This window comes from Pediococcus cellicola (assembly GCF_001438655.1).
Classification (GTDB): Bacteria; Bacillota; Bacilli; order Lactobacillales; family Lactobacillaceae; genus Pediococcus; species Pediococcus cellicola.
On the sequence record NZ_JQBR01000001.1, the window covers coordinates 173,015 to 288,357 of the forward strand.

The following is a 115,343-nucleotide window of genomic DNA, read 5'->3' on the forward strand; positions in this document are numbered from 1 at the left end:
TTCCGAAGTAGGATTAATCACACAAAGAGGAGCGTTTAAACGGATGGCAGTTGCAGACATTCCTGTGACAAGCCGAGCTCGACGCGGTATTTTGGTCCTTAGAGAACTTAAAAACAATCCGCATAGAGTCGTTGATTTTACTGAATTAGTTCCAAACGCCGTTTTAGAAATTCGTACAAGTCGAGAATTATTACACGACATTGTCGCTGATGAGCATCCATTAAGTGGTCGTTACTCAAACGGTTCGTTTGTTATTGATGTGGATAGTGAAGGCCAACCAGAGTCGATGGTTGTAAAGCCAGCTCCTGTTGTAGCTACTTCACCTGAACATTAAAAATTAATTTAAGTTTAACTTACGTCTTTTAGAATAAAGATTCTTGCATTGCATGACGTTAACCATTAGAATAGTTATAGTTATTATTGAAATTGAATTATAATGATTAAAACTAAAAGGAGATACGGTATGAAATCAAAACAAGAAGCAATCTTTTCATCTAAAACGTTAACTTACTTCCTCCAGCTTGCTGATACTATGAACTACACACAAGCCGCTCAGATTCTCGGGATTACCCAGCCGGCGTTAACGCAACAAATTAAGAAACTTGAACATACGGTCGGTGCACCATTATTTTACTCAGTAGGTAAAAAGCTTCGACTATCGGATGCGGGCTATACTATGCTGAAAGCTACACACAATATTAATGAAGTTTTAAACCAAGCAACCGATGAGATTCAGCAATCAACCTCGGCAACTCAGGGCGAAATTAATATTGGCATGTTAGCTTCAATTGAATCACGTGTATTTGAAGACTTTATTACTAAGTACTATAAACAACAACCCGAAATCAAAATCACGTTGCACACCTTAACTCGTAAAGAAATCTGGGAACGTCTTGAGAACAATCGTATTGATTTAGCGATTATGTATTTACCTGATGATAGTATCAAAAATTGGAAACCCTACGAATCACGTAAGATTTTAAACGAAGATCTATTGTTCATTCACCATGATCAAAAACTATCTAAGCAAAGAAAGATTAAACTAAAGGATACCTTAAACGCTAATTGGGTCACATATCCTGAAGGTTATTATTTAGATGGTGTTTTACGTGAAGCATACAAAAATCAATTAGTCGATGTGCCTAGAAGTGTTGCACGCTTCACAACCCCTGATCAGATTCGCCGTTTTGCAGAAACAGCTATGGTCAATACTGCTTTACCAGCTTCCTATGTGATTTCACATCCAGGATCTGATCAAACTTGGATGGCACGTTTTGATCCAGCCATCAATTTTGATTTAAGTTTCGTCTTCCGTAAAGACAAAGATGAAATTCCACGAATTAACACGTTCTTAAGTGCTTTTGATGACTATTTAAATGAAGAAAGCTATACAGAGCGACTACGAAAAGTAATTGGTAACCAAAATTAAACGATAATTTTTAAATAAGGAGTTCTTGTAAACATGAGTAAAGAATTAGTTTTTGGCCACAAAAATCCAGATACAGACGCCATCAGTTGTGCCATTGAATATGCGTATTTAGCAAATAAATTGGGTGACGAAGTTGAAGCAGTTGCGTTAGGAAAAACGAACAATGAAACAAATTTCGTTTTAGACCGCTTTACTGTCAAAGCACCACGTGTCATTACTAAGGCAAAACCAGAAGTAGACTCGGTTGTCTTGGTTGACCATAATGAGGCCATTCAAAGTGTCGATGACATTGCTGATGTGACGGTTACCAGTGTTATTGATCACCATAAAATTAATTTTACTTCTGCACAACCACTTTTCTACCGCGCAGAACCAATCGGCTGCTGCAGTACTATTATCTACAAAATGTATTTGGAAAATAAAGTTGAAATCCCAAGCAATATTGCCGGGTTGATGTTGTCATCTATTATTTCTGATACCTTGCTTCTGAAGTCACCAACAACTACTGACGATGAACGTAAGGCAGTTCCTGAACTTGCAAAACTTGCTGGAATTGATGATTACGAAGCTTACGGGATTGAAATGCTCAAGGCTGGTAGTGACGTTAATGAGCGCAGTGCGACTGATATTCTGGAGGGTGATGCTAAATCATTCGAAATGGGCGGTAAAACCGTTCGAATTGGTCAAGTCAACGCAGTAGATCTAAACGATGTTTTCAAGCGTCAGGACGAACTTGAACAAACAATGAAAGATCTTATGAAAACAAAATCGTATGATCTGTTTCTATTACTTGCAACTAATGTCTTAACCAGTGATTCTGAGTTATTAGCACTGGGTGAGGGGACACAGACTGTTGAAAAAGCCTTTAACGGTAAGCTTAATGATAACCGCATGGCTTTGCCTGGTGTTGTTTCACGTAAAAAACAAGTTGTCCCACCATTAACTAAAATGTTCGATTAAAATCGTTTTAAATTAAAAACCAATCGTTATGGCTTACAGCAAGCGATTGGTTTTTGATTTACCTTTAAAATATATAACCCCGTTAAATATAAATGCTGACTTTTATAAAGCAAATTAATTGTTAAAATGGACTAACTATTATATAGTACTTATTGCGTCAAAATAAATCTACGGAGGTTTCGACAATGAGTGAAAAAGACCTAAAGCACCGTTTATCTAAGGAAGCTTACGAAGTGACGCAACACGCCGCCACAGAAGCACCATTTAGTGGTCAATACGACGATTTTTATGAAGATGGCATCTACGTTGATATTGTGAGCGGCGAACCCTTATTTAGTTCACGTGATAAATATGACGCAGGTTGTGGTTGGCCATCATTTACCAAGCCAATTGACAAAGAGGTCATTAAATCAGAGACCGACACCTCATTTGGTATGGTACGTGACGAAGTTCGTAGTAAAAACGCCAATTCTCACTTAGGTCATGTTTTTGATGATGGACCAACCGAAGCCGGTGGTAAACGATTTTGCATCAATTCAGCCGCACTTCGCTTCGTTCCCGTTAGTGACCTAGCAGACGAAGGCTACAAAGCTTATCAAAAATTGTTTGAATAAGGAGTTGTGCAAAATATGGAAGAAAAAGCAGTATTTGCTGGTGGTTGTTTCTGGTGCATGGTTCAACCATTCGAAGAACAACCAGGTATTAAAAAGGTTTTGTCCGGATATACCGGCGGTCACGTAGCTAACCCAACTTACGAACAAGTTAGCTCATATACAACAGGACACACTGAAGCCGTTGAAATTACGTATGATCCAGAAATTATTTCGTACGATAAATTAGTTGATATATACTGGCAACAAACGGACCCAACTGATGCTATGGGCCAGTTTCAAGACCGTGGTGATAATTACCGTCCAGTTATTTTTGTAAAGAATGATGAACAACGAAAAATTGCTGAAGCCTCAAAAGAAAAACTTCAGCAAAGTGAGCTATTTGACGATCCAATTGTAACCACCATTGAAGATGCCAAGCCGTTTTATGTTGCTGAGGAGGAACACCAACAGTTTTACAAGAAAAATCCCGCTCGTTACGCGCTTGAAGAACAAGGTGGCCGCGAACAGTTCAAAAAGCAGCACTGGAATTAAGAAATAAGGCCTAAGATCGCAATTAAGCGATCTTTTTTTATTGGTTTCATTAAGATCAAGATCATTAAACCCGAACATCAAAAATAAATAAAATAAAGCTAGCATTCGTGTGTCATATTTGTGAAAAATCAAATTAACTGACAAAGATTAAATAATGTTTGAACCACCGACACTACATAATTTTTTAAAGGATACTAGAACGCAAATTTATATGATGCCACAAATAAAAACGAGCATAACCAGAACCTAAAAAATGGAAAGATTTGTAAATTTGTTGAAACACCATTAATTCCACTTATTTAAACTACTTTGAATAATATATATTATGTAAACTAGAGTTAAATTTATCTTTAGACCTGCTAACATGCTAAAACCCACTCCTCGTTTCTGTCCTCACGAATTTCTTTAAAATAAAAAACCTTTCAGTTTAAGTCTATGAACTGAAAAGCTTTCTTATTTTGACTAGCGCTGACTAGAACTTGTTGCTTTACTACTTGCTGATGAAGAAGTTGTGCTACTACTTGAATTTGTATTTGTTTGTGCCCGTGATGCTGAACTAGACGAACTACTTTGGGTCTGCGCAGCATTGGAACGAGCGCTCGAACTATAGCTAGATGAAGAATATGTGTTCCCGCCGTTAGATGTATCATAATATTGATTATTATTACTACTGTCATAGCCATAGGACTCGGTTGAACTCATCTCTGAAGAAGAGCTTGTCTGAGATTGCCCGTAAGTCTTAACTGCTTTTTCTACTCGAGCCAAGTCTTTCTTTGCTAAATCAAAATTAGAATATTTATTTAAACTATCTAGTAATGTATTCAAGTTCGAAGTGGTTACAGAAGCCTTTAAAGTACCATGTTTGCCATTTACAAACAAATCATTAGTCTGTTTATGAAGTTTCGATACTGCTTTGGCCCTAGTTTCTAATCCACTTAATTTTTTATTATATTCATTGTAGAAACCTGAAAAATCAGATTCAAATGACGATGATTTTAGTTCTTGCAATAATGCACTTACTTTTGAACCGGTCGTACTTTCTCGATAATTACTGCCGTTTTTTAGATTAGCAACATCCTGTTCAAAATTAATAGCACTTTTACCTAAACTTGCTAATTGACTATATTGATTGGCTTCGGTATTATTTTTGACCTTTTTAGCATCTGCAGCTAAAGCACTCATTTGAGTCTGAGTAGCGTCATCTGTAATGTTGTCTCGATCGGAATTAAAGGCTTTTTGCACAATCTTTTCAGCATTGGCTTGTGCTTGATTATTGTTTGAACGCCGCACAAAGAAAACCACAGCTAGAATAATAATGACCAGTAAACCAAGCACCCATAACCAATTTTTGGAATGCTTTTTATTGGCATTACTCTTTTTTGGCTGCTTAGGTCTAGGTACCTTTGAATTTTTTGGTGATTCTTTTTTCTTTTTTTTGCCAGCCACTTTTTGTTGCTCTCGTTCTTTTAAACGGCCCATCCGGGTTCCCGGAACCGACCAATCGTTATTATTATTAATTGTCATCATCTTCCCATCTCTTTTGATCTCTCATGCTGAAATCATGCAGTACTTTGTTCGCTACTCTTAATTTACCATTTTTTTGAACCAACAACTAGTATGTAAAAACAAAATCCCCAAATTTGAGTAAATGACTGCTCATGTTTGAGGATTCACTATTGCTATCAAAATAGGAGCGCTTAAACTCACTCAAAAATCAACATTGGCACGATCATTGGACTTCGCTCAGTTTTTTGATATAGAAATTCTTGAAGGTCATCGATAATATTGGTATTAAAATCTTTTTCTGTAGGATGTGCTTTTTCTTTCATCGTATTCAATAAAGAATGAAACGCTGCCTTGTTTGTATCATGAATCAATTCATTTGATTCACGCATATAGATGAACCCACGTGAAATTGTGTCTGGGCCGGCAGTAATCCGATGTTTCTTAATATTAATCGTTGCCACAGCAGTGACAACACCCTCACTTGCCAAAATTGTGCGATCACTTAAAATTTGTGAACTCACGTTGTCATTGATGTCTGCATCATTGAGATACACATCGCCAGCACTAAAATGATCGGCAATTCTTGCGCTATCTCTCGTTAATGCCAACACATCACCATTTTTCATAATAAAACAGTTTTCTTCTGGCACGCCGGTTTGCTGAGCCAACTTTTTATGAATCATCTGCATCCTGTATTCACCATGACACGGCATAAAGAACTTGGGCTTAATTAAACGTAACATTAGTTTTTGGTCTTCCTGACCACCATGTCCAGAAGTATGAATATTATTAACCTTACCATGGATAACCGTCACGCCAGCTTCATCCAATTTGTTGATCAAATGGTTTACGCTGACGGTATTGCCAGGAATTGGGTTACTTGAAAACACAACCGTATCATCAGGTTGTAAACTAATTTGTCGATGCGTTCCATTCGCAATACGACTCAAGGCTGCCATTGGCTCACCCTGAGAACCCGTACAAAGAATCATGAGCTTATTCGCTGGTAAGTTTTTTAATTCTTGAGCATCAACTAAAGACTCTTCTGGTATATTAAGGTAACCCAACTTTTGTCCAGCTTCAATTGCATTTTCCATGCTACGACCAAAAATAGCAATTTTTCGTCCTTGCGCCAGCGCAGCTTCACAAGCTTCACGCACACGATAAACATTGGAAGCAAAAGTAGCAAAAATAATTCGGCCCTGAATTTCTGTAAAAATTCGTTTAATACTTTGTTCAACAAAGCGTTCAGATTTAGTAAAAGTTGGGCGTTCCGCATTGGTACTATCAGACATCAAAAGTAAGGAATCTTTGCCACCAATTGCTGCCATTTTCTGGAAGTCTGGTGAAGGAAGTCCCCCCACTGGCGTTAGATCAAACTTGAAATCACCTGTTTGCACAACAGTCCCTTGTGGCGTATGGACTGCAATACCAAGCGTGTCTGGAATTGAATGGGTTGTTCTGAAGAAAGATACCGAAAGCTTTCGGAACTTAAGGACCGTATCTTCCTGCAATTCATGCAATTCGGTTGTTCTTAATAAATTATGTTCTTTTAGCTTTCCCTTGATTAATTCTGAAGCAAATGGTCCTGCCCAAATTGGAACATTAAGCTTTTGAAGGAAAAACGGAATTCCCCCAATATGATCTTCATGTCCATGAGTAATGACTAGTGCTTTAATTTTTTTCTGATTTTCAATCAGGAATTGGTAATCCGGAATAATGTAATCCACACCTAATAGTTCATCTTCAGGAAATTTAATCCCACAATCGATAATGACAATCTCATCTTGATATTGCACACAATACATATTCTTACCAATCTCACCAAGGCCACCAACTGCATAAACAGCCACCTCGTTGTTCTTAACTTTTAATTTACGCATAAAAAACTCCTTCTTTTAATAAACCCTAATGTGCACATACCCCACTAGCGTTATAGTAATCTTCTTATTTTTTCATGGTGATCGCATTTCACCATTCCGATTGTATTAAATTAACCTTATCACATTCGCTTACAGTTCACAACAAAAGACTAATCCTTTTTAACAAACTAACAAAAAAAGACTCAAGGTAACCCTCAAGTCTTCTGAAATAAATTTCAAATTTTTGTATAGTCTTCTAGCCAGGCTAATGCCAATGCTTTTTCTCCCAGATGTGTGCCAATAACTGGTCCAAAATAACTGATATCAATTGGTAATTCAGGATATTTCGTTTGTAGTCTTTCTTGCCACTTCAAAGCTGCTGGCTCATCATTAGCATGAATGATGATGGCTCGTAAAGGATAGTTAACCTTTTCTTTACTTTGCTCAAAAAGTGCTTCTACCCTTGCCAACGCTTTCTTTGTTGAGCGAACTTTTTCAAATGCCACAATTTCATGAGCATCATTAAACGTTAAAATGGGTTTTATTTTTAATAATCCACCAATAAACGCTGAAGCATTTGATAGTCGACCGCCACGAACAAGATTTTGTAAATCATCAACAATGAAATACTCTCCAAAAGTAGCACGCAACTGATCTAGGCGCTTCAAAATATCCTGTGGCGCTTGCCCTTCACGAGCCATTCGTGCGGCTTCCAAAGCTAGTACGCCCATTAAACGGACTGTAATTTCAGAATCATAAACATAGATGTTTAAGCCTTCAATTTCGTCCTTAATGGAATTTAGACTGCTGACAAATCCAGAAATGGTACTTGCTAAATGGATACTAATGACATTTTCATAGCCTTGATCACGCAGATTTTTATATAATTCGATCATTTTGCCTAAAGGCGGCTGTGTTGTACTTGGAAAAGATCCTGAAGTACGCAATTTTTGATAGAACTCTTCACTAGTAATATCAATGCCTTCATCATAACTTTTTCCATCAATCACAACTGGAATTGGAACAACTGTTAAGTTATTATCAGTGATTTCTCTTGTTGTTAAGTAACAGGTACTGTCCGTTACGATGGCCGTTTTCATGTATACACCAACTTTTTAAAATTAATATTTCAATAATAGCACAAAATATGCCATTTTCAAAAATCATTTCCAAGTACTTAGTTTAGCACATTTTCCTTTGACACTGGTATACTAGATATTAACAGTTTATTCAAGAAAGAAAGCAGGTTTCCTATCTATGTCCTTTGATGGCTCCTTTACCCATGCAATGGTTAATGAATTAAACACCTTATTACAAAGTGGCCGAATTACAAAAATTCATCAACCCTATGAAAACGAAGTAATCATTACTTTTCGTGCCAACCGAAAAAATTATCCCGTGTTGCTCTCAGCACACCCTAACTATGCACGTGTCCAGATTACAAAAATTCCATATGCCAATCCAGCAACTCCCACTAACTTTGCCATGATGCTCAGGAAGTATCTAGACGGTGCAATTCTAAATGGCATCCAGCAAGTTGAAAATGATCGTATTATCAACTTTTCGTTTTCTAAACGAAATGAATTAGGTGACGTGGAAGAGCTCCTACTAGCAGTTGAAATTATGGGCCGCAGAAGCAACATTGTTTTATTAAATAATTCTACTAAAGTAATCCTTGATACAATTAAGCATATTAATGCGGACCAAAACCGTTATCGCCTACTTTTACCAGGAGCGACTTATATTACGCCGCCTAGCCAAGATAAACGTAATCCATTTACAGATACTAGCGAGGCTTATGTGACGGCCCAAAACAATTACCCTAATCAAGAAGTATTGGCCAATGAATTGCGTAAAATTTACCAAGGTTTGAATAAAGATACCAGTTTGGAGTTGGCCCATTATTTGCACCAACATAACAAGCCAGATGCATTTAAATCTTTTTTCGCGCAATTCAACCAAGCTCAACCAACCATCACGACGCAAAAACGCAAAAGTAATTTTACAGCTTTCCCTTATGCTACGATTGAAGGCACACAGCAACACTTTGAAACCTTAAGTGAGCTTCTTGATGCTTTTTATGTGGCCAAAGCCCAGCGTGACCGCGTGATTCAAAAGGCAGGTAATCTGGTTCATGTTGTTAAAAATGATTTAAAGAAGAACCGCATCAAAGTAAAAAAACTCAATCAGACCTTGGTTAACTCTGAAAAAGCAGATGATTATAAAATTAAAGGTGAGATTTTGACCACCTACCTTAACCAGGTGAAACGAGGAATGACCGAAATTACGCTACCGAATTACTACGATGAAAATCGCGATATTAAAATTTTACTTTCAAACCAAATTTCACCTTCACAGAATGCACAAAAATATTTTAAGAAATATCAAAAGGCCAAAAATGCAGTTCATTACGTTTCTGAACAACTGGCTAAAACAAATCAAGAAATTCAATATCTAGATAACATTATGACTCAAATTGAGTTAGCCAACCCGCAAGACCTCGACGAGATTCGTGAAGAATTAGAAAAAGAAGGTTATTTGAAAGCCAAACAAACTAAGCGTAAACAAAAGCGCGTACAACCAAGTAAACCGGAAACCTTTTACTCAACCGATGGTACAAAGATCTCAGTTGGTAAAAATGATACTCAAAACGACCGATTAACTTTAAAAACTGCGAAAAAGACTGACATCTGGATGCATACGCAAAAGATTCCTGGATCACACGTTATTATTCACGCTTCTGAGCCATCCGAACAAACGCTGATCCAAGCCGCTACACTGGCAGCTTATTTTTCGAAAGCTCAAGACTCAGCTCACGTTCCCGTCGATTACGTCCCAGTTAAACGAGTGCACAAACCAAATGGAGCCAAACCTGGCTTTGTCATTTACGAAGGACAAACGACATTAATTGTGGATCCGGATGAAAAAATGGTCCAAGAATTACGTGAACAAAATTAAATAAACACAAAATAAGTCGCCAAGTTAAGTATCAAACTTGGCGACTTATTTTGTGAATTCATAAATATTATTTTTCTGAAATCTTAGCTCCAATTGCCAACGAGAAGGGTGGATTCTGTGGAGATTCAATCTCTAACTGCTCATAAGGAAAAACATGCTCAAGCGTTAATTGTCTATCTTGCACAGGATTAATGGTCTTAACCGCTGCGTCATCTAGACGGTTAAATACCAATCTAATTAAATCAGCTGTTAAATCATGGTTTAACGCATATGTCATAAACGGAATATCTTGAATAGCAAGGGGCGTAATGCCCGTCACAACCAGGTGTGAACCCTCTTGTTTAAACATAACTTGATAAATGCCATCCTGTTGTTTTTGAATTTCACTTTGTGTGATGTGCTGAATTTTTTGTGTAATTTGGCCCCCAACGGATGATGGGAAATGCAGGCTGGCGTCCTCCGCCGTATAAAAACAACCCAAATTAAAAACCTGCGTGTTTACCTTCTCTGCCACAACTAAGTACTGAGATTCCACATTTTCAGCCCGCGAAGTTCGTGATAACGGTAACTGCGTAATTTCAATTCCTGCCTCAATTAAGTCAGTCACAATTTGCCATTTTCCTTGTGCGATCACATAATCGGGTTGTTCACTGTTGATAATGTTTAAACAGTTTTCAACAGTCAATGGCTCCAAATAAAGCTTATCTGCCATCCGCGGTAAGATAGAAACCGCACTCGGATTATTATTAATCAAAATCGTTTCAAATCCTAGTTCTTGACAAGTTTTAATTGCACGAATGGTCACGTATTCAGCCGCCGAATTGGTTCCAACCTGGTTATTCGCTGTGCCTAAAATGAAGGCTTTCGGTCGTTCACTGATCTGAGATTCGTTCTCGGTCTCAAACGTTGTGTAGTAACTTCTATTATTATACGGAAATTCCCCTGCAGTCGGTTCAATACCTTTAAATGTGGGTTGAATATGATTTTTCTCTCGAAATTCACGTACCTTTTTATCAGAACATTTCCACAGACGCGCAATCTGTGAGTCTCCATACCCATAGTATTTTGCATTTTTCAAAACGTTGATATCAAAAAAGTTTTTTCGCAAATTCTTTTCAATTTGCACAATATGAATTAGTTTATAAAAATAAAACGCATCAATTTTCGTCAACTCTGACAGCTCTTCAACTTGATAACCACGGCGAATTGCTTCAAGCAAATAAAAAATCTCTCCTGCTGTAGGGTGCACTAAAACGTTTATCAATTGACCTTCATTCAAACGCGACTCATCTAAAGCTGCCTGTTCAGAAGTGGTTGCGGAGTCAACTGACCGAACAGCTTTTAAAAGAGCTTCCTCTGTACTGCGGCCAAACGCAATAACTGCCCCTGTTGATTTCATCTGTGTATCTAGCTCTTGACTTGCATTGGCAAAACTTGCAAATGAAAATGTTGGAAAACGGACCGCAATATGATCCAGTGTGGGTTCAATGAGCGCTAAAGAATCATGCTGCCTAAGCCCCGGAATCTTAATATTTCTGAGATTGTGTCCTAGATTAATCTGAGTACTTACCAGTGCTAACGGATAGCCAGTTGCCCGTGCAGCAAAAGCTGTTGTTCGATCAAAATAAGGATTCACACGAATAACAAAGTAGTTTCCCGTTGCTTGATTTAATGCAAACTGAACATGGCAAACGCCACGAACTTTAAATTCCTGTGCAATTCTAAGTGCCGAGGAACGAATAGCCTGAAATTCCTGGTCTGTCAACGTTTGAGTTGGTGTGAAAACAATGGAATCTCCAGCATGTACGCCAACCGGGTTAAAGTCTTCCGCAGCGCAGATGAGCATTCTAGTATTTTCATTGTCCCGCACCACCGTGGCTTCAATTTCTTTAAAACCCACAATGCTTTTTTCAACTGCCACTTGATGTGTTGTCGAAATTCGAAATGCTGATGCCAAAAGTTGTTTTAACTGATGCTCATTTTCACAACGTAACCGATTTGAATTGCTGATTGCCGCAACAGGTTTGATAATTACTGGATATCCAATTTTGTGAACAAACTTTAAAACTTCTTTTGTATCTCCCAAAATACTGGTAGGGATATATGGCTCATGAATGTTTTGTAAAATTCGATTTAAGTTCTCTGGGTTTTGGGTATTTGCAATGGTACGTAAACTAATTCCCAAAAGTCGAATGTTCAGTTCCTCAAAAATGCCGGCTTCATCTAATTGATGTAAAACCTGAAGCACCGGCGCGCCACCAAGTGTGGGTACAATACCGTCAAATTCATGCGTTCGCAAAACTTTGATTAGTGCGTTTGCGTTCAACTGACTGATAATAAAATGCTGCTCATCAAGGTAACTCCCCGCTACTGAATTTGCATTGTTACTTACAAGTGAAACTTCTTTACCATTTGCTTGTAATTCTTGGATCGTTTGCAATGTTGCGGTTTCCAGTTCCGTATCAACGCCGATTTCGTTGGGTCCCGAACCAATAATTAATATTTTTTGTAACTTTGTGCGTGCCATGTTTTACCGCTCCATTCGAGTAGTCATAATTTCAACGAATTCATCAAATAGTTCTGAACTTTCTAAGGGACCAGGAGCGCCATCCGGAAAGAATTGAACACTAAAAGCTGGATAATCTCGATGCCGTAATCCCTGAACGGATTGATCAACCAAATCAATGTGTGTCGTCAGCATTTTATTACGGTCAATCGACGCACGGTCAACCGTATATCCTTGCCCTTGTGAAGCATAAAAGATTTCATCCGTAATAATAGAAAGAATGGGATGATTATCACCATGATGCTCAAACTGAAGGGGCTTTACCTTTGCCCCGTTGGCCATTGCAAATAGCTCATGTCCAAGACCGATCGCAAACATCGGAATTCGTTGCTCCACTTCTGCAATCATGGTAGTTAAAGATTGCGGCAAATCCTCCGGGCTTCCGGGTCCAGTAGATAAAATTACCCCATCTGGATCCAGATCGAAAATTTGGTCAGCCGTACATGAATATGGTAACACCGTTACATTACAGTTTCGCTGACTTAATTGCCGTAAAATACCGTGTTTTAGTCCTAAATCAACTACAACTACGTTTAACCCCGTTCCTGGATTCGGATAAGCTTTCGGCGTTGAAACTTGATTGACTTGCTGATTCGTTAACACAATTGCATTGAGTTGATCAAAAGCATGTGCTAAGTCCTTCACTGGATCTACAATACTTCCCTTGACAGTTCCTTTTGCTCGTAGTTTGTGAATGAGTGCTCGCGTGTCAATGCCACTAATTCCGGGGATGTTTTGAATCTTTAAGAACTCGTCTAATGAAAGGCGTCGCTGTCGATTAGTAGAAACATCAGCTACATCGCGAACAATAACCCCTTTGCAAGTGGGCTCGATTGATTCATAACTAGCACGATCAATACCGTAGCCACCAATTGAAGGCTGTGAGAAAACAATAATTTGGTTATGATAAATTTGATTTGTAATAATCTGTTGATACCCAGTCGCACTCGTGTTAAAGACGACTTCACCAAATGTTGTTGCCGGAGATCCAAAGGCTTGGCCACGATAGACTGTCCCATCATCTAAAATTAAATATCGTTCACTCATGGTCCTCACCTCATTTGATTACTTACGATTGACAATTTTCACAGAATCTTCTTCATCAATTTCGGAAACCGAAACTTCAATTTTCTCATTTTGAGCCGTTGGGATGTTTTTACCCACAAAATCCGCTCGAATTGGCAGTTCACGATGTCCACGATCAACTAATATAGCTAAGTTTATTCGTTTTGGTCGACCTATATCCATAATGGCATCCATGGCTGCTCGAATTGTCCTTCCAGTATATAAGACGTCATCGACCAAAATAACTTTTTTCCCTTCTAGGCTAAATGCAAAATTAGGCTTTCCAGGTAATTTTGGATCTGTATCAAGTTGATGCACATCGTCGCGATAAGCTGTCACATTTAATTCACCAACAGGGACCTCAACGTTTTCTAACTGCTTCAATCGTTCTGCAATTCGTTGTGCAAGAAAGACGCCACGTGTTTTGATTCCAATAATTACCAGGTCATCAACGCCCCGATTACGTTCAATAATTTCATATGTAATACGGGTTAATGCCCGTTTCATTGCCATAGTATCCATAATTTCTTTTCCCAATCCAACTAACTTCCTTTCTAAATTAAAGGCGAACCAAATTTTCATTTGCTTCGCCAAAACTATGCGGTCAAAGTGTTTTATAACGGCAATTGTAACTTAATATGCCCTAACTTTAACCATGTTCAGATTGCGTGTCAAGCCATTTTAAAATCTTTGTAAAGACTTCAGGGAGTGGCGCTTTAAACTCAAGATATTCACCAGTTCTAGGTTGTTTAAATCCTAAAACACTGGCGTGAAGGAATTGACCATTTCCTTTTAAGGTCTTCTTAGGACCATATAAAGGATCACCCGCTACGGGATGACCGATATATTTTAAATGCACACGAATTTGATGCGTTCTGCCAGTTTCAAGTTGGCATTGAATTAAGGTGTACGTGCCGTACCGCTTCAACACTTTAAAATGAGTCACAGCTGGTCGGCCTTCTGAAATAACAGCTTGTTTTTTTCGATCTTTAGGCGAGCGACCAATCGGCGCATCAATTGTGCCTTCATTTTCTTTAATATTTCCATGGACCAACGCAATATACAGCCTCGTATTTGTTTTAGCTTTCAACTGAGCCGATAAACTTTGCTGTGCTTGGTCATTTTTTGCCACCATTAAAAGCCCAGAAGTATCTTTATCAATTCGATGGACAATTCCAGGACGGATACTTCCATTGATAGTCGAAAGGGGACTATGATACAGCAGCGCATTAACTAAAGTATGATTGGGATGCCCTGGGGCGGGATGTACTACCATGCCTTGTGGTTTATTGACAACAATCACATCTTCATCCTCGTAGACAATATCTAATGGTATATCCTCTGCTTCCAAGGCAATAGGTTGTTTTTCTTCATCCTGTACTTCTACTTTATCTCCAGGCTTCACACGGTATTTAGTTTTAACTGCCTGAGAATTCACTAAAATATGCTCATTTTTGATCAGCCCTTGAATATGAGAACGCGTTAGATCTGGAAATGCGGTTGCCAAAACTTTATCGATGCGTCCCTGCTCATTTTGAATCACAAGTTCATGTGTTAACATATCAATCCTCCAGTTAATCCTCTTTAAGGATAGCAATAAAAAGTATAATGACACCAATTGTTAAACTCAGATCTGCTACATTAAAAATTGGAAAATTTATAAAATCTAGCTGAAACATATCCACTACATATTTTAGCCGAAGACGATCAATAAAGTTACCAAATGCGCCAGCAATGATTAGACTTAGACTAATCTGATACAGAAAATGGCCACGTGTTCGATATAAAAAATAGCCTAAAGCCGCAAGTGCCGCGATTGTAATCAAATAGAAGAAACCCGTTTTGCCCTCTAAAATACTCCATGCTGCCCCATCGTTTTGAATATTGGTCAAAGATAAGATTCCTGGAATTGCGCCGTGTACGGCTCCTAATTCAATATTAGCGACCGTCCAAACTTTCACAAGCTGGTCCATGAGTATCACCAGCACGATAAGGAAAAAATCAATTATAAATAACATCGTCAATCCTCAATTTCTACTAAAATAATCCACTTATTTTGCCATCATCATTGATATCAATATCCATGGCTGCGGGATGTTTTGGCAATCCTGGCATTGTTAAAACATTACCAGTCATCGCTACGATGAACCCAGCTCCCAGTTTGGGTACAAATGATTTTACATGAATTGTAAAATCGTGTGGAGCTCCCAATAATTTAGCATCATCTGAAAGCGAGTATTGTGTCTTAGCCATACAAACGGGTAATTTATCCCAACCTAATTTTTTGAATCGTTTAAGTTGATTACTAGCTTTTTTAGAATATGATACGTGTGCACCACCATAGATTTTGGTGACAATTGTTTTAATTTTATCTGTCAAATCGCTGTCCTGGTCATACAGTATCTTAAATTGACTTGGTTGTTCCACTGTTTTAAGAACTACTTTAGCCAAATCAAGAGCGCCATTTCCGCCTTTAGCCCAGACATCCGTATCAATTGCCTGCACACCGAGTTTGGCACAAGTCTCTTTAATGTAATTAATTTCTTGTTCGGTGTCTTGTGTAAAACGATTAATTGCCACAACAACTGGCACGCCATACTGTTGCATGCTCTTAATATGATGTAACAAGTTGCTTATTCCCTTTTCCAGGGCAGATAAATCTTCCTCGGCCAAGTCGGCTAAGTTCTGCCCCCCATTGAGCTTCAACGCCTTCACCGTGGCCACAATCACAATCGTGTCAGGACGTTTTTTTAACACTGGGACCTTAATATCAAGAAACTTCTCTGCTCCCAAGTCAGCGCCAAACCCAGCTTCTGTAATGGTATAATCCGCTAAGTTAAGTGCCGTTTGAGTGGCCAAGACACTGTTACAGCCATGTGCAATGTTTGCAAAGGGTCCTCCATGGATAATAGCTGGTGTGTGGCCTAACGTTTGTACAAGGTTGGGTTTGATGGCATCTTTTAGCAGCGCTGCAATTGCTCCCCCAACCTTTAAGTCGGCAACTGTCACCGGCTGTCGATCACGCGTGTACCCAATTACAATTCGATTAATACGTGCTTTTAAGTCGTGAAGATTTTTAGCTAAACAAAGAATTGCCATAAGTTCACTGGCAACCGTGATATCGAATCCATCTTCGCGAGGCACTCCCTGAGTCGGACCACCCAGTCCAATAACCACGTTGCGCAAAGCACGGTCATTAATATCCAACGTACGTTTCCACACAATTCGCCGTTCATCAATCCCTAACGCATTGCCCTGTTGCATGTGGTTATCAATTAAGGCAGCAAGCGTGTTATTTGCAGCTGTCAGGGCATGCATATCACCAGTAAAGTGTAGATTAATGTCTTCCATTGGCACAACTTGTGCATAGCCGCCACCCGTTGCCCCACCTTTCATACCCATTACAGGTCCTAAAGATGGTTCACGTAAGGCTACAATTGCTCTTTTTTTAAGCAAAGAAAGCGCATCACCTAATCCAATCGTCACAGTTGATTTTCCTTCACCTGCAGGTGTTGGATTAATTGAAGTGACTAAAATTAATTTACGCTTTGTTTCCTTGTTTACACGCAACGGCAATTTAATTTTGGCTTTATATGATCCATATTGTTCAATATCATCTTCACTGAGTCCTAATTGATCAGCAATTTGCGTAATTTTATTCATTTTTACATTTTGTGCGATTTCAATATCCGTCATTTTAATCCCCCACAATCTCAGCGTGATTGGTCTTTAAAAGTTGCAAAACAAGTTGCCGATCTTTTTTTGCTAGATAAAAAAAATGTAACGTTCCGTTATAAATAAACTTGATTCCCATTTTTGTGGTCTGTACTTCTTTGATGTCCGAAATGGGTATCAATAACCAATTTTTTTGTAGTGCTCGATTAACAACCAATTCGCCATCCTGAATCTCTAGAGTGCGCGTTAAAAACTGAACGAGTACAACCATGATAAAGATCACAAAAAACGCCGCTGCAATCCAGTTAAAATGAGTTACCTCTAACCAAAAGATGACTCCCATAACTAGCAGTAAAGTCGTCCAAGTCCATGAAGAAATGCTAGCCATTAAAGCTGGCTGATAATAAAAATTTGTCTTAAAGGGTTGCATAGGCGTCACTATCCTTTTTTACTAATATAAGTTGTAATTGGTTTTTGATAATTCGAAAACCCGTCGTCGTGCTCCAACAGTGAGGTGACTAATTTGGCCACGATGGGTCCCGTTGTGAGTCCAGACGATCCCAGTCCAGAAGCAACCAAAATATGCTTACTTCCAGGTAAACGTCCAAAGAAAGGAGAAAAATCGTCTGAAAAAGAACGCGTACCAACTCTATTGGCAACGAGATCGTTCTCCGACAAGTGGTTATCAATGCGTTGTGCACTTGCTAAGAGCTCCTGAAAAGCTTCTTGTGTGAATGTTAAGTCTGTACCAGGACCATTTTCATGAGTAGCACCAATGATTAATTGTCCGTTACCAACGGGCATAAAATCTTTTTCACTCTCTGGCATAAGAACTGGTGACACACGATCGTCAGGATACGCTGGTACACGTAGTTCAATCAACTGACCCTTTTGAGGATAAACTTTCACTTCATAGTTTAAAGGTGCCAATAGGTCATTAATTCCATGACCTGCACAAAGAAAAATATCGTCAAAATGAACCAAATGACCATTAAACTGAATAGTTTGATCATCGACCAAAGCCACTTTCTCATGTTTAACTTGAACGCCATTCTGTTCACTTAAACGCAACAAGTGAGTCACAAATTTTTGACCATCTATGCGCGCCCCACCACTAACATAAATGCCTTGTAGATTTGCAGTTACTAAGGGGATTTTCTGTTTGATTTCATCACTCGTAACCCGCTTAATTTTCCCCATCAGCGGGGCTTCTTTTTTTCTATCTTGAGCTAAACTTTCTAGCTCATCTAGGCTCTCTTTACTTTTACGTGTGATAATTGTGCCGGATTGAATATACGTATCACTCTGCATATGCGTTTCTTTAGCTAATTGTGAAATAAATACAGCGCCATCCTTAGCTAACGTATACCAACGCTGATTTCGTCGTTTAGATAACCATGGCGAAATAATACCAGCTGCTGCCTTTGTTGCCTGCCCTTGCTCATCGTCAAATAAACAAACCGAATAATCCGCTTGTTTACTCAATAAATAAGCTGCAGTAGCGCCAACAATGCCACCACCAATAATTGCAATTTTTTTCATTTATGCCTTTTCACGCTTTCCTTCATGATGCCAGATGGGCTTACCCCAATATTGGAAGTAGTCTGTCCGTAAAGCACCATTATACAGTTTTCGTTTTTTTGTAGCTTGATTCCCATAAAATCGCTCAAACTCTAGATCACTGGTCAAAATGTACTTGCTCCACGTCTTCAGAGGTCGATAAACAGTTCCCATTTCGTGGTAAAGTTTACGCACGCTTTCTTGATCACTTAGACGTTGCCCATAAGGTGGATTGGCCACCAATATGCCATTAATTTTATCGGTTTTAAAATCTTTTACTGCCATTTGTTTAAATGAGATGACATCCGCTAGCCCGGCTTCCAACGCATTTCTCTTCGAGATTTCAATCATATTTTGATCAATATCATAACCGGCAATGTCCAATTTAACGTCATAATTTGCTTTAGAATCGGCCTCATCACGTAGCTTTTCACTCAATTCAGCAGGTACCCAGTCCCATTTTTCACAAATGAAACTCCGATTAAAACCTGGCGCAATGTTTTGCCCAATTAAAGCGGCTTCAATAGGAATGGTCCCTGAACCACATACAGGATCCACAAAGGGCATGTCCGGTTTCCAACTAGTTAGTAAAACCAAAGCAGCCGCCATATTTTCTTTCAGTGGTGCACCACCCTTGTCCACACGGTAACCACGCTTAAATAAACTTTCTCCAGTAGTATCTAGAGTCAGTTGAACTCGATCTTTATTAATGGCCACTTCAATGGGATATAATGCCCCAGTTTCTGGCAATCTTGTCCGCCGATGATACGTCTCTGAAAGTTGATTAACAATTGCTTTTTTAACGATAGCCTGTGCATCTGGTACGCTATGAAGCTGTGAATTACGTGAACGTCCCTCAACTGGAAAGGCTGCGTCAATTGGTAATAATGTGTCCCAAGCCAACTGCTTTGTTTGCTCAAATAAGGAATCAAACGTTTTTGCGTCAAACTCCCCCACAATAATTTTAATTCTGTCTGCCGTTCTTAGCCAAAGATTCGTCCGCAAAATATCTTCGACCGTTCCTTCAAAACGTACGCGGCCATTCTCGACCTGGACGTGATATCCTAGGTCACGAAGCTCTCTTCCGACTAATGCTTCAATACCGCTTGCACAAGTTGCTATTAAATCAAATTTTTGCATGTTTTCACCTTTATTTTTTAATCTAAAAAAAACTAGGATAAAAGCGAACTTCTACCCTAGTCTCCTGAAATGTAAATCTCTATAAGCCATGTTTTGTCCAAAATGAATTCTCAGGTTCAATTCAAATTTGGGTAATCATCTATCTCCAGGTGTAAACACCTGCCCCCACATTTAGTTCAATTCCAGATGTGAAGCGCCCCTACCAATGTTTGGGTTGCCCGCTCGTGGGGTTTACCGCGTTCCATCAACACGATTTCTCGTCTTGCTGCGTTTCTGTGGCACCTTAGGGAACATAAGAACATAGCCGAAGCCTTAGTTCCGTATTCCGCCGTTATCTCAAATGAGACACCTCAGCTTATTTTTTCACCGAGCACGAACACTACAAGCATCTCAGCTTGTGCGGGCATGGACTTTCCTCAGCCTACATAAGTAGACCGCAATTACCCGAGATTTACAAAGTATAATTAAATTCGATGTGATTCATTTTCGCCATTATCAAGTTGCGAACCAAACACGCGACGTTCCAAATTCGATAATCGTTTGAGAATATCCATGTTAGTTGCGTTATTGACAGGCTGTGTACTAGAAGTAGTCTTACCTACAGAAACTTGTTTTGTTAACTCATCAATCTTATCAAGTAATCTTTCATTCTCATCTTTTAACTGCTGGATGTTTTTCTGAAAAGTCTCGTAATCTTTGATAATTGTATCCAAATAGGTATCAACATCTGCCGGATCGTAGCCACGCATCTTAGGTTTAAATTCTTTTTGCAAAATATCTTTTGGAGTAAGATTTATGTTATCCATATTTAGCACCTCATAATTATTGTAATATCTGCGTAACACGTATTCCATTGTATCAGACTTTAATCCAAATGAAAACTATTGTTCTGATTTTCTGCATATTCTTGTGCAGCATCTTGTAAATCATCCATGTCGATTAGTTCTAAAGGATAAGGATGACTGTCTCGCCATTTTTGAATCACGTCGTAGTCATACTTAGTTTTCCCGGGATGTTCCGGATCGTAAACTAAGATAGCCTCATCCGTATGTGTTAACATAAAATGCTGATAAGTTTTTAATTGTTGTGGCGATTGATAAGGATGATGACTGATACTTTCATTGAAATCAGCTTTAGCTAAAGTTTCGCTCAGCTTGGCCTGGTTGGCCTCATTCCATTGCTGACCAAATTCTGTAAATGGCAGCATAATGGCGATTTGAAATTCAGGATACTCGTGCTTTAATTCGTAGCCGGCCTCTGTAGCCCACTGCTCAATGCCCATCTGTGCACCCGTAATTAACCAGTCCGCTCCTGATTCAATTCGATTTTTCAGGGCCTGTTTTAGCACATACTGGATCACCAAACGTTTAGGATCCTTATCGTCAAAAACGGTTAACTCATAACTACGGTATCCAGTAATCCATATTCGGCTCATGATGTTGCCTCCAAATTTTAAGAATATATTTCAAAAAGGTATTACCTTTACATCTATAGTATAATATAGAAAATAGGAAGTGATAGACAAGTGAACTTTCATTATCCATCAGGAAAAAAGTATGCAGTGGCCAAATCGACTTCATCTAAAAAACAAACTCCCAAAGCACCAACCCAATTTGGTAAGCGAGGAATGTCTTTAGAAGATGAATTAAATGAAAGCAATCAATTTTATCTTGCTCATGGTATTGCGGTTATTCATAAAAAACCAACGCCCATTCAAATTGTCAAAGTTGATTACCCTAAACGAAGCGCAGCAGTTATTCGCGAAGCTTACTTTCGTCAAGCCTCAACCACAGATTACAACGGTGTTTATAAGGGTTATTATTTAGATTTTGACGCCAAAGAGACAAAAAGAAAAACCGCCTTCCCACTTGATAATTTTCATGCGCATCAAATTCGCCATATGAAAGCTTGCCTTGCAGCAGACGGAATTTGTTTTACAATTATTAAATTCGTAGAACTAGATCAAATCTTTTTATTACCGGCAACAAATCTTTTTTTCTATTGGGATCGTCAACAAACGGGTGGCAGAAAGTCCATTCCACTCAGTTATATTAAAGAAAATGGCTACTTGATTAAGTATCGTCTAAACCCACTTATCCCGTATTTAAAAGCAGTGGATCAATTATTAATCGAGCAATACGAAGGAGAACACAATGCAAAGGAATAACCATAATTCTGACAATAACCAAGTGCATCGTACACAGCACTCACAATTAACCTCACCGCCACATCGCAAACGCTCAATTTTTATTAGAGTTCTATTATGGCTTGTGGGAATTTTTCTAGTTGCTTTCTTGGCTGGTGCCGGCTTGTTTATGTATTATGCGAAAGATGCCCCTAACATCACTGAAAAACAGCTTTCTAGTGATGAGGCCACTATCGTCTATGATAAAAACGGGAAAGTCATTAGCCGACTGGGAGCTCAAAATCGTGATTACGTTAAAGCTGATGAAATTCCTAAAGCACTTAAAAGTGCGGTTGTTTCAATTGAAGACAAGCGATTCTACAAAAATAATGGTGTCGACCCTGTTCGAATAATTGGCGCAACGTTTGCCAACATCAGTGGGTCTTCTCTTGGCCTGCAAGGGGCTAGTACCCTTACGCAGCAATTAGTCAAACTTTCCGTTTTTTCAACAGATGCTAAGGACCGAACATTACGGGTCAAAGCCCAAGAAGCCTGGCTAGCACTGCAAGTTGACAGAAAATATTCCAAGGATAAGATTCTTGAATTCTATATCAACAAAGTTTACATGGGTAACGGTGTTTACGGGATGGGAACGGCTGCCCAATATTATTATGGAAAGTCGCTTTCCAAATTGAATATATCTCAAATTGCGTTGTTGGCCGGCATGCCACAAGCACCTAGTTCCTATGATCCGACCAAGTATCCACAGTATGCCCTGTCTCGACGAAATACGGTTCTGCAGGCAATGGCAGACAACAACGTCATTACCGAGTCACAGCAAAAACAAGCTCAACAGGTAAGTATTAAAGACGGTTTAGTCAAGAAACACCATACTACGGGACTTTCAACGGCTAATAGTAAAGTTGTGGATGCCTATTTAAAACAAGTCATTAGTGATGTGGAAGCCAAGGGATTTAGCCCTTATACTTCCGGAATCAAAATTCACACCAATCTAGATTTGACAGCTCAAAAGCATCTCTATGAAATTGCAAACTCTAGTACCTATGTTCAATTTCCTGATTCCAAATTTCAATTAGGTGTTTCCATAACCGATCCTAATAACGGTAAAGTTGTCGCAATGCTTGGCGGACGACAAACTGGAAATGTCACATTCGGATTGAACCGAGCAGTTCAAACTGATCGCAGCAGTGGTTCTACGGCCAAACCTCTTATGGATTATGGGCCTGCTGTTCAGTACTTGAACTGGCCAACAAGTCGAACAGTTAAAGATGAGCCATTTACCTATCCGGGAACAAACACAAAGCTTTATGATTTTGATAGAAAATACGAAGGTAAGATGACTATGCGCCAAGCTTTGGTGCAGTCACGAAACATTCCCGCCATCCGAACTTTACAAGATGTCGGCATTAGCAAAGCCACCTCGTTCCTAAATAATCTTGGAATCTCGCAGAAGAAAACTTATGACCTTCAAAACGGAATTGGTTTATACATCTCCCCACTTCAAGAAGCAGCCGCTTATGCAGCCTTTGCAAACGGTGGGACCTATTATAAGCCTTACTATGTGAATAAAATTGTTACTCAAAGCGGCAAGACCTATCATTACAGAAGCCATGGAAAACGAGCCATGAGTAAAGCCACAGCCTATATGATTACAGATATGTTAAAGGGTGTCTTAACTGATTCAAATGGTTCTGGAACTTCCGCGAATATTACTGGTCTTTATCAAGCAGGTAAAACTGGTACAACTGCTTACCCTTCTGACATTGCTGATAACTATCCAAGTACGGCTTCAATGGATTCTTGGTTTACTGGTTATACACGCCACTATAGCATGTCAGTTTGGACAGGATATGATCAGCAAAATACGGCTTCTGGATTTCTTAGCCAGCAAGAAACGACAATTGCTCAACTAGTTTATCGCAGTATGATGAGCTACTTATCAACTTCTGTCACAAATGAAAATTGGGAACGCCCGTCTAGTGTTACTGAAAAAACTGTCAACGGTGTTAAGGAGCTTTTTAAAGCCAACAGTAGCTATAGCAGCACTGGCAATAGTGACCAATATTCAACAAACAATTCTTCAAGTTACAATCGTTCAGCAAGTTCTTCTAGCTCTCCTGCCACAACAAGCAGTGATACTTCTTCTAGAAGCAGTGACAATAGTAATAGTAGCAACAGCAGTTCAAATAGTAGCTCATCAAGTTCTAGTTCTTCTAGTTCAAGTAGTTCTTCCAGCTCGAGTTCTTCAAGTAGCAAAAGCTCATCTAGCAGCAAGGAATAAAGTTATATAAAAAAGCTTCATCACAAATGTGATGAAGCTTTTTCTATTGATCAGAAATTTTATAAATTGGAATTTTAGGCCCGGTCAGATCCGCTTTTTCGCCATTTTGATTACGCCGATCGTGACGCGACGGATCTAAACCATTATTTCTTTGCCTCTCCTCTTCTTTTTGAACCTGGCTTACAGACGTCAAGTGCTTTTTCTCCCAGTTAAGTAAAATACGATCCATGTATCGCAAACTGTACGCCTGACTCAAAACAGCTTCTTTTAGAGCCAATGAAATCATCTCAGGCGCATAATGATCGTCATTCAGCCACTGGTTAATCGTTTCGTATTCAATTGGGGACAGTGGTCTCCCAAATTCAGATTCAATTTGTGCAAAAATTGTTTCTCGATCCATTTTTTCGTTCGTTTGTTGTTGTTTAACGACCTCATGATTAGCTGATTGCAACAATTTCTCAAACAAACGTTCAAAGCTGTACTGATCATAACTTTTACCATCTGCATGTTTGACCGTTTTAATTTCCATCAAATTATTTTGAATCATTTCATGCAATAATTCATAAACTTTACTCTCACTCAATCCCGTCTCTTCCGCAATCAACTTTGAACTGGGAAAACGGTCACCTTGCTCGCGTTGTTTTTCGATGATCAGATAAATGATCAACTCATCATTAGTTAAACCAACCCGGTGAAAATTACTTAACAGGTAGTTAGATACAACCGTATTTCCTGCCTTTAAATAGGATCGCATGAATTCGTCCAAGGTGATCACCTCTCTTTTCTTGTCAACGTGAAATTAAGGATTTAAACGGTGGAGCATTCTTGGAAACGGAATCGTTTCGCGAACATGGTCTTCGCCCGTAATCCAAGTTAAAGCGCGCTCTAAACCAAGTCCAAATCCAGAATGAGGAACAGACCCAAATTTCCGTAAGTCTAGATACCATTCGTAATTCTTAATATCTTGACCAGTCTTCTCTAACTGTGAAACTAAATAGTCGTAATCGGTGGAACGTTCAGAACCACCAATAATTTCACCATAGCCTTCAGGAGCTAGTAAATCAGCACAAACAACTAAATCATCGCGTGTTGGATGTGGCTTCATGTAGAATGGCTTAACTGACTTAGGATAGTTCATAACAAAGACAGGTTGTTCGAATTGATCAGCTAAGAAAGTTTCCTCAGGCGAGCCAAAATCAACGCCCCACTTCAAATCAGGGAATTTGCCAGAAGCTTGTAGCATTTCGATCGCCTTATCATACGTAATTCTTGCAAAAGGTAATTTTGTGTATTTTTTCAAAGTCCCAACATCGCGGCCTAAAATTTTTAGTTCGTAGGCACAATGGTCAATAACATTTTGAACTAAAAAGGCCACATAGCGTTCCTGAACCTGCAAGCTCTCTTCTTGATGCATAAAAGCCATTTCAGGTTCGATTTGCCAAAATTCAGTTAAATGACGACGTGTTTTGGATTTTTCTGCACGGAAAGTTGGACCAAACGAAAATACCTTTCCAAAAGCCATCGCACCGGCTTCTTCGTAAAGCTGGCCGCTCTGTGATAAGTACGCTTCACGATCGAAATATTTGGTTTTAAATAATTCAGTTGTGCCTTCTGGCGCACTATCCGTCAAAATTGGCGCATCAATCTTGATAAACCCTTCCTGATTAAAGAATTCATAAGTGGCACGAATAACCTCATTACGGATTTCCATAATGGCATGCGGTCGTGACGAGCGCAACCAAAGATGACGGTGGTCCAAAAGAAAATCAATTCCGTGCTCTTTAGGCGTAATGGGATAATCGCCACTTTCGCCAATAACTTCAATGCCATCAATTTCAATTTCATAACCAAAATGTGAACGATCATCTTGATGTATCGTTCCGGTTACCCACATGCTTGTTTCCTGTTTCAGTTTCTTGGCAAGGTCAAAAATTTCCTCACCAACCGTATTTTTAACAACAACCCCTTGAAAAAAGGCAGTGCCATCACGTAATTGTAAAAAACTGATTTTTCCACTTGACCGTTTATCTGTTAACCACACGCCAATTTTGACACGTTCATCAACATGATCTTTGGAATCGATTATACTAATTTGTTCCAAAATAGAAATCCTCCTTGAGTTTACTTAAATGTTATTCACTGAACGAACAACAGCTCCATTTTTAAAGTTTAAAGTTTTCAAGCACAATTGTCCAGAGTTAGTCATATATCCGACTTCCCAAACAGGTTTCTGCTTATAAATCCCCATTGAAATCGTGGTAACTTTTTTGGGATTATAGGAATTCCAAATCTTTTTAAGCGCATCATTTCGGTCAATGCCCGCAGATTGTTTAAAAATCCGAACTTTCTTCCCATTATTCGAAATGATGACATACACTGGTACATTTTGTTTATTAATTCCAGTTACCACGTATGACGTTTGCTTATCATTTGCCCAAGAAAAATCGGTCGTCGTTTTCAGATGTGCATATTTTTTAGCAATTCGCAAAGATTGACTTCGTGCAGAATCCACCGGTTTCCGGATCTCGTGATAGATAATTGAACTACCACCAACCAGAATTATAACCGCAGCAACAAAAATCAAAAACCAGTGACTGTTATGTTTTCTTGACCTTTTCAAATTCCTGGCTCACTTTCTATAAATTCTTGAACTTTCTCATTATAACAAACATATTGACACACGTTAGGAATGATTCTTAAAGAATTCTTTTAATTCATCATCTGCTTGATTTAGCGGAATTTTTTGAACTGGCATATCTTTTGGTAAACTGTGCAACATGACTTTCCCATAGCTTTTGTCAAGAATTCGCCGGTCCAAAATAACAGCTACGCCATAATCGCTTTCCGAGCGAATCAAACGACCAATCCCCTGTTTTAACCGTAAAATACTTCGCGGTAAAAGGGCTGACATAAACGGATTGTGGTGTGCTTGTCTTTGCAGCTTGGCTTCCGCTTTAGTGAAAATCTCATCTGGTGAATCAAACGGTAATCTTGTAATAATTAAAAGATCCAAGTTGCCGTTTGCTAAGTCCATCCCCTCCCAAAAGCTAGATGCTCCTAATAGAACACCATTTGAACTAGATAAAAATTCGCGTGTCAATTTAGATTTAGTGCCGTTAACTCCTTGGGCCAAAATTCGTCTTGTTCGACCCAAATCCGTCTTTTGGATATGGTTAAACACATCCTTAATTGTCGTTAAAGAATTGAATAATACTAAAACCTTTCCAGGTGTCACCTGAGTAAGGCGATAAATGGCTTTTGTTAAGTATTGGGCATAGTCCTCAGACCCGATTTCATTGATAACTGGCCCATCATTAACAATCTGTAGACGGGTATTATCCGCAAAATTATAAGGACTACTATATTTTTTCACAGTTGTGACATCGGTAGTTAAACCAACTTGATTTAAAAAATACTTGGAACGACTATTTGAGAATAACGTAGCTCCAATCAAACTTGGTTTTTGAAACCACGGATAAACCTTGTTTTTAATATAATTAGCACTTTCAACGATTCCCTGAGAAAAGCTGACACTACCCGCATCGTGTTTTGGACCTACCTGAATCCAATAAAAATCTGCCTCATCCACTTTTTGTGATTTATTTTCTAAAAACGCGCGGAAGATTCTCAAAAAAATTTGTGCCTGTTGTTCAATTTCCAATTGACAAGTATTCAACTTTACCCAAGTACGAACTTCAGCTTCTACTAAATTATTTTGTTGCTTTTCAATAATTTTACTAAGTGACTCAAACTCTAAAACTTCAGCTGTGAAGCTATCGCGTAAATTCTGTAAAGTAGCAAGATTATGATCACTAAATTTTTTTAACTCCGAAGCCATAACGACATGTTGATATGGCAAATTCGCGGCATTACTTGGAATTTGCCGTAAAAAATATTTGAACAACTGAACTTGAATAACCGAAATCAACTGATTTATGTTTTCAAGTTTTGCTGACATTTGATAGACATGAAAACTTCCCATCGAATCACTTTGAATAATTGGTGAGTGATTAATCCCGGTATTCATCTTTAAATGACTCACAGCACTGTGAGCCATGCTCATTAGGTGATTGATATCAAAGGTGAGTCGGTTTTCCTGCAAAATAGTGTTCACAAACCGCTGTGCTTCATCAATAACTAAGTAAGGTGCGTGTTTTTTATCACCCAGTAATTCCGCATGACGCGCTAAAAAAGCATGATTAGTGACAACTAACTGAGAAAAATGTGCCTTTCGAATCACACGTTGATAAAAATCTAAATCATAAAATGAACTTTCAGGATCCAAGCTTGCAATGCCCTGATGACGAATCTCGTTTAACACCGTGATTTTATGATTATTGATGTGCAACTCATCTAAATCTCCAGTTTTTGTATAGGTCAACCAAACTAACAATTTCATTTTAATTAACCGACTTTGATTGGCCGGATCTCGTTCAGCTAACAAGTGTGAAAATTTAGCAAGATCAAGATAGTGATTACTCCCCTTTACCAAAGTGGCATCAATCGGCACAGAAAGGATCTTACTTAAGATCGGAACGGCCTTTTCCATTAATTGTGACTGTAATAGCGTCGTGGTTGAACTTACAATTACGGGCAATTGATTTTGAATAGCCAAGAAAGTAAATGGCAACAAATAGGCAATCGTTTTGCCAATACCAGTAGGAGCTTCAATGACCATTGCTTTTGAATCTTTCCGTTGATAATTTGCATAAATAGCATTCATGATTCGAGCTTGGGCACTTCGCCATCCCAGATCATCTTTAAAAAGTTTCAACTTGGCTTTTTTAGATTGTGGATAGCGACCTAATTCGTCACTCGTAACATTATTAAAGGTCGTTCGTTGCACACGGAGGACCAAATTTTCTCTAATCATGAGATACATCGGCAAATGACCCGGATTTTTTCTTTTTTTGATCAAAGCCAGTTGAATTAAGTTCGCCGTTTGTCTCGGTAAACTTCCAGATAAGTCTGCCAATTGTGACAAAGTCTGCAATGGCAAACTCGACAAGCGCTTCATTAGAATAAGAAATAATTTTGCTGTTGCTAATGCATCACTATCCGCTGAGTGCGGATGTTTATGCTGAATCCCAAAATATCGGGATAAATCACGTAAACGATAGCCATTGACAGTTGGCAACAATATTTGACTCATAGTAACCGTATCGACGGCTTCAATTGTGAGTGGTGGATAACCCACTCGCTCAAATTCATAATTTAAAAATGGAAAATCAAAATTAACATTATGCGCAACAAAAACAGTATCTGCTAAAAGTCCATATAAAGTGGGCGCAATATCATCAAACAAAGGTGCTTTTCTGACACGCTGATTTGTGATTCCTGTTAACTGTTGAATCGCATTTGGAATACCCATTTCTGGATTGATATCCGTAGCAAACGTATTCACAATTTTATGATGTTTAATAAATACACAGCCGATTTGAATTACGCGTTCACCCGCATTTAAATTTGTGCCGGTTGTTTCAATATCGACAACTGCATAGGTTGTATTAGAGTCCATATTTTCACCAGTTACCTCATAAATTGTTGGTTCATACCATTATATGATACTACATTCCAAGCAACTCATAAACGGCTGAGAATTTTTGATGTTAGAATTTAAAACTTTCGAGTTGTTTTATCACCCTTATCTTACTTGTGAGTTAAGCACTAATACTAATTATGTTATCATTTCTAAAAATATGTTAAGATATAAATTTGTGTATAGACTACAAAGTCTAAAGCGCTAGACTTAAGTCGAGATTAATCGAACATCCAAAATTAGCTTCTAAAATATTTTTTTGAATTTGAAAGTGAGCGATTGATGTGCTAAAAACGGCAATGGGCCAAAGTCACGCAAAAATTATTTTTTTTGGAGAACATAGTGTGGTATACGGGCAACCAGCAATTTGTTTACCTGTATCAAAAATCAAAACGAGTGTTACCATCACGGCCGTAAACACGGGACAAACCATTCAAAGTCGCTATTTCACAGGTAAATTGTCTGCTATGCCAGACAGCCAAACTGGCATTCAGCTACTAATCAGAACCATTCTTACGGAACTGAAACAAGAAGCGACCCCGTTTGCGATGCAAATTGAGAGTGCCATTCCGGCTGAACGTGGAATGGGTTCTTCAGCGGCAACGGCAATTGCCATTATTCGTGCTTTTTTTCATTTTTTTGAAGAACCATTATCACACAGTGAGTTACTCCGATTGGCAGACGTTTCGGAACAATACATTCATGGAAATCCTAGTGGGCTAGATGCTGCTACCACCAGTTCACGGTTTCCAATCTGGTTTGTTCGTGGACGGCGGCCACAAACCATCCCTATTAAACAAAATGCTTTTTTAGTCATTGCTGATACTGGTATCTTGGGGCAAACCGGTCTTGCCGTTCAATATGTCAAAAATAGATTAGCTCAAGATCCACAAGCAGAATTGGCCATTGAACATCTGGGCCAAAATGCGAAACAAGCCCGTATCTGTTTAGCCAATGGGGATGCCAATACTCTAGGACACTTAATGAACGATACTCAAAAAAATTTGGCAATGCTTGGCGTGAGTCACCCATTAATTGATCAATATATCAAACTAGCCTTAGACTCAGGCGCGTTAGGCGCGAAACTCACTGGTGGCGGAATGGGCGGATGCTTAATTGTACTAGTCAACAATCAAACTCATGCACAGAAAATCGCCACCGTTCTACAACAAAACGGAGCTGTCCAAACTTGGACTGAACCATTACGTAGCTTAAAGCATAAAGGAGATCAAAGATGATTACAGCCCGTGCACATACCAATATTGCGCTTCTAAAGTATTGGGGTAAAAAAGACGAAAACTTAATCTTGCCTTTTAACGACAGTATCTCTCTAACTTTAGATCGTTTCTACACAGACACAAGTGTGGAATTCGATGCCAATTTGGTTGAAGATACCATCACCGTCGATCACCAGCCTTTAATTGGTCCTGGATTAAAACGAGTCACACGTGTTTTAGATCTCATACGGGCCAAAAGTGGTCACAATTTGCCGGCCAAAGTTTTTTCCTCTAACCATGTTCCGATGGCGGCTGGTCTTGCTTCTTCTTCTTCAGCTTTTGCCGCACTGGCTGCCGCTGCTGCAAAAGCAAGTGGCTTAATACTTTCCAATCGTGAACTCTCCATTTTGGCACGCCACGGCTCCGGATCTGCATCCCGTTCAATTTTTGGCGGCTTCGTTCAATGGCATGCCGGTTTTGATAATCAAAGCTCATATGCTGAAAGCATTCAATGTCCTGTTGATTGGGATGTGAACTTGATCACTGTTCTAATCGATACAAAGCAAAAGAAGGTCAGCAGTACCATTGGCATGCAATCGGTTGCTAAGACTTCCCCTTTCTTTCCAGCGTGGGTAAAGAGTGCCCAGGCAGATGTTAAGCCCATTAAAAATGCGATTCTTAATAAAAATTTAGCATCCCTAGGTGAATTAGCCGAACAAAACGCAATGCGTATGCACGCGACAACGTTTGGTGCAATTCCTAGTTTTACTTATTTTCAGCCTGAAACGCTTGCAATTCTTAACACTGTTCGCAACTTAAGAAAACAAGGTGTAGAATGTTATAGTACTGTGGATGCAGGCCCAAATGTCAAAATTATTTGTGCATCAACTGATAACGAAAAAGTTATAACCAGACTGGCTGCTATTGTTGGTCAGGATCGTTTAGTAGTGTGCAAACCTGGACCAGGTGTTACGTACCTATAAACATTAAATTCAAATTTTGAAGGGACATGATCCATTGATTACGGTGAAAGCACCTGGAAAACTTTATATCGCGGGAGAATACGCGGTTGTTGAATCCGGATATCCGGCCATCATTGTGGCCTTAAATCAATTCGTAACAGCTTCAATTGAAAAAACAGAAAACATTGGTCAAATTGTTTCTGAACAATACCATGAAAACTCAATTTATTGGCGTCGTCAGGGATCTAAAATGGTTTTTGATAACCGTGATAATCCTTTCCACTATATTCTTTCCGCAATCAATCTTACGGAAGAATATGCAAGCAATCTAAACAAGGAACTTGGTCTATACAATCTATATATCAATAGCGACTTGGATAGTTCGGATGGTAAGAAATATGGCCTTGGTAGTTCTGCAGCAGTAACGGTAGCTACCATCAAGGCGTTAGCTAAATTTTATCATCTGCCCTTAACCAAAGACAGCTTATTTAAATTAGCAGCTATTGCTCATTTTGACGTTCAAGGGAATGGTTCGCTTGGTGACATTGCTGCCAGTGTTTATGGCGGGTGGATTGCCTATCATTCTTTTAATCGTGAGTGGTTATCTGCTCAAAGACGTCAAACAAGTTTAATGGACCTCTTAAACAAACCGTGGCCAGGGCTAGATATTGAACTCTTAGACCCACCAGCAGAATTAAAGTTAATGATTGGCTGGACAGGATCCCCTGCTTCAACCTCGCACCTCGTTGATAAAGTGGCTTTGGGAAAGGTTAAAGATCAGCAAGAATACCAAGTATTTTTAAAAGAAAGCAAAGCTTGTCTTAAAGAAATGATTCGTGGTTTTCATGATCAATCCATTAAAGTTATCCAACATCAATTACGTGTAAATCGAAAAATTTTAAAGAAATTAAGCAACTTTAGTCATGTCTCAATCGAAACCTCAACATTACAAGAAATGATTAACGACGCCGAACAAGCCGGCGGCGCTGCAAAAAGCTCTGGTGCTGGTGGTGGTGATTGCGGAATCGTGCTTATTGATAAAAAATTATCGACGCGTGAGTTACTTAAAAATTGGCAAATCAAAGGAATTAAACAATTGAATTTCAACGTGCATAATGTCACCGAACTTTAGGAGAATGATTCATGAAAGATATTCAGTCGCATCGAAAAGATGAACATGTCTCGCTTGCAGAACATCTTTACCAACCTCAAGCACACGCTGGTTTTGAACATATTCGGCTAATACCAAATAGTTTGCCAGAAATTAGCCAGAAGCAGATAAATTTAAACAGTACTATCGGGGGAATCGTAACAGATTACCCTTTTTATATTGAAGCCATGACAGGTGGTAGTGCTTATACAGCCAAACTTAACCAAAGCCTAGCTAGGATTGCAAAAGCTACCCACCTCCCAATGGCTGTTGGCTCTCAAAGTGTCGCACTTAAGCGTCCGGATCTTGAAGCCAGCTTTAACATTGTGCGAAAAACTAATCCAACGGGCATTTTACTTGCTAACATTGGTGCAAATCATTCAGCTAAAGACGCTCAAAAGGCAATTGACATGATCGATGCCAATCTATTGGAAGTGCATATCAATGTAGCACAGGAGCTCATTATGCCCGAAGGTGATCGTCAATTTAACTGGTTAACTCATATCCAAGAAATTGTTCAAAATGTCTCCGTTCCTGTGATCGTCAAAGAGGTTGGCTTTGGAATGACTTATGAAACGATGTTAAAGCTCAAAGAGATTGGCGTCAAAAATATTAATGTCGCTGGATACGGTGGTACCAACTTTGCCAAAATCGAAAATGAACGGCGGCATGATCACGCTTATGATCAGTTATATGACTATGGATTAACGACTGTTGAATCCCTTTTAGAATCACGACCCTTGCAACATCAAGTAGCTATTATTGCTGACGGCGGAATCCGAACGCCTTTAGATATGGTTAAAAGCTTAGCACTCGGTGCGAATATGGTGGGCGTAGCGGGTCATATTCTTCACACGCTCTTACGTTTGGGAGAGACAGAGACCATTAACCTTCTCTCTGCTTGGCAAACACAGCTCGCTGATTTATTCACTCTCCAAGGTGCGCGTGACATTAAAGCTTTATCTGCCAAAAACATTTTATTAGATAGCGAGTTGTCCTCCTATTGTCAACAACGCCATATTCAATTTCCATAGAAAAGAAAACGGAAAAAGGTATTTTGCCTTCGCCGATTTCAACTGTATAAAATAAAGAAACAGGCTGAGAAATTTTTCCAGCCTGTTTCTTTATTTTATATAAGTACTTACAAAGATGTTTTACTCATGACGCTATTTAAAAAGCGTCATGTTTAATTTCAAATCTGAATTTTTTAGGATAGAAGTTCTTAACTACGCCATTCACCACTTTGCCAAACCCAATCGTTAAGTTTTGATAACACAACACATGCCAACCGCTTTTGACTTCGGTCACCATAAATGTGTCTCCATGAACATATTTCTCCCACTGGGCAATGGTCACTGCCACTGGATCAATAAAATCCTGTGGTTGCTCAGCTAACGCAAGTGGCAGTGCTGGCTCAAAACGATTTTTCTTAAAAACACCTAGATTGACTCCAGGTCTTACAACCTGTAAGTCATCTAAATTAGGTAATTCTACTGGCATGGCATAAAGATAATCCCCAAATGCTAAAAGCCGTGAATCTGGAACAGGGCTAATTAATAATTGGTCGGCAATTTTATGCCAATCTTGTTTTTGCTGTTTTGTGACGTTAGTTTTTTGTGTCTTAGACAACTTATGTGTAGATACTTGACCTTGCTTCTTTAACTGCGCAATAAAATGCCCTTCTCCACGCATTTTATGTGGAAAAATACGGAGTGTTTCTGCTAGTTGCGGATTTCCATCCGCCCATTCTGGTCGCCCGTTATCCATACCTGCATATTTCTTAATTGGCAGGATCTGTAAATCAGCATAGTTTTTTAATAGCCAAGCAATATTTTGTTCATCTTCTTCTGGGGCAAATGTACAAGTTGAATAAATCAAACGACCACCCGGTGCCAGCATCTTAAGGGCACTGGCTAAAATCTTTTTTTGTCTATTTGCACATGATGCTGGGTAATCCGACGTCCAATATTGAACTGCCTCGTGATCTTTACGAAACATTCCCTCTCCAGAGCACGGTGCGTCAACGACCACCACGTCAAAAAACTCTGGAAAATGATGTTCTAAAGTCTCGGGTGATTCATTCGTTACAATTGTATTTTTTAAGCCAAATCGTTCCACATTTTCAGCCAAAATATCGGCTCGTTTACGATTAATCTCGTTTGAGACGAGTAACCCCTCTTGCGCCATAAAACTAGCTAGATGTGTCGTTTTTCCACCTGGAGCTGCACATAAGTCTAATACACGCTCCCCAGGCTTAGGATGGGCAACTTCACCTACGTACATCGCACTAGGCTCCTGACTGTAAATAAGGCCGCTTTGATGATCTACAGTTTTACCACTCACGGAACCATAATAACCAAATTCACTATAGGAGACTGGATCACTAATGGCATGCACTAGTGGTTGTTTTTGGGCTTTTAACGGATTCACCCGAAACCCCTTAGCTGGTCCTTCGTTAAATGATTCTAAGAACTCAGGGGCCTGTTGCCCCAGTAATTTTGTATACTTTTCAATAAATGCTGCTGGTAACTGCATACTTTCACTCATTTCTAAATTTAATAGCATCCCTCTTGAAATTATGTTAACTTAGTTTAAGATACTTTACTTTCTATTATAAAGCTTATTGGAGTGAATAACATGTCTCAAAAACTAATCACTATTGATCTTGATGGCACGACTTTAAACAATCAAAACAAAGTCTCCCAAAAGACAGTGGCTGTCATTAAAGCCGCTGGTGCTGCTGGTCATATCGTCAGTATTGTGACCGGTCGGCCCTACCGCATCTCAGCTGCCATTTATGATCAACTCCAACTAAAAACACCGTTAGCCAATTTTAATGGTGCCTTAACTCACATTCCCCATCAACATTGGTCTGGTGAATACAAACGAACCATTAATAAGGCTATTGTCCTAGATATGCTGGAGAATCAACAAAAATTGCAACTCAAAATGATTGCAGCCGAAGGTAAGCACACCTATCTAGCCAATCATTTACCACCCGCTGATTTAAATTTTTTTCCAGCAACCTTAAGGGAGGATCAGTTACTTTCTAAATCTTCTCTTGTTCACAATCCGACTTCCTTAATTCTTTTCGTGGCACCTCATCAAGAACAAGTCGTTCGCAATACGGTATTGCACCACTATGGCCAACAAGTGGATGTAGGTGTCTGGGGCGGACCCAATAGCGTTTTAGAAATTGTTTCTAAGGGAATTCAAAAGGCCAAAGCCGTCGCTTATATTGCCAAACAGTATCACATTGACCGACGTAACATCATCGCCTTTGGTGACGAACACAATGATGCTGAAATGTTAGAATATGCTGGCCGTGGCGTGGCTATGCAAAATGCAACCCCTACGATTAAAAGTATCGCTAACGATGTGACTGAATTTGACAACGACCACGATGGTTTAGCCAAATATCTTGAATCCTATTTACAATTAGCTAAGTAAAAATGGAATCCATGCAAAAGCCTAACTCAGTGGCTTTTGTGCCCGGATTCCATTTTTTATGACCTAAAAAACTACTTTTGATCACTTCTCAAAACACCACCGTCGCTATAACGATCGGGACGCATTTCGTTTAACACAATGTGGATATGTTCAGCCGGAGCACCGGTATTCTTAGAAACCGCATTGGTAACATCTTTCACTAATTGACGTAATTGATCGGTCGACCGTCCTTCAATAAGATCGATGTGAACTAAAGGCATATCAAATTCCTCCTCAATATTTCTTCTTATTATCGCAAGGATTAGCAAAAAATTCAAATCAAACTTATGCTAGAATGTAAACTGTATATATATTCATTTTTAAAGGAGAAGCTTTTATGACAAATCTAGCGAATAATTATTCAGCTTGTACAAGTTTTTTGGCTGGCCGCTTAGCTACTGCTGACGGTTCAACCTTAATTGGCCGCAATGAGGATTCCCGTTCAGCTTGGCCAAAACACTTTGTGGTTCATCCACATCGTGAATTTTCAGAAACTCAAATATTCAAATCAACGGATAATGGATTTACACTCAATTTACCCAAAGTTGCTGCTAAATATACCGCAACACCAGAGTGGACTGACAAATACGGTCTTTTTGAAGAGGAAGGTATTAACGAGTACGGTGTAGCTATGAGTGCCACCGAGAGCGCCTATACCAACAATCGCGCATTAGGGGCTGACCCCCTAGTTGCAGATGGCATTGGTGAAGAAGCCATGGTAACGGTCACTTTGCCTTACGTGAAGTCCGCTCGCGAAGGGGTGAGCTACCTAGGATCAATTATTGAAAAATATGGGACCTCAGAGACCAATGGCATCCTTTTCTCTGACGTAAATGAAGTTTGGTATATGGAAACAGCTGCTGGTCATCAATGGGTAGCACAACGTATTCCTGATGACGCCTACGCGGTTGTCGCAAATCAGCTATCCATTCAAGAAATTGATTTTAATGATGCTGATAATTTCATGGTTGTCGCTGGTCTGCAAGATTTCGTTAACCAAAACCACTTGAACTCTAAACGAGATACATTCAACTTCCGTGAAATCTTTGGAACGAACGACTTATCAGATGAATTCTACAACAATCCTCGTGTGTGGTATGGTCAAAAATTACTCAATCCGAGTATTGACCAACAGCCACAAAGTCAACACTTGCCTTTTATTAGACGGGCAGAAAAGCTCATTCAAGTTGATGATGTGAAGCAAATCTTGAGCTCCCATTTCCAGGGGACACCCTTTGATCCCATCGGTATTGGTTCGAAAAGTGACAAGACACGCTATCGACCAATCAGTTTGGCTAAAACCCAGGAGTCACACATCCTACAAATACGTCCTAATCTGCCAACTGCTATCGCCGGTATCCACTGGTTGGCAATGGGAGTCGCTGCTCAAAGCATATACATTCCGTTTTATGCGGGTATAAAAGATACACCAGCCAGTTATAAAAAGGGAATATCTACTTATCAACCTGATTCGGCCTACTGGATTTACAAACAAGCGGGAACATTGGTTGATGCACATTACTTAGAATTTGGACCCTTGCTAGAAGATGTCCAGGACAAAACCAATCAACAACTGATCCAAAACTTACATGTGAGTGACAAAATGGCTTTAACTTTGGGTGATAAAGCCTTAGAAAATTATCTAACCAGTCAAAGTAATCAAAATGCAGCTTTGGGACTGCAAGCTATGCAAAAATTGATAGCTGAATTAATTACTAAAATGACAGATATGTCTCCGTTAAACTTTAAGCAAGACATGAACTTATAATTCAACAGATGAGGAAGTAAATATAATGGAAAAAACAAAAAAGATCTCAGTTACGGGGTTAATACTGATGATCTTCACATCAATTTTTGGATTTGCAAACACCACCGTTGCCTTTGATCAGATGGGATATGCAAGTATTATTTGGTACGTCATTGCCGCCTTTTTATTCTTTTTACCAAGTGGTTTAATGTTCGCCGAATACGGTTCTACTTTCAAAGATGCCAAGGGAGGCATTTATTCTTGGCTAGAACAGTCAATCGGAGAAAAATTAGCGTTTATCGGCACTTTTATTTGGTTATCATCCTGGATTATCTGGATGGTATCCACTTCATCTAAAGTGTGGATACCCTTCTCAACCATTTTTGCAGGTCATGATGCCACACAGAATTGGCATCTATTTGGATTAAACGCTACACAAACCGTCGGCTTAATGGGTGTATTCTGGATTTTAGTGGTAACTTACTGTGCCACTCGAGGGATAACTTCAATAGCCAAAGTATCTTCAATTGGTGGAATTTTTGTGAGCTTACTGAACGTAGTCTTATTTATTGTTAGTCTAAGCATTCTTTTTTTAAACCATGGTCATCTTGCAGAACCTTTTAACGGGGTTAGCAGCCTCATAAACTCACCTAATCCAAGTTTCATGTCACCAATTGCCATGCTATCCTTTATTGTTTATGCGGTCTTTGCCTATGGTGGGATGGAATCCATGGGTGGTGTCACTGACAGTCTGAAGAAGCCTGAGAAAACATTTCCTCGCGGTATTATTATTTCCACCATTATGATTGGCATCATGTATGCACTCTCGATTTTCTTATGGGGTATTTCAACTAACTGGCACCAAACATTATCTGGCCATAATGTAGATCTCGGTAATATTACCTACGTAATGATGAACAATTTGGGATTTGTATTTGGCCACGCACTAGGATTGCAGACAACATCTGCCATCACTTTAGGCCACTGGTTTGCTCGTTTCGCAGGTCTTGGGATGTTCATGGCTTATTTAGGCTCATTTTTTGTATTAATTTACTCCCCATTGAAATCATTTATTCTGGGATCTCCCAAAAAGCTCTGGCCAGCCAAAGTCACCAAATTAAACAAGGCAGGTGTTCCCGCTTTTGCCATGTGGTGCCAAGCAGCCATTGTTGCAATTTTTGTTTTCTTCATTTCATTCGGCGGTTCTGATGCTCAAAGCTTTTACACGATTTTAACAGATATGGCCAACATTTCGACTACTTTCCCTTACCTATTTTTGATTGGTGCCTTTCCATTCTTCAAGCGCCGTCAAGATCTGGATCGACCATTCGTTATTTACAAAACAAAATTTAGCGTGTATGCAACCACAATTCTGGTTTTACTTGTTTTGATTTTTGGTATTATTTTTACGGTAATTGAGCCCATCTTGGAACATGATTTGATTACTGCATTTTGGACAATCATTGGTCCGGTATTATTCGGAGCAATTGCTTGGTCATTTTATGCCGTTCATGAGAAAAAATCGAATCAATAACTAAAAAAAGCAAAAAGGTGTTTCCAAAAAAGGTGTTTCAATGTTTTTATCATTGAGACACCTTTTTGAGTTAAAAGAATTCTTAATATCCTGACCTTTATAAAATAATGGGAAAACTAAATGTTCGTTAGTCGTCAAAACCGTTGAGGACCATTAACACAATGCCACCTCCGACAACTGCTAAAATTAGAATTCCCGCGAGCAAAAAGTTAAACAAAAAGCCTAAGCCACCACATAATAATAAAACAATAAAAATCACGGGATGACGAAAACAAAATTTTATAAATCCCATTATGAGTTTAAAAAACAATACTATAAAAATAATTAGCCCCAAAACAACCGCAATTTTAGTATTTACCGCTGTACTAGCCGCCAAGATCAAACTATTCATGTACGTGACATCCTCTTCTAATTTAAATTATGAATAAAGTTGCTGTAAAGCTGCTAAATCTGCCTGAGAAAGTGCGGTTCTTCCTTGATCAACTGGATACATAACTGAATGACGATCCGTACTATGATCTAAACCTAATGCATGACCTAACTCATGCATAGCCACTGAAAGTCGCACAGATTGAACGTAATGAACATTCAGACTTGCTTTAGCATGGTTTACAGTGTAGGCATCCCAGCCGGTTTGCTGAATAATGACTGGTCCACCAACACCTAGTTCAATTACCCCTGCTTGACCTTTTTGGGCGGTATCGTAAATCGAGAATACGATCTGGTTTTGTTTTTGTGTGCCAGTTCCCGCCACCAATTTCACAATTTTAGTCGCATTATAAGCTTTCACAGCGGACAAGAATTCACGTCTTACCTTTTCCGGCGTTCCACTTGCAAATCGATAATAGTAAACATTTTTGAGCGTTTTACCTTTCACATTGCTCTCTAATGGCGTTGCTTTTTCTCCACGAACATCTGACTGCTGTTTTTGGGATTGACTAGATTTAGAAGTTGGCACCGTTGTTTCATATCGGTCAGCCAAACTTGGTATTTTGAAATTTTTTACCACTTGACTCATTTGTTGCTGCGTTTTTGTGATAATCCTTTCGGCCACTTGTTGCACATTAGAGCTAGTTAATAAAAACAGGACTAAAGCGACGATAACTAACCAGCCCACTCTTTTTGGTTTCAAGATCCTTTTCCCTTCTCTTAAAAGTCTACAAATCTGGTAGATCCTAGTATAAACTAGATCTCCTGATAATAATATTTTTAAATTAAATTCGCAAGATACTTAATTATTTGTTAATGTTTATAAAAAAAGTAAGCAAAATCAAAAGTGATTTTGCTTACTTGAATTTTTAACTTTGAAAGTTAATAATTTGGGCGGTTATCCTAACGACGATCTTCTTTAATACGAGCAGCCTTACCATGTAAAGCACGTAAGTAATAAAGCTTAGAACGACGTACACGTCCATGACGAATAACGTCAATCTTAGCAACTCGTGGTGAGTGCAATGGGAATGTACGTTCAACGCCGACGCCATTACTGATCTTACGAACAGTATAAGTTGCGCTAATACCAACGCCATGACGTTTAATTACAACGCCTTCAAACAACTGAATACGTTCACGCGTGCCTTCAACAACACGGGCATGAACCCGAACTGTATCTCCAGCACGGAATTCAGGAATATCATCACGTAATTGTGATTCGGTAATTTTGTTAATTAATGGATTCATAGAAAAATCCTTCCTTTCATCAACATTCTTAATCTTAATTGAACAGCGGAATATTGTTTGCTTTAGGTCTTATCAGACCAGTTAAAAGCTTATCATAAAAGCTGGCCCCTGTAAAGCTGACCTACCAATCAATCGTTGGTATCCTGCTCAGCTTTAATTTCAGCCAACAATTCTAAATCTTCTTGATTCAACCTCATCTTTTTCAAAAGATCTGGTCGTTTAAGCAAGGTGCGCTTTAAAGCCTCTTTACGACGCCACTGAGCGATTAATTGATGGTTACCACTCAATAGGACGTCAGGTACTTTCATCCCTCTAAAATCGGCTGGACGTGAGTATTGAGGATATTCTAACAATCCGGTGGAGAAAGAATCTCCTGGCGCCGATTCTTTATTACCTAAAACGCCGGGCAACAATCGTACCGTAGCGTCAATCATGACCATTGCGGCTAATTCACCACCCGTCAAGACATAGTCGCCTAATGAGACTTCATCAGTCGCTAACGTCTTAATTCGCTCATCATAACCCTCGTAATGCCCACAAATAAAGGTTAAGTGTGATTCACGCGCAAATGACTCTGCTAAATGTTGATCAAAAGGTTGTCCACCCGGATCTAATATGATCACGCGTCCTTTAGGCAAATCCGCATTCTGAGATTCTAGCTCGGCCATAGTATCAAAGATAGGTTGCGGTTGTAAAAGCATTCCTGCACCACCGCCGTACGGATAATCATCCACATTATGATGTTTATTTGTAGAATAATCACGAAAATTGGTCACTTGAACATCAAGTAGCTGGTCTTCAATTGCTTTCCCCACAATGGATTGGTGAAGTGGCCCACTAAACATATCAGGAAAAAGACTTAAGATATCAATTTTCATGACTCCAAGCCCTCCAATAGGTCAACAGTAACGCGACCATGAGCCAAATCAACATCTTTGACTACCTGATGAATATAAGGCAACAATAAGTCCTTTTTTCCCGAACGCTTTACCACCCATACATCATTAGCCCCTGGAGACAGAATTTCAGTGATTTTTCCTAGTAACTGATTCTGTTCATCATATACAGAAAGTCCAATAATATCATTGTAGTAAAATTCGTCGTGACCCAGTACTTTCCGATCATCTTCAGAAACTTTGAGCTCAAATTTCTTATAACGTTCCACATCATTAATAGAATCTAATCCCACAAAACGCAGAAAATAGACTTGTTTTTGCTGCCGAACCTGAGCAATTTCAAGTGTTTTGACCGGTGTTTCATTTTGAGGCGCAAATAAAAATAGCTTCTTACCCACCTGAAAACGGTCCTCCGCAAAATCGGTGATTACCATCACTTTCACTTCGCCATGAATACCATGTGTATTCACGATTGTACCCACTTTATAGTACTGCATACCTTTACCTCGCTATATAATAAAAACTCTTAAACTAGTTGAACACCGTTTAAGAGTTTTTTGCTTTGCCATCTTCAATAATTAATCGGACACGTTTGGCCCCATGGAAACGAAAGCTGTAAACCACATTGCGAATAGCTTGAGCAATGCGGCCACGTCGTCCAATGATTCGGCCAACATCACTATCAGCCACGCTTAAATGAAATTCATAAAAACGGTCTGATTCTGATTGTGTGATCGAGATTCGCTCCGGATGCGAAACGAGTGGTTTAACAATTGTTAAGATTAAAGTTTCTACATCTTTCATAAGCAATCACGCCAATTATTTAGCAAGCTTTGATTCGTGATACTTTTTCATAATACCAGCTTTTGAAAGAATATTCTTAACTGTATCAGATGGTTGTGCACCATTGCCTAACCAATTTAAGATGTCTTCCTCATTTAATTTAACTTCGGCTGGATTAACTAATGGATTGTAAGTACCAACTTGGGCGATAAAACGACCATCACGTGGTGAACGAGAATCAGCAACTACCACACGGTAGAAAGGACGCTTCTTTGAACCCATTCGTTTCAAACGAATTTTTACAGACATGTCAACACCTCCTGTTTTATTTCACGATAAATAATATACCAGTTATTCAATCAGATGTAAAGGTTTTTTTCTTTACAGGTGATTTTTTAAATTATTTAACCGACAGTTTTTTTCAAATTCCGTACATTTTATCGGTCGTCTTCAATCACAGGATTAGCTTCCTTGACAGTTTTTAGCAAATCAGCATCTTGATTTACTTCGTGAACAACTCGTTTAAGACTCGCTTGACCCACAGCAGCACCATCATAATCAAAATGGTACTTACGTTGCACATATCGTCCAGTATAATAATAAACTTGACCATCGTTTAAGGTATAAAACAATCGGTTGGTATCCCCAGATGCTAATTTGATGGTATAAAGGACGTTATTTTCGCCTGGATTACTTAGACTGTCATCACTCACTTCATCAAAATTATTAATGTAAACAGTCATACCACTTGTCGCAGCCGTGTCCCAAACACCGGTCCATAAATCGTCGTCCGAATTGTTGATCTGGTCGCTACCATAGGCCACAATAGCTGATGCAGCTTCTTCTGGTGTCAAGTCTGAGACAATCAGTTTTTCAGGTTGCGTATCACTGGACGTGCTTGAGTCTTCACTTGAGTCCTGGTCTTCCGACTGACTGGTGCTAGAAGTACTAGAGCTAACCGTTGCTTGTTGCTCATCGCCTCCACTTACCTTGTTTCCTTCAGTGAGGACAAACCATGCCCCAATCCCTAAAATGATCACCAGAATGCCTAAAATACTCATTATGAGTCCGGCTTTTTTTCCCGACTTAGGTTTTGAAGTTTCCGGTATAGATTCATTTGCCTGATATCTATTTTTTCGTGTCATTGGTTCTGACTGAATAGTACGTAAATCATATCCACAGTTCGGACAGAATCGGGCATTTTCTTGCAATTCATATCCACAATTGGGACAAAAATGTAGTCGTTCATTTTCCATGCTTATTTCTCCTAACTTGGCTTCATATCATTACTAGGATAGCATGTTTTGAGATTGGAATAAATAAGACTGAGCAGTTCTGCATCACTTTAAATTGAGGCAATTTGTAAGAAATATAATGAAATAATTATTGAATGAAAACAATAATTGCAATTTAAAACTAAACATGCTATTTTATAAGTATAAATTTAACATGCCACTTCAAAGTAGTCCGTCACTTTGAAGGACGACCCGTCCTTGAGAAAGTCAAGTGATGGGTTTTTTTATTAAAAAATATTTTGCGTATGCAATATTATACAGGAGAAACAGCATGTATCAATACTATATTCAACAGATTGTAAATAAATACAATAACTCGGTGATTGGTTATGAACTATTATTACGACAGCGGGTTGAAAATGGATGGGGTCCCGTAACTAATTTTGCTGACGTTCCGGCTGAAATTATTGCCAAAAAGATCGTCACGATTGCTCGTCAATTATATACTAAGGTGCCTTTTCTTTCTGTCAATGTTAATCGCACACAGCTAATGAATCAGGAAGTTGTCAAGGCCTTAATTAAAATTCAAAAAAGTTTACGACCCGTTCAAATTCAAGTGGAACTTACCGAAGACGACCCAGAAACTACAATTTCTGAAAAACATGTAATGGCACAATTACAGTATTTTAAAGCACATGGGATGACGGTTTCCATCGACGATGTTGACTGTGGTTGCAATACGCAAGATCAAGTTAATTTATTACTACCCTTTGTCAACGAAATCAAATTTGCGCTACAGAATTTTGGTCAAAGTGTTTACCTGCCTGAGATCAAACAACGCATGCTATTTTGGCGAGACTTTGCTACGCAACATCAAATTCGCTTTATTCTTGAGGGGATAGAGAATGAAGCAATTGATCATTTCATTGACCATTTTGACATTGATATCCGGCAGGGATATTTTTACGAAAAACCGCATGCCATTGCAGCGCGTCCAGGATGGCAAAATCTAAAAGATTCTTAACTTCTAAAAATCACGAGATCACAAAAAAGCATTCAAAGACGAAAAATTCTCGTTTCTGAATGCTCTTTTGTTTCACCTTAAAACTTTGACCATAATGCTTCTCAAAATCTTATATTTACTTATTACGACGATTCTTTTTCATCCGTTTTTTCTTTCGTTTCTTAGCCTTACGAACCATTGAGTTCATTGCAATTTTAGAAAGACGACCACTGACACCCTTACCTAATAAGCCTTCCATTCCATTAAAATTACCTTTTGACATCTGGTTCATCATCTTTTTCATCTGGCCAAATTGTTTGATCATTCGATTTACTTCAACAACCGGACGTCCAGCACCTCCGGCAATCCTTCGTCGGCGGCTCGGATTTAGAAGATCCGGGTCTTCTCGTTCAGCCGGAGTCATGGAATAGACAATAGCTTTCATATGCGCCATATCTTTTGGATCAATATTCACATTTTTAAGAGCGGGATTATTAGCCATTCCTGGAATCATCTTCATAATGTCTTCCATAGAGCCCATATTTTGCATTTGATCCATTTGATCTACAAAATCATTAAAATCAAACGTATTCTCTTTAATCTTTTGGGTAACTTCCTGCGCTTGTTTTTCATCATACTCTTTTTGGGTTTTCTCGATTAAGGTGAGCATATCGCCCATACCGAGAATTCGCGAAGCCATACGATCAGGATGGAAAACATCCAAATCGGTCATTTTTTCGCCCTGACCAATAAACTTAATTGGCTTGCCTGTGACGGCTCGAATAGAAAGCGCAGCACCACCACGGGTATCGCCATCTAGTTTCGTCAAAACGACACCAGTCACATCAAGTCGATCATTGAATCCTTCCGCGGTATTAACAGCATTTTGCCCTGTCATCGCATCGACAACCAAAAGAATTTCATTTGGATTTGCTAACGCCTTGATCCGCGCCAGTTCGTCCATCAGCTTTTCATCGATTTGTAAGCGACCAGCCGTATCAATAATGACATAATCATTTTTTTCTTCAGAAGCCTTTTGCAAACCTTGCCGAACAATTTCAACAGGATCTACATCTGTGCCCATTTGAAAAACAGGAACGTCAATCTGTTGACCCACCTGCACCAACTGATCAATCGCCGCTGGACGATAAACGTCGCCTGCAATCATGAGTGGCCGTGCTTTTTGCTCATTTTTTAACTTTAAAGCTAATTTACCAGCCGTCGTCGTCTTCCCAGCACCTTGCAACCCCACCATCATGATAATCGTTGGAATTTTTGGTGACTTATTCAAGTCGACCGCTTGGTCACCCATAATGGCAACTAATTCATCATTTACAATTTTAACAATTTGTTGGGTCGGATTAAGTCCCTTTAAAACATCTGCTCCGATAGCTTTGTCGCGTACGGTTTTGACAAAATTTTTAACGACAGTAAAATTAACATCCGCCTCTAAAAGGGCCAAGCGAATTTCACGCATCGCACCTCGTAAATCTGTTTCAGAAATTTTACCTTTTTTTCTTAACTTGCTAAAAGCATTTTGAAGTCGTTCTGTTAAACTTTCAAAAGCCATGGGTACTCCCTACCTTTCATTTCGCTTCAATAGATTCCAGATTATTTACTAATTGGAGAAGTGTTTGATCGTGCGGATACTTTTCTTGCACATAAGTTAATAAGCGATCCGTTTGATGGTTACGAGCCAAGAAATCGCCAAAAATATGCAATTTTTCTTCGTAATCCTCAAGTATTTGAACAGTCCTCTTAATATTATCATACACTGCTTGTCGACTAACAGCGTAATTTTCAGCAATTTCACCCAATGAATAATCATCGGCATAATAAAGTTGCATATAATTACGTTGTTTTTTGGTAAGTAAACTGCCATAAAACTCAAACAGGAAATTTATGCGATTATTTTTCTCGATTTCCATCGTTCACACAACTTTCTATTTGTTTGTTTCCAAAAAGCCGCTAAATAAGCCATCAACAAATTCTTTGGGTGAAAAGGGACTCAAATCATCAACTTGCTCCCCAAGACCGACATACTTCACTGAAAGATGAAGTTGATTACGAATAGCTAGCACAATTCCGCCTTTAGCCGTTCCATCTAGTTTTGTTAAAATAATGCCTGTAACATCTGTCGTTTCTTGAAATACTTTTGCCTGATTCATCGCGTTTTGACCCGTTGTGGCATCCAAAACAAGCAGAATTTCTTGTGGTGCATGAGGAATCTCACGTGTAATGACACGACGCATTTTATCTAGCTCTTTCATCAAATTAACTTTATTTTGAAGACGGCCCGCAGTGTCAACTAAGACCAAATCATAATTCTCTTTTTTAGCTTTTTGAACCGCGTCAAACACAATTGCAGCTGGATCACTTTTTTCTGGTCCAGCGACCACTGTCACGCCATCGCGTTTTCCCCATTCTTGCAGTTGTTCAATAGCTCCCGCACGAAAAGTATCACAGGCGGCAAGCAAGACTTTTTTTCCACGCTTTTTGAATCGACTTGCTAACTTTCCTATACTGGTGGTCTTTCCAACACCATTGACACCAACAAATAGAAATACGCTGGGCCCTTCTGTCGCGAAGACCAAATGATTATCCTCTTCGGTACCGTTACGAGTGTATAGTGAAACCAGTTTAGCCACGATTAGGTTTGCAATTTGCTTTTGGTCGGTCACGTGATTAGTCTCAATATCTTCGCGCACCTCATCGCTAATTTGAACGGCTGTTTCAAATCCGACATCCGCACCAATTAGGGTTTCTTCCAAATCGTCATAAAAGTCATCATCTACGCCACTAAAATTAGTAAATAAAGCTGTAAGTTTTTGACCAAACGTGCGACGGGATTTTTCCAACCCACGATTATAACGATCTACTTCTTCAGCATCTTGAGTCGTAATCTCGTCTGGATTAAGTTGAGAAACTTTTTCAGCTGATGAAGCGGCGGCATTATTTTTATCTTCTGCAACTTTTTTTGCTGCTTGTTGCTCTAAAACTTGTTGTTCTAATGCTTGTTGTTCAAGCTTCTTTTTCTTTCTACGTCCGAATAAACTCATTATATTTGGGTCTCCTTTCGTGAAACATCTTCTAACGATACCGATGCCATCTTTGAAATGCCAGATTCCTGCATAGTCACCCCATACAAGACATCACATTCCACCATTGTCCCCTTTCGATGTGTAATCACCACGAACTGGGTCTGATGTCTAAAATTACGTAAGTAGTCAGCAAAACGTGTCACATTGGCATCATCAAAAGCAGCTTCTACTTCGTCTAAAATACAAAAAGGAACTGGGTTGACTTCCAAGATGGAAAATAATAAGGTAATCGCCGTTAAAGCACGCTCGCCACCAGAAAGGAGACTCAAGCGTTGGAATTTTTTGCCAGGCGGCTGTGCCTTTATTTCCACTCCTGTAGTCAGTAAGTGATCAGGATCTGTTAGCTCCAATTTTGCTTTTCCACCGCCAAACATGCGAACAAAAACTTTTGAAAATGAGACCGAAATTTTATCAAAAGTTCGTTTAAAGCGGGTTGCTGCCTCAGCATCAATCTCGTTGATAGTTTCTAATAACTGTTTTTGCGAGGTCATTAAATCATTTTTTTGATCGTTAAGAAATTGGTAGCGACTAGAAACACGTTGATACTCTTCGATGGCCCCAACATTAACTTCGCCAATCTCCTCAAGTCCCTTTTTTGCCAACTTAAGATCTGTCTGCAATTGTTCCTGACTAATAGCGAGACTTTGTTGTTGAGCAAGTTCAAAACTGACTTGATATTTTTCGCTTAATGCACCTAATGCGTGGTCAATTTGTTCCGTCAAATGCGTGGCCTTTATCTGAATTGCTTGTAAATCATCTGCCGCCACTGAGCTAAGTTCCTGAACACGTTGTAAATCCTGTTCTTTTTGAGTAAGTTCTTTTTCCAAATTAGATAGCTTTGTTTTGCTTAAATTTAAATCTTTCTGAAGCCTTTCAATTTGGGACTTGTTTTCAGCTAATTCCTGCTGGGTGACATGACGTCTCGATCCTTGTGTCTGTTGATTTTGTCTTAACTGTGCCTGTTTCAGCTGATCTGCTGTGAGTAACTTAACCACGGCATCAATATTATCCGTCAAACTTGCCAAATTTGCTTTCACTTGCGCCAACTGAACACGTGCCGTTGTTAACTTTTCTTGATATTGAGCAGTAACCTTTTGTCCCTTTTCTTGTGTTTCTCTCAAATTTTCTAACGCCTTTTTTTGGTCTTTCGTGGCATCAGAAAGATCCTGTAGTTCTGCTTTCAATTGGTTTTCCTGTTTATTTAAGCGTTCACTTTCGGTTGAGAAATCACGATTTAGCGACTCGTTTTGTCCTGACTCGTATCTAACAGCCGTAATGCGACGTTGTAAATCTTGCATTTGGTTTTCCAAAATTTCCAGCTGTGTTTTGGCATCTTTGTAAGCATCATTATTTTTATTAAATAGCTGTCGCTGTTCGGTGCCTTTCGTTTCGGCTAATGCCAGACGTTCTTTAAAGTCATTAACCAGTGCTTCTCGATTGGTCAACTCACGTTGCATTTGGGTGACTTGCTTTTGTAAATCCGCACGGATCTGTTTTTGTGTCAACAACCCCGCATTTTGATGACGATTAACGCCACCCGTCATGGATCCTGTTGGATTAATAATTTCGCCATTCAACGTCACAATTTTTAGACGCATCGGTAAACTTTTACTCAATTCAGAAGCCTGCTTTAAATCTGACGCAATCAAGATATTCCCTAGCAGATATTGTTTCACCAATGTTAGATTTGGCTTAGTCATCACCAAATCAGCCGCCACACCTTCGACACCTGCCTGTTTTAAAATAGTTTGGCGAACTGTTGCGGGTATTTGTTTAGGGCGAATTCTGGATAATGGCAAAACTGTAACCCGGCCTGCTTTGTGTTGTGTTAAATATTGAATAATTTGCCGAGCATTTTGATCATCTTGAGTCACCAAATGTTGTAGCTGACCACCCAAAACCGTTTCGATCGCTTTGGTATATTTATCTGGCACCTCAATTAGATCTGAAACCACCCCAATTAGGCCTTGAAAGTCAGCCTGCCGTTTTAAAACATTTTGAACGCCTTGATAGAAGCCACGTAATTCGACTTCTGAACTACTTAAAGTCTCCAAACGTGTTTTTGCTTGTTGATAGATCCGTACAGCATCTAACCAGCTGTCCTGGCTCTGCTTTTGACTTGCTGCCAATTTTTGATACGCATCTAAATCTTTTTTTAGTTCTGTCTCCGAAAGTTCGGCTTGCTTTTTGTTTACTTCAACCACTCGTTGTTGCTCTTTATGAGCTTCAGTGATCTCGTTTAGATTGTCTTCCAACTTTAAGAGATCGGCATTTACGTGCCGCTGTTGTTGGCTATCTTGTTCATAAGACTTTTTTAAATTAACTTGCTCATTATGAACCTGGGCGACTGCTTGCATTTTCTCAATGTAAGTAGCCTGTAGCTGTTCAATTTTTGCTTGAATGGCTTTTTGCTTACGTTGAAGTTCGCGGGTCGACAAACTTTTTAGCTGCGTTTTTAAATCAGTAACTTCAGCTTGCCTTTTTTTGACTTCCGCATCTAAAACGGTCTTTTGTTGCTGATACGCATCCAATTTGGCCTGATTCGTTTTGATCGTTTTTGCCAACTGATCAAGTTGTTGCTGCTGATACTTATTTTTTTCCGAATCTAAATTTTGCTGACCTGATAAACTTTCATACCTTTTCGTAACCGTTAGGAGCTCCGCTTGGCACTGATCCTTTTGTGACTCTAACTCTGTCCGCTCTTGTTTTAAGTGCACAACATCAGCTGATAGGGCTGTTTTTTTATCTTGATACTGTTTAACTAACTGAGTGGCGTCTTTAATATCACTCGTTGCTTTTATGTTTTGTTGCTGTAACTGATCAATGGTGTACACTAAACGCGTTTTTTCCAGTTTGTCAAACGTCTCTTTTTGATCTAAGTAATCTTTGGCTAAACTACTTTGTTCTTCCAATGGATCTAATTGCGATTGTAGCTCGGCAATGAGGTCGCTAACACGATCTAAATAATCGTTCGTTTTGGTTAGCTCTGCTTCTGCTTTTTGCTTATCCTGCTTATAGCTTAAGATTCCCGCAACTTCTTCAATGATTGTACGCCGTTCTTCCGGTTTGCTATTGAAGATTTCTTCAACTCGACCCTGTGAGATCACCGAAAATGAGTCACGGCCCAAACCAGTATCCATAAAAAGATTTAAAACATCCTTTAGGCGACACTCACTTTGATTAATTAAATACTGGCTATCTCCATTACGAAACAACTTTCGCGTCACACTTACTTCAGTATAATCGGTCGCCAAAAAATGATCCGTATTATCAAAAGTGATCGTTACCACTGCTCGGTTAAGGGCTTGTCGGCTTTCAGATCCTGAAAATATCACATCAGGCATTTTGCCTCCACGCAAGCTTTTAGCAGACTGTTCCCCCATCACCCAACGAACGGCTTCAATAATGTTACTTTTACCACTTCCGTTAGGTCCCACAATTCCAGTAATACCGTCTTCAAAATTAATGGTGGTTTTATCTGCAAAAGACTTAAAGCCGCTTATTTGTAAGGACTTAAGTTTCATGAATATCAAACTCCTAATCTAGGCATTTTTAACACGTAATTCTTGCAAAGCATTTTTGGCTGCATCCTGCTCTGCCAATTTTTTTGACTTACCATAACCAACACCAAGCTTTTGCTTATCGGCAAAGACCGCAACTTGAAAATCTAGATCGTTATCCGGACCTGCCTCGTTAACCAAATCATAGCGAATCAACACATCACCATTACGTTGCAGAAATTCTTGCAAATTCGTTTTATAATCGATCACATGGTCGAATGCACCAGTGTCAAGTTTCGGAAAAATAACTTGGTGCACAAAACGTTCAACTGTTTCGCGTCCTTGATCCAAATATACCGCCCCAACAAATGATTCAAAAATATCACAAAGAAGCGAATCTCGATTACGGGCCCCAGCTTTCTCTTCCCCTTTACCTAGCAAAATATACTGGTCCAAATGACATTCACGGGCAAATTGGCTAAAACTCGCTTCACAAACCATTGCCGCTCTCAATCTGGTTAATTTTCCTTGTGGCATTTCTGGATAACGTTTAAAAATATATTCAGAGACAATTAATTGTAAAACTGCGTCTCCCAAAAATTCAATCCGTTCGTAAAATTTCAATCCTTGATTCGGATGCTCATTAACATACGAAGCTTGTGTAAGTGCTTCGTCAAGCAACCGTTCATCATGAAATTCAATTTGAAAATTCTTTTTTAACTCTTCATCAACCGTTTTTTTCAAGTTTTTCATCCCTTCTTAAACACTCACCTTAACATTATATCTTTTTTTCGTGAAACTGCCTACTTTCAGGCAACGTAAAACAAATTGAGACCAGAACACTCATGTTCCAGTCTCAATCTGTTAGCGTTATATTTATTTTTTTTGATTAGCCGTAATAAAATCGACTGCTTGTCCAACTGTTGAAAGCTTTTCTGCATCCTCATCCGAGATTTCTGCTCCGAATGCATCTTCCAATTCCAGAACAAATTCAACAATATCGATTGAATCAGCGTTTAAATCTGTTTTGAAGTTTAAGTCGTTGGTAATCTTAGATTTGTCAACATCAAAGTGATCGACAATAATATCGGAAATCTTATTAAATACTTCTTCTTTAGTCATGGGTTACTCCTTAATCATTTAATTACAAAAGATAAGTTTAATGTTTTTCTTCGGTCTTGTCCACCAAAATCAACAGAATTTTAATTTCTATTCTTTAGGACGTGTCGCAAAATAGTCAGCCAAATTTTTAGTTAAGTTCGCAGCAACCATTGATCTTAACTGCCTTAAGGCATGGTAAACCTGAATTTCATTGCTTGAACCATGGGCTTTAACCACTGGCGCTTTCACCCCCAATAAGACGGCACCACCATGTTTGGAATAGTCCATCTTGTTTTGCACCTGTTTAAAGGCTGGTTTCAATAAAAGTCCGCCAAGTTTGCCCTGAACCCCAGAATCTAAAATCGTATGTTTGAGTAATTTCAGCATGGAGAGCGCTGTTCCTTCTGTGTTTTTTAAAACGGCATTGCCCGTAAAGCCATCAGTGACAACAACATCCGCCTTACCATTTAACAATTCACGAGACTCAATATTACCCACGAAATTCAGATGAGTATCATCGCTCAAGATCTGATAGGTTTCCTTATGCAAGGGATCTCCTTTGTCTTCTTCAGTACCATTATTTAACAATGCAATCCTAGGGTTCGTCACCCCCATCACATTAGCACTATAAAAGTTCCCTAAAATGGCAAATTGGTGCATATTCTTAACTTTGCTTTCCGCATTTGCACCGACATCCAACATTGTAAATGAATCTTCTGGTCCGGCTAAAGCTGGTAAAGTAGTTGTCATCCCTGGACGATCGACACCTTTAATTCTGCCGATAATAAACAGGCTGGCTGCCAATAAAGCCCCTGTATTGCCTGCTGAAAAAAGTGCATCGGCCTTACCATCTTTAACCGCTTGTGCAGCCAAAACTAAAGAAGACGTCTTCTTTTGACGAACGGCACGAACTGGTTCATCACCCATCGCAATCTCTGAATCCGTATGAACGATCGTAATGCGCTCTCCATTCTTTAAGAAAGCTTTGATCTTACTTTCCTTCCCGAATAAGATAAATCTAAGATCCGGATACTGATCACGTGCCAATTCCACACCTTGAACAATTTTTTCAGGGGCATAATCCCCGCCCATTGCATCAATTGCTACTTTCATTTTGATTCCTCGATTCCTTTTCATTTTTAATCGAAATTTGCATTTTTTTGCATCATCATATCTAAATACCGACTTAAAGGCTTAAAATCAGGTTTTGTATGCCAATCTGCTTGTTGCACAATTTTGTTAGCTTCCAGTTGTGCGGTTTGCAACGCACCAATATCCACGACTGGATCACCAATTCGAAACTCAGGAATACCAGATTGCTTACTACCAAAAACATCACCTGAACCACGTAACTGCAAATCTGCTTCAGAAATTTTGAATCCATCATTAGACTGGGTCATAATTTTCATTCGCTTAATTCCCGTCTCATTTTTGGGATCAGCAACTAAAATGCAGTATGCCTGATCTTTTCCTCGTCCAACTCGTCCACGTAGTTGGTGTAATTGAGCTAGCCCAAAACGATCAGCGTCATAAATAATCATGACCGTGACATTAGGGACATCCACCCCAACTTCAATAACGGTCGTTGAAACTAGTAATTGATAGCGATTTGCTTTGAAATCAGTCATAATTTGATCTTTTTCTTCCGGTTTCATCCGGCCATGTAAAAGCCCAACTTGATAGTCTGGAGCAAACTCACTTTTAAGCTGTTCATACAGTGCCATTGCGTTTTTTAAATCTAGTGACTCCGACTCCTCAATTAAAGGAGTCACCACGAAGGCTTGATGTCCGGCCGCAAATTGCTTTTTTACAAACGTAAGCATGCCACCAACGTCGCTACTTTTTACCCAACTAGTTCGCACTGGTTTCCGTCCATTAGGCATTTGATCAATAATTGAAACATCCATTTCCCCATACGCGGTAATAGCCAAAGTCCTTGGGATGGGGGTTGCTGTCATTGCCAAAACGTCAACTTTAGGTCCTTTTTTACGTAACGTTTCTCGTTGTTTAACTCCAAAACGATGTTGCTCATCAATAATCACTAAGCCCAAATTCGAAAACACGACATCATCTTGAATCAAAGCATGTGTCCCAATCACTAAATTAATTTGCCCATCTGCAATGCCGTCTAATAAGGCGCGACGCTGTTTTGATTTTGATCCAGAGGCACCTGTTAAAAGCCCAATGTTAACGTCCGTCCCAGCAAATATTTTTGTCAGATTATTAGCATGTTGTTCCGCAAGAATTTCGGTGGGAGCCATTAAAGCTGTTTGGTACCCTGCTGTAATGGCAGCATACATCGCAACGGCAGCAACAATTGTTTTTCCACTCCCGACATCACCTTGCAACAGACGATTCATTCTGATAGGACGCTTTAAATCCGCACAAATTTCGTTGACCACTCGCTTTTGAGCGTCCGTCAATTCATACGGGAGTCCCGCAATGAAAGCCTTCAACTTATCAACATGATAGTTAATTATTGTCCCGTTTTCAGTTTGGTCTCGTTTCTTTAAAACCTGAAGTTCCATTTGAAATAAAAAGAATTCTTCAAAAGTAGCCGTACGTCTTGCTGCTTTAGCTACTTTTAAGTTTTCAGGAAAATGCAAGTCATGCACCATTGTTTGGCGATTCACCAATCGGTATTTTTTTATTAAAGCTGCTGGAATAATCGTTTCAATTTGATCTCGATAAGCCTCAAAAGCTTGAATGACCAATTTTTTAATTGTTCCTTGTCGAATATGCTGATTAGCAGGGTAAATCGGATCAATTTCACCAGATTCGGAAGACAAAAATGGTAATAATTTCATCCCAGTGAGACTTCTTCTTCGCGCATCCCATTTCCCGTAAACTGCAATTTTTTGATCTATGACTAATTGTTTTTTTAACCAAGGCTGATTAAAAAAAGTGACCATGACCGACTCTTGCTCCGTTAAAAGGCGAAAGTTAATTCGGTTTTTCTTTCGCCCGTACCGCGCAATAATAGGTTCTGAAGCAATTTTTCCTTCAAGAGTCACCTTCTGTTGATCAACTAAGTCAGTCATATTTTGAGGACGAAGGTCTTCATACCGAAACGGAAAATAGTATAGCAAATCTTCAATTGTATAAATTCCCAGCTCATTTAATGCCTGCTCGCGTTGTAATCCTACGCCTTCCAGTTGCGAAACTGGGGAAAAAAGTGTCTTTTCAGCCATCATTTTGACTCCCTAACTACAAAAAGAGGCGGCGTATGCCCACCTCTAACATCAATTATTCAACTGAAACAATAAATGGATAAACAGGTTGATCACCTTCATGAATTTCGATCTCTAATTCATCATCCATTTCGTTGATCGCTTTTTCAAGCTTCTCAGCCTCAGTCTTTTTAGCATCTTTACCGTAAATGATAGTCACAATTTCGCTATCTTCATCCAGCATCAACTTGACCATAGCAATCGCAGCTTCCAGACGTGTTTTTTGAGTTGTCTCAATGTTTCCATCGATGATTCCCATGAAATCGCCTTTTTTAATTGTTCGGCCTTGCACCGTAGTATCCCGGATTGCAGTCGTGACCTCACCATTTTTGACCGCGGACAAATTATCTTCCATGCTGGTCACATTGGTAGCCAAATCATTATCTGGATTGAAGCCCATTAAAGCTGTCATTCCTTGGGAAATATTTCGACTATGGACAATTTCAGCTGGAATGTCTGCAACCTTCACTGCTTGTTCCGCTGCCAAAAAGATATTTTTATTATTAGGCAAGATAATTGCCCGTTTGGCATTTGACTGATTAATTGCAGTCACAATGTCAGCCGTGCTAGGATTCATAGTCTGACCGCCACTAATAATGTGAGTCACGCCCAAACTGCGGAATAACTTATCCACTCCTGCACCGGAAGCAATTGCAATAATGGCCGTCCCATTGGTTTCAAGGACCGGTTGACTTGCTTCTTGTTGGTCATCTTTTTCAATGATCTCTTCTTGTTGTTGACGCATATTGTCTACTTTAACCGTAGCCAAGTCACCAAATTGTTGCCCCCATGCTAAAACTTTACCTGGATGCTCTGTGTGAACATGCACTTTAACAACATCTTCATCGTTGACAACCAAAAGCGAATCACCCAATTTTGCCAAATAATTATAGAAGGTATCATAATCAAATTTTTGCGTAACTTGCAACCCTTTGCCAATTCGCACCATAATTTGAGTACAATAGCCAAATTTAATATCGGCGGGATCAATTTTTCCCTGAACACTTTGATGATGCTTAGCTTCCACCATCTCGTCCATTTGCTCTTCATCTGGTTGTTCAACTTCTGCTTCTGTTCGACCATTCAAAACATCATCAAAGGCGTCAAAAACAAAAGTTAAGCCCTGACCACCGGAATCGACAACACCCACTTCTTTTAACACAGGAAGAAGATCCGTCGTTTTTTTAAGAGCTTCCTTACCAGCTTGCGTCACAGCATCCATTACGGAAACAACATCACCTTGTTCTTCAGCAACGTCTTTACCTGCCTTAGCCGCTTCTCGGACAACGGTTAGAATAGTTCCCTCAGTTGGCTTCATAACCGCCTTATATGCCGTTTGAGCGCCATCTGCAAAAGCTTGGGCCAAATCATTAGCATTTAAAGTTGCTTTATCAGCCACGCTTTTTGAAAAGCCTCGAAAAATTTGTGAAAGGATAACGCCGGAATTTCCTCGGGCACCCATTAACAATCCCTTTGCTAAAGCTGCAGCCAATTTTCCTACATGCTCGCTAGGTTCATCCATTTCATACTTTGCGCCGCTTTCCATTGATAAGCTCATATTAGTTCCCGTATCACCATCGGGAACAGGAAAGACATTTAATGAGTTAATGAAATCTGCGTTCTTTTTTAACTTTCGAGCGCTCGCTTGGATCATTTGATCAAATTCTTGGTTAGTAATTTCAGTAGTGACTACTTTCAATTCTAATTTCCTCCTCGTTTTAGTCCTGCATATCTAGGCTTCTAATACTTTTACACCCTGGACAAAAACGTTCACAGAGTTTGCTGAAACACCTAACATCGATTCCAAATTATATTTTACTTTCGATTGAACATTTTTCGAAACTTCCGAAATTTTTGTTCCGTAACTGACAACGATATAAACATCAATTGCGACACCATTGTCTTGTTGTCGGACAACAACACCTTTAGCATAGTTTTCTTTTCGTAAAATTTCATTTAAGTTATCACGAATTTGATTTTTACTTGCCATGCCTACTACACCATAATTATCAGTTGCAGCGCCGCCAACGACAGTAGCAATTACATCATTTGACACATCAACCGTGCCATTTTTAGTTTGAATTTTTACAGCCATCTTAAATAGCCTCCTTAAAATCGTACTTCAGATATCAACGATATTTTACCATACTTCAACAATGCGATAAACGCAACTATCTTTTATCGACCTTTAGGGTAACTTCCCTAAAACACACGTCATATTAGTATTTTACCAAAGAACTCAAGAATTCTAAATGGTTACAGGTCTTTTACTAACGTCACCTTATTTTTTTAAGAAATGCGATTTAAAACAACTGTCAAGTAAAATTACTTGAAAGAAAAGTATTGCAATCGTGCGACATCTATGATAAGTTATTTAGGTGAGTTAAAAAGAATTCTATGATAAATATAGAAGCGACAAAGGAGGATTTTAAAATGGCAAAAGACTTTGTCACCGGTCGTCGTACCCACTTTGGTAACACACGTTCACATGCTTTGAACCACAGTCGCCGAAGCTGGAAACCAAATTTGCATAAGGTCCGCATTCTTGTGGATGGAAAACCTAAACGTGTTTGGGTTTCTGCTCGAGCATTGAAATCAGGCAAAATTAAACGTGCATAAAAAAGATTGAAGCTTTTAAAAGCTTCAATCTTTTTTATTGTTCTTTTTTAAGATCACGACTGTAAATAACTGCTACCGTTCCGGAAGTGAAACTAAAATTTGCCGTTGGTTGAACAAATTCATTGCTCACATAGGCTGTCGGGTACGGATCAATTTGATCCTGTAGCCTATATTTTTCATCCGGTAGCGTCAACTCCTGTACAGCTCCTAGCGTGATGAAAGATAAATACTTATAACCAGCTACTGCTTGTATTTGGTGATGTCCTGGTTTAAAAAAACGAATTATATTCTGCTGGTCAATCATTTTTATCTTCTGTGCATATTGATTGAATCGTGGTTTTAAGACCATTAAAAAATTACTCAAAAAGTGATCCAGGCGTCCACCAGATATGCCGTACAAATTCACAAAATTGGCATGATACTTCTCAAAAGCTTGTGATAAAGCCAGTTCAGTGTCGGTGTCGTCCTTAACCGGGTCGACTTGGATGATTTTACCAACCCGGTTTTTAACCCGCCTCAACTCATCCTCACTCATTGAATCAAAATCACCAACTGCCAACGTGGGAATGATACCGTGTTCTAATAGTGTTAAGCTTCCTCGATCCACACCAATCCAATTCACATCATTTGTAAAATCAATTGGGAGATCTGGTAGTTGCGGACTACCTGCTAAAATATTGACCAGCTTCATGACTTGGTCCTTAATTTTAATTTTTTGATTTGCGCAATGGGATCCTCACTATTAAAGACATACGAACCAGCCACAGCAATATCAGCTCCTGCTTGATATACCTCACCCACCGTGTCATCATTTATACCTCCGTCAACTTCAATTTTAAAATCGTTTTCTCCAGTTTGACGAAGTTGGTTGAGCTGTTGTATTTTTGAGGTCATCTGTGCGATGAATTTTTGTCCACCAAATCCTGGGTTAACTGTCATGACAAGCACTTGATCTACAATTGGTAACACATCTTGAATCAAACTAACCGGACTTCCCGGATTCAACACAACTTCTGCTTTGACACCGTGCTGCTTTATCATTTCTAATGCACGATAGATATGTGGTGTACTCTCAACGTGGACACCCACAATATCAGCTCCTGCTTCACAAAATTGACTTACAAATCTCTCTGGATTTTCAATCATTAAATGGCAATCCAGAGGCATACTTGTGATCGGTCTAATGGCTGCTACCATTCCAGGACCAAAACTTAAGTTAGGAACAAACTGTCCATCCATGACATCAATATGTAAAAGGTCCGCTCCACCTTTTTGAGCAACTTCGATATCAGGCTTTAAATCAACAAAATTTGCGCTTAAAATTGATGGTGCAACTTTAATCATAGGTTATTTCCTCCCTTTCTTTGAATACCCTTTTCGTTCATAATCTGGTTTTTGAGCTTTAATTAGATTAAAAAATTGAACATAATTATCATAGCGGCTTTGCCGAATATGGCCAGCTTCAACCGCTGCTTTTACAGCACAATTTGGCTCATTAATATGCAAGCATTCGCGAAAACGACAATTAATACCTGTCTTCTCGATTTCCGGAAACAGATTTTTTAATTCTTTCAGTTGCATTTCAAACACAGTATAACTTGAAAAACCTGGTGTGTCCGCAACAAGACCGTTTCCGATTGAAAACAAGGTAACTTTCCGAGTTGTGTGCTTACCACGATTCAAAGCTTGTGAGACATCCCCGGTTTGCAATTTTAAATTCGAATCTATCTGATTCAAAAGTGTCGACTTTCCAGCACCAGTTTGGCCCATAAAAATGGTCAGTTGTTCCGAAAAATCTGCCTTCAAGGCAGCAATTGAACTCGGCAGAAAAGCTTGCCAATCCAAGTAAACTTCATATCCAATTTTTCGATAATCTTCGGCAACTTGAGTTAATGCTGCTCGTTTTGTTACAGGGGTCAGATCGCCCTTTGTAAAATAAATAATTGGCCGAATATGTTTTTCTTCTAGGGTCACTAACTGACGGTCCAATAAATTAGTCGAAAAATCCGGTTGAACGCAGGCTGTCACAACAACCGCTTGATCAATATTAGCCAAAGGCGGACGAACTAATTGATTTTTTCTAGACGCTATTTTTAAAATGTAGCCCTCACCAGTTTCTTGCCGTTCGAATTCTACCCAGTCACCAACCAATGGTGAAATTTTTTGCTTTCGAAAATTTCCCCGGGCTCTTGTTCGATATGTTTTCCCCTCACTATTGACATCATAAAAGCCGCTTAGCGATTGAATAATTTGTCCTCTTTGCATAAAACCCTCCAGTTATTAATTAGCGACAGAAAAACGAATAGTTGTGACCCTTGGTACCACAACTTGATCCGGCACAACACTTTGATAAATGATCTTCCCACGGTCAAATTGGGTTGTTTGCACAACGTCTCTTTGAACTTTGAAACCTTTTGCCCGTAAATGCTTAGCAACCTGAGTATAGGAGCTGCCAATATAATTTCCTACCACATAACTATTAGGTCCTTCGCTCATCACAATGTTGACCGTAACGCCAGCTTGCACTTGTTTCTTCTTAGTAGGTAATGTTTCAACAACGCGTTTATAAGCAACTTTTTGACTGCCCGTTTTCGTAATCCGTCCCACTTTAAGATCATGATTCTTTAAAGTTTCGGTTGCTTGGATTTGAGTCATTCCAGTTACGTTCGGAATGGTAACGACCTTGGGAAAGCTGAGATAAAAAGCAATGGCAATACCACTAACAAACAAAACTAATAAGCCGAAGAAAATGGCAATTTTTTTTCGTAACGGATGGCGATTTCTTCTTTTTTTAACGCTTGGCTTGGTTTCAGGTGTCTGTGTCTTTTTTTGTGAAATCGCCTTAATTTCAGCAACATCCTTACTCGCTGATTCAAAAACTGAAGCGTCTGCTATGATCGTTTGGTCTGTAACCGATGGTGCTACAAAACGTTTTTCGTCAGCTCTTTTAACAGAGAGTGCTGTACTCAAGTCTGTTGCCATTTCGGTCACGTTATTATAACGGTCAAACGGATTTTTAGCAGTGGCTTTTAAAACCACATTCTCCAATGCTTGAGGAATGCGTGGATCAAAATCTCTCACATAGGGAATTTGGTTTTGGTAATGTTTAATTGCAATGGAAACAGCATTTTCACCCTCAAAAGGAACTCGTCCTGTCAGCATTTCATACAATATAATTCCTAGCGAATAAATATCTGACCGTTTCGTTGCTAAATGCCCACGCGCTTGTTCTGGCGATAGATAGTGAACAGAGCCCACCACTGCATTAGTTTGAGTTAAGGTCTGTTCCTCTTGTGCCAGAGCAACCCCAAAATCCGAAATTTTCGCATTCCCATTCTTATCCATTAACACGTTCTGCGGTTTCAAATCTCGATGGATAATATCATGTGCATGAGCCGTAGCTACACCACTCAGGATTTGCTCCATAATATCTACAACTTGCTGGTATGGTATTGGAAAATGTGTTTTAATGTATTGCTTTAGATCAGTCCCGTCAACGTACTCCATCACTAAGTAATGAAGCCCGTTATCTGTCCCCACATCGTATACACTCACAATATTAGGGTGGACCAACTCAGTTGTCGAAAGCGCCTCTCTTTGAAAACGCTGGATGGTTTTATCATCATTTTGCAAATCAAAACGTAGTAATTTCACAGCCACATTTCGGTTTAAAATTAAATCATGAGCTAGATAGACGTCTGCCATTCCGCCTTCGCCAAGTGAGCCAATGATACGATAGCGTCCGTTTAGTGTCTGATTTGGTGTCATCTACTCATTCACCTCGTCATCCGCTTGCATGATAAGCACAGTCACATTGTCGCGTCCGCCCGCCTGATTGGCAAACTCAATTAGCTTTAGACATTTTTCCTCTAAACTAACTGAACTAGCCAAAACATTTGCAATAGTCTGGTCACTCACCATATTAGTAAGCCCATCTGTACATAGGAGAATTTGGTCCTGCTTTTTCCACACATATGTATGGACGTCTATATCAGAATTAGTCGAAATTCCTAGTGTTTTTGTAATAATATTTTTTTGTGGGTGATTACGCGCTTCCTCAGGTGACAACTGTCCTTGCTTAATCAGTTCATTTACCAATGAATGATCTGAAGTTAATTGTTTTAATTCGTTTTTTTTGAATAGGTAACATCGACTATCCCCTAAATGTGCGACAATAAACTGATTTCTCAATATGATTGTAACCACAATCGTTGTGCCCATGCCGTTTAAGTCTGAATATTTCTGTGAGGTTTCTAAAATTTCATCGTTCTCCTGGGTAACCTCAGTTTGTAACCATTTAATGGCATTTAAAGCGTCCGTAAAGTCCGTATTTTGAAAAAGGTAACCAAGGTGAGAAACGGCCATTTCAGAGGCCACGTCACCGCCCTGACGGCCACCGATCCCATCAGCTACAATACTAAATAAAACGTCCTTTTTATTCTTAAACACGCCTACGTAATCTTGATTTTCATCTCGATGATTACCAATGTCAGATTGAAACGCGTATTTCATGATTAATCACGCTCTCTTTTTTAAACAAGCAATAAAAAAGCCATCGGTTTCAAAGTCATCGGGATAAATATTTAAATAAGGCTCTGATCTAGATGCTTTTATTTGTTTGTCCGTTAAAGTCTGAATCAATTCAAATTCAGGATGAAGTGTTAGAAAATCTGTAATTGTTTCTTCATTTTCTTGTTTCAATATTGTACAAGTACTGTATGTTATTATACCGTTCTTTTTTAATTTTGCGGCAATCGCATTTAAAATTGCAATTTGAATTTTGTGTAAATTTTGGCTATCCTGAAGAGATTTTTCATAACGAATTTCCGGTTTTCTTCGAATAAGTCCAATTCCTGAACACGGTGCATCCACAAGAATTCGATCAAATGTCTCATCATCAGCTATTTCGTCAATTTTTCGAGCATCTAATGTTTTAGCTGTAATCTGATTAGTTAGTCCCATCCTCGCAGCATTAGCTTTAATCAACGCCACTTTTTTAGGATGAAGGTCGAGTGCTAAAACCGAGCCAGTTTCGCCAAGCTTTTGGGCAATATGTGTTGTTTTGCCTCCCGGTGCAGCACATGCATCAAGTACTGTCATCCCTGTATTTAACTGCATAGCTTCAGCAACAAGCATGGCACTTTCGTCCTGAATCGTTAAAGTGCCATTTTTAAATAATTCCGTATTGGCAACACTGCCTTTAACCATACGAATACCATCTGCAGCCACCTTACTTGGATGAGCTTCATAACCCAACCGACCTAACTTATCAATAGCATTGGCAACCGTTACTTTTTCCGTGTTCACACGTACTGCCTGATGGGCAGGTTGATTAATTGAGGCGAGAATCTTTTCAGTCTTTTCTTCGCCTAACTGCGCATCTAGCTGTGCGACAATCCACGGTGCAATACTATATTTCACACTGCGATATTGAACGGGATCCTTGATTTCAGACAGTTCAGGCAACCCTTTTCTTTGGATAGCATGCAAAACACCAGTTACAAACAGCCGTGTACCCTTGTGTCCATATGTTTTTGCAATTTCGATGCTCTCATTAAAAATGGCCCTTGTTGGGACCCGATCTAAATAATGTAGTTGAAAAACAGCCGTTAATAAGAGAGCCTGTACCCAATCCTGAACTGATTTGTCAGCGATAAAAGGGGTTAAATAGTACTCAAGTGTGAGTTTTCTTTGCATGACCCCATAAACAATTTCCGTTAATAAATTAATATCTAATTGAGATAACTGACTATTAGCAATCGTTTGTTTTAACTCAATATTTGAGTAAGCACCTTTATTTATACGTACGAGGATATCAACTGCTAGTGCGCGTGGATTTTTTTGTTTATCTATCATAATTTGATAACCTGTTCACCCTCATAAAACGCTTCCTGACTTCCATTTAAATAATCTGTGATCTCCATTTGTGGTTTGCCCGCTGGTTGAACACGATCCAAACTCACAACCCCATGATCACCCGTCGCAACAAGCAATTTATGCTTCGTTTTTTCTACAACTTGCCCAGGTTTTAATTCCGTTGTTTGTGGCAATAGCGACACTTCCCAGAGTTTTGTTCTAACCCCATTTAAAATAATGTAGCTCACAGGAAACGGTCTAAGGGCACGAACTTTAGCATCTACCAAACGCGCTGATTTGGTAAAGTCAACTTCCTCTTCTTCAGGTTTAATATTGGGAGCAAAAGTTACTTGTGATTCATCTTGAGCCACACTTGTGATTTCACCCGCAATCAATTTAGGCAAGGTCTTTATTAATAAGTTTCTGCCCAAAATACTTAATTTTTCAAACATTGAGCCTACATCGTCCGTTGGTTCAATTTTAATTTTACTTTGTGCCAACATTTCGCCAGCATCCATTTTCTTAACCATATATATCAAGGTCACGCCGGTTTCCTCATCACCATTCATAATGGCATAATGCACAGGAGCCCCTCCACGATATTTTGGTAATAACGAAGCGTGAACGTTAACTGCCGCAATTTTAACTGAATTGATAAGCTTCATTGGTAAAAATTGGCCAAAAGCCGCAGTCACAATCAAATCAGCCTGAAGATTAATCAGAGTTTGCATTTCTTCAGAACCGCTAATTTTTTCGGGTTGAAAAACAGGAATATGATTATGAACCGCAACTTGTTTGACGGGTGATTGCGTCATTTGATGCTTTCGGCCTGTTCGACGATCGGGCTGCGTCACAACAGCCACTACCTCATAATTAGGGTCTTCAATCAAACGCGTAAGAATGGGAGCTGCAAATTTCGGTGTTCCCATAAAAATAATAGATTTCATTAGTTAATCTCCTCGCATACTTTCACTTCTAAGCTACATAAAAGACTGGGGCTGTGCATCAATTGCCAATTGAACGCCCTTCCGATAGTCACTTTGCGATTCCTGTAGAATCTTGGTAACTGCTGCATGCAACTTAGGTTCATTTTTATACTTAATTACAATTTGATAATAATACTTATCCTTAATTCGAGCAATCGGCTTTGGTGTTGGTCCTAAGACGATTGCAGTACCACTTAAATACGGACGTAATTCGTTGAGTACTTCATACATTTTTGCTGCAGCCATTTTTTCCTCTTTATGAGCGGCTGTAATTTGTAGCGTAAAATAATAAGGCGGATATTTACCTTGGTGGCGAATATACATTTCTTTTCGAAAAAAATTCTCATAATTTTGGGTTTTCGCTAACTGGATGGCGTAATGGTCCGGATTAAAGGTTTGAATCACGACCTCACCTAATTTCTCAGCTCGACCAGCTCGACCACTTACCTGGGTCAAAAGTTGAAAGGTTCGTTCACTAGCTCTAAAATCGGGTAATTCTAACGCTGTATCAGCATTCAAAACGCCAACCAATGTGACATCAGGAAAATCAAGCCCTTTCGCTATCATTTGTGTCCCAAGTAAGATATCGGCCTGATGATTGCCAAACTGCCGTAAAATTCTTTCGTGCGCACCTTTACGGCGAGTTGTGTCTACATCCATACGTAAAATACGTGCATTCGGAAATTGAGTTTGTAGTTCCTGCTGAACTTTCTCGGTCCCTGTGCCATAATATCGAATTTTACGGCTGTGACAATTGGGACAAATTTGGGGAATTGGTTCTTCATGACCACAATAATGGCATTTCATACTATGACTATCCATGTGTAAAGTTAAAGAAATATCACAATTGGGACATTTCAACACAAACCCACAATCACGACACATAATAAACGAAGAATAGCCTCTTCGATTAAGCATCAAAATACTTTGCTGCTTAGTCTGTAATCGTTGGTTTATCGCTGTTAGCAATGGTGTCGAGAAATTCTGATCAGCCCCACTTTGCAGCTCTTCTCGCATATCAATAATTTTCACTTTAGGCAAGGGATGCCCATTAATACGATCCGGTAATTTCAATAATTGATAAACATGCCGTTCACTTCTGGCTCTAGATTCTAAAGATGGTGTTGCACTTCCCAAAACAAGCGGACAATTATAAAACTTGCTGCGCCATTTAGCAACGTCTCTAGCATGATAACGTGGCGTATCATCCTGCTTATAACTCGTTTCGTGCTCTTCATCAATAATAATGACACCAACATTTTCAATTGGCGCAAATATAGCTGAACGTGCACCGACTACCACCTGCGCTTCATGCCGTTTAATTCTACGCCATTCGTCAAATTTTTCACCATCAGACAGCCCGCTATGAAGTACCGCAACTTGCTTACCAAAGCGCCCTTTTACACGAGTAACCATTTGGGGGGTCAAAGCAATTTCCGGAACCAACATAATTGCAGTTTTTCCTTGTGCCAGGGCGTAAGCAATTGCTTGCAAATATACTTCAGTCTTACCACTACCCGTTACTCCTTCTAATAAAAACGTCTGTGCAAGCCTGTTCTTGATGCTAGTTGTAATCGACGTCAATGCCGTTTGTTGTTCACCGTTTAAATGTAGTGGCTTCGTCTGCACCTGTTTTTCTTTGTAAGGGTCTCGATATTGCTCAACTTTTTTTCTTTTTAACCAACCCTTTGCTTCCCCAATTTTAATTGTCCCAACGGTTACACTTAATTTCTTCTCCAAAACCGGCTGATTAATAGGATCTTTTTGCTCGGCCAAAAAATGTACTAGTTCACGTAGCTTAGTGGCATTTTTGCGAAGTGAATTTAAGATCTCGGTTTCTTCTTCCGCATCAATTTGAGACGTTATTTGAAAAATTTGTCGGGCTTGTGCTTGGTTTTTTACCTGATAAACAATTTCAATTTTGTTTTGTTCTCTAAGTTTTGACAACTCGCTTTGTTGCTCCTTAGACAACTGATCCGGTTCAAAAGTCGACCAAGCTGATTCGGGAAGTATTTTAGCTAAGTCTTGCCGCTGGTAATTTTTATCTACGATTTTTAACTGTTTGCTGTATTTTGCCCGCATGACATTTGGCAACATTGTAAGTAAGCAAGTTATTTGAAATGAGAACGTCGAACTAGCCAACCACTTAGAAAGTTGAATTAATTCCTGATTTAATACTGGTTCTAGGTCCATCAGGCTATCAATTTCCTTTAGTTGCTGAATTGGTGCTACCTGCATTTCAACCGCCACTACAAACCCTTGAACTTTTCGATTACCATTACCAAACGGCACAACCACACGCATTCCGATTTTTAGCTCATTTTCTAGCGGTGTTGGAATCAAATACGAATAAGCACTATTTGTTTGCATGGTTGGGACATCCACAATAACTTTTGCAATTTGGACCATTACTTTCTCACCTACTTCACGAAAAGCGTTTTGCCAAAATTTCTAATACTTTCTTTGCGATCATTTGTTTACTCATTTTTGGAATCGTAATATTGGCGTGCTGCCGCTGCAAAATAGTTACGGCGTTCTCACTCACATTAAACCCAATATCACCTCGTGAAACATCATTTGCAATAATAAAATCAGCACCTTTACTTGCCAATTTAGCTTCTGCATTTTGCAAAAGGTCGTCTGTTTCAGCAGCAAAACCAACTACGATTTGTTTTTTTTTCTGTGCAGTTAAACTTTTTAAAATATCTGGTGTTTCTTTTAATTCCAGTGTAAATTGTTTCGTTTTACTATTTTTTTTAATTTTATGGTCCACAAATTGCACTGGTTCATAATCAGAAACAGCCGCTGCCATGATTAAAATATCTGCATCCGCAAAATTTTGCTGAACCGCTTGTTGCATTTCGGTAACCGTTTCAACAGAAATCAAGTGCACACCTACTGGAACTGGCAACTGATTGGTGGTCGAAATCAGGGTAACTTCGGCACCACTAGCCCTAGCCACTTGGGCAAACGCATACCCCATTTTACCAGAGGAACGATTAGAAATATAACGAACCGGGTCAATATAGGCCCGAGTTCCTCCAGCCGTGATAAGAAACCGTTTATGTTTAAGTCCTTGAAGTTGCTCATTTTTCTCCAGTAAATTGGTTTCAATAAAATTGAGCACCGCAAATGTATCAGGAAAACGTCCTTTCCCCGAGTATCCTTCGGCAAGCGGCCCATCATCTGGCGGCATAACTTGTATATCATCTTGCTTTAGCAAGTTTAAATTACGTTGTAGAGCCGGATTTTGCCACATATGATTATTCATGGCAGGAATCACAAAAACCGGAGTTGAAACGGCCAATAGCGTTGTACTCACAAAGTCGTCTGCAATTCCATTAGCCATTTTGCCAACTATATTGGCCGTTGCTGGTGCAACAATCGCCAACTCTGTCCAATCAGCAAGTTCAACGTGGGCCACCGGACTTGAAGTCACCTGTTCAAATAAATCCGTTTGAACTGGATGTCCACTAATTGTTTGGAAAGTGGCCTTACCAACAAATCGCATAGCTTCTTTTGTCATCGCCACACGAACCTTTGCTCCTTTTTTTTGCAGGCTACGAATAAGGTCAATTACTTTATATATCGCAATGCCGCCGGTTATAAAAAAAGTAACATGTTTATCTTTCCACATAAAACTTCTCCTCGTTAAGGTATAAAAATCGAAAAAAGGTCTGAAAGAAAATTCTCCCAGGCCTTTACATCATAACTTTAAAATTCTGTTTTGTCAGGATCAATGACTACATCACCGGCAACGATCTCCTCAAGTGCTTGTCCAACACTTTTAGAAGACTCATACTTGTCTAAAAGCGGTTGCGAACCAGCATCTAATTCGTGCGCACGTTTACTGGCTAACATAATTAACGAGTATCGTGAATCTACCCGTTCTAATAAATCATCAACTGAGGGATATAAAATCATATTATTTATCTCCTAACATTTCTTCATATTCTGGAAAAACACGAGCTACTCTAAATCTCTCGCTTCTTATAATCGTCTTAATACTCTCAACAGCATTTTCAACTTTATCATTAACTACTGCAAAATCATAATCTTGCATCATGCGGATTTCCTCAACAGCCTTTTTCATTCGCTTGTTGATTGTTTCCATATCTTCAGTACCACGATTAATGATTCGTTGTTTCAGCTCCATCAAATCAGGAGGGGTTAAGAAAACAAAAACACCATCTGGGGACTTCTTTCGTACCTGCAAAGCACCGTTAACTTCAATTTCCAAAAAAACATCTTTTCCTTGGTCTAAAGTCTCATTGACATATTTTAACGGCGTACCGTAATAATTGTCAACATACTTCGCATATTCTAACATCTGACCTGTTTCAATGTTATGCTCAAACTCTTCTTTAGAAACAAAGTAGTAATCCACACCATTGACTTCGCCTTCTCTGGGCTTTCGGGTCGTCATCGAGATCGAATACTGAAAATCATTCCCACCTTGGTCAAAGATTGCTTTACGTACCGTTCCTTTGCCAACTCCGGAGGGCCCGGATAAAACGATAAGCATTCCTCTTTTTGCCATAATCTAAAATCTCCTAATTATAATGTAACTCCTATTATCGCTTTTTTAAGCCTTATTTTCAACTCTTAATCGCTTAATAAGCGAGACTTTTACATATTTATGAACACATTCATAAATAGTATTGCATTTAAGAACGTTTGTTCGTATAATGTAAATACAAACAAACGTTCGAGGTGGAATCATGGAAAACTTACAAATATCTCATAATCAAGTCGGAAAGATTGTTCGTAACTCGTATCAAAAGCTCTTTTCTGAACCAGAGTTACAAGGTATTGAACCCCAAATGCCCAAAGCTCAATTACGTCTTTTTCTGAAACAATCAATTGACCGAAAATATAGGGTCACTGTCCAATTCAATAGTCAGCATACAATTTATGAAACTACTGGTTCATTAACTGGTCTGCCATCAGATCGTTTCATCTTAAAAGATCGGCATCAAAACGTAACTTATCTTTTAAGTCTATCAGACATTCGCTTTATCAAAAAAGTGGACTAAGCTTTTATTTACTTGTCTTAGCACGCTTATAGGCAGGATCCAAGCGGTTCTGTAGCCACCCCAAGACAAGATCAGAAATAATTGCCATTAAGGCTGTTGGAAGTGCTCCAGCCAAAATAATTGCTCCGCCATTTGTCGCATTGGTGCCACGAATAATAATATCACCAAGACCGCCAGCACCCACGAAAGTACCAATGGCCGTGATTCCAATTGCTAAAACTAAAGCATTCCTTATTCCGGCCATAATAACTGACATTGAGAGCGGCAATTCTACCATATACAGTAATTGAAAACGTGTCATTCCCATTCCTTTTCCGGAATCCAAAATACTGGCGTCCACACTTTCCATACCACTATAAGTATTCTTGATAATTGGTAATAACGCATATAAAAAAACGGTGGCAATAACTGTATTTACACCTAACCCTAAGCCCAGCATAATAATGGACAGCATGGCTAATGATGGCACCGTTTGAATCACATTTGCAATCCCAATGACGGTGGTGCTTAACTTGGAATGTCTGGAAATAAGGATACCCAAAGGAATGCCAACTATTGCCGCAAATAGAACACCATAAATTGAAATCAAGAAATGCCGGCTAAACTGTGACAACACGTACATGCCATTGTGTGAAAAATAGTAAATTAATTGTTGAAAAATGTTTAAATCGGTCATTTATTGATCACCCTTTCCATCAAAATAATGGTGTTGTACTAAAAATCGATGGGCTACGACTTGTGGTTCAATCAGTTGATTATCAACCTCCGCATTCAATTCTTGCATTGTGCTCAACGAAATTTGCCCCTTTAACTTAAGAAAAACGTTTTTCAATTCTGGATGCTTCTTCAAAATTTTATTAGTTGCTAGTGGGCTCGCATCATAAGGTGGGAAGAAATGTTTATTATCTTTCAAAACCTTCAAATCATAGCTCTTAATGCGCCCGTCAGTCGAGTACCCTAATACAGCATTCATTTTTCCGGATTGCACAGCACTATACACTAAGCCGATTTGCATTGGATAAACCTTCTGAAATTGAAAACCATAGCTACGAATGAACCCATCATAGCCATCTCCCTTACGGTTAATCCAAATCTGATCTGCACCAACTGTCATATTAGGAGCCAACTTTTTCAAATCACTAACTGTATTCAAATGCGCTTGACGCGCAAGTTTACCGGTAACCATAAAAGCATACGTATCAGCAAATCCGTATGAAGGAAAATAAGTCATGTGATACTTATCACGATATATCTCACGAACTTTTCTTGTTGCTACTTTTGGATTTTTAATAGCTTCTTGATTAAAAATTGTCGTTAAATCTGTCCCGCTATATCGAATGGCAGAAATATCTGCGTTGCCATTTTTGACAGCTTGAAAACTCACTGACCCTGAGCCTAAATTATTAATTAGCGTCGTCTTCAAATTTGTATCATGTTGAATCAAATCAGAAAGCATGTACGCCATAATTTGCTGCTCTGTTGTATTTTGAGCCGCAATGCGAACCGTATCATTAGCGGACGAATTCAAACCTGGGAAGCCACAACCACTTAAAACTAACGTCGACACAAGCAACAATAATGCAGCTTTAAATAATCGAACTATTTTTTTCATTGTGATCCCCCCTCTATAATTTTGCGTGACTGGTTGTCTTAGGCGTAAGTTGTACTTCCAGCTTACCTAACAACCAATCAACTAAAAGCGCTAATAAAATTACGGGAATCGAGCCACCAAGAATGAGATCAGTACGGTAAAGGTTCAGACCGTTGAAAATAAAGTCACCAAGACCACCCGCGCCAATATATGACGCTAAGGCTGTCCACGCGATTACATAAGTTGCTGAAAGTCGAATTCCACTCATAATCACCGGGACGGCCATTGGCAGCTCAACTTTAATAATGGACTGCAAACTAGTCATTCCCATTCCCTTTGCAGCATCTTTTAAACTTGGGTCTACGCCATTTAAGCCAAGGTAAGTATTTCTTAAAATAGGTAGAAGTGAATAGATAAATAACGCCACAATTGCAGGAATTGCACCAATTCCAAAGATTGGAATCATCATTGCTAACAATGCTAATGCAGGAATTGTTTGCAAAACACTGGCGATTTCAATGATAACTGTCGATGCTTTTTTCAATCGAGTCAGCATAACACCTAACGGCACCGCTATCAGAACTCCTAAAGCTAATGCAATTCCAGAAATATAAATATGCTGCCAAATCTTATAAAGCAACTGACCCCCATAAGTTTGAATAAAGGTAATCACGGTTTACCGTCACCTACCTTCTGTTCTTCTTTTATATCGGTCACAGGTTCCTTTTTAGTGTGTGCAGTGGCATCAGGTTCCCCCCAAAGCGCATCATACACAATATCCACCAGTGAAGCTCGAGTGACAATCCCCACTAATTTTTTGTCCTGATCGACAACTGGCACGTTTTTATAACCTCGTTTTAAAATTCTTTCAACAGTATCTCGGATAATTGAATTTTCGTTTACATAAAAGACTTTACGGGTCATAACATCATCAACACTTGTAGCCGTATTATAGTTATAATCAATTTGTTCAATATCAACATAACCCTTAAGGATACCCATATCATCTGTGACTAACAAAGTATCAACCCGTTTTTCATGCATTAATTTTAGCGCTTCTTTTAGCGAACGACCAGGTGTGATCGAAACGGCATTATTGTACATGACCTGACCAACAGTTGTAATGCTTGGTTTAGCTTGGATTAATCGGTCTTTTCCTATTAAATTCTCCACAAATTCATTAGCCGGATGTTGCAAAATTTCGTCTGGCGTTGCAACCTGAACCATTTTTCCGTGACTCATCACAACAATTCGGGTTGCCAATTTTAGCGCTTCATCCATATCATGCGTCACAAAGATTAACGTTTTTCCTAACCGCTCTTGTAAATCCTTGACAAAATCTTGTAAAGATTCTCTCGTAATTGGATCTAAAGCTCCGAAGGGTTCATCCATTAAAATTAAATCCTGGTCTGCTGCTAAAGCTCTTACAACACCAATCCGTTGCTGTTGACCACCTGATAATTCAGAAGGATAGCGGTCTAAATAGTCTTCAGGCAACTCAACCATTTTAATCATTTCTTTAGCCCGTTCATTACGTTTATCCTCAGACCACTTAAGTAACTTTGGTACAATCGTAATATTGTCTCGAATTGTCATGTGTGGCATTAAGCCAATATTTTGAATCACATATCCAATTTTTCGTCTCAATTTAACGGGATCGGCTTTCAAAACATCTTCACCTTCTAATTCAATTGACCCACTAGAAGGATTCAACATTCGGTTAATCATACGCATCGTAGTTGTTTTACCTGAACCAGATGTTCCAATAAAACAGATGAATTCACCCTTTGCAACGCTGAGATTAAAATCATCAACGGCTTTTTTACCTCCATAGACCTTAGAGAGATGTTTCATTTCTAAAAACACATAAGTCAACTCCATTCTTTTAAGTGCAACCAGTTCCATGGTATCGTACCTACCGGTGTTGCTGCAAATATTAAGCCCGAAAAAACAAGATTTTAACAAAATAAAAAAGGAACTTTTAAGACGAATGTGCCATCTTAAGAAGTTCCTTTGCATGTTGAATACTCAATTTAGTAACCGTACTGCCTGCTAGCATTCTGGCTAATTCCTGAATACGTCCATTTTCATCCAAAACAGTCAGCTTAGTTTCAGTACGTTTATTCTTAATTTCCTTAGCAATAAAAAATTGATGATCTGCCTCAGCCGCAACTTGGGGTAGATGTGTAATACATAAAACTTGAGAATAACTCGCAATTAATTTAATTTTTTCAGCAATTGCTTGAGCAACTCGACCACTTACGCCTGTATCCACCTCATCAAAAATAATACTTGTGACTCCTTGTGATTTGGCAAAAATCGTCTTCAAAGCCAGCATAATTCGGGAAAGTTCACCTCCAGATGCAATTCGAGATAAAGGACCCATTGTTTCACCAGGATTCGTTCGAAGATAAAACTCCACGGAATCAATGCCAGTTGCTTTAAACTTTTCGGTCTTCTCCTCACCAAAGTGAACTTCAAACTCTGCTTTATCCATATACAACTGTTTCAGTTGCTCATGAACAGCCGATTGCAGCTCATGAGCTGCTTTTTTTCGGGCAATCGAGAGTTGACCAGCAAAATTCTTTAGCTGTACCTCAAGCTGTTGTATTTGATTCTCCATTTGATCTTCATCAGATTCCGAGTCAACCATACTGTGTAACTCTTTTGATACTTTTTGATCATATTTTAAAATCTGCTCAACAGTATCTCCATATTTTCGCTTTAATTGATAAATTTCTTCAAGGCGCTTTTCCACCTGGTCCAACTTACCTTCGTCCCATTCCATACTATCCATTTCACTGCTGATTTCACTGGCCGCATCCTGTAATTGATAGTACGCAGAAGCCACTACGCCAGAAATAGCTTTGTATTTATCGTTAAGATCTTCAATATCCCGTAAAGCATTCATAGCTTCACCAGCCGTATCAATAGCGCCTTGTGATTCCTCGCTCTCTAATGCTAACTGTGCCGTCTGCAAAGCAGTGCTAATTTTTTGGTAATTCTCAAGCAACTCTTTTTGCGAGTTTAATTTTTCCTCTTCACCTACTTGTAAATTAGCATCTTCAATTTCTTTAACTTGAAAGCGCAACATATCAACACGTTGAGCCCATTCTTTTTCATTAGCTTTTTTTTGATCAAACTTCTTTCTTAAAGATTGATAAGCAAAAAACACTTCCTGATACTGTTTTAACAATGGCTGTATTTTGTGACGCGCAAACTCATCGAGCATCCCCAAGTGTTTTTCGGGCTGCATCAACTCTTGATGCTCATTTTGTCCATGAATATCAATAAGTGTTTCACCAATCCGTTTCAAAACAGTCGTATTTACAAGTGAACCATTAATACGGCAGACGTTTCGCCCGCTGATTTGCAACTCTCGCTGTAAAATAAGTGTTGTGTCCGCGTGCTCGATCCCATATTGATCTAATAAAGCCATGGTCTCTGGATTCTTATTGATACTAAACATTCCTTGTAGAATTGCTTTTTTAGCACCCTTACGAATAAAGTCTACCGATCCTCTACCACCAGCAAGCAGCCCGACAGCATCGATGATAATCGATTTTCCGGCTCCCGTCTCACCGGTCAAAACAGTCATACCTGAATCAAATTCAACATTTAAGCGTTCAATAATCGCAAAATTTTGAATGGATAACTCCTGTAGCATGTCCTCACCCCACCAACTTAAATAGCTTAAATCGTATTTGCCAGCATTTCTGTAATCAATTCCTTCACTCTTAGAACACCTTCATGACTTGTTGTCACAATCAGTACAGAACCATCATCACTAATAGCACCCAAAATATCTTCATGATTTAGCTGATTCACCAAACTTGCAATGGCGGGCCCACTACCTGGTTGGACTGCTAGAAAAATAAAGCTTTCACTACTTGTCACTTTCTGCAAAGATGCTTGCAAGGTTGCTTTAAGCTTTAATTTAATGTCCTCATCTTTTTTTGGCGGTAAGGCATAATGATAGCCACCATCTTTTGAGGGCAACTTTACCAACTGCATGTCGCGAATATCACGAGAAATTGTGGCTTGAGTGACTTCAATGCCACTTTCTTGTAAATAAGTCACCAAATCTTCTTGCTTTTGCACGTCATTTTCTTCTAAGATCTTTTCAATATGTTTTTGCCGCTCACTTTTTTTCATCCACATTGACCTCTTTATTCCGCTTTTTGATGATTCAATTGGGCATAGGCTGCAGCCAACGTTTTCTCGATTGAAACTGATTTTTCAATAGCTGGTAGCTTATCAGTTGCAACCAAGTGAACTAGAAATTCAATATTGCCTTCGCCGCCTTTAATCGGTGAGAAATCTAAGCCTTTTACTTGATAACCATTATCAACCGCCATATTTAAGGTGTTTTCTAAAACTTCCTCATGAGTTTTGGGATCACGAACAATTCCATGTTTGCCTACCTTGTCTTTGCCAGCCTCGAACTGAGGCTTAATAAGCGCAACAACGCTTCCGTTTTCCTTAATGATCTGTTTCAAAGGCGGTAAAATTAATTTCAAGGAGATAAATGAGACATCAATAGATGCAAATTCAGGCTGTCCATGCGTAAAATCAGCTAATTTGGCATAGCGAAAATTGGTGTTTTCCATGACAACCACGCGTGGATCCTCACGTAATTTCCAAACCAGCTGATTCGTACCTACATCTAAAGCATAACTTAATTTAGCACCACCTTGCAGCATCACGTCCGTAAAACCACCGGTTGATGACCCAATATCTAAAACGACTTTATCTTGGACATCAATATGAAAAACTTTTAGTGCCTTTGCCAATTTTAATCCGCCCCGACTCACATAAGGCATGCGTTTCCCCTTAAAATGTAATTCGGTATCGACCGGAATTTTGCTTCCTGGTTTATCCAAACGTTCCTCATTTTCTCCCAATATTTCACCCGCCATGACGGCTCGTTTAGCCTGTTCACGGGTATCAAACAATCCTTGTGAAACTAAAAGGACATCCACACGTTCTTTTTTCATTTTTCTGCCTCGTCTAATTGAAAATAGTCTAAAAAGCCTTGTAGCACATCAACCTGAATTTGCTGTTTTTCTAGGTTATTCAGTGCATCCCGACAGTTACCTACACAAACAGTTAAATCTTTTTTAGTTTGTGATAGTCCGCGAATGCTTGGATAAGTATTTTTATGTTCCGATGCATCCTTATGCACGGCTTTACCCATATCTTTTTGAGAGCCCAAGACATCTTGGAGATCATCATAGATTTGAAAAGCGAGTCCAAAATTTTCAGCAAACTCAATGAAGACATTACTTTGAGAAGCAGGTAGCTTTGTGATAATGGCCGCTGCCTGTGCCGTGTAAGTAATTAAAGCCCCTGTTTTTTGTTTATGTAGCTGCTTTAACTGCGCAAAATTTAGCTGGTTTTGCTCTCCTAACACGTCGCTGACTTGCCCGGCCACCATACCTGCTGGGCCAGCAGCATGAGCTAAAGCTTGTGTCAAAGCACTGACAACTTGATCAGAGTATCCGCTAGTTGCTAACCATTCAAAGGCTAGTGTTAATAAGCCATCACCAGCCAAAATTGCTAAGGCCTCACCAAATTTTTTATGGTTAGTTGGCATTCCTCTTCGCAAGTCATCGTTATCCATTGCAGGTAAATCATCATGTATTAAAGAATAAGTATGCAACAATTCAAGAGAAGCCGCCACCTTGAAAGCAGATTCATCAATCTTGCCACCGGAACTTTTAATAATTGCCAGTAACAATAATGGTCGTAATCTTTTTCCACCCGCCAAAACGGAATACTGCATGGCCTCACTCAAATTCAGATTTGACACGCTCTGTGGTAATTGCTTTTTTAAATAGCTATTCAAATCTTTGCTATATTTTTCAATAAACAAATTCGTTTTTTTGTTTTTAATCATTTTCGGTAGAATCCTTAGTAACCTCATTGTCCGCTTCAAAAGGCACTTCTTGGTCATCATCATTCATCATTTTTGTGAGCGTTTGTTCTGCATTTTGTAATGTGTCTTGTAATTCTTTGCTAAGCACTACGCCATGCTTAAATTCATTTAAAGCTTTTTCTAGTGGCACATCCCCTTTTTCGAGATTGGTGACGATTTCATCAAGTGTTTTTAAGTTTTCTTCAAAAGTTGGTTTTTCAGTCATTTTCTAGTCCTCCGGGTTTGATAGTCGTAATTTTTGCTTCAGCCGTCCCATCACTTAAATGCAGCTCAACATCCGTCCCATTCTGTAGATCAGCCACACGTTTGACGACACGCTTGTTTTTAGTGATGTAACTATAGCCACGTCCCATAATTTTTAAAGGACTCAGGTAATCTAATGCTGCAATAGTATGTTGCACCTGAATAGCCTTTGCCTTTGTGTTTGCCTCAACACCTCGCTTTAATCGTTGCTGCAGATTCATCACCGTCTGTTTCTCTCTTTGCACCCGATTAATAGGTGAGCTTATTCTTAAGCGTTGACGACTGTCACTTGCTTGATTTTGATAGTTATTAAGCAATGTCTTCATGTTTTGTGTTAATTTATCATTTAAATAATCCACATTTTGAACATAGCCTTCATATAATCGGCTAGGATCTTGGAAAACATACGATTGACGCAAACGATTAAGGCTTTGCCGTTGCTTCTTTATCAAATTAATGAACGCATTGAAAATTCGCGTACGTCTCTGTGTTAAGGCTAAAATTTCTTCACTCAAAACAGGTGTGGCTAATTCTGCAGCCGCAGTTGGCGTAGCCGCTCGCACATCAGCTACCAAATCTGCAATGGTCGTATCCGTCTCATGACCGACCGATGAAATAATAGGAATTTGACTGGCAGAAATTGCTCTCGCCACAATTTCTTCATTAAAAGGCCATAAATCTTCAATGGATCCTCCACCACGGCCTAAAATAATAGTATCAAATCCCCCCCGTTCATTCACTTGCTGAATACGAGCGACAATTTCCTTTGCGGCTTCATTTCCCTGAACCTGTGTGGGAAATAAAACAAGCTGTGTGATTGGAAATCTTCTCTTAGTAGTTGTCATGATATCACGAATGACAGCGCCAGAGGGACTGGTGATAACGGCAATTCTTTTGGGAAACCGTACCAAAGCCTGCTTAGGTGCCGTAAATAAGCCTTGGCTACTAAGCTTCTTTTTTAACTGTTCATAGGCCTGATAGAGAGCACCAATTCCGTCTGGTTGCATGCTATCAATATAAATTTGATAGCTTCCACTAGCTTCGTAAACCGATAATCTTCCCGTTACCAGCACCTTCATACCAGTTTCTGGTGTAAATTTTAGTTTTTCAAAAGCCGACTTAAACATTATGGCATTGATTTTAGCATGGTCATCTTTCAAACTAAAGTATTGATGAGCATGGGGGCGAATACGTAAATTAGAGATTTCACCTACCAAATAGACACGACCTAGATATGGATCTACATCGAATTTGCGCTTAATGTATTGTGTTAAAGCTGTCACAGTAAGATAGTTATCTTTATCCATTTTCTTCACTACTCCATTCCGCTAAGGAAACAGTTTGTGCCATTAAAGTTGTGATAGTCATTGGACCTACACCCTTGGGAACGGGTGTTAGAAATGCAGCTTTTGGCTTGACTGATTCAAAATCCACGTCGCCAACTAACTTGTTATCCGCATCCCGGTCCATACCAACGTCAACCACAACGGCTCCTTCTTTGACATCTTTAGCGTGAATAAAGTGAGCAATGCCAACTGCAACAATTAAAATATCCGCTTCACGAGTAACTTCTGATAAATGACGCGTGTGACTATGTGCAATTGTGACGGTTGCATTAGCATTCACCAAAAGCGCGGCCATTGGTTTTCCTACAATGGTACTACGACCGATAATTACCACTTTTTTCCCTGATAAAGAAATATGATAGGCATTAAGAATCGTCATAATTCCTTGTGGTGTACACGCTACTGGAGTTTTCGCTACTTTGTTAACAAGTAAACGTCCTAAATTTAGCGGATGAAAACCATCCACATCCTTTTCCGGTGCAATCGCCATCGTAATATGAAATTCATCAATTTGTGCAGGCAATGGCAACTGAACAAGAATCGCATGAATTTTAGGATTAACATTGTACTCATGAATCACTTCAATCAGTTCAGACTCGGAAATAGTATCAGGTAATTTACGAACAACTGAATTCAATCCCATTTTTTTGGCACGTCGTTCTTTATTTCGTACATATATTTGACTAGCCGGATCCTCGCCAACTAAAATGACAACCAATCCCGGTACAATCCCTTGATCAGCTAATTTTTGAACTTTATTCTTAGTTGCGACATCAACTTTAGCAGCTAGTGCTTTGCCGTCCATTATCGTTGCCATAATATTACCTCTCTTATCATCCATCTACTTACTCATCTAGTTTAGCATAATAAAAAATACGAAAAAACCAGAAAAAGAATTGTTTTTCTGGTTTCGTTTTATATTTATTTAAATATAGAAATCAATTAGACACGCGCCTTAACTCAATTGATTGGAAAGTACACCATTAATAAAGTTTTTAGAGGTTTCATCAGCGTAGTTCTTTGCCAACTCTATAGCTTCATTCACCGCAACTTTTCCAGGCACTTCATCTACATAATCTATTTCGAAAAATGCGATTTCCAAGATGAGGCGATCTGTTCTTGAAATACGCTTCAATGACCATGTCTTCTTTAAATACTGGCTAATTTGCTCATTGATGGCTTCTCGATGTTCTAAAACGCCGTCAACAATGGTCACAAGATAAGCAGGTGTCTCAGATTCATCATGATAATGCGCCAAAACTTGGTGATAGAGCTCATCATGAGAAGCCTCTGGATTACTGTCAAGTGCGAATAGCGTTTGAAATGCAGCTTCACGAATTTGGTGTCGATTTAAACTCACTTTTCATCACCATCATTTTCCGCAAAAATATCATCCGGATCAACCGTCGAAGTTGTTTTAGCAGGAATAATTCCCTCAACATGAATGTTAACTTCACTAACTTCCAAATCAGTCATAAACAGCAATTGCTGATTAACTTTACTCTGAATTTTTTTTGCAATTTCGGGTACAGATGTCCCATAGTCCAGGTAAACGTAAACATCCACACGTAGCTTATCTTGGTCCAAGGCCAATTTAACCCCTTGGCTTTTTGTGTTACGGGTTAAAAAAGACGTAACACTTTCACTCAAACCACTACTACTCAAATGAACGCCTTTAACTTCTTCAACAGAAATTCCAGCAATAATTGAAACAACCTCCGGAGCAATTTTAATCTCTCCAAGTGTTGGTTTGTGTTCCGCCAGCGCTAAATATTTATCTTCTGCCATTTTATAACCCTCCTGCCTAAATTAAGCTCGTGATACGTACGTACCATCTGTTGTATTGATGATAAGGGTATCTCCTTCGTTTACAAAGAATGGTACCTGAACAGTTAACCCAGTCTCTAAAGTAGCTGGCTTAGAGCCGCCGGTAGCTGTATCACCACGAATGCCAGGTTCAGTGTCAGTCACCTTTAAGTTAACTGTATTAGGTAAGTCAACACCTAACGTTTCGCTACCAAACATAATGACACTGACTTCCATATTTTCTATCAAATAATTTTTCTCTTGTGTCAAATTAGCTGCTGGAATTTCTAATTGCTCATAAGTGTTATTATCCATGAACACATAGTTGTCCCCATCGCTATACAGATACTGCATTTTTTTGGTTTCGATGTTGGCTTGCTCCATCTTCTCACCAGCACGGAACGTTTTTTCTTGGACAGCATCAGTTCTTAAATTCTTTAATTTTGTTCGAACAAAGGCACTTCCTTTGCCGGGTTTCACATGCTGAAATTCAACAATTCGCCAAATTCCATCGTCAACTTGAATCGTTAATCCATTTTTAAAATCTGAAGTCGAAATCATTTTTTTACCTCCGAAATTCTTTACACCTAACTATAGCAATATCTGCTTGCTAAAAGCAAGTTTAGTTAGCTAACTTCTCGCATTTTTAGAACTTTTGACAAAAAAAGAACCAGAACAAACTTAAATGTTCTGATTCCTCATATTGGTATTATTCTGCATCTGCTGCTGGGTATACAGAAACCTGACGTTTGTCACGTCCCTTACGTTCAAAACGAACAACGCCATCAGTTAAGGCAAATAATGTGTCGTCATTTCCACGACCAACATTAGATCCAGGGTAAATATGAGTCCCGCGTTGACGGTAAATAATCATACCACTCTTAACAGGTTGTCCATCAGCACGTTTCGTTCCGAGACGACGACCAGCTGAATCACGGCCGTTAGAGGTGGAACCACCACCCTTATGATGACTGAAGAATTGTAAATTCATTAACATAGCATTACACCTCCGAATAAATTAATCTTGAATGTTTACTTTTATAAATTGTGAATAACTTTGTGCAATATCTTTCATACCAATGACAAAGCTTTTTAAAATTGTTTGTAACTTTAAAGTTTGTTCATCGCTTTTTGGAAGTGAAAAATTGGCAACCAGTAAGCCACCGTCATTTTCATTTGTCTTAACCTCTGGCTTAACTTTTACAAGTTGTTCAACGCTATTAATCGTATTGATTGCTAACACCGAAGCAGCTGCACAAACAATGTCTTGACCATAAGGACCAGAATCAGCATGTCCAATCATCTGGAATTGCTTCACACCAATTTGAGAACTTAATTTAATCGTCACTTTTATCATTAATAATCACCAATTAGGCGTTAATTGCATCAATCGTAACTTTTGTATATGGTTGACGATGACCCGTTTTGGTATGTTGATTTTTCTTAGCTTTATACTTGAAAGTTGTCACTTTCTTGTCTTTGCCTTGTTTTTCAACTGTACCATTTACAGTTGCGCCATCTACAGTTGGTGTACCAACCTTTGTAGAATCGCCACCTACAAAAAGGACTTGGTCAAAAGTAACCTTGTCACCTTCATTTGCATTAAGCTTTTCAACAAAAATGGATTGACCTTCTTCAACCTTAAGTTGTTTGCCACCAGTTTCAATAATTGCGTACACAGTGTGCACCTCCTCATTTCTAATACTCGCCAGCTTTAAGTGTCTAAACCAGAACTTAAAAACTCAAGCCGTGCGGTTGTAGCTGTGGAAGCCACAAATACAACGTTACAATGATATCAAAACTTAGCCAAAAAGTCAACCATACCTCTAATTTACAAAGAAATCTCTGACATCAAGTTTTTTGTCCATGCGATCGTGGATTAAAATATACATTTTATCACCCATAAAATGCGGTGAATAAATCATGCCATCATTAAGCCAATTTCGAGTGATTCCTAATAAACCCGCCACGATGAAATCAGCCGTAAATTGATTGTGTAATGTTTTGGCATCCTGCTTCAGATCAAATTTCTTCAAAAAAAGTTGAATGTAAAAATCAAAAAGTTGCGTGGCTTTATCTGTAAAGGCGTTTCCCCGTCCTAGCTTAAAAATTACGGTGAAAGTTTCATAATTATCAGCAATGAATTTGAACCCTTTGCGCAATGAGAAGACTTGAACATCATGCTCACTAATAGCCACCTTTGGGTCTAAATAAGCTTTGGCATCCACTAAGCAAGCTAAGAAAAATTCATTGGTAACCTCATTTATAATTGCTTGAATAAAATCTTTTTTATCATGATAGTGTAAATAAAAGGTACCGCGCGTTATAGCTGCTGTATCCACAATTTGCTGTATACTAATATTTTTGGTACTTTCATTTTTTAATAACTGGAATAATGCGCTTTTAAGCCGTTGCTTTGTTTTCTTTATTCGCGGATCTGAATGACTTGCCATATTGATTTCTCCTAACTATAACCGTTCAGAGATAAATTTTACGGCATCTTTCCTAAAAAAACAAAACATTTAAACTTTAATTTATAGCGTGCGGCATAACACTACCATATCTTTCAAATGTAATCCGTTTTCAATAATTGGTTTAGGGTAATTTTTAATAAAAAAATCCTTCTTAACGGCTAAGAATCGGAATCCCATTTTCTGATAAAGATAAAGTTGTACAAAGCTAGTCGTCCCCGTTCCCACAATCATCCTTTTATAACCCTGTTGAACAGCAAAACGACTACCAAACTGAATCAATTTCTGTGCATAGCCCTGGTGTTGAAAATTCGGGTCGATAGCGATATTCTTCAATTCAATTTGTCTAGGATCATTCGGAGTGAGCACCATAATGCCAACTAACTGTTTTTTAACAACTAATCGAAAGACAAAACTTTGCTTTAAATAATTATCAACTAATTCTTTATTTGGATCTGCCATTAATAACAGATTATAGTCAGACTGTTCAATTTTTTGGGTAGTCCTGATTTGCATTCTATTTCCTTTTCAAAAAATTCTTTTTTCATTATATTTTGTGTTTAAAAAAACGTGAACAGCAAGTTTGCGATGCCTTGCTTTCACGTCTTAAACGTTCTACTGAGTCGTGCCTACGTTGTTTAATTTTTGCTGAGCATTTGTATCTTTAATCAGTTGATTATAAACCTTTTTTCGATTTGCCTCTTGCTTCGTTATTGGATTGACGAGGAGACGAACGACCTTAAAGAATGGTGTACTAACAGATCCAGATAAATCATCATCAAATCCATAATGATGCTGATACGCATTCATAATAATATGCTTAATGCTGTTTTTATTATCGATTAGTAAGCCTTGAAGTTGTTTTCGATCGGTCTTGTTCATTTTCTTTCTACCCTGCTCATTTAATTGATCAATTGCAGAATAAATTCTAGAAGCTGTTTTTGGCTTTTCAGAATCAAATCTCTCTAACGCTTTAAGTAGTCGATTAATTGATTTTTTATCATTTTGGACTTGATCGTATTTATCCGAACTAATGACAACCGTGCCATAAACTTTGTTTCGACTACAGCCCGTCAAAAATAATCCGAAGATGAGAAAGGGAATTAGCCAGTAAATTTTCTTTTTCATTTCATCAACTTCCTTCATTCTTTCTACATTCTATGATACCTAAAAAAGGCATAGAATGAAAGCATTTACTTACATCCTTAACAAATTTAACATGATTAAGAGATTATTCCGGTAATATTCTATTAGTAAGTGCATAAATGCCCTATTGACGAACTTTTTTATTTACCTTATAATCAATAACGCGGACCAGTAGCTCAGCTGGATAGAGCATCCGCCTTCTAAGCGGAGGGTCGTGAGTTCGAATCTCACCTGGTTCATACAAGTAAGTGATAGTCATTTTTTTAAATGTAGAAATGCCGTTAATATGGCATTTCTTTTTTATTTTTATAAAAGTACTAGGAAGTAAAAATTGATGCTCAGTGAATTTAATCCGTTATCTGATTAATTGTCGTCTGTAGTAGCATTCATCATATTTTACGAAATTTAAACTCATTACATAGTCTTTATTTTTATTCAAACAGGCAGCACAATTTTATAGTTTCATTTACATTTTTAGCCTACTTTAATTTCATAAGCATATTTATTGAAATGTTCTCGTAACATTGTCATAATTAAAATGTAAAATATGATTTGGAGGCGTTGGTATGGGACCATTAATGATTATTCTGTTTATTATTGTCTTTGCTATTGTTGTTCAGGTCGTTAATGACTGGGATTCTGTGTTTCCAAAATCACCAGCACACTCAAGGCGTAAAAGTCTGAAAGATAATTAAAAAGAATTCATATCTTTTAGGATATTTAAAAAGTGGAGCCAAATTATGGGCTCCACTTTTTATTATCTCTTAATAATTATTTTCTTGTCTTTTATAGTTAACCTTATTTTTCCGATAAAATGCGTCTTCGATCTCACTTGCAGAAAATTTAAATCCCACCATGCCCAGTTTTAGATACAGATGCCAGGCGTGACGAAAATTGTCAGGTCGATTACCCACAAAACTACTAAAAAGCATTGATTTGATTGCCAAATAGGTATCTGTTAAATTGAGCTCTTTAGAATCTGTTGCTAATTTATCGAATTGTGCTTGGGTCAAATCGACATTTTCGACCCACTGTTTTTGACTCGCAAACAGGAGAAAGAAATCAATGGCATCCACATACTCAACCAGTAAGGTTTGGCGAACGCTCAGATTTTCATCATGCTTTCCCTTATGTTGCTTCCAAACTTTAAACCATTCTGATGTGTTGGCCACTTCAGAAAGTTCAACGTCAAGCGACAGTACTGTATTTTTGATCCGTGCATCCCAACTCATCGCTAGCTGTTTATCTTCTGCAATACTCCTGTCTAGTTGAATAGAGGCTTGAAGCATCTTTGGAATATTTAGCAAAATTTTTCACCCATTCTATACCATTTTTGAACCGATTTGTAAGTCATCTAAGTTATCCAGGAACCATTTCTTTAAAAAAGCAAATTGATTAAAAATATCAAATAAAGAATATTGTTCTTTCGGATCCTGCACAGTCATTACCCAGTGAGCACTACCATCAGCTCCATTTTGTTTATACAAGCTAAAGATAATTTGATTGCCCAGATCTAAAAAGGCACCTTGAACTTCATCCATATTTTGTAGCATCAACTGATTATCAGCCGTTACCACGAATAATTTGTCCATAATTTGGTCAGACAAATCTGCCTTCGCCAAAACATATTTTTTATCATTTGCAGCATCAAGCATATTGAAATCGACGTTAAAACCAAAATCAGAGACTAAATATTTTCCAAACTCAATAAACAAATCAACCGCATCACTCACGGCAGCATTATCAGATTTTCCACTCCACTCTGTAATGAAAAGCTTCGTGATGGTATCCGAATTAAAATACATTGTTTTCTCTTTAAGATTAAGAGAAAAAATAACCTGATGACTATTTTGCTCAACATAAAAAGCGCCATCTTGATTGGGACGTTGCTCAAAATGAAACTCCTCTGTATCATCAATATTTGGAAACGTTTGAAACAGCGTGTCAGCCTTTAGGTTATCCTCACGAGAATGCAGTACAGCCTCTTTATCATCATGGAGTTCAAGCAAACGACTCATAAAAATCAAATAATAGTCATTCGCATCATATTTATGTGGATAAACCACATATTCTGTATCCATTTGAAAATCAAACAGACTGGTTGACGCTGCTAATAGTTCGTTTGGATCAGTTGTATTGGTTAATTGATCAAAAAGCTTAGTGAATTCGATACCATGTTGTAAACCAGCTTTAACTGATTGGCTATAAGCCACCAAACGCCCATTTGTAGTTAAACTTGAAGGATTTAGAGATTCATCACTCATCAGCACGTACCTGTTCCTTTCCAATCAAACTAGTTAAATAATCAGAATATAATTTCTTAGAATGATTTGTAAATGCTTCAAAGCTTCCAAATGCTTGTTTGATAGACTGTTTTTCATAACTTAATATCGTATCTTCTTTTGAAAGTGCAAGAATTCGATCTTCATTACTCCGCATTTTCTCTTTTGCATCCACTGCTTTTTGATCCTCTTCTGTTAACTTGGTCAATTCGTCTTTCAAAGCTTGGCGCTCTTCTTTAACTTTGCCACTTTCCCAGAAGGAACCATTGTTGCTGGTATCCTGTAATTGATCACGTAATTGTGCTTTTCTTTGGTCGCGTTGATCTTGGTTTGTCATTAACTCTTGTAGTTGTTTATTTTCTTCAGAAATCTGCGCGATTTTTTCTGTATTGAGATGCTTATTATTGGCATCCAGTCCAAAGGTATCGGAAAGCTTCTGATATTCATCTTTATCGTATTGGAATTCAAGATTTAAAACATCTAAATAGCCAAATTCACGCCGATCCCACCAATTTCCAAAAAGGATCTTAAACTCACCTTCTGATATTTCCCGGTAATAGAAGAATGGATATAATTTAGCTAAATAATCAATTAATTGATAACTCAAATAATGACTAATTTGGCTTCTTACATCATCAACCAAATTGAAATAACCTGATTTAATTTGGTCGTTAGTACTAGAAATGTCAGTGTGATATCTTTCTGGGTCTAATAATTCATAGATTAATCGGTCATTTTGCTGATCTACAGCATTTTCTAACGCATCTAAATAAGCAATCTTTCCCGAGAGACTTTGCTTTAATTTTGCATTTGGTTGTTCTGGCGAGTTTGTCGCGTTTTCTTCATCACTCATGTGTATCGCTCCTAATTTTGTAAGTTGTCCTTACATTATTGATTACTTCTAATGTACCAAATTAAACTGTAATCAACAAAGAAATTTTCTCATTCCTAACTAAATTTTAACAGATATTTTCAACAGTGACGAAAAAAGGTGAAAACAACTCCAAAAAATCATTTACAAAAAAGCGATTAGAAAATCTCGGCTAAAGATCATCCAATCGCTATTATTCATTTATTTTAATACTGTTCTAGATATTGATCGCGTTCCCATTGTGTCACTTCTTGACGATAAGAAGCCCATTCTAAACCTTTTGCTTCTAGGAAACTCTGATAGATGTGAGGACCAAGCGCCTTTTTCATAACCTCGTCAGCTTCAAAAGCTTTGAGAGCGTTATGCAGTGTTGAAGGTAAGTCCTGAATATTACTGTCTTTTCTTTCTTCTTCATTCATACGATAAATATTTCGGTCAATTGACTTTGGTGGCTCTATCTTGTTTCGAATACCATCTAGCCCAGCTTCCAATACAGTCGCAATTGCTAAATAAGGATTAGCAGAAGGGTCCACACTACGCAACTCAAAACGAGTAGATAAACCGCGACTACTTGGTACCCGAATTAAAGGTGACCGGTTACTTCCTGACCAAGCAACGTAGACAGGTGCCTCAAATCCTGGAACTAAACGTTTATATGAATTTACAATTGGATCGCAAACAGCGGTATAACTACGTGCATGCTTCAAAAGGCCTCCCAAGAACCAGTAAGCTTCTTGAGAAAGTTGCAACTCATTTTTTTCATCATAAAAAGCATTACCCTTATCATGGAATAATGACATGTTTAAATGCATTCCTGAGCCATTGATGCCATCAAGTGGTTTGGGCATAAACGTAGCATGCAAATTATACTTACGTGCCACAGTTTTAACAACCAACTTGAAGGTCTGAATATTATCGGCGGCCGCCAAAGCATCTGCGTACTTGAAATCAATTTCGTGCTGTCCTGGGGCAACCTCATGGTGTGAAGCTTCCACATCAAAGCCCATATTTTCAAGTTCGAGCACAATATCGCGACGACAATTTTCACCAAGATCCATTGGTGCCAAATCAAAGTAGCTCCCCTTATCATTTAAATTAGTAGTTGGTTTGCCAGTTTCTGGATCCAACTTGAATAAGAAGAATTCTGGTTCTGGTCCAATGTTGAAATCTGTATAGCCCGCATCGCGCATTTCTTTCAGGACCCGAATTAAATTATTGCGTGGGTCGCCTTCAAAGGGTTTCCCATCGGGCGTATATACTTCACAAATCACACGAGCTATTTTGCCATGTTCATTTCCCCAAGGAAAAACCATCCAAGTAGACAAATCAGGATAAAGATACATATCACTTTCTTCAATGCGGACAAAACCATCGATTGAAGAACCATCAAACATTAACTTATTATCCAGTAATTTTTCTAATTGACTAACGGGTACCTCTACATTCTTAATAACGCCAAATAAATCCGTAAACATTAGTCGTAAAAAGCGGACATTCTCTTCCTTAGCCATCTTGCGGATCTCATCTTTGGTATATTGTCGCTTTGCCATGTGTATCGCTCCTATTCTTATTTTACGGACGGATTATCAGCTGGAAAAATCGTTCCATGTCCACGATTTAAACCGGCAATATTTAAAAATTCATTGTGTAAAGCCTGCCGGACATCTTCATCAGAAACCGAATGTTCATTTTGCTGCTGTTGGCGATGATGTCGTGCTTGTTTAGCATAAACTTGCTTAATTTCAGCAATATTAAAACCTTCATCCAAATAATTCTTAATTTCTAACAGACGGTCCACATCAATTAAAGAAAATTGACGTCGATTACCTTCGTTACGCACGGGCTTAACTAAAGCTTGTGTTTCATAATAACGAATTTGTCGCGCACTTAGATCGGTCAACTTCATGACTGTTCCCATCGGTAAAACGGCACGTGAACGCTGTAACTGCTTTTCCATTCTGATATTCCCTCCTTTCAAAAACAAACCCATTCTATCAATGCGTTTCTTTAAAGTCAACGACCCATGTCACAAAATATGACATGGGTCGCTTTTTATTTAAAAGAATAACTGTGAAACTGCTTCAGTAATGGCAATTTTTACATGTGCATACGTTAACCCGCCTTGAATATACAGCGTGTATGGTGACCGAAGCGGACCATCAGCGGAAAACTCAACACTTGCTCCTTGCACAAAAGTACCCGCTGCCATGATAATTTTGTCATCATATCCCCCCATTTCGCTAGGAATAGGATCTACATAAGAATTAATTGGCGAATAATGTTGAACCGTCTTTGCGAAATTAATCATATCTTCAGGATTTCCAAAATTAACTGTTTGAATCAGATCCGTCCGAGGGGCATCCCACTTAGGGCTCACATTTAACCCACATTTTTCAAGAATCGCACTTTCAAAGATGGCGCCTTTAATTGCTTCACCAGTCACATGAGGTGCTTGGAAAAAGCCTTGAAACATGCTTTCCAAAGTATTTAGAGTCGCGCCCTCGTCTTTTCCTGAACCTGGTGTCGTCAGTCGATTACCGATTTGGGCAATCAAATCTTTCTTTCCAACAATATACCCACCGGTTTTTGCTAGCCCGCCACCCGCGTTTTTGATTAAAGAGCCAGCCATAACGTCAGCGCCTACTTCAGTTGGTTCTGTTTTTTCGGAAAATTCCCCATAACAATTATCAATAAAAATTTTAACGTTCGGAGCAATAGACTTCACGAATTTTATCATTTCCGCAATCTGACTAACTGTGAAGCTTTCCCGCGTGGCGTATCCACGTGAACGCTGAATAGCAACGACTTTGACATTATCCGTTAATTTCTGTTGTACGTTAGTTTTTGAAAATTGACCATGCTGGTCTAAATCAGCATAATCAAATTCAATTTGAAAATCTTTTAAAGAACCCGCATTGGGTTCACCTGTTAACCCAATTACTTGTTGCACAGTATCATATGGCATTCCTGTCACATATAAGAGTTTATCGCCCGGACGCAGCATTCCCCATAATGCCGTGCTAATCGCATGTGTACCTGAAATAATTTGCGGACGCACCATAGCGTCCTCCGTTTTAAACACGTCGGCATAAACAGCATCTAGGGCATCACGACCAGAATCATCATACCCATATCCTGTTGAGCCATTTAATTCTTCCTCAGAAATTTTTTCTTGTCTAAAAGCATCCAAAACTTTCTTTTGATTAAATAAAACTTGTGCCTCAATTTCGGCCAACTTAGGTGCGATTTGTTTATCCACCTGGTTAACTAAAGTTACTAGCTTAGTATCTAAGTTGTCAGTCCATTCCATTTTATTTTTCCCTCCAATTATTAATTAACGCCATAATTTGGTCTAATTGTTCCGGATGTTGAATGACATCAAACCAATTAACTGTCATTTTATTGCGGAACCACGTCAATTGTCGTTTAGCATAATGACGTGAATCTTGTTTAATAAGATTAATTACGGCTTCTTTAGTAACTTGCTTTTCAAAATACGGATACCATTCTCGATAGCCAATTCCCTTACCAGCTGGTAATTGCGTCCCGCCTCGCTCATATAACTGTTTGGCCTCCTGCTCCAGACCAGCTGTCACCATTTGGTCAACGCGCTGATTAATTCGCGCATACAGCAATTCACGATCTGTATTCAAACCAATTAAAAGTGCATCGTATTTCAGCGACTGATCATCATGCTGCTCCGAAAAAAGATGCCCCGTTTTTTCATAAACCTCTAGTGCGCGAACCACACGAACCTCATTTGTGACGGGTATTCCTGCTGCTGCTTGTGGATCAATACTATTCAATTGTTGCCACAGTTGCAATTGCGAATGCATTTGTGCATAAGCGTGCCACTTCTCTCGAATGCGAGGAGAACCTTCATAACTATCTCGTCCTAAAGAAAGATCTTCTAACAAGGCCTGTAAATAAAAACCAGTGCCACCGACAATAATAGGCAACCTTTTAGAACGGGTAATTTCATCAATCTTTTTGGTTGCCACCTCTTTAAAATCAGCAACTGAAAATCGTTGATCCACATTGCGAATGTTAATTAAATGATGCGCAATATTTTGCTGTTCGTTCTCAGTAATTTTTGCCGTGCCAATATTTAAGCCACGATAAACCTGCATAGAATCTCCAGAGATAATTTCGCCATGAAACTGTTTGGCTAACTCAATTGATAAACTCGTTTTACCAACTGCTGTGGGTCCAATAATTGCTAAAACTTTCTTCATTTTCTAACCGCCTTGGATGGATTTACGAATAATTACGGCACGACCCGGATAATCGGTAATGATGCCGTCAAACCGCCGTTTAAAACAATAACGCATATCATCATCACTGTTCACTGTCCACGGGCGTAACTGTACGTGTGGCAAAAAGAAACGATGGGCACGTACCCAACGAATATCCGGATGCCAATCTCTGATCAATCGTTTTCGATAAAGACGTCGTGCAAACTTGGTTTGAACCTTGAATAAACTCGCGTATTCAATATCAGGATTCAAACTATACATCTTCACTAATGATTGCGGATGAAAGCTTGAATAAATAACTTTGAAAGGTAATTCTTGCTGGTTCATATAGGCCAGCACTTTTTCTTCAATTCCTGGATACTGAATTTTATCCGTTTTTAATTCCAGATTAAAAATTCCCTTAAATTTTTTTGCTATTAAGAGTTGAATCACTTCATTTAAGGTCGGAATCTGAGTTCCCAAATAGGCATATCCAAAATAACTTCCAGCATCTAAAGTCTTTAGCTGCATGAGTGTTTGATCCATGATACGTCCTTGGCCATTTGTTGTTCGGTCTACAGTCTCATCATGCATAATTATCAAATGACCATCTTTTGACATATGTACATCGGTTTCGATACCGTCTGCACCTTCTTCAATCGCTTTTTCAAAGGCCGGTAAAGTATTTTCAGGTCGAATTCCTTTACTACCTCGGTGTGCAATAATCTTTGTTAACATAAAATCATTCCTATCCGCTTAATATACTGGATATTTTAATCAAAAAAAGTCATAATAAAGATAATCAAAGATGGAAAGGGGTTTCAAAAAATGAAAAATTTTACTAAAGGCTTTATCGTTGGTGGTCTCTCTGTTGTGGGAGCCGCTGGTGCCGCACTTTATACCTTCCACAAAATAATCGTACAACCTATTGAGGAACAAGAAAATCGGGCCGCAGAGAATCGGAAACGTGCTATGCGTAAACAGCGCTCTGCACATAACGGCTAATTGTAAACATTAGGACTGTTTATCAAACGGTCCTTTTTGTTTACGCTAATTTAGCGAAAAAAAGAGATAAAGATTCTTCGAGGATGATGTGCTTATCATTCACCTCAATGATTCTTTACCCCGGATTTAATTAATTTTTCTTTTTTGTTTTACCATTCCACCGTTGAAAACCATAACGAAGAATAAAAAGTTTTTTATACCCCTTCTTAGCTAAAAAGATGGCTGCTCGTGAACTCAAACTACGCCCTTGATCATAGATATATACAGGCAGGTCTGCACGTACTTCTTGGAAACGTGTTTTTAAGGTTGAATACGGAATGTTGCGTGCGCCTAAAATATGTCCCGCATCAAAATCCTTTTTCTCACGTAAGTCAATAACCTGACCTTTGTGCATGCCCTCTTGAAATTCTTCTTCGTCAAGGATTTTTGAAACACGTCGTCGCTTCCAGACCACGTAACCCTGATACACAAAATAAGCAACGATTAAAATAATTAATATTGTATTAATAATAAAGCTAGCTTTTGAACTTGCACCAAATACCAATTCATTCTCCTCCTATGTCAATCAAGTCCATTTTACACATAAATCACCAATTTGCCTAGTATAGAAAATAAAAAAGCCGTTTTAGAAGGTTCTCCTAAAGCCGGCTTCATTTGATTTGTCTTTATTTAAAACTTAATGCTAACGATGCAGCACCGATCACACCAGCATCATTACCCAAACGTGCCAATTTTAGACTAGTTGAATTACGAACCGTTGTAAAGGCAAATTCTTGGAAATAATGATCCACTTGCTTTAATAAGTAATCACCAGCAGCCGAAACACCGCCACCAATCACAATACTTTCAGGGTTCAAAGTATTGGCGAGATTTCCTAAAGCTAATCCCAAGTAGTAACAAACCTTGTCAACCACACGAACGGCTAAAGTATCGCCACTTTTAGCTAAATCAAAAACTAATTTAGAAGTAATATCTTGACCATCGTCTGTTTGTCGTTTTAATTCAGAATCACCAGAAAATTCTTCAGCCATATCACGTGCGACATGAACGACACCAGTTGCAGAAGCGTATTGCTCCAAGCAGCCCCGTTTCCCACAAGTACATAAATAGCCATTGGGTTCTACAGTCACATGTCCAATTTCACCAGCAGCTCCAGCAATTCCATGCAACAACTGGCCATCGGCGATCAGACCGCCACCGATTCCGGTACCTAAAGTAACAAAAGAAACGTCACTCCCATTTTCTCCGGCACCCTTCCATCGTTCGCCAAGCCCTGCAACATTAGCATCATTGTCCATAGTGAACTTGATTCCTGTGCCGGCTTCAACATCAGCTTTTACATGTTGCGTCGTTTTCCAGTTTAAATTATAGGCGCCAACTACTGTCCCATTTTCCCGATCGACAGTTCCTGGTGTGCCCATACCGATTCCAATAAATTGAGATTTGTCCATATTATATAAGTCAATGTGATGATTAATAGAAGCCACAATATCTGGCACAATATGACTTCCCTCATCCAAAATGTTTGTTTCAACACTCCATTTTTGTTGAACTTCTCCAGTATCGGTCAAAATGGCAAACTTAATAGTTGTCCCGCCAAGGTCAACTCCGATTAATTTACGCTCCATTGCTAATTTCCTCCAATATTAAAATAATTTACCTGGCTACTTGGCAGCAACCTCTTCTAAATGATGTTCATGTCGCAAAACCATTACTGCCTTTACATAGGTCTGATTTTCAACGACGCCGGCATCGTGTAAATGTTTTAATTCAATGCTCATTAACTCAATATCCCATAAACGTTTACCGACATAAACGTAAATACCAAACTTTTTAAGTAATTGTTGCACATCATATAGTGTTTTCATAGCATCATCCCAATTAATTATACAGATAAAAAAATATTTGTAAACGTTCTTTTAAAAAGCCGACTTGGTTATAAGAACCCAAAAACAAGCTGCCACTAGCGCGACTAAAACTAATCCTGCTATCCAACGCTTAGAATTTTCGACCTTACCAATTTGCGGAATGCCAACCACATAGCCACCTAAAAATCCCGCTAGTACACCCGCTACATGGGCATAAATGTCTATTCCAGGCTGCCAGAAGCTTGACACTAATGCCAAAACAACGAACAAGCCCAGTTGACGAGCCATCAAACGAATGTAGGGATTATTTCTGAATGATTCCCCCAACATCAGCCAAACACCAAACAGGCCAAAGATAGCTCCACTAGCACCAGCAGACAATGCCAGCGGATTACCCAGTACTAGACTTGCCAAATTACCGAAAATACCTGCCAAAAAATAGAGAAAAATAAATTTAAAATGACCAAACAAGTTTTCAATTTGAATTCCTACGAAATATAAAGTCACCATATTCATGACGATATGCGTCATGCCAATATGAATAAACATCCCGCTCACGAGCCGCCACCACTCTCCGTTTTGCAGAATGGCCGGTTTAAAAACTGCTCCGTAGCGTAATAAAGTTTGTGTATTTTCGGTCCCACCATCAACTGACATAATAAGAAAAATAATCAAATTGATTGCAACTAGACCAATTGTCATATATGGCCCGTTTTGCCACCTTTTTAAAGTTTGTTGCATTAATTTGCCTCACTCTTAATTAATTTATTAATTGGAATATCATGAGCCTCAATTGGCCAGGCAGCTGTTTTAAAATGCTGTGCACTTAAAACTAAACTAATGGTTGCCCCATGATAATCACGCAAAAAGCGATCGTAGTAGCCACCACCGAATCCGAGGCGATAGTTTCCTTGATCAGCAAACCCTAGCCCTGGTACCAAAATTAGATTGATATCTGATTTAGAAATATTGTTTGCGCCAACCGGTTCTGGTATGCCAAATTTGGTTTTTTCTAACTTAGTTGTTGGCAAATACTCAAAAAAGGCCATTTGCCACTTAGCTAAAGTTTTGGGAATAAGAATCGTTTTATGCTCATACCTCGCTTGTTGCATAATGGGTCTCGTATCTACCTCAATCTTACCACTCATTGTGGTAGCAACTGTCTTAGCTTGCTGCCACTCCTTACTTGCAAACAATTTTTCGTAAAGGCTAAGCTGTTCACGCTTTTTTTCAGTCTCATCCATTGCCTGAAGCCGGCTAATTTGAACTTGCCGTTGTTTCTTTTTTTCTACTTGCATGGCAGTATCCCTCAATTCAGGTGATTGAATTAAAAATAATAAAAAAGATCGGAGCAAAATTCGATCATTTTGTCCAATCTTATTTAGTTTCTCGATGTAAAGTAACCTTTCTTTCACGTGGGCAATACTTGTTTAATTCCAAACGATCCGGATTGTTACGTTTATTTTTGCTTGATAGATATTGTCGATTATGACATTCTGTACATTCTAATGTAATGTGTACGCGCATGGCTCCAACCTCCCAACTATAAATTCTGATGGGCGTTGCGCCCTCAACTTAAAATATAATACCACAATAATACTAATCCACGCAAGCAAGTTTCGCATATTCCTCAAGGATCTCTTAATTTGTAGCTGCTTTACTTGAAGATGAGGTTGCTTTAGTTGGATTTTTTAACGTTGACGTACTTTGAACCATCTTCCAATAAGCGTCATACACCTTTTTAGCAAGCTTCATATTATTATCTTCTGCACTTGTCCCTAAACCAGGCAACGCAATCGCTACGACTACTTTAGGATCATTTGAAGGAGCATACGAAGCCAAACTCAAGGTAACTGTTGATTTCCCATTAGTGGTTGTTTCAGCAGTACCTGTTTTAGCTGAAATACCAGGACTAATACTTGCTAGTTCGCCACCAGTCTTATACGTATTAGTTCCGTGAACAACATTATAAAGCCCTTTGGTAACAACTTTCTTTTGAGCCGCCGTATCGTCAATATAATTCAATACCTTCGGCTGAATGGTTTCTTCGAGTTTTCCTAAACCACCTTTGCCATTAGTACCACGAATTTGAGACACAACATGTGGTGCAATGCGATAACCACCATTGGCAATCGTTGAAATATATTGGGCAACCTGAATGGTAGTGTAAGCATCGTAGTTTCCAAATGACAAATCTAACGCTTTACCAATATTAGCTTCCCCACTTGGACCTTTGTATCCTGAAGATTCCCCAGGAATATCTACCCCAGTATCTGTGCCAAGACCAAATCGTTCAAAATAACCACGCATCTTGCTAAAAATATTGGCATTCATTCCCAAAAGACTTGTTCCAGATGAATATTTGAAGCCAGCTTCTTTCATAGCAAGTTGCATCATGTAGGAGTTAGAAGAAACCTCCAGCGCCTGTGAAGCTGTTAAACGTGTATTCTGAGCGCCACCCTTATTAAACCAGGATGCCTTGGCACTGGTACCTGCTAATTTGATGGGTTGATCAGTCAGCGTACTGCTTGAAGGCGAAATCACACCATCCATTAAAGCTCCAGACACCATTGCGCCTTTAACAACCGATCCCATTACAATTGGTTCATTGATCGTCCCTAAAGCATTATCGGTCACTTTTCCTGTACTTGGATTACGATTAACACCTGCTAGTGCAACAATGGCGCCCGTTTTAGGATTCATCACAACGACATACCCGCCAGTGGACTGTCCGCCGGCATTGGTGACAGTTGACCGTGTATATTCCTGTATCTTTTGTTGAAAGGCGGCATTAATCGAGAGTACCAAATTGTCTCCCTTGCGGCCCGCATACTGTTTAACTTCTTTTTTTATCGTTTTATTCCCGCTAACTTCAACCCTTGTTTGTGACTTGGTTCCCTTTAAGATTGGATCATAAGCTTTTTCAAGATAGCTTTGACCCACACTATCATTACGAGAATAACCTTGAGCAAGCAAAATATTCACTTCATCGCTTGGCAAACCTGATTTTGCACTTGATACCGTTCCGGCAATGCTTTTGATTGAATTTCCTTGTGGGTAATTACGCGACCAACTAGTCCCCACTTTTACACCTGGTAATTCTGATAAATGTTCGCCAATCTTTGCAACTTCTGTATTAGACACATCGGACTCTTTGAGATACACCGTTGACAATTCATAGGCACCGTTCATCAAACTAAAAATTTGTGCGGCATTTTTTTCGGATTTAGACAAACGAATATTCTTTTTAACTTTTTTTACCGCTAAATTATAGAGTGTTTTAGAACTATACTCGCTGTGATTTTTGATGCTATCTTCGACTTTAGCTAGATTTTTAGAGCTGGCTAAATAGTAGTCCGCCTCATCTTGCTCTGATAAGGTATCTGTAGAAACTTTTAAGTACTGTCCCAGCCGATCAGCAGTCCGTTTGAGCGTTCCTGATAAGACGTTCATTCCCTTAGTGTATTCAATGGCCTGATGTGACTCATTACCAACTAAAACTTTTCCTGTGGCATCATAAATCATGCCTCGTTGAACATTATTAGTTTCGACTGTCGTATCAGTTCGTTCCACATCGGCAACATACTTCGAGCCATTAAAAATTTGTAAGTATGCCAGACGACCAATCAATGTAATCAACAAAATGGCCACAATAATAAAAATTAAATTGAGTCGAAATGGCAGTTCCGACTTTTTAGTACGAATTTTAGACGATTGTTTTGATTTCAAAATCTTTAGCTCCTTCACGTTGCTGAGACCATTCTAACAAAAAATTCAAAAGGCTTCTATAACATGTTCACATTTTTAGACTATCTTAGTCAATGTGGTATGCTAAGGAAAGTAATTTGGGAAAAGAGGAATACGATGCAAAGATCTAATTTAAATCACACCAAACACTTTAGAAAATCGCAGCAGCTTCAACTACTTCTTAGTTTTTTCATCCCACTCATTTTAATGATGAGTTACTTTATTTACCGAAAAATGGCCCCCTTTGGGTCAAGTAGTTTGCTAACTGTCGATTTAGGTCAACAATATGTCGACCTTTTTGCTTATTTTCGCCATACCATTTTACATGATCCGACTGCTTTTTTCTATTCTTTTTCAAAAGCAATCGGCGGAGATATGTTAGGGACTTGGGCCTATTATTTAATGAGTCCGTTTAACTTCATTTTGCTTTTTTTTTCAGGAAAAACCATTACAACCGGCATTTTCATCATTACTGTTCTTAAATATGCCTTCGCTGGACTTACGTTTGCTATTCTCATTCAAAAAATGTACCGGCAAGCTTCCTGGTTAATCCCTGGCTTAGCCACAGCATATGCTCTAATGGGATTCACAATTGCCAATCAATTGAATTTAATTTGGTTAGACGCTCCTATCTTGCTGCCATTAATTGTTTTGGGTATGGAGCAAATTTTTACAACCGGCAAAATACGATGGTTTGTTTTCTGGTTAACTTTAATACTGATTATTAACTATTACATGGCCTATATGATATGTATCTTTTGTATCCTCTACTTTATTTTTGCCAGTGCTAACCATTATACCGCAATTAAAGAGTGGTTCACAGCCATCAAGAAATTTGTCTGTGGGGCGCTCCTTGCTGCCGGATTATCATCATGGATGCTAATACCCACTTTTTATATCTTGACGCAAAGCAAAGTCCAATATACAGAAACCAGTTTCAAATTTAAATTTGAATATTTTCCTTTTAAAATGCTCAGTAAACTGTTACCAGGGACATTTAATTTTCAGCAGATGCCAAGTGGCTTGCCAAATATTTTCATCGGAGCTTTCTGCTTGATTGGCTTTATTTTGTATTTTAGTAACCAACGATTAAGTATTCGTGAACGACTAACTGCTGCCATCATTTCGTTATTTTTATTCCTGTCACTTTGTTTTGAACCACTAAATCTATTCTGGCACGCCATGCAATATCCTTGGTGGTATCCCTATCGCTTTAGTTTTATTGTTTGTTTTTGGATGATCTTTCTTGCCAGTCGCTATTTATTTTCAATGCCAACATTTTCATCGAAAAGTTTTGTTTTAACAATTTTAATATTCTTAGCCGGATTAAGTTACCTTTGGTTTAATTTAAAGGTCTTTAAAAATTACGTACACCAAGACCAGTTCATTATTGGTAGTCTCTTTGTTTTGTTAGGCTTCCTGTGTTTCGTTTTACTGCGACAGCGACCATCTTCCAGCTGGCTCATAACGGTGCTCATTATCTTAGATGTCTTTGTAAATGCCTGCTGGTCATTAAACAATCTTTCTTATGTCTCACAAAGCGAATTTGGGAAGTACACAACGGCTCTCAATTCAGCTATCAGTCAAATACAAAAAAAAGACGCCGGCTTTTATCGAATTGGCACAACCTACATGCGTACCAAAGATGACGCTATGCAGGCTGCTTTCAATGGGGCCTCACATTTTAGTTCAACTTTCGAAACACAAATTCCGAATTTTATGCAAAAAATTGGCCAACCAGAAGGAGATGGTTTTGTCACCTATTCCAATGGCACTTTGATCACCGATAGCTTGCTAAACATGAAGTACTGGTCAAAAAACATTGATACGAATCAGTTGGTAAACAATACGACGACTAATGCGACTCCCATTTTGCCAGCATTAACTTACCGTCCAGACCTAACTGACTACAAATTAGTTGGCCAGGATACCCTGACACAAACGTTCAAAAATCCATATGCCTTATCAATTGGATTTGGGGCTTCCAGTCAAGCTAAGAAATTCGACGGCCGCACTCTTGATCCTATGCAGTATCAATCTCAATTATACGGTAGTCTAGCGGGACAATCCAAAGCTAAACTTTTTACGGCACAAAATTTCAATGAAGTTATTTTTCAAAATATTAATCAAACCACGAAATTAACTGGTAGTGTTTTGAAAAAAAATAACCTCTCCAAGGCCGGAATCGTCACATTTAAATTTACACCTACAACAAATGATGCTTATTATCTGACATTGGGTCAAGAACTAAACCCAGACAATGCCACTTTTACTGTCAATGGCAAAGCGCTCACTCAGTACTCGCCATATCGAAATACGGTAGTTGTTAATTTTGCCAATCACAGTAAGGGCAAAACAGTTACCTTAAAAATTCAACTCAAAAAAATGAATTTGTGGTTACAAAATTTCACGTTATATCGCTTGAACCAAAGAACTTTTACGAAAATTCATAAACAATTAGCGGCAGCACCCTTAAAGATTTCTCATCATAACAGTCATCGTCTTACGGGGAAAATTACCGTTGCCAAAGAAAACAACTTTTTAATGACTACCATTCCTTATGGAAAAGGGTGGCATGCCAAAGTTGATGGTCATTCTGCAAAAATCACTAAAGTTGCTGGCACTTTCTGTGGTGTGCAACTTACGAAAGGCACACACCAGATTAGTTTAACCTACTGGCCACCGTATTTATTGACTGGCACACTAATTAGTTTATTCTGCTTGATACTTATCCTGGTAGCCATTTACTTTCAATCTCGTAATAAGCGCCAAATAAAAATATAAAAAAAAGAGGCTGGGAAAACACTCCCAGCCTCTTTGTCTCTGGACTTTAATAGTCAAAATTGAGGAAAAAGGTATTTTGACTTCTCCGCATAGCTACGAAAACCACACGATTCAAAGGACGAATCATTTGGTTTCTCAAGCTGTCCAGTCACTTACCGCTTTAGCGATTTTAGTTGCATGGACAATGTCATATACTTGAAGTCAAAGCACCTTTCTCCACGTTCTATTTTCTAAGCTTCAACTTTCAAGATTTGTACTTGCATATCGCCACCTGGTGTCGAAATAACGACTTGTTCCCCAACTTTATGGCCTAACAGCCCTTTAGCGATCGGAGAATCATTAGAAATCTTTCCTGACATTGGATCTGCCTCTGCAGCCCCAACAATTGTATAAGATTCTGGTTCCTCATCTGGTAATTCTTTGAACTCAACTGTTTTGCCTAAAGACACTACGTCCTTAGCAACCGCATTGTTATCAATAATTTCTGCGTTTTGGAGCATATGTTCAATCGTACTAATACGACTTTCAACCATGCTTTGTTCATCCTTAGCAGACTCATACTCCGAATTTTCTGATAAGTCACCAAAACCACGTGCAATTTTTATCCGTTCAATAACCTCAGGACGTGATTTCGTTTTTAATTCATTTAATTCATTTTGTAATTTTTCTTTACCCGCTTCTGTCATAGGGTAAGTTTTTTCATTTGCCACTTTTAAAACACCTCTTATTTATGATAAAAATATAACTTTTCCAGCGTACCATGAACCCTATCGCTTGTAAATAGGTCTACTTACGAAAAATGCCATCTCGGCCTTCTTGAGACAAAATATCTTTAATTTTAGTCGTTAACAAATCAATGGCGACTGTATTTTGTCCCCCTTCTGGCACAATCAGATCCGCATAGCGTTTGGTGGGTTCAACGAATTGATGAAACATTGGTTTAACAGTTGCCAAATACTGAGTAATTACAGAATCAAGCGTCCTACCACGTTCTTTAATATCCCGTTCGATTCTTCTAATAATGCGAATATCGTCATCAGTATCCACGTAAACTTTAATATCCATTAAATTCCGCAACCGTTCATCATCCAAAATCAAAATGCCTTCCAAAATAATCACATCACGTGGTTCTTGGTGAATTGTTTCTTGGCTACGTGTGAGCTTTGTATAGTCATAAACCGGTTTTTCAACCGCCTGATAGTTCAACAATTGTTTGAGTTGTTCAATTAATAAGTCAGTATCAAAAGCTAAAGGATGATCATAGTTAACAGCAGCCCGTTCTTGCATAGTCATATTGGACTGATCTTTGTAATAAGAATCCTGCTGTAAGGTCATAATGGAATGTCCCGACAAATTTTGATAGATTTTTCGACTAACTGTTGTTTTCCCACTACCAGAACCACCGGTAACCCCAATTAAAATCGGTCGTTTTTCTTGTGTCTTCATGAATTAATCTCCATCTGCTATTTATTACTTGGGTCTTGGCTTGCGGCGTTAGATAAATGTTCATCGTAAGTTTGAGAGTAATATATTTTACCAGTCTTTAGATTAGCAACGAAATATAAATAATCTTTGTCACGCGCGCTTGGATGTAAAACGGCTAAAATTGAACTTTTACTTGGATTATTGACTGGTCCTGGTCCAAATCCATTGTGAATTCGTAAATTATATGCTGATTTACTTTTAAGGTCAGTGGTAGTCAAATTAGCACCAAAACTTTTGTTTACGGCATAATAAACAGACACATCTGATTGCAACGGCATTTTAATAGCCAATCGGTTTAAGAAAACACCCGCAATCTTTTCACGATCTGTTTTTGTATTACCTTCTCGTTCAACTAAAGCAGCCAATGACAAGATTTCTTGAACCGTCATTTTTTCCTTTTTAATTTTGGCATAATAAGGTTTTAACACGGTATTTTCCTTAGCTACCATCTGTGTCACAACCGACTTTAGAGAGGTGTTCTTGCCTAATGAGTAAGTTGCCGGGTAAAGATATCCCTCAAGGCGATAACGGACATTTTTAGCCTTAATAGCTGAGCCGAGTAATTGAGGATACTTCTTGGCTAAATCGTTGATAAAGGTTTCATCTTTCATTAACGCAAGAAATTGCGCTTGTTTAAATTTCGAGGCCTTACTAATCGAACTTCCCACTTCGTCAATAGTTTCCCCCTCTTTGATAAGCACATATTTTCCTAAAAGAACCGGCGTTGCACTACCACCCTTTTGCAGACGCTTGGCAATCGTATTCAAACTCATTGAAGGCTTCAATACATAATAGCCAGCCTTCATTTCCGTTAAGTTATGTGATTTAACATAGTAATTAAACACAGCGCCGCTTTTAACCACTTTCTTTTCTTGCAAAATAGAAGCAATTTGGCGCGTTGATGAGCCTTCTGGCACATTAATTTGAATCTGTTGCTTGCTATCTGGATTAAGTGGTTCAAGTGCCCCTGAGAAATAATGGTAAACAATGCCACCCGTTGCCACAACAACAATTGCTAAAATAATCACAACCCACTTAATAATTGAATGACCTTGTGCTTGTTTTCTTTGTCTTACTGACCGATTCTGTCCATTTTGATCTTGGTTATTCAAGAATTCTTCCTCCGTTCCTAAACATTACCTGTTATTATACTAAAAATATAATTAATATGCAGACAACCTTCTCATTGAGACTTCAATATTAATCTCGTTTATCGAATTTCAACTTCAAACGTGTTCTTCAAAGCTTCAATTGCTTGATCAAACTCTTTGTTAACTTCGTCTTCGGTTAAGGTATTGTGCTTATCTCGATAAGTTAAAGTATAAGCCACAGATTTTTTATGTTCAGGAATATGTTTACCCTCGTAAACATCAAATAACTGAATTGTTTCAAGATGATGACTTGATTTCGAACGTAAAGCCGCCACAATATCTGTATTGGTAATGTTTTTGTCAATTAACAAAGCAACATCTCTGGTGATTGCTGGGTATTTAGAAATTGGCTCATAATGCTGAATATTCTTTGGTGCTTCAAGAATGGCCTGCAAATTAAGTTCAAAAACGTAAGTCTCAGGAATTTTAAACTGTTTTTCAATTTGTGGATGTACTTGCCCCATAAAACCAATGACTTGATCGCCAAGGAAAATATCAGCAGTTCGCCCAGGATGCATTTCAGGGCGCTTCTTGTTAGCAACAAAACTAACGGTCTCTTTGAAATTCAAATCATGTAAAAGTAAACTTACAATTCCCTTAAGCTGATAAAAATCAACCGGAACCTCTTTTTGATACCAGCTCTTAGTAGCCAAGGATCCTGTAATGGCACCCGCAATATGTTCAACTTCGTTTGGCCGGTCAACATCTGCAGTACGATAGAACACACGCCCTTGCTCATACAAGGCTACGTTAGAAACCTTACGGGCCACATTATAGGCCACATCATCTAATAAGCCGCTAATTAGATTCATTCTTAAGATCGCATGATCTTGACTCATTGGAAACGCAAGTTTTGTCTCCTCGCTACTTTGTAGCATAAACATTTTTGCTTTCTCAGCAGTGGTCAATCCATAACTCATTGCTTGGTTAAGTCCGCTACCCTGTAAGATATGCCTTGCGCCACGAATAACCTGCTGACTAGTAGTCAACCGGCCGATTGTAGTAGCACCTGTAGGTAAAGTCGAAGGAAGATTATCATATCCATACAAACGCGCAATTTCTTCCAAAATGTCCGCTGGAATATGAATGTCCCATCGCCGAGCGGGAACCGTGATGGTAAAACTTTCACCAGATACTTTAGTTGAAAATTGTAAACGACGCATGATGTTAGTCACATCTTGTACCGATAAATCTGTCCCTAAGACGTGATTAATGCGCGTCAAATCAAGTTTAACCTGAACTTCTTTTGGCTCAGGATCAACTGCAGACAAATGATTAACAACTGCTTTTCCATGACCAAATTGAGCCGTTAATTCAAGTGCTTCTTCTAAAGCCGCAGTCACTGTTGCTGGATTAACACCACGTTCAAATCGCATAGAAGCCTCACTGTGAAGCACATGATAACGAGCCGTTTTGCGAATCTTAATAGGATCAAAAATGGCAGATTCAATCACAACTGTTTTTGTCTCAGGCGTTATTTCGGTATCCAAACCGCCCATGACACCTGCCATCGCAATATTCCTTTCACCATCTTTAATCATCAAGTCAGTGGCTCTTAGTTCACGTTCCTCACCATCAAGTGTGACAAACTTAGTTTTTGCTGGTGAATAACCCACGTGAATTTCTTTTTCCGTCAATTTATCATAGTCAAAAGCATGAAGAGGTTGCCCATATTTCAACATGATATAGTTCGTGACATCCACCACATTATTAATTGGTCTAACGCCTGCCGTCATAAGACGTACTTGTAGCCAAAATGGGCTAGGAACAATGTTAACATGCTGCACAATTCCCATTTGATATGCCTGAACATCTTCCTTCGCGTCAATCTGAATTTTGAGCAACGCTTTAATGTCGGTGCTGTCGTCCGTTGTCTCCAATGCGCGGTGGTTCATAGCCGGAACCTTATCATAGATTGCGCCGATTTCGTATGCATTCCCATCCATACTGAATAAATCACCGCGGTTAGGTGTTACCGATGTATCAATAACGTCATCGTCCATCCCTAAATAACTGTAAACTGGCTCCCCAGGTTTAACATGACTGTCCTCTGGAAAAACATAAATTCCATTTACGTACTCCTTAGGAACAACTTTTTCATCAAATCCAATTTCTTGTAACGCGCAGATCATCCCGTTGGATTGTTCCCCACGCATCTTACTGCGCTTAATTTTGACATTGTCCTTAATTCGAGCACCGTGCATGGCCACAATCACGTCTTGGTCCTTAGCCACATTTGGGGCACCACAGACAATTTGAATGGGTTCGTCTTCGCCAACATCTACTTGACAAATATTAAGGTGATCAGAATTTGGATGTGGTTGAACATCCAAAGTATGACCGACAATTATTTTTTTTAAGCCATCCGCTGCTCGAGTCACTTCATCAACTTCAACGGCTGTCCGTTCAATTTTTTCAGCAAGCACTTTTGGTGCGACATCAAGATCAAAATACTCTTTTAACCAATTATAAGAAACTTTCATTTTAGTTATTATCCTTTCTTCGAAAACTGTGTCAAGAAACGAACATCGTTTAGATAGAAATTACGAATATCATCCACACCATAACGTAACATCGCAAATCGATCTGGGCCTAGTCCAAAGGCAAACCCACCATATACTTCAGGATCTACTCCGGCCATCTTCAAAACGTTAGGATGGACCATTCCTGCACCGAGCACTTCAATCCACCCCGTGTGTTTACATACGGAACAACCCTTTCCCATACAGTTAAAGCAGGTCACATCTGCTTCTACAGAAGGCTCCGTAAAAGGAAAATAACTTGGACGTAAGCGAACTTCAAAACGATCTCCAAAGAGCTCCTTGGCAAGGGTTTCCAAAGTTCCCTTCAAATCACCCATTGTAATATGCTTATCAATTACTAATCCTTCTACTTGATGAAATTGATGCGAATGAGTGGCATCGTCAGTATCACGTCGATAAACCACACCTGGGGAAATCATTTTTAGTGGTCCCTTTGAAAAATCATGTTTTTCCATGGTTCTAGCTTGTACCGGTGAGGTCTGACTTCTCATTAGGATTTCGTCCGTAATATAAAAAGTATCTTGCATATCACGTGCCGGGTGATCTTTGGGAAGATTCAGCATCTCAAAGTTATACTTATCAGTTTCAACTTCTGGTCCTTGAATCACTTGATAACCCATTCCTAAGAAAAGATCTTCAATATTATCAATAATTTGTTGAATGACATGGGGTTGACCTTGACTAACTGGCTTGCCTGGTAAGGTCACGTCAATTTCTTCATCAGCTAATTTTTTTTCGGTAATAGCCTTCTCTAATTCAGACCTTCTTTTTTCAATCGCTTCGGTAATGTTATCCCTAACTCGATTTGAGAGCTCTCCAACTTTTGGTCGATCTGCCTTGGGAATATCTTTCATACCTCGTAAAATCTCGGTAAGTGGTCCTTTCTTTCCTAAAATATTTACCCGAACGGCATCCAATTTTTTTAAATGATCCGCGTGCGAAATTTCGTGTAAAGATTTTTCTTTTAACTCTTCCAACTGTTCATGTAAGCCCATATCCTTTTACCTCCAAATTTTTTAAAAAAGTGCACAAAAAAACTCGTCTCCTGAAAAGGGACGAGTTAACGCGTTACCACCCTGGTTTACCAAACCTTAACGGTCAGTACACTTGGCATCAATAACGGCGATTAACCGATTTATTTTTACAAATAAATAACTCCGAAGTGAATTCGCTGCAGTAATCTTTGATAATTGCTTCCAGTCTACGGCAATTACTCCCTTGCAAAGTACCTTCAGTTACTAATCTTCATCATTGTTTTTCCGACTTAAATATTAGAATAAAAAGTCTTGATAGTCAACCATTCTTTTAATCTTCGTTGGCGTACCAGCAATCCGCAAATTCATGGACCGCATTCATAACAGGGCGTAACGCCTCACCCTTTTTCGTCAATTGATATTCAATTAATGAAGAATTAGGGTAAGTGATTCTGTCAACAATGCCCTCTACCTCTAAATTTTTTAATCGTTCAACCAAAACGCGATCACTACATTTGGGTACATTATGTGCAAGATCTTTAAACCTTTGTGAACCCTCATTTAACAAAACCTCGATAATCAAGCCGTTCCATTTTTGACCAAGAACTGAAAACGTTCGGCTAAACTTTGGACATAACGAAAAATTATCAACCGTTTTAGGTGTTTCTAGTGCTTCTGACATTACTCTTCCTCCCTCTTACAATACCTAAGAAACCCGCCTCTGCATTTTACTAAGCACAAAATGAATTTTCTTATGCAAATGTCCTAAATATTCTTGTGTTGCCGCATAGTCATCTACCACAGAAACAATCATACTCTCACGATACTTTGGAAAAGCCACGGTTGCTCCCCACATATGTTTTAGAATAATATCTTTTTCCATTGGGGTTAATGGTGTCAACTTTTCTGCATTTCGTAATGCAACTCGCGGATGAATGTAGGCATGGGTTCCCAAATCAAATTTGGTTGTTCGCCAATCATAATAAAACAGGTCATGTAGCAAACCTGCACGAGCCACCGCACGAGCGTTTAAATGCCATCTACGGGCAATTAAATAACTTTGATAAGACACTGAAATTGAATGTTGTAGCCGTGTGTAATTATGGTGTTGCGTATATTCATTTAATTTTTGAACTTCTTTAGTATTCAGTAAATCTGAAACGATATCAAGATAAGCTTGATCCTGCTTCCAAGCATTAATTTTCATTAAATACTTCCTTTTTTTCATAGTAAATTTAGCAACAGTTTCACATTGAATTAACAATATAATACTCATTATTTCACTAAAAAGCAAAGAAAACGTAGTTCAAAATGTAAATGTAATAAAAACTAAATGTCTTTCAAGGAAAACATTAAAATTCCAGCCGCAACCGCCACATTTAAAGATTCCGCTTGACCTTTGATTGGAATGTACAGGTTGCTCGTTGTGAGTTTCAAAAGTTCTTCAGACATACCGTTGCCCTCGTTGCCCATAATTAAAGCAAAGTTCTGTGTCCGTTTAATGTCCTGATAACTTTTAGCTTCTGGGTTAAGCTCTGTGCCATAAACTGGAATCTGAGCTTTTTGAAAACTTTGTGCCCATGTTGTTAAGTCTCCTAAAATCAAACGAATATGGAACTGGCTGCCCTGCATTGCGCGTTGTACTTTTGGATTGAAAATATCTGCTGTTCCCTTACCAAAAACAACGCCAACGAAACCTGCTGCATCCGCTGTTCGTACCATTGTTCCAATATTGCCAGGATCTTGAATGTTATCTAAGAATAGCCAAGAACCAGTTATTTGGTCGACTGGTTTTTCAATTTGTCGTTGTTGATTCGGAATTTGAACAATGGCAAAAATGCCTTGGGTTGTAACCGTGTCACTCAAACGTTCTGCTATTTTTTGTGAGATCACGACCAAGTTAGTTGTGGGTACTTCAAACGTAACTGCGTCTAACTCTTCTTGTGTACTGACAACATAGTCAATTTTGGCAGTACTTTGCAGAGCTTCACTAACTAAGTGCCGACCTTCTAATAAATAGAGACCCGTTTTACGACGACCTTTTTTCGTTTTTAATTTCTCCCACTCTTTAACGCGGGAATTTTGTGTTGATAAAATTGTTTCCATAATAATCTCCTTATTTAAAGCTAGTATACCATATTATTTCTTTTTCATAAGAAATGATAAAATGAAGATATATTAGATTGAAAGGATGTTGATTTATGAAATCAGTTACAATTCAAGTTTTCGGTCGCGTACAAGGTGTCGGGTTTCGCTATTTAACCAAAATGGTTGCTGACAAGCTTGGTATAAAAGGTACTGTGGCTAATCTAAATGATGGCTCTGTTTATATCGAAGCCGAGGGTCCTGAGGATCAACTCAACGAATTTATCCATGCCGTCAAAATGTCCCCTAGCCCAAGTGGCAAGGTGGATAGAACTGTGATCAACGAACAACCTTCCCAAAACTTCAGTGGTTTTCGGGTCACAAACTAATCAACCATTGAAAAAAGGCTAATAATCAAGTATAGTATCGATTGTTAGCTTAATTTGAAAGGGAATGTATTAATGAAGAAAATGAAACATTTAGGTACCCTAACCGCAATTACCGGTTTGGCCCTACTTTTAACCGGTTGTGTTCAGCGTACAAAATCAGGAAAACCATATGGCTTTATCTATGATTACCTGGCTGTTCCAACTCAACATATTATGAACTGGCTCGCAAATTTACTGGGTGGCAGCTATGGCTGGGCAATCATTGCTGTTACTTTTATTATCCGAATGATCCTCTTACCAATGATGGTTGAGCAATCACGTAAGGCAACTGTTCAACAGGAAAAAATGGCTTACATCAAGCCACAGCTCACAGCTATTCAGCAAAAACAAAAAAATGCCACAACTAACGAAGAGAAGGCCGCGGTCAGCCAACAAATGATGGCTCTTTATAAAGATAACGGTATTAGTATGACAGGTGGTATGGGCTGTTTACCTATTTTGATTCAGTTCCCCGTCTTTGCCGCCTTATACGCCGCTATTCAATATTCGCCAGAGTTATCCAGTGGCTCACACAGCTTGTTTATGGGATTCAACTTAGGACAACCCAATTTTATGCTTGCCGCACTTTCATTTCTTGTCTATTTATTACAAGGGTGGCTGGGTACACTTGGAATTCCTCAAGAACAAAAGAAATCCATGATGTCAATGATGATTATTAGCCCATTAATGATTTTCTTCATTTCGTTTCGGGCTCCTGCTGGTTTGGCACTTTACTTCTTTGTAGGTGGTATATTCGCATGTATCCAAACTTTGATCATTTATTTCTATCGACCAAGAATACGAGCTTCTGTTGAAGCAGAGATGAAAAAGAACCCGCCTAAAGTAGTCGTCCCTGAAGAACCAGTAGTAGCTGCAAAACCTCAAGCATCAAATTCAATTGCACGCGACCATCTTTCTAATCGAAAACGCAACGCAGGCAAACAACAACACAGACCAAAAAAATAACATTGCTATAAAAAAGGCTAGGGAATTTTCCCTAGCCTTTTTTATAACCACTTTTAAGCTTCTGTATTCTTTTCTGCCATCTCTTCGTTATCGTCTTTTACAATTGGTAACGTAATTCGAAAAATGGAACCATAGCCAACTGAACTTTCAAGCGAAATCTTGCCATGGTAGCCTTCAATTAAACGTTGTGCAATCGAAAGACCTAACCCATTACCACCCTTGTCGCGACTCCGAGCCTTATCAACTCGATAGAAGCGATTGAAAACTTTTTTAACGTCTTCTTCAGAAATACCTTCACCAAAATCCTGAATGGCAATTTGAACTGTATGAGCATCCTCTGCCGCCGAAAGATGAATTTCTTTGCGTTTGGTTGAATACTTTACCGCGTTATCGAGCAAAATAATCAACACTTGTTCTAGATGGTTACGATAGATTTGCACAATCGGATTGGAATATACATCACTATCCAAAGTAAACGTAAATTCCGGATGAATCATCTTAAAATCATTAAAAACTTGATTAACCACTCGCATAACAGGCGTCTTTTCTTTTGAAAAATGAATTTCCAACTGATCTGCCCGTGTTAAGTCCAGCATTTCCTGTACTAAGCTTTGCATGCGCTTAGTCTCGTCTAAAGAGGCCTGTAACGACTCGTTTAGGATTTTAGGATCATCTTTACCCCATCGATTCAGCATCTCCATATGGCCTTGTATGACAGCGACAGGCGTACGCAGTTCATGGGAAACATCTTCCACAAATTGGTGTTGTTGATCAATGTAGCGTTGCATACGGTCAAGCATATCATTAAACACAACTGCCAAATCTGATAACTCATCATTACGTTCCAAATCAGGAATCCGTAATTCCGTTTGTGGATCCTCAGTTACCTGCTTCATAGTGTTGTTCATTACATTAATTGGTCGCAACAAATATGTGGCCAACAAATACCCAAAAAGCGAAATTAGCGCAAAGGCAATGATCGTCAACAAAATAATAATCCAAATAATTTTTTGTTGAGTCCGTTTCACACTTGTTAACGTATCGACAACCTGAATATAGCCAATCAAGTCCCCATTACTATTGCGTATCGGGGCACGCCCAATTAACCCATTAAACCGATTAGTCCTTTGACGGGCAATACTGCGTTTTCGAGGCACACGAAACTTTTCTGAATTTCGCCGAGAAGCAAAGACTTGCTCTCCATTTAAATCATAGACAGAAACCACAATATCGCGACGAGCTAAATTTGTAAGTAATGAATTACTATATGGCTGCTCGCTTTGTTCAGAATTACTAGCCGCACTGTCTGGGCGTAAATATTTTCCCACAGTTATCCCATCGATTTTAGATACTTTTTGCAGACGTGAGTTTACCGAATTGATAGTTGAGTCAACTTGATCACGTTCTTGAGTTAACATAACTTGGGAAATACTGTTGAAAACAAAAAATGAAAAGACAAGAAAGATAAGGAGAACGCCAACTCCTGTTCCAATTGCCCATTTCCATTTTAAAGATAATCTTCGTTTAGACAACCCAGTTTGCATGTACGTGGGTTGCTTGCTTTGATCTTCACTCACGATCGCATCACGTACCCTGTCCCTCTAACCGTTTGAATATAACTCTGTTCACCAGGTCGATCTATCTTATTACGTAAATAACGGACGTAAACATCTACCACGTTGGTTTCAACCTCGTTATCAATTCCCCAGACTTCATCTAACAAGGCGTCACGTGACTGAACCACATTAATGTTTTCCATCAGCAATAGCAATAATTGGTATTCTCGTTTAGTTAAGTTAATGATCTTCCCATCGCGTCGTGCCACTTGATTTTCTTTTTCGATTGTAATATCACGATACGTCACTGTCGTCTGTTGGAATGCTTTTTGTTCACTTTCAATATCAATTCTGCGAAGCAAAGCACGTAGCCGCGCGAGCAGTTCTTCGATAGCAAAAGGTTTCACAATATAATCATCCGCTCCATGATCCAATCCTGACACACGATCAATGACAGAATCTCTGGCCGTCATCATAATAATTGGCGTTGTTTTAGCTTCGCGTACTCGACGACAAACTTCAATCCCGTTTAATTCAGGCAACATTAAGTCTAACAAAATGGCATCAAAATTTTTATTTAGAGCCGCATCTAGTCCTGTGCGGCCATTAAACTGAACCTCTGTCTCATAACCCTCATGTTGTAATTCCAGTTCAACAAACCGTGACAAGCTTTTCTCATCTTCAATAATCAATATCCGACTCATTTTCCCACTCCTAATTATAAAAATCGCTTTCTCTTTCAGTGCATTTTATTCATACAAATCAAAGTTTAACATTAAAATGAGATTTTGCCTAGAATATACTCACTTACTTATAAGAAAAAAGCCTAAACCTACTAGTTTAAAGCGTCATCGTAGATTTAGACTTTTATTTATAAAATGGGTTTATTGTTCTTTATACCATGGGTAATGATAAATGCCTTCACGGTCTACTCGTTCATATGTGTGAGCACCAAAGTAATCTCGTTGGGCCTGTAACAAATTAGCAGGTAAAACAGCAGAACGATAAGAATCGTAGTAAGCAATTGCGGAACTAAATCCAGGAACCGGAACTCCAGCTTTAACAGCTAACCCGACAATATCGCGGATAGCTTCCTGATAGCGTTTGGCAATATCCTTAAAGTAGTCATCTAATAACAAATTATCTAGCTCAGGATCTTTGTTGTATGCATCAGTAATATTCTGCAAGAAACGAGCACGGATAATGCAACCAGCACGCCAGATTTTGGCAATCTCACCGAACTGTAAATTCCAGTCATAATGCTTAGAAGCTACCTTCATCTGCTCAAAGCCTTGCGCATAACTCATAATCTTACTGAAATAGAGTGCTTGACGGATTTTTTCAATGACTTCATCCTTGTCAAACTCAACTTTTCCTTCAGGCTTTGGCAAAACTTTGCTTGCCGCCACACGTTCCTCTTTCATAACTGAGATATAACGTGCATAAACAGATTCAGTAATTAGAGATTGTGGTACACCTAATGCAAGCGCATTTTGTGAACTCCATTTACCAGTTCCTTTATTACCACCCTTGTCCATAATCAAATCTACAATGGGTTTATCAGAACCAAGATCATCCTTACGAGTTAAAATGTCAGCGGTAATGTCGATTAAATAACTATCGAGTTCGCCTTTATTCCATTCTGAGAAAATATCAGCAATTTCATCAACCGTTAAGCCCAACATGTTTCGTAATAAGTTGTAACTTTCATCGATTAATTCTTCATCACCATATTCAATCCCGTTATGAATCATCTTCACATAATGGCCAGCTCCGTTTGGTCCAATATATGTGACACAAGGAGCGCCATCTTCAGCCTTAGCAGCCATTTTTTCAAAAATAGGTGCTACCAAGTCATAGGCCTC

The 115,343-nt window shown here is 38.9% G+C and carries 118 protein-coding genes, 1 tRNA gene, 1 other RNA gene and 2 other annotated features (2 of these 122 running past the window's edge); of the genes, 24 read left to right on the plus strand and 96 right to left on the minus strand.

Annotated features, from left to right (window positions below; genetic code table 11):
• The 5 genes from parC to msrA form a co-directional block, all read left to right on the plus strand.
• Positions 1-334, plus strand: the final stretch of a protein-coding gene (gene parC, locus IV80_RS00815; protein ID WP_057748613.1) for a DNA topoisomerase IV subunit A. 2,072 nt of this gene lie to the left of the window's left edge; only the last 334 of its 2,406 coding nucleotides appear in the window; its start codon lies beyond the left edge, outside the window; its stop codon occupies positions 332-334.
• Between the two features lie 129 nt (positions 335-463).
• Positions 464-1,429, plus strand: coding sequence for a LysR family transcriptional regulator (locus IV80_RS00820; protein ID WP_057748117.1), 966 nt, complete (start codon positions 464-466; stop codon positions 1,427-1,429).
• Between the two features lie 33 nt (positions 1,430-1,462).
• Positions 1,463-2,389, plus strand: a complete 927-nt coding sequence (locus IV80_RS00825; protein WP_057748119.1) for a manganese-dependent inorganic pyrophosphatase — start codon at positions 1,463-1,465, stop codon at positions 2,387-2,389.
• Between the two features lie 185 nt (positions 2,390-2,574).
• Positions 2,575-3,003 (plus strand): peptide-methionine (R)-S-oxide reductase MsrB, encoded by a 429-nt coding sequence (gene msrB, locus IV80_RS00830; RefSeq protein ID WP_057748122.1) that lies wholly within the window; start codon positions 2,575-2,577, stop codon positions 3,001-3,003.
• Positions 3,004-3,018: 15 nt separating this feature from the next.
• Positions 3,019-3,534 (plus strand): peptide-methionine (S)-S-oxide reductase MsrA, encoded by a 516-nt coding sequence (gene msrA, locus IV80_RS00835; protein WP_057748125.1) that lies wholly within the window; start codon positions 3,019-3,021, stop codon positions 3,532-3,534.
• 462 nt (positions 3,535-3,996) lie between these two features.
• On the opposite strand, the gene IV80_RS00840 is transcribed toward msrA, so the two are convergent.
• The 3 genes from IV80_RS00840 to IV80_RS00850 all read right to left on the minus strand — a co-directional run bounded on the left by IV80_RS00840 (position 3,997) and on the right by IV80_RS00850 (position 8,002).
• The gene (locus IV80_RS00840) at positions 3,997-5,061 is read right to left on the minus strand and encodes a hypothetical protein (RefSeq protein WP_057748128.1); all 1,065 of its coding nucleotides are present in this window, start codon (positions 5,059-5,061) and stop codon (positions 3,997-3,999) included.
• Between the two features lie 176 nt (positions 5,062-5,237).
• On the minus strand, positions 5,238-6,923 hold the full coding sequence (rnjA, locus tag IV80_RS00845) for a ribonuclease J1 (RefSeq protein WP_057748131.1): 1,686 nt from the start codon (positions 6,921-6,923) through the stop codon (positions 5,238-5,240).
• Positions 6,924-7,138: 215 nt separating this feature from the next.
• A complete protein-coding gene (locus tag IV80_RS00850; RefSeq protein WP_057748134.1) occupies positions 7,139-8,002 on the minus strand; it encodes a DegV family protein in 864 nt (287 codons plus the stop codon).
• 157 nt (positions 8,003-8,159) lie between these two features.
• Here IV80_RS00850 and IV80_RS00855 point away from each other — a divergent pair, with 157 nt between their 5' ends.
• Positions 8,160-9,860, plus strand: a complete 1,701-nt coding sequence (locus IV80_RS00855; protein WP_057748137.1) for an NFACT RNA binding domain-containing protein — start codon at positions 8,160-8,162, stop codon at positions 9,858-9,860.
• A gap of 67 nt (positions 9,861-9,927) precedes the next feature.
• Here IV80_RS00855 and IV80_RS00860 read toward each other — a convergent pair whose 3' ends face one another.
• The 12 genes from IV80_RS00860 to IV80_RS00910 all read right to left on the minus strand — a co-directional run bounded on the left by IV80_RS00860 (position 9,928) and on the right by IV80_RS00910 (position 21,301).
• On the minus strand, positions 9,928-12,387 hold the full coding sequence (locus IV80_RS00860; protein WP_057748139.1) for an ATP-binding protein: 2,460 nt from the start codon (positions 12,385-12,387) through the stop codon (positions 9,928-9,930).
• Positions 12,388-12,390: 3 nt separating this feature from the next.
• The gene (locus IV80_RS00865) at positions 12,391-13,473 is read right to left on the minus strand and encodes a carbamoyl phosphate synthase small subunit (protein WP_057748141.1); all 1,083 of its coding nucleotides are present in this window, start codon (positions 13,471-13,473) and stop codon (positions 12,391-12,393) included.
• Positions 13,474-13,491: 18 nt separating this feature from the next.
• Complete coding sequence (gene pyrR / locus IV80_RS00870; RefSeq protein WP_057748616.1) at positions 13,492-14,028, minus strand: bifunctional pyr operon transcriptional regulator/uracil phosphoribosyltransferase PyrR; 537 nt, start codon at positions 14,026-14,028, stop codon at positions 13,492-13,494.
• Between the two features lie 112 nt (positions 14,029-14,140).
• Positions 14,141-15,052, minus strand: coding sequence for an RluA family pseudouridine synthase (locus IV80_RS00875; protein ID WP_057748143.1), 912 nt, complete (start codon positions 15,050-15,052; stop codon positions 14,141-14,143).
• Positions 15,053-15,065: 13 nt separating this feature from the next.
• A complete protein-coding gene (gene lspA / locus IV80_RS00880) occupies positions 15,066-15,509 on the minus strand; it encodes a signal peptidase II (protein ID WP_057748146.1) in 444 nt (147 codons plus the stop codon).
• Positions 15,510-15,528: 19 nt separating this feature from the next.
• Positions 15,529-17,187 carry a formate--tetrahydrofolate ligase gene (locus tag IV80_RS00885; protein ID WP_057748149.1) on the minus strand — a complete coding sequence of 553 codons (1,659 nt, stop codon included), beginning with the start codon at positions 17,185-17,187 and terminating at the stop codon, positions 15,529-15,531.
• 1 nt (position 17,188) lies between these two features.
• A complete protein-coding gene (locus IV80_RS00890; protein WP_057748151.1) occupies positions 17,189-17,596 on the minus strand; it encodes an EbsA family protein in 408 nt (135 codons plus the stop codon).
• A gap of 8 nt (positions 17,597-17,604) precedes the next feature.
• Positions 17,605-18,708 (minus strand): NAD(P)/FAD-dependent oxidoreductase, encoded by a 1,104-nt coding sequence (locus IV80_RS00895; RefSeq protein ID WP_057748154.1) that lies wholly within the window; start codon positions 18,706-18,708, stop codon positions 17,605-17,607.
• Positions 18,709-19,866: a THUMP domain-containing class I SAM-dependent RNA methyltransferase gene (locus IV80_RS00900; RefSeq protein WP_057748157.1), complete on the minus strand. Its 1,158-nt coding sequence runs from the start codon at positions 19,864-19,866 to the stop codon at positions 18,709-18,711.
• Positions 19,867-19,943: 77 nt separating this feature from the next.
• Positions 19,944-20,318: RNase P RNA component class B (gene rnpB, locus IV80_RS09910), an RNA gene on the minus strand.
• Positions 20,319-20,330: 12 nt separating this feature from the next.
• Positions 20,331-20,672 (minus strand): cell division regulator GpsB, encoded by a 342-nt coding sequence (gene gpsB, locus IV80_RS00905; RefSeq protein ID WP_057748159.1) that lies wholly within the window; start codon positions 20,670-20,672, stop codon positions 20,331-20,333.
• 59 nt (positions 20,673-20,731) lie between these two features.
• Positions 20,732-21,301 carry an SLOG family protein gene (locus IV80_RS00910; protein WP_057748162.1) on the minus strand — a complete coding sequence of 190 codons (570 nt, stop codon included), beginning with the start codon at positions 21,299-21,301 and terminating at the stop codon, positions 20,732-20,734.
• Positions 21,302-21,391: 90 nt separating this feature from the next.
• On the opposite strand from IV80_RS00910, the gene recU reads away from it, so the two are divergent.
• Positions 21,392-22,033: a Holliday junction resolvase RecU gene (recU, locus tag IV80_RS00915; RefSeq protein WP_083490462.1), complete on the plus strand. Its 642-nt coding sequence runs from the start codon at positions 21,392-21,394 to the stop codon at positions 22,031-22,033.
• Positions 22,020-24,293 (plus strand): PBP1A family penicillin-binding protein, encoded by a 2,274-nt coding sequence (locus IV80_RS00920; protein WP_057748167.1) that lies wholly within the window; start codon positions 22,020-22,022, stop codon positions 24,291-24,293. Before recU ends, IV80_RS00920 begins: the two co-directional genes overlap by 14 nt.
• A 43-nt stretch (positions 24,294-24,336) precedes the next feature.
• Here IV80_RS00920 and IV80_RS00925 read toward each other — a convergent pair whose 3' ends face one another.
• The 4 genes from IV80_RS00925 to IV80_RS00940 form a co-directional block, all read right to left on the minus strand.
• Positions 24,337-25,059, minus strand: coding sequence for a DnaD domain protein (locus IV80_RS00925; RefSeq protein ID WP_083490463.1), 723 nt, complete (start codon positions 25,057-25,059; stop codon positions 24,337-24,339).
• A 33-nt stretch (positions 25,060-25,092) separates the two neighbouring features.
• Positions 25,093-26,394 (minus strand): asparagine--tRNA ligase, encoded by a 1,302-nt coding sequence (gene asnS / locus IV80_RS00930; RefSeq protein ID WP_057748170.1) that lies wholly within the window; start codon positions 26,392-26,394, stop codon positions 25,093-25,095.
• Between the two features lie 24 nt (positions 26,395-26,418).
• The gene (locus tag IV80_RS00935) at positions 26,419-26,913 is read right to left on the minus strand and encodes a cell wall elongation regulator TseB-like domain-containing protein (RefSeq protein WP_147186294.1); all 495 of its coding nucleotides are present in this window, start codon (positions 26,911-26,913) and stop codon (positions 26,419-26,421) included.
• Positions 26,914-26,976: 63 nt separating this feature from the next.
• On the minus strand, positions 26,977-29,811 hold the full coding sequence (locus IV80_RS00940) for a helicase C-terminal domain-containing protein (RefSeq protein ID WP_057748176.1): 2,835 nt from the start codon (positions 29,809-29,811) through the stop codon (positions 26,977-26,979).
• Between the two features lie 320 nt (positions 29,812-30,131).
• On the opposite strand from IV80_RS00940, the gene mvk reads away from it, so the two are divergent.
• From mvk to fni, 4 genes are read left to right on the plus strand one after another with little or no spacing between them, the layout of a single operon-like run.
• Positions 30,132-31,070: a mevalonate kinase gene (gene mvk, locus IV80_RS00945; protein WP_057748625.1), complete on the plus strand. Its 939-nt coding sequence runs from the start codon at positions 30,132-30,134 to the stop codon at positions 31,068-31,070.
• Positions 31,067-32,032 carry a diphosphomevalonate decarboxylase gene (mvaD, locus tag IV80_RS00950; RefSeq protein WP_057748179.1) on the plus strand — a complete coding sequence of 322 codons (966 nt, stop codon included), beginning with the start codon at positions 31,067-31,069 and terminating at the stop codon, positions 32,030-32,032. The genes mvk and mvaD overlap by 4 nt, the downstream gene beginning before the upstream one ends.
• A gap of 34 nt (positions 32,033-32,066) precedes the next feature.
• On the plus strand, positions 32,067-33,143 hold the full coding sequence (locus tag IV80_RS00955) for a phosphomevalonate kinase (protein ID WP_057748181.1): 1,077 nt from the start codon (positions 32,067-32,069) through the stop codon (positions 33,141-33,143).
• 11 nt (positions 33,144-33,154) lie between these two features.
• Entirely contained in the window at positions 33,155-34,195 is a 1,041-nt protein-coding gene (gene fni / locus IV80_RS00960; protein WP_057748184.1) for a type 2 isopentenyl-diphosphate Delta-isomerase, read from the plus strand.
• 136 nt (positions 34,196-34,331) lie between these two features.
• Here fni and IV80_RS00965 read toward each other — a convergent pair whose 3' ends face one another.
• Positions 34,332-35,696, minus strand: coding sequence for an RsmB/NOP family class I SAM-dependent RNA methyltransferase (locus IV80_RS00965; RefSeq protein ID WP_057748627.1), 1,365 nt, complete (start codon positions 35,694-35,696; stop codon positions 34,332-34,334).
• 102 nt (positions 35,697-35,798) lie between these two features.
• Between IV80_RS00965 and IV80_RS00970 the strand changes: the two genes are divergently transcribed.
• Positions 35,799-36,611: a Cof-type HAD-IIB family hydrolase gene (locus IV80_RS00970; RefSeq protein WP_057748187.1), complete on the plus strand. Its 813-nt coding sequence runs from the start codon at positions 35,799-35,801 to the stop codon at positions 36,609-36,611.
• 71 nt (positions 36,612-36,682) lie between these two features.
• On the opposite strand, the gene IV80_RS00975 is transcribed toward IV80_RS00970, so the two are convergent.
• The gene (locus IV80_RS00975) at positions 36,683-36,889 is read right to left on the minus strand and encodes a 2-hydroxymuconate tautomerase (RefSeq protein ID WP_261763743.1); all 207 of its coding nucleotides are present in this window, start codon (positions 36,887-36,889) and stop codon (positions 36,683-36,685) included.
• A gap of 98 nt (positions 36,890-36,987) precedes the next feature.
• On the opposite strand from IV80_RS00975, the gene IV80_RS00980 reads away from it, so the two are divergent.
• Positions 36,988-38,418, plus strand: coding sequence for a C69 family dipeptidase (locus IV80_RS00980; protein ID WP_057748193.1), 1,431 nt, complete (start codon positions 36,988-36,990; stop codon positions 38,416-38,418).
• A gap of 25 nt (positions 38,419-38,443) precedes the next feature.
• Positions 38,444-39,931 (plus strand): glutamate/gamma-aminobutyrate family transporter YjeM, encoded by a 1,488-nt coding sequence (yjeM, locus tag IV80_RS00985; RefSeq protein ID WP_057748196.1) that lies wholly within the window; start codon positions 38,444-38,446, stop codon positions 39,929-39,931.
• Between the two features lie 127 nt (positions 39,932-40,058).
• Here the strand turns inward: yjeM and IV80_RS00990 are convergent, their stop codons facing one another.
• From IV80_RS00990 to IV80_RS01025, 8 genes are all read right to left on the minus strand, one after another.
• Complete coding sequence (locus IV80_RS00990) at positions 40,059-40,322, minus strand: hypothetical protein (protein WP_236699550.1); 264 nt, start codon at positions 40,320-40,322, stop codon at positions 40,059-40,061.
• A 27-nt stretch (positions 40,323-40,349) separates the two neighbouring features.
• Positions 40,350-41,063 carry a matrixin family metalloprotease gene (locus IV80_RS00995; protein ID WP_147186293.1) on the minus strand — a complete coding sequence of 238 codons (714 nt, stop codon included), beginning with the start codon at positions 41,061-41,063 and terminating at the stop codon, positions 40,350-40,352.
• 200 nt (positions 41,064-41,263) lie between these two features.
• Positions 41,264-41,611, minus strand: a complete 348-nt coding sequence (gene rplS / locus IV80_RS01000; RefSeq protein ID WP_057748198.1) for a 50S ribosomal protein L19 — start codon at positions 41,609-41,611, stop codon at positions 41,264-41,266.
• A 128-nt stretch (positions 41,612-41,739) separates the two neighbouring features.
• Positions 41,740-42,489 (minus strand): tRNA (guanosine(37)-N1)-methyltransferase TrmD, encoded by a 750-nt coding sequence (gene trmD, locus IV80_RS01005; protein WP_057748201.1) that lies wholly within the window; start codon positions 42,487-42,489, stop codon positions 41,740-41,742.
• Positions 42,486-43,004, minus strand: a complete 519-nt coding sequence (gene rimM, locus IV80_RS01010) for a ribosome maturation factor RimM (protein WP_057748203.1) — start codon at positions 43,002-43,004, stop codon at positions 42,486-42,488. The genes trmD and rimM overlap by 4 nt, the downstream gene beginning before the upstream one ends.
• Before the next feature lie 49 nt (positions 43,005-43,053).
• Positions 43,054-43,311, minus strand: coding sequence for a KH domain-containing protein (locus IV80_RS01015; protein WP_057748206.1), 258 nt, complete (start codon positions 43,309-43,311; stop codon positions 43,054-43,056).
• 15 nt (positions 43,312-43,326) lie between these two features.
• Positions 43,327-43,599, minus strand: a complete 273-nt coding sequence (gene rpsP / locus IV80_RS01020) for a 30S ribosomal protein S16 (protein ID WP_057748209.1) — start codon at positions 43,597-43,599, stop codon at positions 43,327-43,329.
• A 128-nt stretch (positions 43,600-43,727) separates the two neighbouring features.
• The gene (locus IV80_RS01025; RefSeq protein WP_057748212.1) at positions 43,728-44,546 is read right to left on the minus strand and encodes a zinc-ribbon domain-containing protein; all 819 of its coding nucleotides are present in this window, start codon (positions 44,544-44,546) and stop codon (positions 43,728-43,730) included.
• Positions 44,547-44,856: 310 nt separating this feature from the next.
• On the opposite strand from IV80_RS01025, the gene IV80_RS01030 reads away from it, so the two are divergent.
• Positions 44,857-45,549: an EAL domain-containing protein gene (locus IV80_RS01030; protein ID WP_057748215.1), complete on the plus strand. Its 693-nt coding sequence runs from the start codon at positions 44,857-44,859 to the stop codon at positions 45,547-45,549.
• A gap of 115 nt (positions 45,550-45,664) precedes the next feature.
• Here IV80_RS01030 and ffh read toward each other — a convergent pair whose 3' ends face one another.
• The 10 genes from ffh to IV80_RS01080 all read right to left on the minus strand — a co-directional run bounded on the left by ffh (position 45,665) and on the right by IV80_RS01080 (position 58,555).
• Entirely contained in the window at positions 45,665-47,098 is a 1,434-nt protein-coding gene (gene ffh, locus IV80_RS01035) for a signal recognition particle protein (RefSeq protein WP_057748217.1), read from the minus strand.
• A gap of 16 nt (positions 47,099-47,114) precedes the next feature.
• The gene (locus tag IV80_RS01040) at positions 47,115-47,456 is read right to left on the minus strand and encodes a putative DNA-binding protein (protein WP_057748220.1); all 342 of its coding nucleotides are present in this window, start codon (positions 47,454-47,456) and stop codon (positions 47,115-47,117) included.
• A gap of 15 nt (positions 47,457-47,471) precedes the next feature.
• On the minus strand, positions 47,472-48,587 hold the full coding sequence (ftsY, locus tag IV80_RS01045; protein ID WP_083490465.1) for a signal recognition particle-docking protein FtsY: 1,116 nt from the start codon (positions 48,585-48,587) through the stop codon (positions 47,472-47,474).
• A complete protein-coding gene (gene smc, locus IV80_RS01050; RefSeq protein ID WP_057748224.1) occupies positions 48,587-52,153 on the minus strand; it encodes a chromosome segregation protein SMC in 3,567 nt (1,188 codons plus the stop codon). Before smc ends, ftsY begins: the two co-directional genes overlap by 1 nt.
• Positions 52,154-52,171: 18 nt before the next feature.
• Positions 52,172-52,873, minus strand: a complete 702-nt coding sequence (gene rnc / locus IV80_RS01055) for a ribonuclease III (protein ID WP_057748226.1) — start codon at positions 52,871-52,873, stop codon at positions 52,172-52,174.
• A 132-nt stretch (positions 52,874-53,005) separates the two neighbouring features.
• Positions 53,006-53,251: an acyl carrier protein gene (gene acpP, locus IV80_RS01060; RefSeq protein WP_057748229.1), complete on the minus strand. Its 246-nt coding sequence runs from the start codon at positions 53,249-53,251 to the stop codon at positions 53,006-53,008.
• Between the two features lie 87 nt (positions 53,252-53,338).
• Complete coding sequence (gene plsX, locus IV80_RS01065; RefSeq protein WP_057748231.1) at positions 53,339-54,343, minus strand: phosphate acyltransferase PlsX; 1,005 nt, start codon at positions 54,341-54,343, stop codon at positions 53,339-53,341.
• 26 nt (positions 54,344-54,369) lie between these two features.
• Positions 54,370-56,421, minus strand: coding sequence for an ATP-dependent DNA helicase RecG (gene recG, locus IV80_RS01070; protein WP_057748234.1), 2,052 nt, complete (start codon positions 56,419-56,421; stop codon positions 54,370-54,372).
• Positions 56,422-56,476: 55 nt separating this feature from the next.
• Positions 56,477-58,114, minus strand: coding sequence for a DAK2 domain-containing protein (locus IV80_RS01075; RefSeq protein WP_083490473.1), 1,638 nt, complete (start codon positions 58,112-58,114; stop codon positions 56,477-56,479).
• Between the two features lie 78 nt (positions 58,115-58,192).
• On the minus strand, positions 58,193-58,555 hold the full coding sequence (locus IV80_RS01080) for an Asp23/Gls24 family envelope stress response protein (protein WP_057748240.1): 363 nt from the start codon (positions 58,553-58,555) through the stop codon (positions 58,193-58,195).
• Between the two features lie 338 nt (positions 58,556-58,893).
• Here IV80_RS01080 and rpmB point away from each other — a divergent pair, with 338 nt between their 5' ends.
• Positions 58,894-59,079: a 50S ribosomal protein L28 gene (rpmB, locus tag IV80_RS01085; RefSeq protein ID WP_046870836.1), complete on the plus strand. Its 186-nt coding sequence runs from the start codon at positions 58,894-58,896 to the stop codon at positions 59,077-59,079.
• A gap of 34 nt (positions 59,080-59,113) precedes the next feature.
• On the opposite strand, the gene IV80_RS01090 is transcribed toward rpmB, so the two are convergent.
• The 11 genes from IV80_RS01090 to gmk all read right to left on the minus strand — a co-directional run bounded on the left by IV80_RS01090 (position 59,114) and on the right by gmk (position 70,461).
• The gene (locus IV80_RS01090; protein WP_057748243.1) at positions 59,114-59,770 is read right to left on the minus strand and encodes a thiamine diphosphokinase; all 657 of its coding nucleotides are present in this window, start codon (positions 59,768-59,770) and stop codon (positions 59,114-59,116) included.
• On the minus strand, positions 59,767-60,423 hold the full coding sequence (rpe, locus tag IV80_RS10050; protein WP_057748246.1) for a ribulose-phosphate 3-epimerase: 657 nt from the start codon (positions 60,421-60,423) through the stop codon (positions 59,767-59,769). Before rpe ends, IV80_RS01090 begins: the two co-directional genes overlap by 4 nt.
• A 3-nt stretch (positions 60,424-60,426) precedes the next feature.
• Positions 60,427-61,344 (minus strand): ribosome small subunit-dependent GTPase A, encoded by a 918-nt coding sequence (rsgA, locus tag IV80_RS10055; protein WP_057748249.1) that lies wholly within the window; start codon positions 61,342-61,344, stop codon positions 60,427-60,429.
• Between the two features lie 15 nt (positions 61,345-61,359).
• Positions 61,360-62,847, minus strand: a complete 1,488-nt coding sequence (gene pknB, locus IV80_RS01105) for a Stk1 family PASTA domain-containing Ser/Thr kinase (protein WP_057748252.1) — start codon at positions 62,845-62,847, stop codon at positions 61,360-61,362.
• Entirely contained in the window at positions 62,848-63,591 is a 744-nt protein-coding gene (locus IV80_RS01110) for a Stp1/IreP family PP2C-type Ser/Thr phosphatase (RefSeq protein ID WP_057748255.1), read from the minus strand. It abuts the gene before it with no gap.
• 6 nt (positions 63,592-63,597) lie between these two features.
• Entirely contained in the window at positions 63,598-64,935 is a 1,338-nt protein-coding gene (rsmB, locus tag IV80_RS01115; protein ID WP_057748257.1) for a 16S rRNA (cytosine(967)-C(5))-methyltransferase RsmB, read from the minus strand.
• The gene (gene fmt / locus IV80_RS01120) at positions 64,932-65,882 is read right to left on the minus strand and encodes a methionyl-tRNA formyltransferase (RefSeq protein ID WP_057748260.1); all 951 of its coding nucleotides are present in this window, start codon (positions 65,880-65,882) and stop codon (positions 64,932-64,934) included. Before fmt ends, rsmB begins: the two co-directional genes overlap by 4 nt.
• Before the next feature lie 33 nt (positions 65,883-65,915).
• The gene (priA, locus tag IV80_RS01125; protein ID WP_057748263.1) at positions 65,916-68,330 is read right to left on the minus strand and encodes a primosomal protein N'; all 2,415 of its coding nucleotides are present in this window, start codon (positions 68,328-68,330) and stop codon (positions 65,916-65,918) included.
• A 16-nt stretch (positions 68,331-68,346) separates the two neighbouring features.
• Positions 68,347-69,558, minus strand: a complete 1,212-nt coding sequence (gene coaBC, locus IV80_RS01130; RefSeq protein ID WP_057748266.1) for a bifunctional phosphopantothenoylcysteine decarboxylase/phosphopantothenate--cysteine ligase CoaBC — start codon at positions 69,556-69,558, stop codon at positions 68,347-68,349.
• Positions 69,559-69,635: 77 nt separating this feature from the next.
• Complete coding sequence (gene rpoZ, locus IV80_RS01135) at positions 69,636-69,845, minus strand: DNA-directed RNA polymerase subunit omega (protein ID WP_057748268.1); 210 nt, start codon at positions 69,843-69,845, stop codon at positions 69,636-69,638.
• 1 nt (position 69,846) lies between these two features.
• Positions 69,847-70,461: a guanylate kinase gene (gene gmk, locus IV80_RS01140; RefSeq protein WP_057748272.1), complete on the minus strand. Its 615-nt coding sequence runs from the start codon at positions 70,459-70,461 to the stop codon at positions 69,847-69,849.
• Between the two features lie 181 nt (positions 70,462-70,642).
• On the opposite strand from gmk, the gene IV80_RS01145 reads away from it, so the two are divergent.
• A complete protein-coding gene (locus IV80_RS01145; protein WP_057748274.1) occupies positions 70,643-70,957 on the plus strand; it encodes a hypothetical protein in 315 nt (104 codons plus the stop codon).
• Positions 70,958-70,961: 4 nt separating this feature from the next.
• Here the strand turns inward: IV80_RS01145 and IV80_RS01150 are convergent, their stop codons facing one another.
• The 20 genes from IV80_RS01150 to IV80_RS01245 all read right to left on the minus strand — a co-directional run bounded on the left by IV80_RS01150 (position 70,962) and on the right by IV80_RS01245 (position 85,480).
• Positions 70,962-71,633, minus strand: a complete 672-nt coding sequence (locus IV80_RS01150; RefSeq protein WP_057748277.1) for an ABC transporter permease — start codon at positions 71,631-71,633, stop codon at positions 70,962-70,964.
• Positions 71,634-72,569 (minus strand): osmoprotectant ABC transporter substrate-binding protein, encoded by a 936-nt coding sequence (locus IV80_RS01155; RefSeq protein WP_057748280.1) that lies wholly within the window; start codon positions 72,567-72,569, stop codon positions 71,634-71,636.
• 13 nt (positions 72,570-72,582) lie between these two features.
• Positions 72,583-73,221 (minus strand): ABC transporter permease, encoded by a 639-nt coding sequence (locus IV80_RS01160; protein WP_057748282.1) that lies wholly within the window; start codon positions 73,219-73,221, stop codon positions 72,583-72,585.
• On the minus strand, positions 73,218-74,402 hold the full coding sequence (locus IV80_RS01165) for a betaine/proline/choline family ABC transporter ATP-binding protein (protein ID WP_057748639.1): 1,185 nt from the start codon (positions 74,400-74,402) through the stop codon (positions 73,218-73,220). The genes IV80_RS01160 and IV80_RS01165 overlap by 4 nt, the downstream gene beginning before the upstream one ends.
• Positions 74,403-74,529: 127 nt before the next feature.
• Complete coding sequence (recN, locus tag IV80_RS01170; protein WP_057748285.1) at positions 74,530-76,215, minus strand: DNA repair protein RecN; 1,686 nt, start codon at positions 76,213-76,215, stop codon at positions 74,530-74,532.
• Between the two features lie 26 nt (positions 76,216-76,241).
• Positions 76,242-76,703, minus strand: coding sequence for an arginine repressor (locus tag IV80_RS01175; RefSeq protein ID WP_083490466.1), 462 nt, complete (start codon positions 76,701-76,703; stop codon positions 76,242-76,244).
• Between the two features lie 14 nt (positions 76,704-76,717).
• Positions 76,718-77,545, minus strand: a complete 828-nt coding sequence (locus IV80_RS01180; RefSeq protein WP_057748287.1) for a TlyA family RNA methyltransferase — start codon at positions 77,543-77,545, stop codon at positions 76,718-76,720.
• Entirely contained in the window at positions 77,542-78,447 is a 906-nt protein-coding gene (locus tag IV80_RS01185) for a polyprenyl synthetase family protein (RefSeq protein ID WP_083490467.1), read from the minus strand. The genes IV80_RS01180 and IV80_RS01185 overlap by 4 nt, the downstream gene beginning before the upstream one ends.
• A complete protein-coding gene (locus tag IV80_RS01190) occupies positions 78,440-78,691 on the minus strand; it encodes an exodeoxyribonuclease VII small subunit (protein ID WP_057748290.1) in 252 nt (83 codons plus the stop codon). Before IV80_RS01190 ends, IV80_RS01185 begins: the two co-directional genes overlap by 8 nt.
• Positions 78,684-80,036, minus strand: a complete 1,353-nt coding sequence (xseA, locus tag IV80_RS01195) for an exodeoxyribonuclease VII large subunit (protein ID WP_057748292.1) — start codon at positions 80,034-80,036, stop codon at positions 78,684-78,686. Before xseA ends, IV80_RS01190 begins: the two co-directional genes overlap by 8 nt.
• Positions 80,029-80,892 carry a bifunctional methylenetetrahydrofolate dehydrogenase/methenyltetrahydrofolate cyclohydrolase FolD gene (gene folD / locus IV80_RS01200; protein WP_057748295.1) on the minus strand — a complete coding sequence of 288 codons (864 nt, stop codon included), beginning with the start codon at positions 80,890-80,892 and terminating at the stop codon, positions 80,029-80,031. The genes xseA and folD overlap by 8 nt, the downstream gene beginning before the upstream one ends.
• A gap of 138 nt (positions 80,893-81,030) precedes the next feature.
• Positions 81,031-81,435, minus strand: a complete 405-nt coding sequence (gene nusB, locus IV80_RS01205; protein ID WP_057748297.1) for a transcription antitermination factor NusB — start codon at positions 81,433-81,435, stop codon at positions 81,031-81,033.
• Entirely contained in the window at positions 81,432-81,863 is a 432-nt protein-coding gene (locus IV80_RS01210) for an Asp23/Gls24 family envelope stress response protein (RefSeq protein ID WP_057748301.1), read from the minus strand. The genes nusB and IV80_RS01210 overlap by 4 nt, the downstream gene beginning before the upstream one ends.
• A 21-nt stretch (positions 81,864-81,884) precedes the next feature.
• Complete coding sequence (gene efp / locus IV80_RS01215; protein WP_057748304.1) at positions 81,885-82,442, minus strand: elongation factor P; 558 nt, start codon at positions 82,440-82,442, stop codon at positions 81,885-81,887.
• A 148-nt stretch (positions 82,443-82,590) separates the two neighbouring features.
• Entirely contained in the window at positions 82,591-82,878 is a 288-nt protein-coding gene (gene rpmA / locus IV80_RS01220) for a 50S ribosomal protein L27 (protein WP_057748307.1), read from the minus strand.
• A gap of 21 nt (positions 82,879-82,899) precedes the next feature.
• A complete protein-coding gene (locus IV80_RS01225; RefSeq protein ID WP_057748309.1) occupies positions 82,900-83,238 on the minus strand; it encodes a ribosomal-processing cysteine protease Prp in 339 nt (112 codons plus the stop codon).
• A gap of 13 nt (positions 83,239-83,251) precedes the next feature.
• Positions 83,252-83,560, minus strand: a complete 309-nt coding sequence (gene rplU, locus IV80_RS01230; RefSeq protein WP_057748312.1) for a 50S ribosomal protein L21 — start codon at positions 83,558-83,560, stop codon at positions 83,252-83,254.
• Between the two features lie 12 nt (positions 83,561-83,572).
• Positions 83,573-83,648 (minus strand) — a sequence feature (ribosomal protein L21 leader region).
• A 59-nt stretch (positions 83,649-83,707) separates the two neighbouring features.
• Positions 83,708-84,334: a TetR/AcrR family transcriptional regulator gene (locus IV80_RS01235; RefSeq protein WP_057748314.1), complete on the minus strand. Its 627-nt coding sequence runs from the start codon at positions 84,332-84,334 to the stop codon at positions 83,708-83,710.
• 81 nt (positions 84,335-84,415) lie between these two features.
• A complete protein-coding gene (locus tag IV80_RS01240) occupies positions 84,416-84,868 on the minus strand; it encodes a GNAT family N-acetyltransferase (protein ID WP_057748316.1) in 453 nt (150 codons plus the stop codon).
• 99 nt (positions 84,869-84,967) lie between these two features.
• A complete protein-coding gene (locus IV80_RS01245; RefSeq protein ID WP_057748319.1) occupies positions 84,968-85,480 on the minus strand; it encodes a hypothetical protein in 513 nt (170 codons plus the stop codon).
• Positions 85,481-85,663: 183 nt separating this feature from the next.
• Here IV80_RS01245 and IV80_RS01250 point away from each other — a divergent pair.
• Together IV80_RS01250 and IV80_RS10215 are read left to right on the plus strand one after the other, a co-directional pair.
• Positions 85,664-85,737 (plus strand) — tRNA-Arg (locus IV80_RS01250).
• Between the two features lie 327 nt (positions 85,738-86,064).
• Positions 86,065-86,193, plus strand: a complete 129-nt coding sequence (locus IV80_RS10215; RefSeq protein WP_261763742.1) for a hypothetical protein — start codon at positions 86,065-86,067, stop codon at positions 86,191-86,193.
• Between the two features lie 69 nt (positions 86,194-86,262).
• Here IV80_RS10215 and IV80_RS01255 read toward each other — a convergent pair whose 3' ends face one another.
• The 8 genes from IV80_RS01255 to IV80_RS01290 all read right to left on the minus strand — a co-directional run bounded on the left by IV80_RS01255 (position 86,263) and on the right by IV80_RS01290 (position 93,624).
• The gene (locus IV80_RS01255) at positions 86,263-86,805 is read right to left on the minus strand and encodes a dUTP diphosphatase (protein WP_236699551.1); all 543 of its coding nucleotides are present in this window, start codon (positions 86,803-86,805) and stop codon (positions 86,263-86,265) included.
• A gap of 15 nt (positions 86,806-86,820) precedes the next feature.
• Entirely contained in the window at positions 86,821-87,762 is a 942-nt protein-coding gene (locus tag IV80_RS01260) for an alpha/beta hydrolase family protein (RefSeq protein ID WP_057748322.1), read from the minus strand.
• Positions 87,755-88,633, minus strand: a complete 879-nt coding sequence (locus IV80_RS01265; protein WP_057748325.1) for a hypothetical protein — start codon at positions 88,631-88,633, stop codon at positions 87,755-87,757. Before IV80_RS01265 ends, IV80_RS01260 begins: the two co-directional genes overlap by 8 nt.
• A 224-nt stretch (positions 88,634-88,857) precedes the next feature.
• The gene (locus tag IV80_RS01270) at positions 88,858-90,201 is read right to left on the minus strand and encodes a glutamine synthetase family protein (RefSeq protein WP_057748328.1); all 1,344 of its coding nucleotides are present in this window, start codon (positions 90,199-90,201) and stop codon (positions 88,858-88,860) included.
• 17 nt (positions 90,202-90,218) lie between these two features.
• Complete coding sequence (locus IV80_RS01275; protein ID WP_057748331.1) at positions 90,219-90,608, minus strand: MerR family transcriptional regulator; 390 nt, start codon at positions 90,606-90,608, stop codon at positions 90,219-90,221.
• A 99-nt stretch (positions 90,609-90,707) separates the two neighbouring features.
• The gene (locus IV80_RS01280) at positions 90,708-91,961 is read right to left on the minus strand and encodes a methionine gamma-lyase family protein (protein WP_057748335.1); all 1,254 of its coding nucleotides are present in this window, start codon (positions 91,959-91,961) and stop codon (positions 90,708-90,710) included.
• Between the two features lies 1 nt (position 91,962).
• Positions 91,963-92,886: a tRNA (adenosine(37)-N6)-dimethylallyltransferase MiaA gene (miaA, locus tag IV80_RS01285; RefSeq protein WP_057748338.1), complete on the minus strand. Its 924-nt coding sequence runs from the start codon at positions 92,884-92,886 to the stop codon at positions 91,963-91,965.
• Positions 92,887-92,889: 3 nt separating this feature from the next.
• Complete coding sequence (locus tag IV80_RS01290) at positions 92,890-93,624, minus strand: glycerophosphodiester phosphodiesterase (protein ID WP_057748341.1); 735 nt, start codon at positions 93,622-93,624, stop codon at positions 92,890-92,892.
• Between the two features lie 90 nt (positions 93,625-93,714).
• Here IV80_RS01290 and IV80_RS09920 point away from each other — a divergent pair, with 90 nt between their 5' ends.
• Positions 93,715-93,891 (plus strand): DUF3042 family protein, encoded by a 177-nt coding sequence (locus tag IV80_RS09920; RefSeq protein ID WP_083490468.1) that lies wholly within the window; start codon positions 93,715-93,717, stop codon positions 93,889-93,891.
• 130 nt (positions 93,892-94,021) lie between these two features.
• Here the strand turns inward: IV80_RS09920 and IV80_RS01295 are convergent, their stop codons facing one another.
• The 7 genes from IV80_RS01295 to IV80_RS01320 all read right to left on the minus strand — a co-directional run bounded on the left by IV80_RS01295 (position 94,022) and on the right by IV80_RS01320 (position 99,488).
• Positions 94,022-94,435, minus strand: coding sequence for a rhodanese-like domain-containing protein (locus IV80_RS01295; protein WP_057748344.1), 414 nt, complete (start codon positions 94,433-94,435; stop codon positions 94,022-94,024).
• A 121-nt stretch (positions 94,436-94,556) separates the two neighbouring features.
• Entirely contained in the window at positions 94,557-95,519 is a 963-nt protein-coding gene (locus IV80_RS01300; RefSeq protein ID WP_057748347.1) for an ROK family glucokinase, read from the minus strand.
• Positions 95,520-95,555: 36 nt separating this feature from the next.
• Positions 95,556-95,759, minus strand: a complete 204-nt coding sequence (locus IV80_RS01305) for a YqgQ family protein (protein WP_057748349.1) — start codon at positions 95,757-95,759, stop codon at positions 95,556-95,558.
• A 51-nt stretch (positions 95,760-95,810) separates the two neighbouring features.
• The gene (locus IV80_RS01310; protein ID WP_057748352.1) at positions 95,811-96,500 is read right to left on the minus strand and encodes a rhomboid family intramembrane serine protease; all 690 of its coding nucleotides are present in this window, start codon (positions 96,498-96,500) and stop codon (positions 95,811-95,813) included.
• Positions 96,500-97,057, minus strand: a complete 558-nt coding sequence (locus IV80_RS01315) for a 5-formyltetrahydrofolate cyclo-ligase (protein WP_057748354.1) — start codon at positions 97,055-97,057, stop codon at positions 96,500-96,502. The genes IV80_RS01310 and IV80_RS01315 overlap by 1 nt, the downstream gene beginning before the upstream one ends.
• 79 nt (positions 97,058-97,136) lie before the next feature.
• Positions 97,137-97,286: a 50S ribosomal protein L33 gene (rpmG, locus tag IV80_RS09925; protein ID WP_074693824.1), complete on the minus strand. Its 150-nt coding sequence runs from the start codon at positions 97,284-97,286 to the stop codon at positions 97,137-97,139.
• Positions 97,287-97,400: 114 nt separating this feature from the next.
• Positions 97,401-99,488, minus strand: coding sequence for a peptidoglycan D,D-transpeptidase FtsI family protein (locus IV80_RS01320; RefSeq protein ID WP_236699552.1), 2,088 nt, complete (start codon positions 99,486-99,488; stop codon positions 97,401-97,403).
• A 135-nt stretch (positions 99,489-99,623) separates the two neighbouring features.
• Here IV80_RS01320 and IV80_RS01325 point away from each other — a divergent pair, with 135 nt between their 5' ends.
• Positions 99,624-102,290 (plus strand): YfhO family protein, encoded by a 2,667-nt coding sequence (locus IV80_RS01325; protein ID WP_057748357.1) that lies wholly within the window; start codon positions 99,624-99,626, stop codon positions 102,288-102,290.
• Between the two features lie 230 nt (positions 102,291-102,520).
• Here the strand turns inward: IV80_RS01325 and greA are convergent, their stop codons facing one another.
• From greA to IV80_RS01365, 8 genes are all read right to left on the minus strand, one after another.
• On the minus strand, positions 102,521-103,000 hold the full coding sequence (gene greA / locus IV80_RS01330) for a transcription elongation factor GreA (protein WP_057748360.1): 480 nt from the start codon (positions 102,998-103,000) through the stop codon (positions 102,521-102,523).
• 76 nt (positions 103,001-103,076) lie between these two features.
• Positions 103,077-103,736: a uridine kinase gene (gene udk, locus IV80_RS01335; RefSeq protein ID WP_057748363.1), complete on the minus strand. Its 660-nt coding sequence runs from the start codon at positions 103,734-103,736 to the stop codon at positions 103,077-103,079.
• Positions 103,737-103,753: 17 nt separating this feature from the next.
• Positions 103,754-104,887, minus strand: a complete 1,134-nt coding sequence (gene mltG / locus IV80_RS01340; RefSeq protein WP_057748366.1) for an endolytic transglycosylase MltG — start codon at positions 104,885-104,887, stop codon at positions 103,754-103,756.
• 98 nt (positions 104,888-104,985) lie between these two features.
• Positions 104,986-107,409, minus strand: a complete 2,424-nt coding sequence (pheT, locus tag IV80_RS01345; protein WP_057748367.1) for a phenylalanine--tRNA ligase subunit beta — start codon at positions 107,407-107,409, stop codon at positions 104,986-104,988.
• Positions 107,410-107,417: 8 nt separating this feature from the next.
• Entirely contained in the window at positions 107,418-108,464 is a 1,047-nt protein-coding gene (gene pheS, locus IV80_RS01350) for a phenylalanine--tRNA ligase subunit alpha (RefSeq protein ID WP_057748370.1), read from the minus strand.
• Between the two features lie 53 nt (positions 108,465-108,517).
• Positions 108,518-108,730 (minus strand) — a binding site (T-box leader).
• A 44-nt stretch (positions 108,731-108,774) separates the two neighbouring features.
• A complete protein-coding gene (locus IV80_RS01355) occupies positions 108,775-109,125 on the minus strand; it encodes a winged helix-turn-helix transcriptional regulator (protein WP_057748373.1) in 351 nt (116 codons plus the stop codon).
• Between the two features lie 24 nt (positions 109,126-109,149).
• Complete coding sequence (locus IV80_RS01360) at positions 109,150-109,650, minus strand: HD domain-containing protein (RefSeq protein ID WP_057748376.1); 501 nt, start codon at positions 109,648-109,650, stop codon at positions 109,150-109,152.
• A 122-nt stretch (positions 109,651-109,772) separates the two neighbouring features.
• On the minus strand, positions 109,773-110,549 hold the full coding sequence (locus tag IV80_RS01365) for a TrmH family RNA methyltransferase (protein ID WP_057748379.1): 777 nt from the start codon (positions 110,547-110,549) through the stop codon (positions 109,773-109,775).
• A gap of 95 nt (positions 110,550-110,644) precedes the next feature.
• Here IV80_RS01365 and IV80_RS01370 point away from each other — a divergent pair, with 95 nt between their 5' ends.
• A complete protein-coding gene (locus IV80_RS01370; protein WP_057748382.1) occupies positions 110,645-110,917 on the plus strand; it encodes an acylphosphatase in 273 nt (90 codons plus the stop codon).
• A 72-nt stretch (positions 110,918-110,989) separates the two neighbouring features.
• Positions 110,990-111,922 (plus strand): membrane protein insertase YidC, encoded by a 933-nt coding sequence (gene yidC / locus IV80_RS01375; RefSeq protein ID WP_057748385.1) that lies wholly within the window; start codon positions 110,990-110,992, stop codon positions 111,920-111,922.
• A gap of 53 nt (positions 111,923-111,975) precedes the next feature.
• Here the strand turns inward: yidC and IV80_RS01380 are convergent, their stop codons facing one another.
• The 3 genes from IV80_RS01380 to gndA all read right to left on the minus strand — a co-directional run.
• Positions 111,976-113,466, minus strand: coding sequence for a HAMP domain-containing sensor histidine kinase (locus tag IV80_RS01380; protein ID WP_057748652.1), 1,491 nt, complete (start codon positions 113,464-113,466; stop codon positions 111,976-111,978).
• Positions 113,467-113,495: 29 nt separating this feature from the next.
• Complete coding sequence (locus IV80_RS01385) at positions 113,496-114,182, minus strand: response regulator transcription factor (protein ID WP_057748388.1); 687 nt, start codon at positions 114,180-114,182, stop codon at positions 113,496-113,498.
• 180 nt (positions 114,183-114,362) lie between these two features.
• Positions 114,363-115,343 carry the 3' portion of an NADP-dependent phosphogluconate dehydrogenase gene (gene gndA, locus IV80_RS01390; RefSeq protein ID WP_057748390.1) on the minus strand. 438 nt of this gene lie beyond the right edge of the window, so the window shows 981 of its 1,419 coding nt (coding positions 439-1,419); its start codon lies off the right edge, out of view — the gene reads right to left on this strand; its stop codon occupies positions 114,363-114,365.

Excerpts from the sequence above, each read along its gene's own strand:
- IV80_RS00820 (WP_057748117.1), top strand. The coding sequence starts at position 464 with ATGAAATCAAAACAAGAAGCAATCTTTTCATCTAAAACGTTAACTTAC.
- IV80_RS00825 (WP_057748119.1), top strand. The coding sequence starts at position 1,463 with ATGAGTAAAGAATTAGTTTTTGGCCACAAAAATCCAGATACAGACGCC.
- msrB (WP_057748122.1), top strand. The coding sequence starts at position 2,575 with ATGAGTGAAAAAGACCTAAAGCACCGTTTATCTAAGGAAGCTTACGAA.
- msrA (WP_057748125.1), top strand. The coding sequence starts at position 3,019 with ATGGAAGAAAAAGCAGTATTTGCTGGTGGTTGTTTCTGGTGCATGGTT.
- IV80_RS00840 (WP_057748128.1), bottom strand. The coding sequence starts at position 5,061 with ATGATGACAATTAATAATAATAACGATTGGTCGGTTCCGGGAACCCGG.
- rnjA (WP_057748131.1), bottom strand. The coding sequence starts at position 6,923 with ATGCGTAAATTAAAAGTTAAGAACAACGAGGTGGCTGTTTATGCAGTT.
- IV80_RS00850 (WP_057748134.1), bottom strand. The coding sequence starts at position 8,002 with ATGAAAACGGCCATCGTAACGGACAGTACCTGTTACTTAACAACAAGA.
- IV80_RS00855 (WP_057748137.1), top strand. The coding sequence starts at position 8,160 with ATGTCCTTTGATGGCTCCTTTACCCATGCAATGGTTAATGAATTAAAC.
- IV80_RS00860 (WP_057748139.1), bottom strand. The coding sequence starts at position 12,387 with ATGGCACGCACAAAGTTACAAAAAATATTAATTATTGGTTCGGGACCC.
- IV80_RS00865 (WP_057748141.1), bottom strand. The coding sequence starts at position 13,473 with ATGAGTGAACGATATTTAATTTTAGATGATGGGACAGTCTATCGTGGC.
- IV80_RS00875 (WP_057748143.1), bottom strand. The coding sequence starts at position 15,052 with ATGTTAACACATGAACTTGTGATTCAAAATGAGCAGGGACGCATCGAT.
- lspA (WP_057748146.1), bottom strand. The coding sequence starts at position 15,509 with ATGTTATTTATAATTGATTTTTTCCTTATCGTGCTGGTGATACTCATG.
- IV80_RS00885 (WP_057748149.1), bottom strand. The coding sequence starts at position 17,187 with ATGACGGATATTGAAATCGCACAAAATGTAAAAATGAATAAAATTACG.
- IV80_RS00890 (WP_057748151.1), bottom strand. The coding sequence starts at position 17,596 with ATGCAACCCTTTAAGACAAATTTTTATTATCAGCCAGCTTTAATGGCT.
- IV80_RS00895 (WP_057748154.1), bottom strand. The coding sequence starts at position 18,708 with ATGAAAAAAATTGCAATTATTGGTGGTGGCATTGTTGGCGCTACTGCA.
- IV80_RS00900 (WP_057748157.1), bottom strand. The coding sequence starts at position 19,866 with ATGCAAAAATTTGATTTAATAGCAACTTGTGCAAGCGGTATTGAAGCA.
- gpsB (WP_057748159.1), bottom strand. The coding sequence starts at position 20,672 with ATGGATAACATAAATCTTACTCCAAAAGATATTTTGCAAAAAGAATTT.
- IV80_RS00910 (WP_057748162.1), bottom strand. The coding sequence starts at position 21,301 with ATGAGCCGAATATGGATTACTGGATACCGTAGTTATGAGTTAACCGTT.
- IV80_RS00920 (WP_057748167.1), top strand. The coding sequence starts at position 22,020 with ATGCAAAGGAATAACCATAATTCTGACAATAACCAAGTGCATCGTACA.
- IV80_RS00940 (WP_057748176.1), bottom strand. The coding sequence starts at position 29,811 with ATGGACTCTAATACAACCTATGCAGTTGTCGATATTGAAACAACCGGC.
- mvk (WP_057748625.1), top strand. The coding sequence starts at position 30,132 with ATGGGCCAAAGTCACGCAAAAATTATTTTTTTTGGAGAACATAGTGTG.
- mvaD (WP_057748179.1), top strand. The coding sequence starts at position 31,067 with ATGATTACAGCCCGTGCACATACCAATATTGCGCTTCTAAAGTATTGG.
- fni (WP_057748184.1), top strand. The coding sequence starts at position 33,155 with ATGAAAGATATTCAGTCGCATCGAAAAGATGAACATGTCTCGCTTGCA.
- IV80_RS00965 (WP_057748627.1), bottom strand. The coding sequence starts at position 35,696 with ATGCAGTTACCAGCAGCATTTATTGAAAAGTATACAAAATTACTGGGG.
- IV80_RS00970 (WP_057748187.1), top strand. The coding sequence starts at position 35,799 with ATGTCTCAAAAACTAATCACTATTGATCTTGATGGCACGACTTTAAAC.
- IV80_RS00980 (WP_057748193.1), top strand. The coding sequence starts at position 36,988 with ATGACAAATCTAGCGAATAATTATTCAGCTTGTACAAGTTTTTTGGCT.
- yjeM (WP_057748196.1), top strand. The coding sequence starts at position 38,444 with ATGGAAAAAACAAAAAAGATCTCAGTTACGGGGTTAATACTGATGATC.
- IV80_RS00990 (WP_236699550.1), bottom strand. The coding sequence starts at position 40,322 with ATGAATAGTTTGATCTTGGCGGCTAGTACAGCGGTAAATACTAAAATT.
- rplS (WP_057748198.1), bottom strand. The coding sequence starts at position 41,611 with ATGAATCCATTAATTAACAAAATTACCGAATCACAATTACGTGATGAT.
- trmD (WP_057748201.1), bottom strand. The coding sequence starts at position 42,489 with ATGAAAATTGATATCTTAAGTCTTTTTCCTGATATGTTTAGTGGGCCA.
- rimM (WP_057748203.1), bottom strand. The coding sequence starts at position 43,004 with ATGCAGTACTATAAAGTGGGTACAATCGTGAATACACATGGTATTCAT.
- IV80_RS01015 (WP_057748206.1), bottom strand. The coding sequence starts at position 43,311 with ATGAAAGATGTAGAAACTTTAATCTTAACAATTGTTAAACCACTCGTT.
- rpsP (WP_057748209.1), bottom strand. The coding sequence starts at position 43,599 with ATGTCTGTAAAAATTCGTTTGAAACGAATGGGTTCAAAGAAGCGTCCT.
- IV80_RS01025 (WP_057748212.1), bottom strand. The coding sequence starts at position 44,546 with ATGGAAAATGAACGACTACATTTTTGTCCCAATTGTGGATATGAATTG.
- IV80_RS01030 (WP_057748215.1), top strand. The coding sequence starts at position 44,857 with ATGTATCAATACTATATTCAACAGATTGTAAATAAATACAATAACTCG.
- ffh (WP_057748217.1), bottom strand. The coding sequence starts at position 47,098 with ATGGCTTTTGAAAGTTTAACAGAACGACTTCAAAATGCTTTTAGCAAG.
- IV80_RS01040 (WP_057748220.1), bottom strand. The coding sequence starts at position 47,456 with ATGGAAATCGAGAAAAATAATCGCATAAATTTCCTGTTTGAGTTTTAT.
- ftsY (WP_083490465.1), bottom strand. The coding sequence starts at position 48,587 with ATGAGTTTATTCGGACGTAGAAAGAAAAAGAAGCTTGAACAACAAGCA.
- smc (WP_057748224.1), bottom strand. The coding sequence starts at position 52,153 with ATGAAACTTAAGTCCTTACAAATAAGCGGCTTTAAGTCTTTTGCAGAT.
- acpP (WP_057748229.1), bottom strand. The coding sequence starts at position 53,251 with ATGACTAAAGAAGAAGTATTTAATAAGATTTCCGATATTATTGTCGAT.
- plsX (WP_057748231.1), bottom strand. The coding sequence starts at position 54,343 with ATGAAAGTAGCAATTGATGCAATGGGCGGGGATTATGCCCCTGAAAAA.
- recG (WP_057748234.1), bottom strand. The coding sequence starts at position 56,421 with ATGGCTGAAAAGACACTTTTTTCCCCAGTTTCGCAACTGGAAGGCGTA.
- IV80_RS01075 (WP_083490473.1), bottom strand. The coding sequence starts at position 58,114 with ATGATCCAAGCGAGCGCTCGAAAGTTAAAAAAGAACGCAGATTTCATT.
- IV80_RS01080 (WP_057748240.1), bottom strand. The coding sequence starts at position 58,555 with ATGGCTGTAAAAATTCAAACTAAAAATGGCACGGTTGATGTGTCAAAT.
- rpmB (WP_046870836.1), top strand. The coding sequence starts at position 58,894 with ATGGCAAAAGACTTTGTCACCGGTCGTCGTACCCACTTTGGTAACACA.
- IV80_RS01090 (WP_057748243.1), bottom strand. The coding sequence starts at position 59,770 with ATGAAGCTGGTCAATATTTTAGCAGGTAGTCCGCAACTACCAGATCTC.
- rpe (WP_057748246.1), bottom strand. The coding sequence starts at position 60,423 with ATGATTAAAGTTGCACCATCAATTTTAAGCGCAAATTTTGTTGATTTA.
- rsgA (WP_057748249.1), bottom strand. The coding sequence starts at position 61,344 with ATGCAAAGAGGACAAATTATTCAATCGCTAAGCGGCTTTTATGATGTC.
- pknB (WP_057748252.1), bottom strand. The coding sequence starts at position 62,847 with ATGACACCAAATCAGACACTAAACGGACGCTATCGTATCATTGGCTCA.
- IV80_RS01110 (WP_057748255.1), bottom strand. The coding sequence starts at position 63,591 with ATGAAATACGCGTTTCAATCTGACATTGGTAATCATCGAGATGAAAAT.
- rsmB (WP_057748257.1), bottom strand. The coding sequence starts at position 64,935 with ATGATAGATAAACAAAAAAATCCACGCGCACTAGCAGTTGATATCCTC.
- fmt (WP_057748260.1), bottom strand. The coding sequence starts at position 65,882 with ATGAAATCTATTATTTTTATGGGAACACCGAAATTTGCAGCTCCCATT.
- priA (WP_057748263.1), bottom strand. The coding sequence starts at position 68,330 with ATGGTCCAAATTGCAAAAGTTATTGTGGATGTCCCAACCATGCAAACA.
- coaBC (WP_057748266.1), bottom strand. The coding sequence starts at position 69,558 with ATGTGGAAAGATAAACATGTTACTTTTTTTATAACCGGCGGCATTGCG.
- rpoZ (WP_057748268.1), bottom strand. The coding sequence starts at position 69,845 with ATGATTTTATATCCCTCAGTTGATGATTTATTAGAACGGGTAGATTCA.
- gmk (WP_057748272.1), bottom strand. The coding sequence starts at position 70,461 with ATGGCAAAAAGAGGAATGCTTATCGTTTTATCCGGGCCCTCCGGAGTT.
- IV80_RS01145 (WP_057748274.1), top strand. The coding sequence starts at position 70,643 with ATGGAAAACTTACAAATATCTCATAATCAAGTCGGAAAGATTGTTCGT.
- IV80_RS01150 (WP_057748277.1), bottom strand. The coding sequence starts at position 71,633 with ATGACCGATTTAAACATTTTTCAACAATTAATTTACTATTTTTCACAC.
- IV80_RS01155 (WP_057748280.1), bottom strand. The coding sequence starts at position 72,569 with ATGAAAAAAATAGTTCGATTATTTAAAGCTGCATTATTGTTGCTTGTG.
- IV80_RS01165 (WP_057748639.1), bottom strand. The coding sequence starts at position 74,402 with ATGAAACATCTCTCTAAGGTCTATGGAGGTAAAAAAGCCGTTGATGAT.
- recN (WP_057748285.1), bottom strand. The coding sequence starts at position 76,215 with ATGCTACAGGAGTTATCCATTCAAAATTTTGCGATTATTGAACGCTTA.
- IV80_RS01175 (WP_083490466.1), bottom strand. The coding sequence starts at position 76,703 with ATGAAAAAAAGTGAGCGGCAAAAACATATTGAAAAGATCTTAGAAGAA.
- IV80_RS01180 (WP_057748287.1), bottom strand. The coding sequence starts at position 77,545 with ATGAAAAAAGAACGTGTGGATGTCCTTTTAGTTTCACAAGGATTGTTT.
- IV80_RS01185 (WP_083490467.1), bottom strand. The coding sequence starts at position 78,447 with ATGATTAAAAACAAAAAAACGAATTTGTTTATTGAAAAATATAGCAAA.
- IV80_RS01190 (WP_057748290.1), bottom strand. The coding sequence starts at position 78,691 with ATGACTGAAAAACCAACTTTTGAAGAAAACTTAAAAACACTTGATGAA.
- xseA (WP_057748292.1), bottom strand. The coding sequence starts at position 80,036 with ATGGATAAAGATAACTATCTTACTGTGACAGCTTTAACACAATACATT.
- folD (WP_057748295.1), bottom strand. The coding sequence starts at position 80,892 with ATGGCAACGATAATGGACGGCAAAGCACTAGCTGCTAAAGTTGATGTC.
- IV80_RS01210 (WP_057748301.1), bottom strand. The coding sequence starts at position 81,863 with ATGGCAGAAGATAAATATTTAGCGCTGGCGGAACACAAACCAACACTT.
- efp (WP_057748304.1), bottom strand. The coding sequence starts at position 82,442 with ATGATTTCGACTTCAGATTTTAAAAATGGATTAACGATTCAAGTTGAC.
- rpmA (WP_057748307.1), bottom strand. The coding sequence starts at position 82,878 with ATGTTAATGAATTTACAATTCTTCAGTCATCATAAGGGTGGTGGTTCC.
- IV80_RS01225 (WP_057748309.1), bottom strand. The coding sequence starts at position 83,238 with ATGATAAAAGTGACGATTAAATTAAGTTCTCAAATTGGTGTGAAGCAA.
- IV80_RS01235 (WP_057748314.1), bottom strand. The coding sequence starts at position 84,334 with ATGGCAAGTCATTCAGATCCGCGAATAAAGAAAACAAAGCAACGGCTT.
- IV80_RS01240 (WP_057748316.1), bottom strand. The coding sequence starts at position 84,868 with ATGCAAATCAGGACTACCCAAAAAATTGAACAGTCTGACTATAATCTG.
- IV80_RS01245 (WP_057748319.1), bottom strand. The coding sequence starts at position 85,480 with ATGAAAAAGAAAATTTACTGGCTAATTCCCTTTCTCATCTTCGGATTA.
- IV80_RS10215 (WP_261763742.1), top strand. The coding sequence starts at position 86,065 with ATGGGACCATTAATGATTATTCTGTTTATTATTGTCTTTGCTATTGTT.
- IV80_RS01260 (WP_057748322.1), bottom strand. The coding sequence starts at position 87,762 with ATGAGTGATGAATCTCTAAATCCTTCAAGTTTAACTACAAATGGGCGT.
- IV80_RS01265 (WP_057748325.1), bottom strand. The coding sequence starts at position 88,633 with ATGAGTGATGAAGAAAACGCGACAAACTCGCCAGAACAACCAAATGCA.
- IV80_RS01270 (WP_057748328.1), bottom strand. The coding sequence starts at position 90,201 with ATGGCAAAGCGACAATATACCAAAGATGAGATCCGCAAGATGGCTAAG.
- IV80_RS01275 (WP_057748331.1), bottom strand. The coding sequence starts at position 90,608 with ATGGAAAAGCAGTTACAGCGTTCACGTGCCGTTTTACCGATGGGAACA.
- IV80_RS01280 (WP_057748335.1), bottom strand. The coding sequence starts at position 91,961 with ATGGAATGGACTGACAACTTAGATACTAAGCTAGTAACTTTAGTTAAC.
- miaA (WP_057748338.1), bottom strand. The coding sequence starts at position 92,886 with ATGAAGAAAGTTTTAGCAATTATTGGACCCACAGCAGTTGGTAAAACG.
- IV80_RS01290 (WP_057748341.1), bottom strand. The coding sequence starts at position 93,624 with ATGTTAACAAAGATTATTGCACACCGAGGTAGTAAAGGAATTCGACCT.
- IV80_RS09920 (WP_083490468.1), top strand. The coding sequence starts at position 93,715 with ATGAAAAATTTTACTAAAGGCTTTATCGTTGGTGGTCTCTCTGTTGTG.
- IV80_RS01300 (WP_057748347.1), bottom strand. The coding sequence starts at position 95,519 with ATGGAGCGTAAATTAATCGGAGTTGACCTTGGCGGGACAACTATTAAG.
- IV80_RS01305 (WP_057748349.1), bottom strand. The coding sequence starts at position 95,759 with ATGAAAACACTATATGATGTGCAACAATTACTTAAAAAGTTTGGTATT.
- IV80_RS01310 (WP_057748352.1), bottom strand. The coding sequence starts at position 96,500 with ATGCAACAAACTTTAAAAAGGTGGCAAAACGGGCCATATATGACAATT.
- IV80_RS01315 (WP_057748354.1), bottom strand. The coding sequence starts at position 97,057 with ATGCAAGTAGAAAAAAAGAAACAACGGCAAGTTCAAATTAGCCGGCTT.
- rpmG (WP_074693824.1), bottom strand. The coding sequence starts at position 97,286 with ATGCGCGTACACATTACATTAGAATGTACAGAATGTCATAATCGACAA.
- IV80_RS01325 (WP_057748357.1), top strand. The coding sequence starts at position 99,624 with ATGCAAAGATCTAATTTAAATCACACCAAACACTTTAGAAAATCGCAG.
- udk (WP_057748363.1), bottom strand. The coding sequence starts at position 103,736 with ATGAAGACACAAGAAAAACGACCGATTTTAATTGGGGTTACCGGTGGT.
- pheT (WP_057748367.1), bottom strand. The coding sequence starts at position 107,409 with ATGAAAGTTTCTTATAATTGGTTAAAAGAGTATTTTGATCTTGATGTC.
- pheS (WP_057748370.1), bottom strand. The coding sequence starts at position 108,464 with ATGGGCTTACATGAACAGTTGGAAGAGTTAAAAGAAAAATCTTTACAC.
- IV80_RS01355 (WP_057748373.1), bottom strand. The coding sequence starts at position 109,125 with ATGTCAGAAGCACTAGAAACACCTAAAACGGTTGATAATTTTTCGTTA.
- IV80_RS01360 (WP_057748376.1), bottom strand. The coding sequence starts at position 109,650 with ATGAAAATTAATGCTTGGAAGCAGGATCAAGCTTATCTTGATATCGTT.
- IV80_RS01365 (WP_057748379.1), bottom strand. The coding sequence starts at position 110,549 with ATGGAAACAATTTTATCAACACAAAATTCCCGCGTTAAAGAGTGGGAG.
- IV80_RS01370 (WP_057748382.1), top strand. The coding sequence starts at position 110,645 with ATGAAATCAGTTACAATTCAAGTTTTCGGTCGCGTACAAGGTGTCGGG.
- yidC (WP_057748385.1), top strand. The coding sequence starts at position 110,990 with ATGAAGAAAATGAAACATTTAGGTACCCTAACCGCAATTACCGGTTTG.
- IV80_RS01380 (WP_057748652.1), bottom strand. The coding sequence starts at position 113,466 with ATGCAAACTGGGTTGTCTAAACGAAGATTATCTTTAAAATGGAAATGG.
- IV80_RS01385 (WP_057748388.1), bottom strand. The coding sequence starts at position 114,182 with ATGAGTCGGATATTGATTATTGAAGATGAGAAAAGCTTGTCACGGTTT.